Raw genomic sequence first — 112,525 nt, 5'->3', positions numbered from 1 at the left:
TTCTGTCGAAGAACGAGTTCCCCGGCGACGACATTCCGATCGTCAAGGGTTCGGCGCTTGCCGCGCTTGAGGATTCCAACAAGACGATCGGCGAGGACGCGATCCGCGAGCTGATGGCTGCGGTCGATGCCTACATCCCGACGCCGGTTCGTCCGCTCGACAAGCCGTTCCTGATGCCGATCGAAGACGTGTTCTCGATCTCGGGCCGCGGCACGGTTGTCACCGGTCGCGTCGAGCGCGGCATTGTCAAGGTTGGCGAGGAACTCGAGATCATCGGCATCCGCCCGACGACCAAGACGACCTGCACGGGCGTTGAAATGTTCCGCAAGCTGCTCGACCAGGGCCAGGCGGGCGACAACATCGGCGCGCTGCTGCGTGGCGTTGATCGTGAAGGCGTCGAGCGCGGCCAGGTTCTGGCCAAGCCCGGCACGGTGAAGCCGCACAAGAAGTTCGTGGCCGAAGCCTACATCCTGACCAAGGACGAAGGCGGCCGTCACACGCCGTTCTTCACCAACTACCGTCCGCAGTTCTATTTCCGCACGACGGACGTGACCGGCATCGTGTCGCTGCCGGAAGGCACCGAGATGGTGATGCCCGGCGACAACATCACGGTCGATGTCGAGCTGATCGTGCCGATCGCCATGGAAGAGAAGCTGCGCTTCGCTATCCGTGAAGGCGGCCGCACCGTCGGTGCCGGCATCGTCGTCACCATCAAGGAATAATCGCTTCCGGCATCGCCGGATCGAGAAGGAAAGGGCGGTCTTCGGACCGCCCTTTTTCGTTTCCAGGCTGGGAATAGCAAGCAGGGGCTATCTGTTCCGTCGCGGCCGACGCGCTGCGCGACGATTCTGACACCAAGATACCGGAACAATTCCCTCACGCAGAATTTTTCCCCGGCGCTGGTTGGTACAGCAGAAATCGATTCCGACCTTCGGGAGCCTGCGCTATTGTCGGTTGCACTGAGAGGGATCGGCGAGTGGCCCAGAGGCTCTGTTCGATGGTTCATTCACACCGGCTGCTGGGTCTGATCTCGGCGCTCTTTCTCATCTTTCACGCAAATGCGGCGTTCGCTGTAGCCAAGAAACCGGTTGGCCCCGAAGACAGTCCTCAAATGCGCTTTGTCGTCGTTCGCAGCAGCGCACCGGGCTGCGAGCCGACCTGTCCTGAATGGATATCGGCGGAAGGCACCATAAACGCCAACAGCCCCCAATTGCTGAAAAACCTCCTGAAAACCTTGGGTCGCCGAAGATTGCCGATCGTTATCGACTCGCCGGGCGGCGATGTGAGCGCGGCCATCGCGATGGGCCGCATGATCCGGCAGAACAGGCTTGATGCCGCCGTCGGAAGGACATGGTTCTTCGGTTGCCAACCCGACGCGAAAGACTGCAAGGCGAATGACGGCAAGGGGGCCCGCTATATCGGCATCCCTTATGAACTCGGCAGTTACTGTGCTTCCGCGTGCCCTTTGATGCTGGCCGGTGGCGTCAGGCGACTGGTTGGGCCGCAGCCCTATCTCGGTGTCCATCAGATCACGACCACCTTCGTGCGCACGAGATTGCTGTATCGCACGACATACCGAGTGGTGCGGGGCAAGAAGCGGATCATCGATACGAAGATCGTCAGCCGAAAGAATGCGGGCAGCTACAAGACCTATGAGATGGACGAGGCGCTCGAGAAAAAGCTGGCTGCCTATCTGACGGAGATGGGCGTAGGCGAGGGCGTCCTGCAGACGATCAAGAACACGCCGGCCAGCAGCATTCATCAGCTGGTGCCCGATAGCATGCTGCGCATGCATCTCGTGACCAGCCTGGACTCTGTCGATCTGCTGATCGGGGCTCCAGTCTGCAAGACCGTTCCAGCCGCGGCCAACTGCCGGGTGGTGACAGTGTCGGATCTCAAGGAGGACCATTGATCCAATGACCTTGTCGCGCCTTATGGCTGGTGCCGGTCGCTGGTCAGGCCTGGTCCTGTGGCTGTTGTTCTTGTGTCTGGGGAGACCGGCGCTCGCCGCCGGGTCCGATGGCCCAGACATATCGGCGATGCGCTTTGTCGTTGTTCGCAGCAGTGACGCGGGTTGCGAGCCGACATGTCCTGAGTGGATATCGGCCGAGGGCGACATCAAAGCCAACACGCCGCAGCTTCTGAAGAAGACGCTTCAGCAGCTTGACGGTCGTAAACTGCCGGTCGTGGTCTTCTCGTCCGGTGGCGACAGCGATGCCGCCATGATGCTTGGCCGGCTGATCCGGCGCAGCGCTCTCGGCGTCGTGGTCGGCAGGACCTGGTTCGATGGCTGCCGGCCGGAGGAACCGGATTGCAAGGCCAATGATGGCAAGGGCGCACGTTTCCTCGGCCGCGCCATTTCCGCTGGAGGCTATTGCGCATCCGAATGCACGTTGATGCTGGCTGGCGGCGTCAGGCGCCTTGTCGCCACGGATGCCATTGTCGGCGTCAGGCAAGCCGCGTCGTCGCGCAAGCTGTCGACCTATCTCAAGGAAATGGGCGTCGACAGCTCCTTGTCGGATGCGATGCAAAAGGCACCCGCCGGCGGCCTCGATCCTCTGTTTTCACAACAGATGTTGAAGATGAGCCTGATCACCGGCGCAGGCGGACCCGAGCTTTTAACCGCGGGCTCGGTCTGCGCGGCTGCCCCCGCCGCCGACAATTGCCGCGTGTTCACTGTGCTGGACCTCAAGCAATAGGCTCTGTCACTAGCCGTCCTGCCAGCTTGAGTGCGCAATGATGAAGGCGGATAGTCGCGGCCTCACGAGACGAGGCCCGACATGGACGAAAGCACCGGAAAGCCGAGCGTCCCGACGCTGTACGAATGGGCTGGCGGCGGCGAGGCGTTGACCCGCCTGACGGAAACATTCTACGACAAGGTGCTTCGCGACCCGATTGTCGGGCCGGTGTTCAGGCATATGGCGCCGGATCATCCTGCGCACGTCGCGGCCTTTATCGGAGAGGTCTTTGGCGGCCCGAAGACCTACAGCGAAAAGCACGGCGGCCACCGCGAGATGGTCATGCATCACCTGGGCAAGCATCTGACCGAGGAGCAGCGCCGCCGTTGGATCAATCTGCTGATCGATGCCGCCGACTCGGTTGGTTTGCCGGACGATCCGGAATTTCGCTCGGCCTTCACAGCCTATATCGAATGGGGATCGCGGCTTGCAAAGATGAATTCCAATCTCGGCGAAACCTGTGATCCGACCACGGAGCCGATGCCGGCTTGGGGGTGGGGGGTGCCTGGCGGCCCGTACCGGCCGGCGAGCGGTAGATGATGGGCCTTGGTGTATTTCAAAGCCCATCTGCTTTTCCCCCGGTCATCGCTGCAGAGTACTCTTTACAGAACACGCGGAAGCTTTTAGGAAGCGCCTGCCGCATTGATGCGCGGCGTGATACGGGCATAGCTCAGTTGGTAGAGCGGCGGTCTCCAAAACCGCAGGTCGTAGGTTCGAGCCCTGCTGCCCGTGCCATTTTTCGAAATGGCCAATTCACGAAAATACGACTCTCCCGCGGCCGACCGTTGAAAATCGGCGACCCGCTTGCCATATTAGGCCGACTGAGGCATAACAGCCTGATAGCCGGGACGGGACGACTGGATGGTTCCGAGGCGGCGTTTGGTCATAAAGCGGACACTTGCCACTTGCGTGGATCAAGAATCGGTTTTATGTAGACGAAACAGACACGCGACGCGTGGAGCTGGGAAGCCGGCTTTACGCGTCTGATTTGCATGGGCGGAATGGTTGCGCTGATTCGGCGTAAGCGCAAGTCCAGGCGGCACGTCCCGGCCAGCGGGATCATCCAGGAGATCCGGCCAACGGATCTTGAAGACAGAGCGGCATATGGCGTCGAAAACCACAAATCCTTTCGTCTTTCTCCAGCAGGTCCGCGCGGAGACCGCCAAGGTGACTTGGCCGTCGCGGCGCGAGACGATGATCTCGACGGTGATGGTTCTGGCCTTCGCTGTGATTGCGATGATCTTTTTCTTCACCGCCGATCAGCTCATGGGCCTTGCGGTCGAACAGATTCTGGGCATCGGACGCTAAGTCCGGCGATTACGGAGAAGTCTTGAAATGACCGCGCGCTGGTACATCGTCCACGCCTATTCGAACTTTGAAAAAAAGGTCGCCGAAGACATCATCAACAAGGCCAAGCAGAAGGGCCTGTCCGCTGACATCGAGCAGATCGTCGTGCCGACCGAAAAGGTGGTCGAGGTTCGTCGTGGCCGCAAGGTCGATGCGGAGCGCAAGTTCTTCCCGGGCTACGTGATGCTGAAGGCAAACCTGACCGATGCGGTTTTCTCGCTCGTCAAGAATACGCCGAAAGTCACCGGTTTCCTGGGCGACTCGAAACCCGTGCCGATCACGGAAGCCGAGGCGCAACGCATCCTGAACCAGGTGCAGGAAGGCGTCGAGCGGCCGAAGCCTTCGGTCACGTTCGAGATTGGCGAGGCGATCCGCGTTTCGGATGGTCCTTTCGCGTCGTTCAACGGCTTCGTCCAGGAAGTGGACGAGGAGCGTGCGCGGCTCAAGGTGGAAGTTTCGATCTTCGGGCGCGCCGTGCCCGTCGATCTGGAATTCGGACAGGTCGAAAAAGGCTGATCCGGAATCCTTGGCGCCCATCGGGCGATCAGGGGAGGCGGCGCGGAAACGCGTGGCCTTGAGAACGGTGGGAGACGAGTGCGGCTTTAGCCGGCCGCACGGATCGAACCACCAGACTGCAACCGCCGGCGATGCCGGCATGAGAAGAGGCAGGAAAAGAGATGGCTAAGAAAATTGCAGGCCAGCTCAAGCTCCAGGTTAAAGCGGGATCGGCAACGCCGTCTCCGCCGATCGGCCCGGCGCTTGGTCAGCGTGGCATCAACATCATGGAATTCTGCAAGGCGTTCAACGCGCAGACCCAGGAAATGGAAAAGGGATCGCCGGTCCCCGTCGTCATCACCTACTATCAGGACAAGTCGTTCACCTTCGTCATGAAGACGGCTCCGGTGAGCTACTTCCTCAAGAAGGCGGCTAACCTGACGGCTGGTTCCAAGGAGCCGGGCAAGGTCAAGGCTGGCACTGTTTCGCGCGACAAGGTCCGCGAGATCGCCACCGCCAAGATGAAGGATCTGAACGCAAACGACGTCGAGGCGGCCATGCGCATGGTCGAGGGCTCCGCCCGCTCGATGGGTCTGGAAGTGGTGGGCTAAGATCATGGCAAAGATTGCAAAGCGTGTATCGAAGACCCGCGAAGGCATTGATCCCAACAAGGCTTATGCCCTGGGTGATGCGCTGAAGCTGCTCAAGGATCGTTCGTCGGTGAAGTTCGACGAGACCATTGAAGTCGCGATGAACCTCGGCGTCGACCCGCGTCATGCCGATCAGATGGTTCGCGGCGTGGTCAATCTGCCGAACGGCACTGGCCGCACCGTCCGCGTCGCCGTGTTCGCACGCGGTGACAAGGCCGAGGAAGCCAAGGCCGCGGGTGCCGACATCGTTGGCGCCGAGGATCTGGTCGACATCGTCCAGAAGGGCACGATCGACTTCGATCGCTGCATCGCCACGCCGGACATGATGCCGCTCGTCGGCCGTCTGGGCAAGGTGCTCGGCCCGCGCGGCATGATGCCGAACCCGAAGGTCGGCACCGTGACCACCGACGTCGCCGCCGCCGTCAAGGCGTCCAAGGGCGGCGCTGTCGAGTTCCGCGTCGAGAAGGCGGGCATCGTGCACGCCGGCGTCGGCAAGGTCTCGTTCGACGTCAAGGCTCTGGAAGAAAACGTCCGCGCCTTCGCCGATGCCGTGACCAAGGCGAAGCCGGCTGGCGCCAAGGGTAACTACGTCAAGAAGGTGTCGGTCACCTCGACGATGGGCCCGGGCCTCAAGCTCGACGTTTCGACGCTCACCGCGTCCTGATGCGATCAATCTGGATCGGCCCGCGACAGGGCTGATCCGCGAAGAATTCCGGGCCTCTGATTTGTTTCGGAGGTCCGGTGCCGGAAGTCGAAAGGCTTCCGGACATCCTGTCCGAGATTGCAGGCGGCCCAAAAGCCTTAATTCATGTGGGCCTGCATGAGACGGGTGAAGACCCGACAACGGAGCGACTGCTCCAATGAAAGGTTCGAACCGTGTTTGCCTTTTGTCTGCGCATCGTTCGGCTTGCCGGCTGATGTGGCGAAAGGGGGCAGGATCCTCGAGCGTCGTTCGGGAGATCCGTTACTGGATGGCCCGGCCGACAAAAGGCAACCAGACGCCTGTCCTCGTGAATGGGAATGTTCCCATCAACAGGATTGGGGTCAACTGGAGATAGGCAGTGGACAGAGCGGAAAAACGCGAACTCGTCACGGGCCTGAACGGTGCGTTCTCGAACGCAGGTTCAGTGGTCGTGGCCCACTATGCCGGTATCACCGTCGCGCAAATGAACGACCTTCGGTCGAAAATGCGCGCCGCCGGTGGCACCGTTAAAGTCGCGAAGAACCGTCTCGCCAAAATCGCTCTTCAGGGCACGGACTCCGCATCGATCATCGAGCTGTTCAAGGGACAGACGCTGATTGCTTATTCGGAGGATCCGATTGCGGCGCCGAAGGTCGCGTCCGATTTCGCCAAGGGAAATGACAAGCTTGTCATTCTCGGCGGCGCAATGGGCACGACCTCGCTCAACGCCGACGGTGTGAAGGCTCTCGCCACACTCCCGTCGCTGGACGAGCTGCGCGGCAGGCTGGTTGGCATGATCGCCACACCGGCAACCCGGATCGCCCAGATCGTCAATGCGCCAGCGGCTTCGGTCGCGCGCGTCATTGGCGCTTATGCCCGGAAGGACGAGGCGGCATGAGGCCGTTCCTCGCTATCAAAAACACACGTTCGAACCTAACGAAGGAATACTACAATGGCTGATCTCGCAAAGATCGTAGACGACCTTTCGAAGCTGACCGTCCTCGAGGCGGCCGAGCTGTCGAAGCTTCTGGAAGAAAAGTGGGGCGTTTCTGCCGCTGCTCCGGTGGCTGTTGCCGCCGCTGGCGGTGGTGCTGCTGCCGCGGCTCCGGTCGAGGAAAAGACGGAATTCGACGTCGTCCTCACCGAAGCTGGCGCTCAGAAGATCAACGTGATCAAGGAAGTTCGCGCCATCACCGGTCTTGGCCTCAAGGAAGCCAAGGACCTGGTCGAGGCGGCTCCGAAGCCGGTCAAGGAAGCCGTTTCCAAGGCCGACGCGGACAAGTTCAAGGCTCAGCTGGAAGCAGCTGGCGCCAAGGTCGAACTTAAGTAAGCGTTTTGATTGTTTGGCGGGCGGCCTCGCGCCGTCCGCCACTCCCTTCGCGTGAAGGGAGGACGCGTAACGCGAGATGTACGAGAACCTCTTTCCTGAGGGCCGGAATTCGGTCTTCAGGAAACGGGTTTTCTCCCGTTTTGGCCAGCCGCCAACAGGCGGCAGGTGAACAGACAAGAGGGTCGCCGCCCAGGTGGCCTAGATGCAAGGCGAGCCGCGGCGAGGCTCGTCCCGAGAATTGAGCTAAGGAGCGACGATGGCCCAGACCCAGACTTTCAATGGCCGCAGACGCGTACGCAAGTTCTTCGGAAAGATCCCGGAAGTTGCGGAGATGCCGAACCTGATCGAGGTTCAGAAGGCATCCTATGACCAGTTCCTCATGGTGGCGGAGCCCAAGGGTGGGCGCCCGGACGAGGGACTTCAAGCCGTTTTCAAGTCGGTCTTCCCGATTCAGGACTTTTCCGGCTCCTCGATGCTGGAGTTCGTGAAGTACGAGTTCGAAGGACCGAAATTCGACGTTGACGAATGCCGTCAGCGCGACCTGACCTATGCCGCGCCGCTGAAGGTGACACTGCGCCTCATCGTGTTCGATATCGACGAGGATACCGGCGCCAAGTCGATCAAGGACATCAAGGAACAGGACGTCTACATGGGCGACATGCCGCTCATGACCCTGAACGGCACGTTCATCGTCAACGGCACCGAGCGCGTCATCGTTTCGCAGATGCACCGTTCGCCGGGCGTCTTCTTCGACCATGACAAGGGCAAGTCGCATTCTTCCGGCAAGCTTCTGTTTGCCGCCCGCGTCATTCCCTATCGCGGTTCGTGGCTCGACATCGAGTTCGACTCCAAGGACGTGGTGCACGCACGCATCGACCGCCGCCGCAAGATTCCGGTGACGTCGCTGCTGATGGCGCTCGGCATGGACGGCGAAGAGATCCTGTCGACCTTCTACAACAAGATCACCTATGTGCGCGCTGGCGACCATTGGCGCATTCCGTTCAACGTCGAGCGTTTCCGCGGCCTCAAGGCTGTCGGCGACCTGGTCGACGCCGATACGGGCGAGATCGTTGTCGAAGCCGGCAAGAAGATCACCGCGCGTCAGGCGAGGGCGCTTGGCGAAAAGGGTCTCAAGGCGATCAAGGCGACCGACGAGGATCTGCTTGGCAACTATCTGGCCGAGGACATCGTCAACTACGGTACCGGCGAGATCTTCCTCGAAGCCGGCGACGAGATCGACGAGAAGACGCTGAAAGTTTTGCTTGGCACGGGCGAAGACGAGATCAAGGTTCTCGACATCGACCACGTCAATGTCGGCGCCTATATCCGCAACACGCTCAACGTCGACAAGAACGAGAGCCGCCAGGACGCACTGTTCGACATCTATCGTGTCATGCGTCCCGGCGAGCCGCCGACGCTCGAGACCGCCGAAGCCATGTTCAACTCGCTGTTCTTCGACAGCGAGCGCTACGATCTGTCGGCCGTCGGCCGCGTCAAGATGAACATGCGCCTCGAGCTCAAGGCCGAGGATACCGTGCGCGTGCTGCGCAAGGACGACATCTTGGCCGTGGTCAGGACGCTGGTTGAACTGCGTGACGGCAAGGGCGAGATCGACGACATCGACAATCTCGGCAACCGCCGCGTGCGTTCGGTCGGCGAGCTGATGGAAAACCAGTACCGCGTCGGCCTGCTGCGCATGGAGCGCGCGATCAAGGAGCGTATGTCCTCGATCGAGATCGACACGGTGATGCCGCAGGATCTGATCAACGCCAAGCCGGCGGCTGCCGCCGTGCGCGAGTTCTTCGGGTCCTCGCAGCTGTCGCAGTTCATGGACCAGACCAACCCGCTGTCGGAGATCACCCACAAGCGTCGTCTCTCGGCGCTTGGACCGGGCGGTCTGACCCGCGAGCGCGCCGGCTTCGAAGTGCGCGACGTGCACCCGACGCATTACGGCCGCATCTGCCCGATCGAGACGCCGGAAGGCCCGAATATCGGTCTGATCAACTCGCTGGCGACCTTCGCGCGCGTCAACAAGTACGGTTTCATCGAGAGCCCGTACCGCAAGATCGTCGACGGCAAGCTGACCAATGACGTCGTCTATCTGTCGGCGATGGAAGAAGCCAAGCACCATGTCGCGCAGGCCAACGCCGAGCTCGACAAGAATGGCGGCTTCGTCGACGAGTTCGTCATTTGCCGCAGTGCCGGCGAAGTGATGATGGCGCCGCGCGAAAACGTCGACCTTATGGACGTGTCGCCGAAGCAGATGGTGTCGGTGGCCGCGGCCCTGATCCCGTTCCTGGAGAACGACGACGCCAACCGCGCTCTGATGGGCTCGAACATGCAGCGTCAGGCCGTGCCGCTGGTGCGCGCCGAAGCGCCGTTCGTCGGCACCGGCATGGAGCCGATCGTCGCCCGTGACTCGGGCGCCGCCATCGGCGCTCGCCGCGGCGGCATCGTCGACCAGGTTGACGCGACGCGTATCGTTATCCGCGCGACCGAAGATCTCGATCCGGGCAAGTCCGGCGTTGATATCTACCGGCTGATGAAGTTCCAGCGTTCGAACCAGAACACCTGCATCAACCAGCGTCCGCTGGTTCGCATGGGTGACCGGGTCAACAAGGGCGACATCATCGCGGACGGTCCGTCGACGGAGCTCGGCGATCTGGCGCTCGGCCGCAACGTACTGGTCGCGTTCATGCCTTGGAACGGCTACAACTACGAGGACTCGATCCTGCTCTCCGAGCGCATCGTGGCCGACGACGTCTTCACCTCGATCCATATCGAGGAGTTCGAGGTCATGGCACGCGATACCAAGCTTGGACCGGAGGAAATCACGCGCGACATTCCGAACGTTTCGGAAGAAGCGCTGAAGAACCTCGACGAAGCCGGCATCGTCTATATCGGTGCCGAAGTTCAGCCGGGCGACATCCTGGTCGGCAAGATCACCCCGAAGGGCGAAAGCCCGATGACGCCGGAAGAGAAGCTTCTGCGCGCCATCTTCGGTGAAAAGGCTTCCGACGTGCGCGACACCTCGATGCGCATGCCTCCGGGCACTTTCGGCACCGTCGTCGAAGTGCGCGTCTTCAATCGCCACGGTGTGGAGAAGGACGAGCGCGCCATGGCGATCGAGCGCGAGGAGATCGAACGCCTCGCCAAGGACCGCGACGACGAGCAGGCGATCCTCGACCGCAACGTCTACTCGCGCCTTTCCGACGTGCTTGTCGGCAAGGAAGCGATTGCGGGACCGAAGGGCTTCAAGAAGGGCTCGACGCTGTCGAAGGACACGCTCGACGAGTATCCGCGTTCGCAGTGGTGGCAGTTTGCCGTGGAGAACGAAAAGCTCCAGAGCGAACTGGAGGCGCTGCGTGGCCAGTACGACGATTCCAAGAAGGCGCTCGAGCAGCGTTTCATGGACAAGGTCGAGAAGGTGCAGCGCGGCGACGAAATGCCTCCGGGCGTCATGAAGATGGTCAAGGTCTTCGTGGCCGTGAAGCGCAAGATGCAGCCGGGCGACAAGATGGCCGGCCGTCACGGCAACAAGGGTGTCGTGTCGCGGATCGTTCCGGTCGAGGACATGCCGTTCCTCGAGGACGGCACGCATGCGGATATCGTGCTCAACCCGCTGGGTGTGCCGAGCCGCATGAATGTCGGCCAGATCCTGGAAACGCATCTGGGCTGGGCTTGCGCCGGCATGGGCAAGAAGATCGGCGAGCTGATCGACGCGTACAAGGTGGCAGGCGACATCAAGCCGCTGCGCAAGACGCTCGAGAGCTTCATCCCGGCCAACGACCGCAACGAGCCGGTGCGTGAATATGACGACGAGAGCATTGTTCGCCTCAGCGAGCAGATGCGTCGCGGCGTCTCCATCGCGACACCGGTGTTCGACGGCGCGCATGAGGCTGACATCAATATCATGCTGGAGCAGGCGGGCCTGCACACCAGCGGTCAGTCGCAGCTCTATGACGGACGCACGGGCGAGCCGTTCGATCGCAAGGTGACGATGGGCTACATCTACATGCTCAAGCTTCACCACCTCGTGGACGACAAGATCCACGCGCGTTCGATCGGTCCGTACTCGCTCGTCACCCAGCAGCCGCTGGGCGGCAAGGCGCAGTTCGGTGGCCAGCGTTTCGGCGAGATGGAGGTCTGGGCGCTGGAAGCCTACGGCGCGGCCTACACGCTGCAGGAAATGCTGACGGTGAAGTCCGACGACGTCGCCGGACGCACCAAGGTCTACGAGGCGATCGTGCGCGGCGACGACACGTTCGAGGCCGGCATTCCGGAGAGCTTCAACGTTCTGGTCAAGGAAATGCGGTCCCTCGGTCTCAATGTCGAATTGGAGAATACCAAGCTCGACGACAACCCTGTCCGGCTGCCCGACGCGGCCGAGTAAGGCAACGGCGCGCCGCGGTAAGTCGCGGCGCGCCTATAAAATTCCACGGCCATTGGCCGACAAAAGACGGCGGGCGTTTGGCCCGCGCTAGATGCAAGGGGTTTTCGAGGACCCCGAAAAGGAGAACGGCATGAACCAAGAGGTCATGAATCTCTTCAATCCCCAGGCGCCGGCGCAGGTGTTCGATTCCATCCGGATTTCGCTCGCCAGCCCTGAGAAGATTCTGTCCTGGTCGTTCGGCGAGATCAAGAAGCCGGAGACCATCAACTATCGTACTTTCAAGCCGGAGCGTGACGGCCTGTTCTGCGCGCGCATTTTTGGTCCGATCAAGGACTATGAGTGCCTGTGCGGCAAGTACAAGCGCATGAAGTACAAGGGCGTCATCTGCGAGAAGTGCGGCGTCGAAGTCACGCTGTCGCGCGTCCGCCGCGAGCGCATGGGCCATATCGAGCTCGCAGCACCGGTCGCCCACATCTGGTTCCTGAAGTCGCTGCCGTCGCGCATCGGCACGCTGCTCGACATGACCTTGAAGGACATCGAGCGCGTCCTCTACTTCGAGAACTACATCGTCACCGAGCCCGGCCTCACCGCACTGAAGGAGCATCAGCTCCTCAGCGAGGAAGAGTACATGATCGCCGTCGACGAGTATGGCGAGGATTCGTTCACCGCCATGATCGGCGCCGAGGCCATCCATGACCTCCTGGCCGGCATGGACCTGGAGAAGATCGCTGGCGACCTGCGTTCGGAACTGGCTTCGACCACGTCTGAGCTCAAGCAGAAGAAGTATCTGAAGCGGCTCAAGGTCGTCGAGAACTTCATGGAATCCGGCAATCGTCCGGAATGGATGATCATGAAGGTGGTCCCGGTGATCCCGCCGGACCTGCGCCCGCTCGTCCCGCTGGACGGCGGCCGCTTCGCCACGTCAGATCTGAACGATCTCTATCGTCGCGTCATCAACCGCAACAACCGTCTGAAGCGGCTGATCGAGCTGCGCGCGCCCGGCATCATCGTGCGCAATGAAAAGCGCATGCTGCAGGAAGCCGTCGATGCGCTGTTCGACAACGGTCGTCGTGGCCGCGTCATCACCGGCGCCAACAAGCGTCCGCTGAAGTCGCTGTCCGACATGCTCAAGGGCAAGCAGGGCCGGTTCCGCCAGAACCTGCTCGGCAAGCGCGTCGACTATTCCGGCCGCTCGGTCATCGTGACCGGTCCGGAGCTCAAGCTGCACCAGTGCGGCCTGCCGAAGAAGATGGCGCTGGAACTGTTCAAGCCCTTCATCTACGCCCGTCTCGACGCCAAGGGTTATTCCTCGACCGTCAAGCAGGCGAAGAAGCTGGTCGAGAAGGAGCGTCCGGAAGTCTGGGATATCCTCGACGAGGTCATCCGCGAGCATCCGGTGCTCCTGAACCGCGCGCCGACGCTGCACCGCCTCGGCATCCAGGCGTTCGAGCCGATCCTGATCGAAGGCAAGGCGATCCAGCTGCATCCGCTGGTCTGCACGGCCTTCAACGCCGACTTCGACGGCGACCAGATGGCCGTTCACGTGCCGCTGTCGCTGGAAGCGCAGCTTGAAGCCCGCGTGCTGATGATGTCGACCAACAACATCCTGCACCCGGCCTCCGGCGCGCCGATCATCGTGCCTTCGCAGGACATGGTTCTCGGTCTCTACTACCTCTCGATCGTCAACCAGAACGAGCCGGGCGAGGGCATGGTGTTTGCCGACATGGGCGAACTCCAGCACGCGCTCGAGACCAAGGCGGTGACGCTGCACTCCAAGATCAAGGGTCGCTTCCGCACGGTCGACGCCGAAGGCAAGGTCGTGTCGAAGATCCATGACACCACGCCTGGCCGCATGATCATCGGCGAGCTTTTGCCGAAGAACGTCAATGTGCCGTATGAGACCGCAAACCAGGAGATGACCAAGAAGAACATCTCCAAGATGATCGACACCGTCTACCGCCATTGCGGTCAGAAGGAGACGGTTATCTTCTGCGATCGCATCATGGCTCTCGGCTTCAGCCATGCCTGCCGCGCCGGCATTTCGTTCGGTAAGGACGACATGCTGATCCCCGATGCCAAGATCAAGCTGGTCTCCGACACCGAGGCTTTGGCCAAGGAATACGAGCAGCAGTACAATGACGGCCTGATCACCCAGGGCGAGAAGTACAACAAGGTTGTCGACGCCTGGGCCAAGTGCTCGGAAAAGGTCGCCGACGAAATGATGGCCCGCATCAAGGCCGTGGAATTCGAGGACAATGGCCGTCAGAAGCCGATGAACTCGATCTACATGATGTCGCACTCCGGTGCGCGTGGCTCGCCCACGCAGATGCGTCAGCTCGCCGGCATGCGCGGCCTCATGGCCAAGCCGTCGGGTGAAATCATCGAGACGCCGATCATCTCGAACTTCAAGGAAGGCCTCACCGTGCTCGAGTACTTCAACTCGACCCACGGCGCCCGCAAGGGTCTGGCCGACACCGCCTTGAAGACGGCGAACTCGGGCTACCTCACCCGTCGTCTGGTCGACGTGGCGCAGGACTGCATCGTCAACTCCGTCGACTGCGGCACCGACAAGGGCCTCACCATGCAGCCGATCGTCGATGCCGGCCAGGTCGTCGCTTCGGTTGGCCAGCGCGTGCTGGGTCGTACGTCGCTCGACGACATCACCCATCCGGTGTCGGGCGAGATTCTGGTCAAGGCCGGAACGCTGATGGACGAGCGTGACGTGGAACAGATCGAAAAGGCCGGCGTCCAGTCGGTTCGCATTCGCTCGGCGCTGACTTGCGAAGTCAGGGTTGGCGTCTGCGCGGTCTGTTACGGTCGCGATCTGGCCCGCGGTACTCCGGTCAACCAGGGTGAAGCCGTTGGCGTCATCGCGGCGCAGTCGATCGGCGAACCGGGCACCCAGCTCACCATGCGTACCTTCCACATGGGCGGTACGGCGCAGGTGGTGGACTCTTCGTTCCTTGAAGCCTCCTATGAGGGCAAGGTGGAGATCCGCAACCGCAACGTGGTGCGCAACTCCGACGGCCAGCAGATGGTCATGGGCCGCAACATGGCGGTGCTGATCCTCGACGAAGCCGGCAAGGAGCGTGCCACGCACCGTGTCACCTATGGTTCGCGTATCTTCGTGGACGATGGCGACAAGGTGAAGCGCGGCCAGCGTATCGCCGAGTGGGATCCCTATACCCGCCCGGTCCTCACCGAAATCGAGGGCAGGGTGTCGTACGAGGATCTGGTCGACGGCATTTCCGTTCAGGAAACGGCCGACGAGTCGACCGGCATCACCAAGCGTGAGGTCATCGACTGGCGCTCGACGCCACGCGGCAACGACCTCAAGCCGGCGATCGCTATTCAGGACTCCAAGGGCAAAGTCGGCAAGCTGTCGAAGGGTGGCGACGCCCGCTTCCTGCTCTCGGTCGAGGCCATTCTCTCGGTCGAGCCGGGCTCTCAGGTTCGTCCCGGCGACGTGCTGGCGCGTATCCCGATGGAAAGCGCCAAGACCAAGGACATCACCGGCGGTCTGCCGCGTGTTGCTGAACTGTTCGAGGCACGTCGTCCGAAGGATCACGCCATCATCGCCGAGATCGATGGCACGATCCGCTTCGGCCGCGACTACAAGAACAAGCGCCGCATCATCATCGAGCCACATGACTCGACGCTTGAGCCTGTCGAATACCTGATCCCGAAGGGCAAGCCGTTCCATCTCCAGGACGGCGACGTCATCGAGAAGGGCGACTACATCCTCGACGGCAATCCTGCGCCGCACGACATCCTGGCGATCAAGGGCGTGGAGGCGCTTGCGTCCTACCTCGTCAACGAGATCCAGGAAGTCTACCGTCTGCAGGGCGTGTCGATCAACGACAAGCACATCGAGGTGATCGTTCGCCAGATGCTGCAGAAGGTCGAGATCACGGTGCAGGGCGACTCGACCTATATCCCGGGCGACCACGTCGACGTGATCGAACTGGAAGAGGTCAACGAGCGCCTGGTCGAGGACGGCAAGAAGCCCGCCGAAGGCCTGCCGGTGCTCTTGGGCATCACCAAGGCTTCGCTGCAGACGCCGTCCTTCATCTCGGCCGCCTCCTTCCAGGAGACGACCAGGGTGCTGACCGAAGCGGCGGTTGCCGGCAAGACCGACATGCTGCAGGGTCTGAAGGAAAACGTCATCGTCGGCCGGCTTATCCCGGCTGGTACGGGTGGCACGATGAGCCAAATCCGGCGCATCGCGACCTCGCGCGACGAACTGATCATCGACGAACGCCGCAAGGCGTCCGGTGTCGAAATCGCCGAGCCGATGCTGGCCGATATGACAACCGCCGCGCAGTAAGCGCGGCGGCCAGAACAAAAAGATAGAGCGGTCGTTTCCGTGAAACGACCGCTCTTGGAATCTCAGGCAACGAGGCCGTCGGGGCAACCCGGCGGCTTTTTTGTTTGGTTATTGGGGGAGCTTCTCGAACCGAAGCAGGTCGCCCGGCTCACAGTCGAGATAGGCGCAGATGCGCTCAAGCGTATCGAACCGGATGCCTTTGACCTTTCCCTGCTTCAGAAGCGAAAGATTGGCCTCGGTGATGCCGATATATTCGGCTAGGTCCTTTGACTTCACATTGCGTTCGGCGAGGACGACGTTGAGCCTGACCCTTATGGGCATGAACGGATCCTCAAATGAATTGCGCGTTTTCTTCAGCGAGCGTCGATGCCTCCGCCATCACCCAGGCGATCACCGCAATGAGACCGGCGGCCAACAACGCGAGCATCGTGTCGCTGCCAAAGCCAAGCGTCAGGCGATGCTGGCCGGCGGGCGCATCTGAACTCAGGAGAACAGAGAGCGCGGCTGCGGAGAATGGTTTCAGCAACACGGATGCTAGCAGACCCAGGGCAAAGTTCCGCAGGCCCTTCACTGGGGCCTGACCAAAGAAGTTCCCGACCGCAAAAGCGTTGAAGCAGCGCCTCGCGGACATCAGCGCCAGGATAAGGCACCCAAGCGGCACGAACGAGATCGCAAACCCCGCGGCTCTTCGGCCCACATCCAGATCCGTCAGCCATTCCCTAGGGATCTGCGCGTCCGCCGCGATAGAGGCCGCGGATGTCGAGAACCAATAGAAGAGAAGACCGAGCGTCAGCAGGGCTGCCAGAAGAAGGCAGCCTCTCGCCAGCATGAGGCTGAAGAACCGGATGCGGTTCAACCTTGCCTGGCGAATGGGATCAGGGGTTGAAGCCATCACGATAGAGTCAGCCATTGGAGCCTCGTTTGCGAAAAGAAATTATTGTTTTACAATAATTATTTTATGCACAATAATACCGCGCGTCAAGATGACGTTCCAACAGGAGAACTCAAATGCCTTCCTCTGATCGCAAGATTGCCGTTGCCATCCTCGGCGCCGTGGCTGCGTCCATGCTGCCCTTTGCCGCCGCTGCTCTTCCATCGACCGCGAAAGGTCAGGTCTCGGTCGGGCAGGTGATGGAGATGATCGCCAAGGCCGACTCAAGCCCAATAGCAAAGCAGACATTGATTGCTTACGTCGCGGGGGTTGGCGAAGCGGCTGGCGTGATCGTCGATACGATCGGTAGCGGCGGCTCGCATCTCGTTTCTTGCAAGAATTCGTTCAGGCTGGACACCGGGACCGTCCGTGCAGCTCTTCAAATGGCAGCACCCCGCCAAAGCAGCTGGTCCGAAACGCCGGCAACGCCATTGATCGTCGCCGATATGGTCAAGCGCGCCGGCTGCCGGATCAAGGATTGAAACAGCGCTGGGCTTGGTCGCGCGGCGCATCGGTCCCGCGATCGCCCTCAACCTGGAACGCCGCATCGAGTGCGGCGTTCCCTTGCAAAATGCCTAATCGAAAAACGCTTCGACCACATTGCGCTTGCCGAGCATGAAGGCGTCGGCGACATGCTGCAGTGGAGCCAGATCGACATCCGAAGCGCCAGCACGGACAATTTCCGCGAAGCGCTTGTAGAGCATCGGATACTCCGCTTCCGGTTCGTCATGGACGACACGGCCGTCGACGATGAGCTTCGAACCGCCCCCGGAAAGCACCATTGCGCCCTTGTCGGTATCGGCCAGGATGTCCCAGCTTTGCGGGCCGGTCTGCAGCCAGTCGAGTTCCATTGTCACCGGCAATCCGTTCGAGGTGCGAAAGGTGACGTGTGCTGCGACCGGGGCCGCGCGGTTCTCGGGAAAATCGAGGATCGCGGAGGTGATGAACATAGCCGGCAGGATATGGGTCGCGATCGACAGCGCGTTGATGCCGGGATCGAAGACGCCGAACCCGCCGGGAGCCCAGATCCAGTCCTGGTTCGGATGCCAGCGGCGCACATCTTCCTTCCAGTTGATGGCGGCCGACTTGATCCTGGTCGAGCCGAGGAAAGCGCGGGCGGCTTCGACCGCCGGCGCATAGCGCGAATGCCAGCTGGCGAACAACGACACGCCGTTTGCGGCCGCCAGCGTCTTCAGGTCCTCGACCTCGCTGACCGTCGCACCGGGTGGCTTTTCCAGGAAGACGTGTTTCTTCGCCAGGAGGGCTGTCCGCGCGGCGTCGTAGCGGAACTGCGGTGGCATGCAGAGTGAAACGGCTTGGAGTTCTGGGGCCGCGTCGAGCATGGCTTCGATGGTTGGGAAATTCGGGATGCCGTCGACCTTGCCATGCCGGCTGGCGGCGGCAACGAGATGGTAGTTCGGGTCTTTCGCCAAAGCCGGAAGATGCTGGTCGCGCACGATCTTGCCGACGCCGACGATGCCTATCTTGATGGGGGACACGGGGGCTCCGTCTGTTGAATTGCTGAGATTTCTTAGCAGAACACCCGCCCCGGACAAGCGGCAGGCGTGCTGTATCTCAGCCCCAGCTTTCCTCGAATTGCAGCGTCAGTCTTTTCCCAGACAGAAAGGACTCGATCGCCGGCTCGAAAGGCGAGGGGTCGAGATTGTTCGCTCTCAGCCATTCGTCCGAGTAATACGTATTGGCATAGCGCTCGCCGGAATCGCAGATCAGCGTCACCAGCGAACCGGCCTCGCCAAGCTCGATCATGCGCGCGGCCTGGAAGCACATGGCGATGAAGTTGGTGCCGGTCGATCCGCCAACACGGCGACCAAGACGGCGCGACAGCACTCGCATTGCCGCAAGCGATACCGCGTCGGGCACCCGCAGCATATGATCGATGACACCGGGCACGAAGGATGGTTCGACGCGGGGCCGGCCGATGCCTTCTATACGCGAGGGTTGCTCGCAGCGGCAGTTGGCGTCCCGAGTGGAAAAACCGCCGAAGAAGGCTGAGCGTTCGACATCGGCGACCGACAGCTGCGTCGCGTGCCGCTTGTAGCGAATGTAACGGCCGATTGTTGCCGTGGTGCCGCCGGTGCCGGCGCTCATCACGACCCAGGCCGGGATAGGATGCGGCTCCTCGCGCATCTGTCCGAAAATGGATTCGGCGATGTTGTTGTTGCCGCGCCAGTCGGTCGCGCGCTCGGCATGGGTGAACTGATCCATGAAGTGGCCGCCAAGCCTTGCGGCAAGTTCGGTGGATTCGGCGTAGATACGCCGGCCATCATCGATGAAGTGGCAATTGCCGCCGTGATGCTCGATCGCCGCGATCTTTTCCGGCGAGGTCGAACGTGGCATGACAGCGTAGAACGGCACGCCGATCATGCGGGCGAAATAGGCTTCCGACACGGCAGTCGAGCCGGAGGAGGCCTCAACGACCGCCGCGTTCTCGCGGACATGTCCATTGCACAAGGCGTAAAGGAAGAGTGACCGCGCGAGTCGGTGCTTGAGGCTGCCCGTGGGATGAGTCGATTCGTCCTTGAGGTAGAAGTCGATGCCGGCCAGTGCCGGCAGGTCCAGCTTCCACAAGTGGGTGTCGGCCGAACGGTGCTGGTCGGCTTCGATCGCGGCGACTGCCCGGTCTGCCCAGGCGCGGGATTGGGGTTTCGCCATTCTCGAGTTGACCATGATGCCTCCGATTGCCCGATTCAGATCGGCCCCATTCCAGATCGGCCCTGCTTCGGATTGGCCCAACTTCAGATTGGAACATCAAAGGTAACGATCGACACTTCGCCTTCGAGCGCGCCCTGGAAAGCGGACAAATGCGGCTCGTCGTCCGGCTCGCCGTCCATATCGCCGATCTGGTCGAGTTCGGCCTCGGCATAACCTTCCGCCGCCAGCGATTCGAGTGCCCTGCGCACTGCCGAATCGTCGTCGGGTGCGACGAGCATGACGTGGACACCTTCCGGCTTGCCGCCTTTGCGCTTCCATACCCGGCCGGTGATGATGGTGACCGGGCGCTCCTCATTGTCGTTCACGGGCTGATTCCTCGTTTCTTGGGCGGGCGAGGGGATTTGGGCTGTTCATGCGGCCTTTTCGCATGAAGCATGGCTTTGCAACAGTCGAAAGCCGGTCACTTTCTTCCTCCTGCTTGCGAAATGGCGAAAGAAAATTACATGCGCTCCATGCATGGCTGCCACGCCACGGGTTGAGCGCAATATTTGGCGCTCCGGGGTTGACGGTTCGCGGTGTTGCGGGTAGAAGCCGGCCAGTCAGAACCGATGTGAGGCTCTCCCGTCCGAAGCGACACGCTTTGGAGTTTGCCTCAAACAGGGTTCACTTTACGAGCGAAAAGACATTTCCGGCGCGCATGAAGCGGTTTCCGCTTCCTCTGCCAATTGTTCGGGCAAGACCGCGAGGCGCGGTTTATGGCCCGAATTTGCGTATGGAATTGACGCTTTGAGCGGCCCTGACTGGGCACGAGACACGGAATTGAGAGACAAGAGGGTTTAATGCCTACCGTCAACCAGCTGATCCGCAAGCCGCGCATTGCGCCGGTGAAGCGCAACAAGGTCCCGGCCATGCAGCAGAACCCGCAGAAGCGGGGCGTCTGCACGCGCGTCTACACCACGACGCCGAAGAAGCCGAACTCGGCGCTTCGCAAGGTGGCCAAGATCCGCCTGACCAATGGTTTTGAGGTGATCGGTTACATCCCCGGCGAAGGTCACAACCTTCAGGAGCACTCCGTGGTGATGATCCGTGGCGGCCGCGTGAAGGATCTTCCGGGCGTTCGCTACCACATCATTCGCGGCGTGCTCGACACGCAGGGCGTGAAGAACCGCAAGCAGCGCCGTTCGAAGTACGGCGCCAAGCGTCCGAAGTAAGATTTTCCGGCCTTCGCGCTTCTTTCCTGCGCAAGGCTACGAGATTGAGAGACAAGAACCATGTCCCGTCGTCACAGTGCAGAAAAGCGTGAGATCAATCCGGACCCGAAGTTCGGCGATCTGATTGTCACCAAGTTCATGAACGCCGTCATGTATGACGGCAAGAAGTCGGTTGCCGAGACCATCGTCTACGGCGCGCTCGACCAGGTCCAGTCCAAGACCAAGCAGGAGCCGGTAACGGTCTTCCATCAGGCGCTCGACAATGTCGCGCCGCATGTGGAAGTGCGTTCGCGCCGCGTTGGTGGTGCGACTTATCAGGTTCCGGTCGATGTGCGCCCTGAGCGTCGCCAGGCATTGGCCATCCGTTGGCTGATCGCTGCCGCTCGCAACCGCAACGAGACCACCATGGTCGACCGCCTCTCCGGCGAGCTGATGGATGCGGCCAACAACCGCGGCACGGCCGTCAAGAAGCGTGAAGACACCCACAAGATGGCTGAAGCCAACCGCGCTTTCGCGCACTACCGCTGGTAAAGCGCGAACGAGACTGAGAGGCAGCTACGATGGCCCGCGAATACAAAATCGAAGACTACCGCAATTTCGGTATCATGGCGCATATTGACGCCGGCAAGACGACGACCACCGAGCGCGTCCTCTATTACACGGGCAAGTCGCACAAGATCGGCGAAGTGCACGATGGTGCTGCCACCATGGATTGGATGGAGCAGGAGCAGGAGCGCGGCATTACGATCACGTCCGCCGCGACCACGACCTTCTGGAAGGGTCGTAGCGGCAAGATGTACCGTTTCAACATCATCGACACTCCCGGCCACGTCGACTTCACCATCGAAGTCGAGCGTTCGCTGCGCGTTCTCGACGGTGCTATCGCTCTTCTCGACGCCAATGCCGGCGTTGAGCCGCAGACGGAAACCGTCTGGCGCCAGGCCGACAAGTACCGCGTTCCGCGCATGATCTTCTGCAACAAGATGGACAAGATCGGCGCTGACTTTTACCGCTCGGTTGAGATGATCGGTTCGCGCCTCGGTGCGCATGCCGTTGTCATGCAGCTGCCGATCGGCGCCGAGACCGAGTTCAAGGGTGTTGTCGATCTGGTCGAGATGAACGCGCTGGTCTGGCGCGATGAATCGCTGGGCGCTGCCTGGGATGTCGTCGAGATCCCGGAAGACCTGAAGGCTCGTGCGGTGGAATACCGCGAGAAGATGATCGAAGCCGCCGTCGAAATGGACGAGACCGCGCTCGAGAACTATCTCGAAGGCAAGATGCCGTCCAACGACGAGATCCGCGCGCTGATCCGCAAGGGCACCATCGCGGTGAAGTTCTATCCGATGTTCTGCGGCTCGGCCTTCAAGAACAAGGGCGTGCAGCCTTTGCTCGACGCCGTCGTCGAATATCTGCCGTCGCCGGCCGATGTTCCCGCCATCAAGGGCGTCGACGCCAAGACCGATGCCGAGATCGAGCGCCATGCCGACGACAGCGAGCCGTTGTCGATGCTTGCCTTCAAGATCATGAACGACCCGTTCGTCGGTTCGCTGACCTTTGCGCGCATCTATTCGGGCAAGCTCACCAAGGGCATCTCGGTCGACAACACCGTGAAGGGCAAGAAGGAGCGCATCGGCCGCATGCTGCAGATGCATGCGAACTCGCGTGCAGACGTCGAAGAAGCTTTTGCTGGCGACATCGTTGCTCTGGCCGGCCTCAAGGACACGACCACTGGTGACACGCTGAGCGATCCGCTGCATCCGGTCATCCTGGAGCGCATGGAATTCCCCGATCCGGTCATCCAGATCGCCATCGAGCCGAAGACCAAGAACGACCAGGAAAAGATGGGCCTCGCCCTTCACCGTCTGGCCGCCGAGGATCCGTCCTTCCGCGTCAAGACCGATGAGGAATCCGGCCAGACCATCATCTCCGGCATGGGCGAGCTCCACCTCGACATCATCGTCGATCGCATGCGTCGCGAGTTCAAGGTCGAGGCCAATGTCGGCGCTCCGCAGGTTGCTTATCGCGAGACGATCACCCGCAAGCACGAGCAGGACTACACGCACAAGAAGCAGACCGGCGGTACCGGTCAGTTCGCCCGCGTCAAGATCGTCTTCGAGCCGAATCCGGACAGCAGCGAATTCGAGTTCGAGACCAAGATCGTCGGCGGCGCCGTGCCGAAGGAATACATCCCGGGTGTCGAAAAGGGCATCAACAGCGTCATGACGTCCGGCCCGTTCGCCGGCTTCCCGATGATCGGCGTCAAGGCGACGCTCATCGACGGCGCCTACCACGATGTAGACTCCAGCGTTCTGGCCTTCGAAATCGCCGGCCGCGCTTGCTTCCGCGAAGCTGCTCCCAAGCTTGGTGTGCAGTTGCTCGAGCCGATCATGAAGGTCGAGGTCGTCACGCCGGAAGATTATGTCGGCAGCGTCATCGGTGACCTGAACGGCCGTCGCGGCCAGATCCAGGGCCAGGAAGCACGTGGTGTCGCGGTGGTTATCAATGCGATGGTGCCGCTGGCCAACATGTTCAAGTATGTCGACAACCTGCGCTCGATGAGCCAAGGCCGCGCGGCCTACACCATGCAGTTCGATCACTACGAGCCGGTCCCGACCGCCGTGGCGACCGAAGTTCAGAAGAAATACGCGTAACTCGAGAGAGTTGCACCAATAACTTAATTCAAGGCCCGCACGGGCTGGCAGGAATGGAGAGATCACATGGCAAAAGGTAAATTCGAGCGTAATAAGCCTCATGTGAACATTGGCACGATTGGCCACGTCGATCATGGCAAGACGTCGCTGACGGCTGCGATCACCAAGTATTTTGGCGAATACAAGCGCTATGACCAGATCGATGCGGCGCCCGAAGAGAAGGCCCGCGGCATCACCATCTCGACGGCGCATGTCGAATACGAGACGGCTGCCCGCCACTATGCCCACGTCGACTGCCCCGGCCACGCCGACTATGTGAAGAACATGATCACCGGTGCCGCGCAGATGGACGGCGCGATCCTGGTTGTGTCGGCCGCCGACGGCCCGATGCCGCAGACCCGCGAGCACATCCTGCTGGCCCGTCAGGTCGGCGTGCCGTCGATCGTGGTGTTCCTGAACAAGGTCGATCAGGTTGACGACGCCGAGCTGCTCGAACTGGTCGAGCTCGAGGTTCGCGAGCTTCTGTCGAAGAACGAGTTCCCCGGCGACGACATTCCGATCGTCAAGGGTTCGGCGCTTGCCGCGCTTGAGGATTCCAACAAGGTGATCGGCGAGGACGCGATCCGCGAGCTGATGGCTGCGGTCGATGCCTACATCCCGACGCCGGTTCGTCCGCTCGACAAGCCGTTCCTGATGCCGATCGAAGACGTGTTCTCGATCTCGGGCCGCGGCACGGTTGTCACCGGTCGCGTCGAGCGCGGCATTGTCAAGGTTGGCGAGGAACTCGAGATCATCGGCATCCGCCCGACGACCAAGACGACCTGCACGGGCGTTGAAATGTTCCGCAAGCTGCTCGACCAGGGCCAGGCGGGCGACAACATCGGCGCGCTGCTGCGTGGCGTTGATCGTGAAGGCGTCGAGCGCGGCCAGGTTCTGGCCAAGCCCGGCACGGTGAAGCCGCACAAGAAGTTCGTGGCCGAAGCCTACATCCTGACCAAGGACGAAGGCGGCCGTCACACGCCGTTCTTCACCAACTACCGTCCGCAGTTCTATTTCCGCACGACGGACGTGACCGGCATCGTGTCGCTGCCGGAAGGCACCGAGATGGTGATGCCCGGCGACAACATCACGGTCGATGTCGAGCTGATCGTGCCGATCGCCATGGAAGAGAAGCTGCGCTTCGCTATCCGTGAGGGCGGCCGCACCGTCGGTGCCGGCATCGTCGTCACCATCAAAGAGTAATTTGGACTTAAACCGATCTGTCGCGGGCGCAGGATATGCCCGCGCCGCGCCAGAACAAGGAAGTGACGCATGAACGGACAGAATATCCGCATCCGCCTGAAGGCGTTTGATCACCGGGTGCTCGACGCCTCGACACGGGAAATCGTATCGACGGCCAAGCGCACCGGCGCAAACGTCCGCGGCCCCATTCCGCTGCCGACGCGGATCGAAAAGTTCACGGTCAACCGGTCGCCTCACGTCGACAAGAAGAGCCGCGAGCAGTTCGAGATGCGCACGCACAAGCGTCTGCTCGACATCGTCGATCCGACCCCGCAGACGGTCGATGCTTTGATGAAGCTCGATCTGGCCGCCGGTGTCGACGTCGAGATCAAGCTTTAAGGAAAGAGCGAGGAAGGGGCGGTGCCCCTGGCCCGGAACTCTAAAGGAATTGAACCGATGCGTTCAGGTGTGATTGCAAAGAAGGTGGGAATGACCCGCATCTATAATGATGCCGGGGAACATGTTCCCGTCACCGTTCTCCAGATGGAGAACTGCCAGGTCGTGGCGCAGCGCACGCAGGAGAAGAATGGCTATACCGCCGTTCAGCTCGGCGTTGGCCTTGCCAAGGTGAAGAATACGTCGAAGGCGATGCGCGGCCATTTCGCGACCGCTTCCGTCGAGCCGAAGGCGAAGGTTGCCGAGTTCCGCGTCTCCGCCGACAACATGATCGATGTCGGCGCCGAGATCACCGTCGACCACTTCGTTGCCGGCCAGAAGGTCGACGTAACGGGCACGACGATTGGTAAGGGTTTCCAGGGTGTCATCAAGCGTCACCACATGGGTGGTGGCCGTGCGACCCACGGTAACTCGGTCTCGCACCGTACGCACGGTTCGACCGGCCAGCGCCAGGACCCGGGCAAGGTGTTCAAGGGCAAGCATATGGCTGGCCACATGGGCGACACCCGCGTCACCACGCAGAATGTCGAGATCGTCTCGACCGACGCCGATCGCGGCCTGATCCTGATCCGCGGTGCGGTTCCGGGTTCCAAGGGCGCCTGGATCCTGGTCCGCGACGCGGCCAAGGTGGCACTGCCGGCCAATGCGCCGAAGCCCGCCGCGATCCGCGCCGCTACGAAGAATGAGGCTCCGGCCACAGAGGGAGCGGAATAATGGATCTCAAGATCACAACGCTTGGTGGCAAGGACGCCGGCAAGGTGGAACTCTCCGAGGAGATTTTCGGCCTGGACCCGCGTGAAGACATTCTGCAGCGCGTCGTGCGCTGGCAGCTTGCCAAGCGGCAGCAGGGTACGCACAAGGCCAAGGGGCGCGCTGAAATCGCCCGCACCGGCGCCAAGATGTACAAGCAGAAGGGTACGGGCCGCGCCCGTCACCATTCGGCACGCGCTCCGCAGTTCCGCGGCGGCGGCAAGGCCCACGGCCCGGTCGTTCGCAGCCACGAACATGAGCTGCCGAAGAAGGTGCGGGCTCTCGGTCTCAAGCATGCTCTCTCGGCCAAGGCCAAGAGCGCCTCGATCATCATCATCGATGAGCTGAAGCTGACCGAGGCCAAGACGAAGGCGCTGATCGCGAATTTCGCGACGCTGGGCCTGACCAACGCCCTGGTGATCGGCGGCGCCGAGCTTGACAAGAATTTCAAGCTGGCGGCCACGAACATCCCGAACATCGACGTGCTGCCCATCCAGGGCATCAACGTCTACGACATTCTGCGTCGCGGCACGCTGGTCCTTTCGAAGGCCGCCGTCGAGGCTCTCGAGGAGCGCTTTAAATGACCGACCTTCGTCACTACGACGTGATCGTCTCGCCGGCGATCACTGAAAAGTCGACCATGGCCTCCGAGCAGAACCAGGTCGTCTTCAACGTCGCCAAGAAGGCGTCGAAGCCGGAAATCAAGGCCGCCGTCGAAGCGCTGTTCGGCGTCAAGGTGATGGCCGTGAACACGCTTGTCCGCAAGGGCAAGATCAAGCGCTTCCGTGGCACGGTTGGCCGCCAGAGCGACGTCAAGAAGGCGATTGTGACGCTGGCCGATGGTCAGTCGATCGACGTCGCGACGGGTCTCTGAGCAAGGCCGCGAGGACAACAACAATGGCACTGAAAAAATTCAACCCGGTAACGCCGAGCACCCGCCAGCTGGTCATCGTCGACCGCTCGGGCCTCTACAAGGGCAAGCCCGTCAAGGGTCTGACCGAAGGCCTGACCAAGTCGGGTGGCCGCAACAACCACGGCCGCATCACGGCCCGCTTCATCGGCGGCGGTCACAAGCGTTCGTACCGCATCATCGACTTCAAGCGTCGCAAGTTCGACGTCGTCGGCACGGTCGAGCGTATCGAATACGATCCGAACCGCACCGCCTTCATCGCGCTGATCAAGTATGACGATGGCGAGCTGTCCTACATCATCGCCCCGCAGCGCCTCGCTCCCGGCGACAAGATCGTGGCCGGCGAAGCAGTCGACGTGAAGCCGGGCAACGCGATGCCGCTGGCGTCGATGCCGGTCGGCACGATCGTCCACAACATCGAGCTGAAGCCGGGCAAGGGCGCCCAGGTTGCGCGCTCGGCGGGCGGCTACGGCCAGCTGGTGGGTCGCGACCAGGGCATGGCGATCCTGCGCCTGAACTCGGGTGAGCAGCGTGTCGTTCACGGTTCCTGCATGGCCACCGTCGGTGCCGTATCCAACCCGGACCACGGCAACATCAACGACGGCAAGGCCGGCCGCACTGTCTGGCGCGGCAAGCGCCCGCACAATCGCGGTGTGACCATGAACCCGGTTGACCACCCGCACGGCGGCGGCGAAGGCCGCACCTCCGGTGGTCGCCATCCGGTTTCCCCGTGGGGCAAGCCGACCAAGGGCAAGAAGACGCGGTCCAACAAGGCGACCGACAAGTTCATCCTGCGCTCGCGCCATCAGCGCAAGAGCTAAGAAGAGGTAACGCCAAGTGACTCGTTCTATTTGGAAAGGCCCCTTCATCGACGGCTACCTTCTCAAGAAGGTGGACAAGGTTCGTGAAGGTGGTCGCAATGAGGTGATCAAGATGTGGAGCCGTCGCTCCACCATCCTGCCGCAGTTCGTCGGCTTCACCTTCGGTGTCTATAACGGCCAGAAGCATGTTCCCGTCTCGGTGAACGAGGACATGGTCGGTCACAAGTTCGGTGAATTCGCTCCGACCCGGACCTATTACGGTCACGGCGCGGATAAGAAGGCGAAGAGGAAATAATCATGGGCAAGGCCAAAGCTCCGCGCAGGCTTGCTGATAACGAAGCGCGCGCCGTATTGCGCACGATCCGTATCAGCCCGCAGAAGCTGAACCTCGTTGCCGCGCTGATCCGCGGCAAGAAGGTCGCGACAGCGCTTTCCGATCTCGAATTCTCGGCCAAGCGGATTTCCGGCACGGTCAAGAAGACTCTGGAATCGGCGATCGCCAACGCGGAAAACAACCACGACCTCGACGTCGATGCTCTGATCGTGGCGGAAGCCTATGTCGGCAAGTCGATCGTCATGAAGCGGTTCCATGCCCGTGGTCGTGGTCGCGCCAGCCGTATCGAGAAGCCGTTCTCGCACCTCACGATCGTTGTTCGTGAAGTCGAAGAAAAAGGGGAGGCCGCATAATGGGTCAGAAAGTCAATCCGATCGGTCTGCGCCTCGGCATCAACCGTACCTGGGATTCGCGCTGGTTCGCGAACACTGGCGAGTACGGCAAGCTGCTGCATGAGGACATCAAGATCCGCAAGTATCTTGAGAAGGAACTGAAGCAGGCCGCGATCTCGAAGGTCGTGATCGAGCGCCCGCACAAGAAGTGCCGCGTCACCATCCATGCGGCGCGCCCGGGTCTGATCATCGGCAAGAAGGGCGCCGACATCGAGAAGCTTCGCAAGAAGCTGATGGAGATGACGAAGTCCGAGACGCACCTCAACATCGTTGAAGTGCGCAAGCCGGAAATCGACGCGACGCTGGTTGCCCAGTCGATCGCTCAGCAGCTCGAGCGCCGTATCGCGTTCCGTCGCGCCATGAAGCGCGCGGTGCAGTCGGCGATGCGCCTCGGTGCCGAAGGCATCCGCATCAACTGCTCGGGCCGTCTCGGCGGTGCTGAAATCGCGCGCATGGAATGGTATCGCGAAGGCCGCGTGCCGCTGCATACGCTGCGCGCCGATGTCGACTACGGCACGGCCGAAGCACATACCGCCTACGGCATTTGCGGCGTCAAGGTCTGGGTGTTCAAGGGCGAGATCCTTGAGCATGACCCGATGGCCTCGGAGCGTCGCGCGACCGAAGGCGATCATTCGCATGGCGGCGGCGGTGGTGGTGGTGATCGCGAACGCGGTCGTCGTCGCGAAAACGCCTAAGACAGTTAGGAATTTGGAGTTAGAACGATGCTGCAGCCAAAGCGCACAAAGTTCCGTAAGCAGTTCAAGGGCCGTATCCATGGCACCGCAAAGGGCGGTACCAATCTGGATTTCGGTGGTTTCGGGCTGAAGGCGCTTGAGCCGAACCGCGTCACCGCACGCGAGATCGAGGCGGCCCGCCGCGCGATCACTCGTGAGATGAAGCGTGCCGGCCGCGTCTGGATCCGTATTTTCCCGGACGTGCCGGTCACTTCGAAGCCGACCGAAGTCCGCATGGGTAAGGGCAAGGGTGCTGTTGACTATTGGGCGGCGCGCGTTAAGCCGGGCCGCATCATGTTCGAGATCGACGGCGTCAACGAGGAAACCGCCCGCGAGGCGCTGCGTCTCGGCGCGGCGAAGCTCTCGGTCAAGACGCGCTTCGTGCAGCGCATCGCAGAATAAGGACGGGCTGATCATGAAAGCCGAAGACATCCGGACCAAGACCCAGGACCAGCTGACCGACGACCTGGCCAGCCTGAAGAAGGAGCAGTTCAACCTGCGCTTTCAGAAGGCGACCGGCCAGCTTGAGAAGACCGCGCGCGTGAAGATCGTCCGTAGGGACATCGCGCGCATCAAGACCATCGCTGCGGAAAAGTCCGCGGCTAAGAAGGCTTAAGGACGAAAACCATGCCAAAGCGCATTCTGCAGGGCACCGTCGTCAGCGACAAGAACGAGAAGACGGTTGTCGTCAAGGTCGAACGGCGCTTCACGCATCCCGTGATGAAGAAGACCGTGCGCATGACCAAGAAGTACAAGGCGCACGACGAGAACAACGCCCACAAGGTTGGCGATCAGGTGTTCATCCAGGAATCGAAGCCGATTTCCAAGGATAAGCGCTGGATCGTCGTGTCTTCGGACCAGGCGTAAACAAACGAATTTTGGACAGACCGGGGAGGGGCTATGAGCCCATCCCGTTAGAAAAGAAGAAGGCGGCCAGTCATGATTCAGATGCAAACAAACCTCGACGTCGCGGATAATTCCGGCGCCCGTCGTGTCATGTGCATCAAGGTGCTGGGCGGCTCGAAGCGGAAATACGCTTCCGTGGGCGACATCATCGTGGTGTCGATCAAGGAAGCCATTCCGCGCGGCCGCGTTAAGAAGGGCGATGTGATGAAGGCGGTCGTGGTTCGCACGGCCAAGGACATCCGCCGCCCGGACGGCAGCGTGATCCGTTTCGACAAGAACGCGGCCGTTCTCGTCGACAACAAGAAAGAGCCGATCGGCACGCGTATCTTCGGACCGGTTCCGCGCGAACTTCGCGCCAAGAACCACATGAAGATCATCTCGCTCGCGCCTGAAGTGCTGTAAGGAGCCGGACCAATGCAAAAGATTAGAAAAGGCGACAAGGTCGTCGTGCTGGCCGGCAAGGACAAGGGCCGTTCGGGCGAAGTCCTTTCGGTTCAGCCGAAGGAAGACACCGCGCTGGTGCGCGGCGTCAACATGATCCGTCGTCACCAGAAGCAGTCCCAGTCCCAAGAGGGCGGGATCATCACCAAGGAAGCGCCGATCCAGCTGTCGAACATCGCGCTGGCCGACCCCAAGGATGGCAAGCCGACCCGCGTCGGCTTCGTCTTCCAGAAGGACGGCAAGAAGGTGCGCGTCGCCAAGCGCTCGGGAGAAGTCATCAATGGCTAAGGCTGAAAGCAAGCAGGCAACTGCTAACAACGTGCCGCGCCTCAAGAAGGTCTACAACGAGACCATTCGCAAGGCACTGCTGGAGCAGTTCGGCTACGACAACGAGATGCAGGTTCCGCGCATCGACAAGATCGTGCTGAACATGGGCGTCGGCGAAGCCACCGCAGATTCGAAGAAGCCTTCGATCGCTGCGGAAGATCTCGCGATGATCGCCGGCCAGAAGGCCGTCGTCACCCGCGCCCGCAATTCGATCGCCGGCTTCAAGGTCCGCGAGAAGATGCCGATCGGCGCCAAGGTCACGCTGCGCAAGGAACGCATGTACGAGTTCCTCGACCGCCTCGTGAACATCGCGCTGCCGCGCGTTCGCGACTTTCGCGGACTGAATCCGAAGAGCTTCGATGGCCGTGGCAACTATGCCATGGGCATCAAGGAACACATCGTGTTCCCGGAGATCAACTACGACAAGGTTGATCAGATCTGGGGCATGGACGTCATCGTTTGTACGACTGCGAAGACGGACGACGAAGCCAGGGCATTGCTCAAGGCCTTCAACTTCCCCTTCCGCCAGTAACGGCAGCGAGAAAAGGAAAAATCTGAAATGGCAAAGACCAGCTCAGTCGAGAAGAACAACAGGCGCCGGAAGCTTGTGGACCAGTACGCTGCCAAGCGTGGGGCCCTCAAGGCGATCATCATGGATCAGTCCAAGCCGATGGAAGAGCGCTTCCGCGCCCAGTTGAAGCTTGCGGCGATGCCGCGCAACTCGGCCAAGATCCGCATCCGCAACCGCTGCGAAGTCACCGGCCGTCCGCGTGCCTACTATCGCAAGCTCAAGGTATCGCGCATCGCGCTTCGTGATCTCGGCAACAACGGCCAGATCCCGGGCCTGGTCAAGTCGAGCTGGTAAGGAGGACATAACATGTCATTGAGCGATCCTCTCGGCGATATGCTGACCCGCATCCGCAACGCGTATGGCCGCAAGAAGTCGAGCGTGTCGACGCCGGCCTCGCGCCTGCGCACCCGCGTTCTCGACGTGCTGAAGGCGGAAGGCTATATCCGCGACTACAGCCAGACCGACTTCGACAACGGCAAGTCCGAAATCGAGATCGAGCTGAAGTATTTCGACGGCGCGCCCGTCGTGCGTGAAATTGCCCGTGTTTCGAAGCCGGGCCGCCGCGTCTATGTCTCGGCGAAGTCGATCCCGCACGTCGCCAACGGCCTCGGCATCGCCATCCTTTCGACACCGAAGGGCGTGATGGCCGACCATGAAGCACGCGAACAGAATGTCGGCGGCGAGATCCTCTGCCAGATCTTCTGATCTGGCAGCTCACCGCAAAGTGGAATCCGGTCTTCGGATCGTTCCCGAAGACAGAGACCTGAAACAAGAGAAGTGACGAGGACAACAAAATGTCTCGTATTGGAAAGAAACCCGTTTCGCTGCCGCAGGGCGTGACCGCGACCGTCAACGGCCAGACCGTGACGGCGAAGGGCCCCAAGGGTGAGCTGAAGTTCGTCGTGAACGACGAAGTGCTGGTCAAGATGGAAGGCAGCGAAATCGCTGTTCAGCCGCGCGACCAGACCAAGACCGCCCGCTCCAAGTGGGGCATGTCGCGCACGCAGATCGTCAACATCCTGCAGGGCGTCAAGGACGGTTTTGAGAAGAAGCTCGAGATCACCGGCGTTGGCTATCGCGCCGCACTCCAGGGCAAGAACCTGCAGTTGGCACTTGGCTTCAGCCACGACGTCGTCTACGAGACGCCGCAGGGCATCACCATCACCGTGCCGAAGCCGACTGAAATTACCATAGCCGGCATCGACAAGCAGCAGGTGGGCCAGGTTGCCGCTGAGATCCGCGAATATCGCGGCCCCGAGCCTTACAAGGGCAAAGGCGTCCGGTACGCTGGCGAGAAGATCGTCCGCAAGGAAGGCAAGAAGAAGTAGTGGCTTGGCCCCGAAAAGTTGCAGACTTTTCGGAAAGGACCAAGCCAAGAAACGTAACGCCGCGGGGAGCGGTCGCGGGAGGCGCTTTCGCCTACCGCATATGGCGGCCCCTGTTTTTTGAAGGCAAGGAACTATCATGGCTACCAAGGAATCCATCCAGCGCCGCGCGCAGCGCGTCCGCCGTCAGATCAAGAAGGTCGCCGGCGAGCGTCCGCGTCTGTCGGTACACCGCACGTCGAAGAACATCTACGTGCAGGTCATCGACGACGCCAAGGGCCACACCATCGCCGCCGCTTCGACGCTCGAGAAGGACCTCAAGGGTTCGCTCAAGACCGGCGCCGACACCGCGGCCGCTGCAGCGATCGGCAAGCTGATCGCCGAGCGCGCTTCGAAGGCCGGCGTCACGGAAGTCGTGTTCGACCGCGGCCCGTACATCTATCACGGCCGCGTCAAGGCGCTGGCCGAGGCTGCCCGTGAAGGCGGTCTTAGCTTCTAAGCATGATCCCAAACCGAAGGTCAGCACAGCAAAAAGTTGCAGACTTTTCGGATAGGATCATGCAAGGGACAAAATGATTTTCGCCCCCGGTGACCCAAAGAGGCACCGGATTATCATCATCAACCGTGCTTCCGGAAAAAAACAAGGAACAGGATATGGCACAAGAACGTAGGGATGGCGGCCGCGGCCGTGATCGCGAAGAGCGCGACGATGGCATGGTGGACAAGCTCGTCCACATCAACCGCGTCGCCAAGGTCGTCAAGGGCGGCCGTCGCTTTGGTTTTGCAGCACTCGTCGTCGTCGGCGACCAGAAGGGCCGCGTCGGCTTTGGTCACGGCAAGGCGCGCGAAGTGCCGGAAGCGATCCGCAAGGCAACTGAATCCGCCAAGCGCGACATGATTTTCGTGCCGCTGCGCTCGGGCCGCACGCTGCATCACGACGTCGAAGGCCGTTGGGGCGCTGGTCGCGTCCTGCTGCGCGCCGCCAAGCAGGGTACCGGCATCATCGCTGGTGGTCCGATGCGCGCCGTCTTCGAGACGCTCGGCATGCATGACGTGGTCGCCAAGTCGATGGGTTCGTCGAACCCTTACAACATGGTTCGCGCCACGTTCGACGCGCTGAAGAGCCAGATGCATCCCAAGGATGTGGCTGCTGCTCGTGGCATCAAGTATTCGACCCTTCAGGCCCGCCGCGGCACCGCCGTTGCGGCTGAAGAATAGTCGATCTGACCAGGGATTTTGACCATGGCCAAGAAAGCAACCAAGACCATCACCGTTGAGCAGATCGGTTCGCCGATCCGCCGTCCGAAGGAACAGCGCGCGACGCTGGTCGGGCTCGGCCTCAACAAGATGCACAAGCAGCGCACGCTGGAAGATACGCCTTCCGTGCGCGGCATGATCGCTGCCGTCCAGCATCTCGTCCGCGTCGTGGACGAGGGCTGAGCACAAGCGCAGGAGAACTCAGATGAAACTCAACGATCTGCGTGACAAGGACGGCGCGACGCATTCCAAGAAGCGTCTCGGCCGTGGCATTGGCTCCGGCTCCGGCAAGACCGGCGGCCGCGGCGTCAAGGGCCAGAAGGCGCGCTCCGGCGTCGCCATCAACGGCTTCGAGGGTGGCCAGATGCCGCTCTACCGGCGTCTGCCGAAGCGCGGCTTCAACAACATCTTCGCCAAGAGCTTCACGGTTGTGTCGCTGGCCCGCATCCAGGTCGCGATCGACGCCAAGAAGCTCGACACGAAGGAAACCGTGACGGCCGAAACGCTTGTCGCTGCCGGCGTCATTCGTCGCGTCAAGGACGGTGTGCGCATCCTGTCCGACGGCGAGATCAAGGCAAAGCTGACGTTTGACGTCGCCGGCGCCTCGAAGGCCGCGATCGAGAAGATCGAGAAGGCTGGCGGTTCGGTGAAGTTGCCCGAAAAGGCGGCTGCCGAGTAACAGCAATTTGAAGCGCGGTCGGCAAAGGTGGGATCCGTTTTTGCTTTCGATCGTGTTTTGATTTGGAATATGGCGGCCGCGTCAACGCGGCCGCTTGCATGTTTACAGTCCGGAGCTTATCTCGTGAGCTTCGGTGACACGCGCCGCCTGACCTGTGGGCCATGAAGCGTGACCAAGCGGAGAATCAGGCATGGCTTCGGCTGCTGAACAACTAGCCTCGAATCTGAATTTTTCGGCTTTCGCCAAGGCGGAGGACCTGAAGAAGCGCATCTGGTTCACCATCGGCGCGTTGCTCGTCTATCGACTCGGTACCTACATTCCGCTTCCAGGCATCAACCCGGATGCTTTTGCACAGGCCTTCACGCAGCAGAGCAAGGGCGTGCTCGGCATGTTCAACATGTTCGCCGGCGGCGCCGTCCAGCGCATGGCGATCTTTGCCCTCGGCATCATGCCCTACATCTCCGCCTCCATCATCATGCAGCTGATGACCTCGGTCATTCCGTCGCTGGAAGCGCTGAAGAAGGAAGGCGAGCAGGGCCGCAAGATCATCAACCAGTACACGCGCTACGGCACCGTGCTGCTGGCGCTGATCCAGGCCTATGGCATTTCCGTCGGGCTTGAGAACGGCAACGGCATCGTCAGCGATCCCGGCATGTTCTTCCGCATCTCGACCGTCGTCACGCTTGTCGGCGGCACCATGTTCCTGATGTGGCTCGGCGAGCAGATCACCGCGCGCGGCATCGGCAACGGCATTTCGCTGATCATCTTCTCCGGCATTGTCGCTGGCCTGCCGCATGCCATTTCTGGCACGCTCGAGCTTGGCCGCACCGGCGCGCTGTCGACCGGCCTCATCCTGGCGATCATCGTTCTGGCCATCGTCGTGATCGCGCTGATCGTCTTCTTCGAACGCGCCCAGCGTCGCTTGCTGATCCAGTATCCGAAGCGCCAGGTCGGCAACCGCATGTTCCAGGGCGACACTTCGCATCTGCCGCTCAAGCTCAACACGTCGGGCGTCATTCCGCCGATCTTCGCCTCGTCGCTGCTGTTGCTGCCGGCAACCGTCGCCGGCTTCTCGCAGGCGACCAACCTGCCGACCTGGGCCAGCACCATCCTGGCGTCGCTTGGCCATGGCCAGCCGCTGTACATGCTGTTCTATGCGGCGATGATCGTGTTCTTCGCCTTCTTCTACACCGCGATCGTCTTCAATCCGAAGGACACGGCCGACCAGCTCAAGAAGCATTCCGGCTTCATTCCGGGCTATCGTCCGGGCGAGCGCACGGCCGATTACATCGACTACGTTCTCACCCGCATCACTGTCGTCGGCGCCATCTACCTGGTGCTGGTGTGTCTGCTGCCCGAGTTCTTGATTTCCGCGACTGGCGTACCATTCTACCTCGGTGGCACATCGCTTCTGATCGTGGTCAGTGTAACGCTCGACACGGTGGCGCAGATTCAGGGTCACCTGATCGCGCACCAATATGAGGGCCTGATCAAGAAGTCGAAGCTGCGCGGGGGGAAGAAGGGCAGATGAGGTTGATATTGCTTGGGCCGCCGGGGGCGGGCAAGGGGACGCAAGCACAAAGACTGGTAGAGAAACACGGCATACCCCAACTATCCACGGGGGACATGCTGCGGGCTGCCGTCCAGGCCGGCACGGAAGTTGGCAAGCGCGCCAAGGCGGTGATGGATGCCGGCGAGCTGGTGTCAGACGCGATCGTCAACGCCATTGTCGCCGAGCGAATCGATCAGGCTGATTGCGCCAGGGGATTCATTCTCGACGGATATCCGCGCACGCTGGTGCAGGCCGATGCCGTTGAGGCAATGCTTTCGGAACGCGGCTTGAGCCTCGATACCGTTATTGAGCTCGTTGTCGACGATAGGGCCTTGGTTGGCCGTATCGTCAAGCGTGCCGATGACGCCAAGGCTGCTGGCCAGCCTGTGCGCAAGGATGACAATCCCGCTGTTTTCGAGGAACGTCTGCGCGAGTACTACAAGAAGACCGCCCCGCTGATCGGCTACTATTACGCCAAGGGCAAGCTCAGGGGCGTCGACGGGATGGCGGGCATCGATACGGTCACCAGAGAGATCGAGGCGGTGCTCGCTGCGACGACTCAAGGGGCAGTGCCGGTAAATTAACGATTGTGCTTGACTGGAGCGGTTCGCTGCGCTATGGCGGCCCGTCTCCTATCAGGCATGGGCTTTGCTTGTCCGCAAGGGCAAGGCAGCCGCTTTGAACTGGAGACTCCCGCAGGGGCCGGCCTCCACCGGACGCGGGGTAATCTGAACAGCGCCGGTTTGTCCGGCCCACATGGAGAAGAGAAGAAGATGGCTCGTATAGCCGGCGTCAACATTCCGACCAACAAGCGCGTCGTTATCGCGCTTCAGTACATTCACGGCATTGGCAAGAAGTTCGCCCAGGAGATCGTCGACAAGGTCGGCATCCCGGCCGAGCGTCGCGTCAACCAGTTGACCGACGCGGAAGTGCTGCAGATCCGTGAGACGATCGACCGCGACTATCAGGTCGAAGGCGATTTGCGCCGTGAAGTGTCGATGAACATCAAGCGGCTCATGGACCTCGGTTGCTACCGCGGCCTGCGTCACCGCCGCTCGCTTCCGGTTCGCGGCCAGCGCACGCATACCAATGCGCGCACTCGCAAGGGCCCGGCCAAGTCGATCGCCGGCAAGAAGAAGTAATTTAGGGCAGTAAGGGAGTAGGGCAGTAAGGCAATAGGATCGGCAGGCGTACTGCCCTACTGCCATATTCTCCTACTGCCTTCTCCCTGGTGGAGCCGCTGGCATTACGGCGGTGTAGAGATCAACTGAAAGGAATACCATGGCCAAGGAAGCCGCACGTGTTCGCCGTCGCGAACGCAAGAACATTTCTTCGGGCGTTGCCCACGTCAATTCGACCTTCAACAACACGATGATCACCATCACCGACGCGCAGGGCAATTCGATTGCCTGGTCGTCGGCCGGTGCCCAGGGCTTCAAGGGTTCGCGCAAGTCGACCCCGTTCGCTGCCCAGATGGCTGCCGAGGATGTCGCCAAGAAGGCCCAGGAACATGGCATGCGCATGCTTGAGGTCGAGGTCTGCGGACCCGGCTCCGGTCGTGAATCGGCACTGCGCGCCCTGCAGGCAGCCGGCTTCACCATCACCTCGATCCGTGATGTGACGCCGATCCCGCACAATGGCTGCCGCCCGCGCAAGAAGCGTCGCGTCTAACAAATATCGAACGCCGCGCGAGCGCCGAAAGGCGTTCCTCCGTGGTTTTCCAGGTCGCCCGCCACGATTGGATGGTGGCGGGTCAACGGAAGGAAAGCATCATGATCCAGAAAAATTGGCAGGAACTGATCAAGCCGAACAAGATCGAGTTCTCGTCGAAGAAGAAGACGCTGACCACGCTGGTCGCCGAGCCGCTCGAGCGCGGCTTTGGCCTCACGCTCGGCAACGCCCTGCGCCGTGTTCTCCTGTCTTCGCTTCGCGGTGCGGCCGTCACCGCCGTGCAGATCGACGGCGTTCTGCATGAATTCTCGTCCATCGCCGGTGTTCGCGAAGACGTGACGGACATTGTCTTGAACATCAAGGAAATTGCCATCCGCATGGAAGGCGATGGCCCCAAGCGCATGGTTGTGCGCAAGCAGGGTCCGGGCGCGGTTCTGGCTGGCGATATCCAGACGGTTGGCGACGTCGAGATCCTGAACCCCGACCACGTCATCTGCACGCTGGACGAAGGCGCTGAAATCCGCATGGAATTCACCGTCGACACCGGCAAGGGCTATGTGCCTGCCGACCGCAACCGCGCCGAAGATGCACCGATCGGGCTCATCCCCGTCGACAGCCTCTACTCGCCGGTCAAGAAGGTCTCCTACAAGGTCGAAAACACCCGCGAGGGCCAGGTTCTCGACTATGACAAGCTGACCATGACGATCGAGACCGACGGTTCGATCACTGGTGAGGACGCGGTGGCTTTCGCTGCTCGCATCCTGCAGGACCAGCTCGGCCTCTTCGTCAACTTCGACGAGCCGCAGAAGGAAGTCGCGGCGGAAGCCGTCACCGAGCTCGCCTTCAACCCGGCGCTGCTCAAGAAGGTCGACGAGCTCGAGCTTTCGGTGCGTTCGGCCAACTGCCTGAAGAACGACAACATCGTCTATATCGGCGACCTGATCCAGAAGACCGAAGCCGAGATGCTCCGCACCCCGAACTTCGGCCGCAAGTCGCTGAACGAGATCAAGGAAGTCCTGGCAGCGATGGGCCTGCACCTCGGCATGGAAGTGCCGGACTGGCCGCCGGAAAACATCGAAGACCTCGCCAAACGTTACGAAGATCAATATTGAGCATGAATTCCAAGGATCGGCGGCGTGGGCCGCTCGATCCGCCGGTCATGCGGAAAACCATCAGGGGCCGCGGCCTCTTGAACAACTGAAGAAGGAAAAGAGCCATGCGCCACGGTTTCAAAGGCCGTCGCTTCGCCCGAAGCATTAGCCATCGCAAGTCGATGTTCGCCAACCTCGCCGTGTCGCTGCTCGAGCATGAGCAGATCGTCACAACCTTGCCGAAGGCGAAGGACCTGCGTCCCATCGTCGAGAAGCTGGTGACGCTCGGCAAGCGCGGCGACCTGCACGCCCGCCGCCAGGTCATTGCCCAGATCGGCAATGAAGGCGTCGTCAAGCGTCTGTTCGACACCATTGCCCCGCGCTACGCCACCCGCAACGGCGGCTACCTGCGCATCATGAAGGCGGGCTTCCGCCACGGCGACAACGCCGCGATGGCGGTCATCGAGTTCGTCGATCGCGACACCTCGGCCAAGGGCGCCGCAGACCGCGCCCGTATCGAAGCCGAAGGCAATGAGGAAGCCGAAGCCGCATAAGCTTCAGCTTTTCGCCAGAAACTTTAAGGGGCCTACGGGCCCCTTTTGTCGTAAGGAAGGAATGGTAAGTAGCGCCAGAGTTTGTTTTGTGCCCATTTTCAATGGAACTCGCATAAAGCAGCCAACTTTCAGCGCCTTAGCCTTTCATTTTGCACAATCGTCGGGACAATGGCGCCCGAACTCGCCTTGGAGGATTCGCAATGCGCGCCAAAAGACTGCCTCTTGTTCTACTCTTCGCCATAATGGCGTTTGCAGTCGTGCCGGCGGTCAGACAGGCATTGGCGGAAGAGGCCAAGACCGACCCCGGCCTGTCCGACGTGCTCACCGATCTTCTCCATGGCGTCGAGGGTAAGAACGGCAATGCCAGTGACAACAAGCGCGTGCCGTTCGGTCGCGACGAAGTGCAGCTGTCCTTCGCGCCGCTGGTCAAGCAGACCGCGCCGGCCGTGGTCAACGTCTATGCCTCGCAAACGGCCAAGGTCACGTCGCCTTTTGACGGCGATCCATTCTTCGAGGAGTTCTTCGGCCGCTCTCAGCCCCGCGCGCAGTCCTCGCTGGGCTCCGGCGTCCTTGTCGATCCGACCGGGGTCGTGGTCACCAATTTCCACGTCATCAAGGGTGCCGATGAGGTCAAGGTCGCAACATCGGACGGTCGCGAATTCACCAGCAAGGTGCTGCTGAAGGACGAGACGCTCGACCTTGCCGTGCTCAAGATCGAGTCCGACAAGCCGTTTCCGGTCATCGCCATCGGCGATTCCGATGCGCTTGAGGTCGGCGATCTGGTGCTGGCGATCGGCAATCCCTTTGGCGTCGGCCAGACCACCACCAGCGGCATCGTTTCAGCGCTTGCCCGCAGCCACATCGGCGTTTCCGACTCGAGCTTCTTCATCCAGACGGATGCCGCCATCAACCCCGGCAATTCCGGCGGCGCGCTGATCAACATGGGCGGCCAGTTGATCGGCATCAACACCGCGATCTACAGCCGCAGCGGCGGCTCCATCGGCATCGGGTTTGCCATTCCCTCCAACATGGTGCGGGCCTTCGCCGAAGCGGCAAAGGCTGGCCGTGACTTCTTCGAGCGCCCCTATGTTGGCGCCGAGTTCGAGGCGGTGACCCCGCAGATCGCCGAGTCGCTCGCCATGGACAAGCCGACCGGGGCACTGGTGTCTTCGGTGGAAGAGGCAAGTCCGGCGGCAAAGGCAGGACTGAAGCCGGGTGACGTGGTGTTGGCGCTCAATGGCACGCCGGTCGAGAGCATCGAGGCGCTGGATTACCGCATGGCGACACTGTCGATCGGCACCAACGCGAATTTCACCATCCTGAGCAAGGGTAAGCAGGCGTCGATGGACATCGCGCTGGAGCGGGCTCCGGAAGGCGCGAAAGCTCCGGAACTTACCTTGCGGGGTCGCAGCCCGTTTTCCGGCGCCAAAGTCGCGGAATTGTCGCCACGGCTTGCCCAGCGCCTTGGTTTGCGCACCGACATCAAGGGCGTGACCGTGACCGACATCAACCGCGATTCGCCCGCCGCCGATTTTGGCTTCCAGTCCGGCGATATCATCCGCGAGGTGAATGGCACGACCATCGACACCGCCGCGACGCTGGAGCAGGCGACCAAGCAGGACACGCGCTGGTGGCGCTTTACCGTCGAGCGCGGCGGGCAGATACTGCGCCAGGTATTGCGTTATTAGAGCACGGCCCCGGACATTGCGGGGAAGCATGCTCCAACCATAAAGAAGTGCATGGCCGATCTGTTCAGCGTCGACGAACCGGAAAGGGCGCCGCCCGGGCGGCCGCTGGCTGACAGGCTGCGGCCGAAGAATCTCGGTGAGGTCGTCGGCCAGGAACATCTGACCGGCCCAGACGGCGCGCTCACTCGGCTGATAGGCTCCGGCTCGTTGGGCTCTATGATCTTCTGGGGCCCACCAGGTACCGGCAAGACCACGGTTGCGCGACTGCTCGCGGGTGAAACCAGCCTCGCGTTCGAGCAGATATCGGCTGTCTTTTCCGGCGTTGCCGACCTGAAGAAGGTGTTCGAAGGCGCAAAGCTGCGTCGTGCCAATGGCCGCCAGACGCTGCTTTTCGTCGACGAGATCCATCGCTTCAACCGCGCCCAGCAGGACGGGTTCCTGCCGGTGATGGAGGACGGCACCGTCGTTCTGGTCGGGGCCACCACCGAGAATCCATCCTTCGAGCTGAATGCCGCGCTTTTGTCGCGCGCGCGCGTTCTGGTCTTCCATTCGCTCGGCGAGGAAAGCATCGCCAAGCTGATGGCGCGAGCTGAGGAAACCGAGGGCAGGGCGCTGCCGCTCGATGACGAGGCGAGGGCGATGCTCATCCGCATGAGCGATGGTGACGGCCGCGCGTCGCTGACGCTCGCCGAAGAGGTCTGGCGAGCCGCCAAGCCGGGCGAAGTCTTCAGCCCGGATGGGCTGCAACGCATCGTCCAGCGCCGCGCGCCGATTTACGACAAGGGCCAGGACGGCCATTACAATCTGATCTCGGCGCTGCACAAATCAGTGCGCGGCTCGGACCCCGATGCGGCGCTCTATTACCTTGCACGCATGTTCGATGCCGGCGAGGACCCGCTCTATCTCGGCCGCCGGCTTGTGCGCATGGCGATGGAGGATATCGGCTTGGCCGACCCGCAGGCGCTGGTCGTCGCCAACGCCGCCAAGGATGCCTACGACTATCTGGGTTCGCCCGAGGGTGAGCTCGCCTTTGCCGAAGCCACCGTCTATCTCGCCACCGCGCCCAAATCCAATGCCGTCTACACCGCATTCAAGGCGGCCACGCGCGCCGCGAAGGAACACGGCTCGCTGCTGCCGCCGAAACACATCCTCAACGCGCCGACCAAGCTGATGAAAGCGGAGGATTACGGCACCGGTTACCGGTACGACCATGACGAGCCCGATGCCTTTTCCGGCCAGGACTATTTTCCGGAAAAGATGGGCCGCCAGACCTTTTACGATCCGCCGGAGCGTGGTTTCGAACGCGATATTCGCAAGCGGCTGGACTATTGGTCGAAGCTGCGAAGCGAGCGGGAAAAGTAGGCTTGCGCAGCCCGGCGGCCCTCTCGTTTCGCGGCCAGACATCGCCTTGGGGTGTTCCCGCCTCGGTCATCCTCCACACTCTGTTGATCGCTGCGCTGGCAGTGATGCCGGCGCCGAAACGGCCGAAACGGCCGCAGGAAGACTCGGTGTCGGTGGAGATCCTGACATCACGGCAGTTCGATGCAGCAACAGCCCCGCCACCCGCGCAGCCGGTATCCCAAGCGCCGGCGGCAGTGCCGCCTTCTTCCGACGCCGCCTTGGTCGCCAAACCTCAATCGCCCATTGCGACAGGCATGATTCGTCCAACACAAATGCTGTCGGCAAGGACCTTGGCCGACCCGCGCAGCAGGCAGGCGCGCGCCGATCTCAAGACATTCGCTGCCGACGAGCGCATGGTGCAGCTTTGCAATCTCGAGGCGATGGACCAGATCCGCCAGTGGCGGGCTGATTTCCAGCCGGAGCGGATGGTGCCCTATGCGACGGCTGAAGAAAAGGTCGCTGGCACGACGATCGCCGCTGATGGTGCGGCTTTCCGCAGCCGCAAAAACTGGTACAGTCTGAAGTTCAAATGCCAGCTCGCGCAGGACGGCGAAAGCGTCATCGGCTTTGAGTTCCTGGTCGGCGATCCCGTGGCCAGGGATAAATGGGACGAGCTTGGCTTGCCGGCGGTGCATTGACCGAAATCCGGCGAGCTCCACCAGGCAGCCGCCGGGCCACAATGCCGTGGCCGTTGTGCGGCGACCCAAAAAACCTTATCAAGGCGCACGGCCGGGCGGTGGTCGTTGCCGTGATTTTGGCACACCTCATTCGCAACAGGATCGCGCTCCGCGCGTGGAAAAATGACAAAAACCCTTCGGAAATCCCTTCGTAAATTCGCCATTGCCATCCCGCTTCTCGCCCTTGGCTTCTATTTCATTCCAATCCTGACGACGGTTTTCATCGTTCTCGGCCTCATCGATGTGCTGCGCAATGACCGCAAGGATCTGTCGCTGTTCAGCGGCTATTTCCTGGGCAACGGTATCTTCACCTGGCTGCTCTCGCCGTTCAATCTGCTGGTCGACCTCCTGTGCTACAGAAATCCGGGCGTCTGGAAGCTGGAGCAGTTTCCCGCAGACTATCAGCGCGAGGTCAACGAAGTCCTGGACATCTTCAAGGAGCGCAAGGACGAGATCATTGCCGACATCGACGCCAATTTCGGCGCCGGCCGGCGCGGCATGTATGTCTACCAATGGTACGGCAAGCACAAAATCGACAATGTCGCCGAATTCAACAAGGATTTCAAATACATCAAGACCATTGCCGTTTCCGTTTTCAGCAAGCGCGAATCGACGTCCTGGCACTTCGGGCCACTGCGGCTCAGCCTGCGCATTCTCTACAATCTCGTTCCGGTGAAATCGGAAATCTTCGTCGAATGCGGCAACGTCAAGAACTACTGGTACGACAATCCGCTGTTCATCTTCGACGACACGCTGCTGCATCGCTCGGTCAACGAGTATGACGGACGCCGCTACTGCGTGTTCATGGACATCATCAGGCCGTCCCCGGTCCCCAGGCTTATCGCGGGCATGCTGGCGGTTGTGTCGGTCAGCGTCGAGCGCATCAACTCGATGTTCTACAAGAACTGGAAGATGATCGGTTCGAGCAAGCCGAAGAAGGTTGGAACGACGTGAGCCCTGCGCGGCCTTCCAGGATGCCGGGGAGCGGGCGCGTTCTGGCCCGCTCTTGGACCATCGTCCTATAGCGGCATCGGTCAGTGATCCTCTAGAACTCGACTGACGGATATGTTTTCGCAGATATAACGATGCGGAAATGGGCGCGGTATTCACCTTGGGAGGATAAGGTGAACGGACAGTCAACCAGTCATCACGCGGATGTCGTTCAGGCAGCCATAGCCACGAGCGATGCGGCGCGCTCGGCATTGGTCGCTTCCTGGCGGCGTTCTTTGTCATTGCACGGTCTCGATCCGGCCGAGCGCAAAGCGCCGCGACGCCTGACCCAAGGCGAGCTGAGCGAGGCCCGGCAACGCATAGAGCCATTGCTGCGCGCCGCCGATGCGAGCCTCGATCGCCTATATCTGGCCGTCGGCGGCATCGGTTGCTGCGTGCTTCTGGCTGACCGCGAAGGTATCCCGGTCGAACGCCGCGGCGCTGTCGCTGACGATGACACATTCGACGAATGGGGCCTGTGGACGGGCACCGTATGGAGTGAGGACTCCGAAGGCACCAACGGCATCGGCACATGCCTGGCCGACCAGCGTGCGCTCACCATTCATCGTGACCAGCACTTCTTCTCACGCAACACGCTGCTCAGTTGCACCACCGCGCCGATCTACGATCATGAAGGCAATCTGGCGGCGGCGCTCGATGTCTCGTCATGCCGGTCGGACCTGACCGAGGGTTTCGTCAATTTGATCGCCATGGCGGTAGGCGATGCGGCGCGTCGCATCGAGGCAGAGAATTTCCGCCTGGCGTTTTCCAACGCCCGCATCTTGCTGGCGCCGGTAGCCGAGCGCAGCGCCGGTGCAATGATCGCAGTCGATGCTGACGACCTGGTGGTCGGGGCAACGCGGTCAGCGCGCCTTGCGCTGGGTATTACCCAACAGATATTGGCCAAGGGACTGCCGGCCGCCGACATCCTTGGCGGCACGGCCAAGGCTGCCGAGGATCTGGACGAGGCCGAGCGCGGCGTTGTGCAGCGTGCGATTGCGCGTGCCGACGGCAATGTTTCGGCTGCAGCCGCCAATCTTGGAATTTCGCGGGCGACCTTGCACCGCAAGCTCGCTCGTTTCGGCATTCGCCGTCCGCACTGAGCTTTCGGGCTCGCGGCTGTCGCAGATCTGCGACACTCGGCGCCGGCGAATGATGGGACCGGGCTGACAAACCCCACCCCATCCGCAACTCTTGCCAGCGACACGCCACATCACGTGGCGCTGCTTCTTGGGAGGAAGACGATGAACAAGGTGGAGTTTTCTCGCACGGCCAAGGTTCCCTTCGCCAAGCGCTACGACAATTACATCGGCGGCAAATGGGTCGCCCCGCTTTCCGGAAAATATTTTGACAACATATCGCCTGTCACCGGGCGCCCGCTCGGCGAAGTCGCTCGCTCCGACGGCCGGGATATCGAGGCGGCGCTTGATGCCGCGCACAAGGCCAAGGACGCCTGGGGCAAGACAAGTGCGGCCGCCCGTGCATTGATCCTCAACCGCATCGCCGACCGCATGGAGGACAATCTCGATCTTCTGGCGCTCGCCGAGACCTGGGACAACGGCAAGCCCATCCGCGAGACCACCGCCGCCGACCTGCCGCTGGCCATCGACCATTTTCGCTATTTCGCCGGTGCCGTACGCAGCCAGGAAGGTGGCATCTCCGAGATCGACCACGACACCGTCGCCTATCATTTCCATGAGCCGCTCGGCGTCGTCGGCCAGATCATTCCGTGGAATTTCCCGTTGCTCATGGCGGTATGGAAGCTGGCGCCGGCGCTTGCCGCCGGCAACTGCGTCGTCTTGAAGCCCGCCGAACAGACGCCCGCCACCATCATGCTATGGGCCGACCTGATCGGCGACCTGCTGCCCGACGGCGTGCTCAACATCGTCAACGGCTTCGGCCTTGAGGCCGGCAAGCCACTCGCTTCGTCGAACCGCATCGCCAAGATCGCCTTTACCGGCGAGACGACGACCGGCCGGCTGATCTCGCAATATGCCAGCCAGAACCTCATTCCCGTGACCCTCGAACTCGGCGGCAAGTCGCCCAACATCTTCTTCCAGGACGTGACCTCGGAAGATGACGACTTCTTCGACAAGGCGATCGAAGGCTTCGTCATGTTCGCGCTCAACCAGGGCGAGGTGTGCACATGTCCCAGCCGGGCGCTGGTGCATGAGAAGATCTATGACAAGTTCATGGAGCGCGCCCTGAGGCGCGTCGAGGCGATTGTGCAGGGCGATCCGCTCGATCCGGCGACGATGATTGGCGCCCAGGCGTCAAGCGAGCAGCTCGAAAAGATCCTGAGCTACTTCGACATTGGCCGCAAGGAAGGCGCCGAGGTGCTGACCGGCGGCGAGCAGAACCATCTGCCGGGCGATCTGGCCGGCGGCTACTACGTCAAGCCGACGGTGTTCAAGGGACACAACAAGATGCGTGTCTTCCAGGAGGAAATTTTTGGGCCGGTGGTTTCGGTCACGACCTTCAAGGACGACGACGAGGCACTGTCGATCGCCAATGACACGCTCTACGGTCTCGGCGCCGGAATCTGGAGCCGCGATGCGAACCGCTGCTACCGCTTCGGCCGCGCCATCCAGGCTGGCCGTGTGTGGACCAACTGTTACCACGCCTATCCGGCGCATGCGGCGTTCGGCGGCTACAAGCAGTCGGGCATCGGCCGCGAGAACCACAAGATGATGCTCGATCACTATCAGCAGACCAAGAACATGCTGGTCAGCTACAGCCCGAAGAAGCTTGGTTTCTTCTGATATCGCTCCCAGGGCTGCGCATGATCCTGGACTGGATATCCAAGGGGGGTCATGCGTATCCGCAAAGGGGCGCGGCCGTTCCGCCGCGCCCCGGCCGCTTGATGATGGAGGAATGCCGTGCTCGGCAAGGTCTCGCTAGGGAAAGTCTCGGCCACGCCGGAAGCCAGGACATTCCTGGCTGAAATCATCGCCGATCACGGTCCGGTTCTGTTTCATCAGTCAGGTGGCTGTTGTGACGGGTCTTCGCCGATGTGCTACCCGCAGGGTGATTTCATCGTCGGTGACAATGATGTCATGCTCGGCGAAATTGGCGATACGCCGGTGTATATCAGCGCCTCGCAATACGAGGTGTGGAAACACACCGATCTCATTATCGACGTGGTGCCGGGCAGGGGCGGCATGTTCTCGCTCGACAACGGCCGCGAGAGGCGGTTCCTGACGCGCTCCACTGTCTGTGCCGTGCCGCCGGCTTAGCCGTCCAGCCAAGGGATTGACCGGCTCGCGCACCCAAGGCAGTAAACGACGATGTTCAATCTTCTTCTCGTCGTCCTGGGCGGTGGCATTGGCGCCGGCATCCGTCACCTCACAAACATAGGCGCACTGCGCCTTGTCGGCCCGAATTTCCCTTGGGGCACGATGACCATCAACATCGTCGGCTCCTTCGCCATGGGGCTGTTCATCGCAATGCTGGTGCGGCGCGGCGGATCGAGCGAGCTCAGGCTGTTCGTGGCCACCGGCATCTTTGGCGGCTTCACCACGTTCTCGGCTTTTTCACTGGATTTCGCGACTTTGTGGGAGCGTGGATCGGCGCTGCCGGCCCTGGGTTACGCGCTTGCCAGCGTCATTGGGGCGATCATTGCATTGTTTCTGGGTCTTTGGCTCGCAAGAAGCCTGCCTTAGTGCTATTGCCGCGCTAATGGCGCCGCGCATCCCTCGGGACGCGCCGATGACGCTGTGGAAAATTTGATCTTGCGCACGATCCCCTTCGAAAACCGATTCCGTTTTCGTGTCATGCGCCTGAAACGGGTAAAGCGAGACTATGGCAGGCGTTGAACAGATTACAGTGGAGGCCGGCGAAGCGGGCATGCGGCTCGATCGCTGGTTCAAGACCCATTTTCCGGGCCTTGGCTTCGGGCACCTGCAAAAGCTGCTGCGCTCGGGCCAGATCCGCGTCGATGGCGGCCGGGTGAAAGCCGATACGCGCGTCGAGCCTGGCCAGATGGTCCGAGTTCCGCCACTCGAGGTGGACAAGAAAGGCGAAAGCGCTCTTACCGGCCACTCGATCCGCAACCAGGGCGATGCCGACGTTCTGGCAAAAATGCTGATCCATGAGGATCCAAAAGTCTTTGTGTTCAACAAGCCGGCAGGGCTGGCGGTGCAAGGCGGCTCCGGCGTCACCCGCAATGTCGATGACATGCTGGAAGCATGGCGCAACCAGAAAGGCGAGAAGCCGCGCCTTGTCCACCGGCTCGACCGCGATACTTCGGGCGTGCTGGTCGTTGCGCGCACCAGGCTTGCCGCGATGAAGCTCTCCGAGGCGTTCCGAGCCCGCGAAACCAAGAAGACCTATTGGGCGCTGGTCAAGGGCGTACCGCCCAAGCGCGAGGACAAGATCTCGACCTGGCTGATCAAGGAGCCGACGCCGGACGGTGACAGGGTTCGTGTCGCCAAGCATGGCGAAAAGGGCGCCGACCACGCCGTATCCTATTATCGCATCATCGAGCAGGCGGCGCAGGCGCTGACCTGGCTGGAAATGGAACCCTACACCGGCCGCACCCACCAGCTTCGCGTTCATGCCGCCTATATCGGCTGCCCGATTATCGGCGACCCGAAATATTTCGAGGCCGACACCAATTGGGATTTTCCAGGCGGCATCCAGAACCGCTTGCACTTGCACGCGCGCCGCATCGTCATCCCTCATCCCGACAAAGGTCTCATCGACGTCACCGCGCCGATGCCGCCGCACATGCGCCAGAGCTGGAACCTGATCGGCTTCGACGACGCCAGCGCGGAGGAGTGAGCTTGGGCGGCGCCACTGATACGCTCGACCGGCGCGACACGGTCGATATGGCCGCCGCGGCAATCATGGTCGGCCTGACTTTCTCCTGGGGCATGAACTACGTCGCCGCCAAGATTTCCTACGCCGGCTACGACCCGGTGTTCCTGTCGATCGCACGGTCGGTCATTGGCGGCCTGTGCGTCTTCTTCTGGTGCCGGTGGCGCGGCATACCACTGTTCACCCGCGACGGGACACTTCTGGCCGGCATCTCCGTCGGCGTGCTTTTCGGCGTCGAGTTCCTTTGCCTTTATGTCGGCCTGGAGCACACGACGGTCGCCCGCAACACGCTGCTGGTCAACACGATGCCGTTCTGGATGCTGCTCGGTGGCCACTTCCTGCTCGGCGAGCAGATAACGATGCGCAAATTCCTCGGCCTGCTGCTGGCCTTTGCCGGACTTGCCGCCGTGTTTTCCGACAAGCTTGGCGGCGGCGGGGACATGTTGTTCGGTGACCTCTTGAGCCTCGGCTCCGGATTCTTCTGGGCCTTGACCAACATCCTGATCAAGCGGTCGAAGCTGGTCGAGACGAGCGCCGAAAAACTGCTGCTCTACCAGCTTGCCGGGGCGGCAATTGTTGGCGTGATGGTGCTGCCGTTGGCAGGTTCGCCAATTCGCGCCCCCACTTTGCTGCCGACATTGGCCCTGCTTTTCCAGGCAATCTACATCGTCGCCTTCACTTACGTGCTCTGGTTCTGGCTGCTGCGACGCTACCCGGCGTCAGGCCTGTCGAGCTTTACCTTCCTGTCGCCGGTTTTCGGCGTGTTGTGCGGCGCCATGTTCTTGAATGAGCCGCTGACCGTGCGCATCTTCGTGGCGCTTGGCCTGATTGCCACCGGCCTGATCATCGTCAATCGGCCCCAGCGCAAGCTGACGCCGGTGTAAGAGAGACCTTCCATGCGTGATATCCTCACCGATCTTGAAGCAGGCAAATATCTTTCCGATCCGGATCCCGTGCGTCGTGCCCAGATCCAGATGAAGACGCCGCTGCCGAAGCGTTTTTACAAGACCGTCTCGGTCGCGCCCGCGGAAGATGCCTTTGCGGTGCATCTCGATGGCAAGCCGGTGCGCACGCCCGGCAAGGCACTGCTGGCGCTGCCGACCGAGGCGGCAGCAAAGCTCGTCGCCGATGAATTCAATGCACAAGGCGAGGTCATCAATCCGGTGACGATGCCGGTGATGCGTCTCGTCAATACCGCCATCGATGGCGTCGCCAGCGACCCCCAGGCGGTGCTGGAGGACATCCTGCGCTTTGCTTCGTCCGACCTGCTTTGCTACCGTGCCGACGCTCCGCAAGGGCTGGTCGATCGGCAAAACCAGCATTGGGACCCGATCATCGACTGGGCGCGCGCAACGCTTGGCGCTCGCTTCAACCTTGCCGAAGGCATCATTCATGTCGAGCAACCGCGCGAGAGCATTGCCGTGCTGGGCGTTCACCTTGCCCAGCGTGCCGATCCTCTGCGGCTGGCCGCCATCCATGTCATGACCTCGCTGACCGGTTCGGCGCTGCTGGGGCTGGCGGTCGATTTCGGCGAACTCGACATGGACGCAGCCTGGGCCGCCGGCCATGTCGACGAGGATTGGCAGATCGAGCAATGGGGCCAGGATGCGGAGGCTGTCGCGCGTCGCTCCGCACGCAAGCGCGACATGATGGCTGCCGTGAGTTTGCTTGAGGCGCTCAAAGGTTGAGCGTTCTGTCGCTGGCTTTTCCTCATACCGCACTGCACATTATACCAAAGTCATAATCCCAAAGGCGCTCTGCCGCCGGGGGATGCTTTCTGTCATTTTTTCCGTGATGGCACCGCTTTGAGTCCGCGTTCGGAGGAGAACACGGACATTGGCGTGCAGCATCGAGGACAGACGGGATCTCACGGGAGGAAAACTCATGGCAATGGCATCGGCCGCCGGCGGAGCAAGTCGCGGCATGACGCGGGAGGAGAAGAAGGTCATCTTCGCTTCCTCGCTTGGTACGGTCTTCGAATGGTACGATTTTTATCTTTATGGCTCGCTTGCGGCCTTCATTGGTTCGGCCTTCTTCAGCCCAACCATTCCGGAAGCGACACGCAATATCTTCGCGTTGCTGGCTTTCGCCGCCGGCTTCCTGGTGCGCCCGTTCGGCGCGCTGCTGTTCGGTCGCATCGGTGATCTTGTCGGCCGCAAATATACCTTCCTCGTCACCATGACGATCATGGGTCTGTCGACCTTCCTGGTCGGCCTGCTGCCAGGTTATGCGAGCTTGGGCATTGCCGCACCGGTGATCCTGATCGTGCTGCGCATGCTGCAGGGCCTGGCGCTTGGCGGTGAGTATGGTGGTGCCGCGACTTATGTCGCCGAGCACGCGCCCGACGATCGCCGGGGCTTCTATACGTCGTGGATACAGACGACCGCGACGCTCGGCCTGTTCCTGTCGCTGATCGTCATCCTGATCGTGCAGGGCTCGCTCAGCAAGGAAACCTACGCAGCCTGGGGTTGGCGTATTCCTTTCATCGTCTCCTTCCTGCTGCTCGCCGTTTCGATCTGGATTCGACTGTCTCTCTCCGAGTCTCCGACCTTCCAGAAGATGAAGGACGAAGGGAAGGGCTCCAAGGCGCCGCTGTCGGAAGCCTTCGGCCAGTGGAAGAATGCCAAGATCGCGATCCTGGCGCTGCTGGGCCTCACCGCCGGCCAGGCCGTGGTCTGGTACAATGGCCAGTTCTACGCGCTGTTCTTCCTGCAGAACGTGCTGAAGGTTGACGCGCAGTCGGTCAACATCATGATCGCCATCGCGCTGGCTATCGGCTCGATCTTCTTCGTCGTGTTCGGCTGGCTCTCCGACAAGATCGGCCGCAAGCCCATCATCATGGCTGGTCTCGCCTTGGCGATCGTCTGCACCTTCCCGCTGTTCAAGGCGTTGACCTGGGCCGCCAATCCGGCGCTCGCGAAGGCCCAGCTGAACACGCGGGCGACGGTGACGGCAGCACCTGGCGACTGCAGGTTCCAGTTCAATCCAGTGGGCACCGCCAAATTCACGACGTCCTGTGACATCGCGACCTCGTTCCTGACCAAGAACTCGGTGCCCTATGATGTGGTGTCGACGGCCGCGGCCGGAACGGCTGCATCGGTCAAGATCGGCAATGAGACAGTGAATTCCTACGATGCCACCGCGGCTGGCGATCAGGCAAAAGCGAAGGACGCCGCCTTCGTCAAGGCCGTGAATATGTCCCTGCAGGATGGCGGGTATCCACTGAAGCGTGCCGCGATCAAGATCCCGGATCAAAAGCTTGACGCGTTTGTCGCAGCCAATCCGGAGTTGAAGCTCGATGCCGCCGCCATCCGTGCCGGCGAAAAGGCAACGGTTCCGGTCGACCAGGCGATCACCGACAAGCTGCTGACCAAGGATGAGGCAGCCGGGGCGCCGGAGATCACCGTCTACAACATACCCGGTGGCGGCGCTTTCGCGATGTTTGCCGACCCGGCGGCGGTCAACTGGCCGATGACGATCGGCATCCTGTTCATCCTGGTCCTGTTCGTGACCATGGTCTACGGCCCGATCGCCGCGATCCTGGTCGAGATGTTCCCGACCCGCATCCGCTACACCGGCATGTCATTGCCCTATCACATCGGCAATGGCTGGTTCGGCGGATTGCTGCCGGCCACCGTGTTCGCGCTCAGCGCTTACAGGGGCGATATCTACTATGGTCTCTGGTACCCGGTGATCATAGCGGCGATGTCGCTCATCATCGGCATGATCTTCGTCAAGGACACGCTGGGAACCGACCTCAATACCAAGCAGTAGGCGAGGGTTTCCTGCTCAAACAAAAGCCCGGCGCGAGCGATCGCGCCGGGCTTTTCGATGCCGGAAGTCTCCTGACGAGTTCAGCTCTTGCGCGGGTTTTCTTCCTCGACTGCAGCCTCGTGGTACCAGCCGTCAAAATCGGCGTGTGTATTGCGCAACGAAGCAAGCTCTGCCGCGAATTTGGCCTTTGCGCCTAAATTTGAGGCAGGCTTCCGTGCTGCCAGGGGGAACGGCAGGATTTTGGCTGTTGGCCGGGGTGCGATGACTTCCATGATCAATATCCCTCCTTTTCAAGAGCCTGTCGATTCATCTCTCCATCAAGATAGGTTCTGCGATTCCTTTAGGCAATATGCCTATGAAAAGATCAGCATTTGCCTACTGTTTGTGCAGAAATCTACCTCTGATTGATCCAGGCGCATCGATGGGGCGGGTCGGCAAATTCAGGGCTTTTCCGCGACCATTTTGCCGCACCCGCCAGCGGAAGAGTGGCACACGATTTGCTTTTTTTAAGATCGGCAGGTCGGCTCGGCCCGACCATGCGTTGATGCCGCCCACTTGCGGTGTCCAAGCAACGAGAGGCTAGAATGACGAAATACAAGCTCGAGTACATTTGGCTCGATGGTTACACCCCGGTCCCCAACCTTCGCGGCAAGACGCAGGTCAAGGAATTCGCCGAGTTCCCGACGCTCGAACAGCTGCCGCTGTGGGGCTTCGATGGCTCCTCCACCATGCAGGCAGAGGGCCGCAGTTCCGATTGCGTGCTGAAGCCGGTTGCGCTTTATCCCGATCCGGCCCGCACCAACGGCATTCTCGTCATGTGCGAGGTCATGATGCCTGACGGCGTCACGCCTCATGAATCCAACAGCCGCGCGACAATTCTCGACGACGAGGGCGCCTGGTTCGGCTTCGAGCAGGAGTATTTCTTCTACAAGGACGGCCGTCCGCTCGGCTTCCCGGAGAGCGGCTATCCCGCGCCGCAGGGCCCGTACTACACCGGCGTCGGCTACAAGAACGTTGGTGATGTCGCGCGCCAGATCGTCGAAGAGCATCTCGACCTCTGCCTCGCCGCTGGCATCAACCATGAAGGCATCAACGCCGAGGTGGCCAAGGGTCAGTGGGAATTCCAGATTTTCGGCAAGGGCTCCAAGAAAGCCGCCGACCAGATCTGGATGGCGCGCTACCTGCTTCTGCGTCTGACCGAGAAACATGGCATCGACATCGAATTCCATTGCAAGCCGCTCGGCGATACCGATTGGAACGGTTCGGGCATGCACTGCAACTTCTCGACCAAGTTCATGCGCGAAGTCGGCGGCAAGGCCTATTTCGAGGCGTTGATGGCGCAGTTCGACAAGAACCTGATGGACCACATCGCGGTCTACGGTCCGGACAATGACAAGCGCCTCACCGGCAAGCACGAAACCGCACCGTGGAACAAGTTCAGCTACGGCGTCGCCGACCGTGGCGCGTCGATCCGCGTGCCCCACTCCTTCGTCAAGAACGATTACAAGGGCTATCTGGAAGACCGCCGTCCGAATTCGCAGGGCGACCCCTACCAGATCGCCTCTCAGGTCCTGAAGACGATTTCGGAGGTTTCGACCGACGCGTCGGTTTCGGTCGCCGCCTGATCCTTTTGCCGGCGAAGACCGCAAGGTCTTCGCCGTGGCCAGAGAACCCAGTAACGAAAAAAGCCCTGGCGTCGCAACGCCAGGGCTTTTTTCGTAATGCCAATGAAATGTGGTTATGCCTGCCGCATTCAGCCGGTGATGGCGCCACGGGCCTTCAGTGCCGACACGACCTTTGCATGGGGCAGGGCGGGACTCCGGTTGCCGTCACGGCCGACCATGTCGCTGTTGGCAATGAGTGCGTTGAGGACGGCCTCCTCGGTCGCTTGCACGACGGCGGCGTAGAAATCGTCCATCCGCCCCCACGGGATGAAATCCATGTGGCCGTAGCTTTCCTCGGTGGCCGGCCCTTGGGGAAAGCGGCCGTTGAGTGCATCGGGGTTGGCGGTCGAGAAGGCGAGAAAGATATCGCCGGAAAAATGCGAGCCACTGGTGCCGGTTCGCGCCAGGCCGAGTGGTACGCGTCGGGCCAGGGCCTTGCATTGGCCCGGCAGTAGCGGTGCATCGGTGGCGATGACGCCGATGCAGGAACCGACGCCCGTCGGCCCGCCCCTGAAATAGGCCTCCATCGGATTGTCGCCGGCCAATTCGTCTCCAAGCGGTACGCCGGCGATGCTGAGTTCATGGCGCGAGCCGAAATTGGCCTGCAGGAATACGCCAACCGTGTAGCTGCGGTGGCCGTAGTCGACGATCCGTGAAGCCGTACCTGAGCCGCCCTTGAAGGCATAGCAGTTCATTCCGGTACCGCCGCCGACCGAACCTTCGTCGATGGCGCCGCTCGCCGCCGCATCGATCGCGGCCATGGCATGATCGACCGTGACATGCGAGCCGTTGATGTCGTTGAGATAGCCGTCCCAGGTCTCGGCCACCACCGGCAGCAGCCACTGGTTTGCGATATCGGGCTTGTGGCGCGCCACCCAGTCGATGACGCCACGGTGGCAGGGGCCTACGGCATGGGTGTTGGTGATCAGGATGGGCAGGCTGAGACTTCCGGCCTCCTCGATCCACGATGCGCCGGTCATCTCGCCATTGCCGTTGAAGGAATGATAGCCGGTGGCGCAGGCGACACCGACGCCGTCGTGGCCGAGCGGCAGGATTGCGGTTACGCCAGTGCGTACCGGTCCGTCACCGAGGTTGAGCTTGCCGTCGCCTTCGATGATCGTCGAATAGCCGACCAGTACGCCTTCGACGTCGGTGATGGCATTGGCTGGTCCTGGCGTGCCCTGCAGGGCGATGCCGAGCGCCCGGGCCCGTGGTTTGCCGGTGGGTGTCGTGTTGACGGTCGCCCGCAGATTCATATTCAGTTCACTCCATTGATGTGATGGCTTCAGCGCAGGCTGCAGCCTGTCGCCAGTTCGGCGTAGCTGGTCAGGATCGCCAGTGCCGAGGGTTGATCGACCGCCGGCACCACGTTGACGAGATGCAGTCCCAGCCCGTCCTCGAGCACAACCAGGCTGCGCGCGATCGTCTCGCTGCTTGCGTGCAGTTTGAAGATACCGGTGGCCGCGCCCGCTTCGAGGATCCCGACATAGATCGACACCTGCCGCTCGAACAGCGTGATGTGGCGGGCCGCGTAGCTTGCGTCCGACCGTGAATAGGCGCCGAGTTCGAGCAGGAGGCGGCAGAGCTGGTCGTCCGCGTCGGTCGGCAGCCCGTTCTCGATCATCGTCTTCAATCGTGACCGTGGATCGGCGATCGCGGCGACTGAGGCCGCGCGTATCGTGCAGAACCGCTCGACAGCCTTCCTCTGCACATCGTCCAGCAGGTCCTTCAAGCCGGGATAATAATAGAGCAGGGCGCTCGAGCTCATCCCTGCCTCGTTGGCGACGTCGCGCAGCGTGACGTCGGCGAGCCCACGCTTTGCGATTATCGATTCGGCGGCCGCGACCAAGGTCAGGCGGCGGTCGGTTTGTGTTTTGGGTCTGCCCATTTCGGTTTCCTGAATTCAATTCAGTTTAAAACTGACACACGAAAATTTGCAAGCACGTATAAACCATATTCGTTGACGATTTCAGATCATGCCGATAGGTTCCACTGTGGAGGATAATTTTCATCATGTTAAAAAAGGGGAGGACTATGTCTACAAATGAAGCCACAACCGCGTCCGCGGACAAGGCCGCAACCAGCGCCAAGGGGCTCGACCGAGCCCTCAATGCGCTTGGCACGCTCATGATCGTGCTGTCGGCGGTGACGCCGGCATCCTCGGTGTTCATCATCGTTCCCGGGGTCATCGCGCTGGCCGGCACGGGATCATTCCTCAGTTTCGTCATTGCCGCCGTCATCGGGCTGTTCATGGCCTTCGTCTATGCTGAACTGTCGTCGGCCTATCCCATGGCCGGCGGCGAATACACCATGATCGGCCGCACGCTTGGCCGCTTCTGGGGATTTGTCACGCTGGTCCTGGTGTTCGTTTCGATCGTGCTGATCGTTGCGGTCATCGCGCTTGGCGTCGGCACCTATCTCGGCGTCCTCATTCCCAATCTCAGCCCGCAACTGGTCGGTGTCGTGACGATCGCGCTCGCCGGCACGGTCGCGGCAATGCGCATCAAGCTCAACGCCTTCGTCACCGGCATCTTCCTCGGCATCGAAATGCTGGCGCTGCTGATCCTGATGTGGCTGGGCTTCACCCATATCGAACGGCCGCTCTCCAGCCTGTTCACGGCGCCGCAACTGCTCGATCCCACCACCAATGCCCTGGTTCCGGCATCGGCAGGTATTGTGATGGCCGCGACCGCCGTCGCGCTGTTCGCTTACAATGGTTATGGCGCCGCCGCCTATTTCGGCGAAGAGACGCAGGACGCCAAACACAATATCGGCAAGGTCGTGCTGTGGGCGCTGGTCATCACCGTTGCCGCCGAACTCATCCCGCTGACGGCGGTGCTGCTGGGATCGCCGGATCTCGTTGCCTTGCTCGCCGCGCCGCAAAAGATCGAGTACTTCCTCGAGGCGCGTGGCGGTCACGCGCTGACGGTGCTGATCAGCCTCGCCATCGCGGTTGCCATCTTCAATGCGGTGATCGCCATCATCCTGCAGGCGGCCCGGCTGCTGTTCAGCTCCGGCCGCGACAAGACCTGGTTCGGTCCCATCAACGCCGCGGTTGCCTCGGTTCACGGCAGCTACGCCTCGCCATGGATCGCGACCATCGTCGTATCGATACTGGCTGCCGTCGCCTGCTTCATCGACATCAACCTGCTGCTGGTCGTCAGCGGCACGTCGCTGGTGGTGATCTATGCCTTGCTGTGCGTGGCGGTCTTCGTTGGCCGCCGCAGTGGCACCACCGATGGCGGGCACTATCGCATGCCGCTGTTCCCGATTCCGGCCGTCCTCGCCTTCCTGGCGCTGATCTACGTCGCCTACCAGAACTATCTCGACGTTGCCTTCGGCCGTCCGAGCCTGATTGCAACAGGCCTGATCATGGTCGTGGCTGCCGTCTACTATCTGCTGGTGCTGGCCAGGCGAAAGGACTGGAACCTGCACGGCCCCGACGAACTTGCCGGATAGGACTCAGTCCCTCCTTGGGTCTGTCCGAGCAGGAACCCCGGCTAGCGCCGGGGTTTCTTTTTGGGCTGTGGCTGGCCAAACAGCCATCCGGAAAACATACCCAGAAAAAGTCAGGTTGATCGAGCGGGTGCATACTCGGTCGATACGCGGCTCGCCTCGTCGCCACTATCGATGGCACGTTGCATGAAAAGCCCGCAAATCCGCCTGTTTGCGGCCTCTTGTGACGGTGTGGCCCGCGCAACAGCCTGTTTTCGCGCCGAAATCGACGTCCGAACGTCACAGCCGGCCGCGTTGACAGATCTCAGTGCGGCGTGCGTATTCGCAGGGCTTGGGGTTATGCCATTGCGATGTTGTCGAAACGGGGCGGGGGCTTCGTTGACGATCGCATGGCGCGGGCGCCGGACGAGCGGACACTGCAGCCTGAGGCAGTGCGCCGCTCGCTCTTGGCTTGTTTTTCATGGTCGAACGCTTCCCGCCTGGCCGTCGCCAGTGCCCAGTTCGAACCTCTGCGAAAGCTCAAAAAACAGACAGACAGAGACGATGCGCTGGATGCCGAATGGCAACAAAAGCGCCGGATGCCGGATGGCAACAAAAAGCCCTTGAAAGGCTCAAAGAAAAACCTCTCAAGGGCTCTGATATCAGCCTGACGCTCAGACCGAGTAGTACATGTCGTATTCGACCGGATGCGGGGTCATTTCGAAGCGCATCACTTCGGCCATCTTGAGCTCGATATAGCTGTCGATCTGGTCGTCGTCGAACACGCCGCCGGCCTTCAGGAAGCCGCGATCCTTGTCGAGGCTCTGCAGCGCTTCGCGCAGCGAACCGCAGACGGTCGGGATCTTCTTGAGCTCCTTCGGCGGCAGGTCATAGAGATCCTTGTCCATCGGCTGTCCCGGATGGATCTTGTTCTTGATACCGTCGAGACCGGCCATCAGAAGCGCTGCGAAGCCCAGATACGGGTTAGCGCCCGGATCGGGGAAGCGGACCTCGACGCGCTTGGCCTTCGGCGACGACCCGAACGGAATACGGCAGGAGGCCGAGCGGTTGCGCGCCGAATAAGCCAGCAGCACCGGCGCTTCATATCCCGGCACCAGGCGCTTGTAGGAGTTGGTCAACGGGTTGGTGAAGGCGTTGATCGCCTTGGCGTGCTTGATGATACCGCCGATATAGAACAAGCAGCTTTCCGACAGGCCGGCATATTCATTGCCCGCGAAGGTCGGCTTGCCGTTCTTCCAGATCGACATGTGGACGTGCATGCCCGAGCCATTGTCGCCGAAGATCGGCTTCGGCATGAAAGTAGCCGTCTTGCCATAGGCATTGGCGACCTGGTGCACGACGTATTTGTAGATCAGCATCTTGTCGGCGTTGCGCACCAGCGCGTCGAACTTGATGCCAAGTTCGTGCTGGGCGGCAGCCACTTCGTGGTGGTGCTTTTCGACACGCACGCCCATTTCGGCAAGCACGGTCAGCATCTCCGAGCGCATGTCCTGGGCGCTGTCGATCGGCGGCACCGGGAAATAACCGCCCTTGATGCGCGGACGGTGACCGAGGTTGCCGGTCTCGTAGTCGGTGTCGTCGTTGGACGGCAGCTCGGTGGAGTCGAGCCTGAAGCCGGTGTTGTAGGGATCGGCCTTGTACTTGACGTCGTCGAACACGAAGAACTCGGCTTCCGGACCGACATAGATGGTGTCGCCGATGCCTTCGGCCTTCATGTAGGCTTCGGCCTTCTTGGCGGTGCCGCGCGGATCGCGGTTGTAGGATTCGCCCGAGACCGGATCGAGGATGTCGCACAGGATGACCATGGTCGACTGGGCGAAGAACGGGTCCATATGAACGGTGTCGGTGTCGGGCATCAGCACCATGTCGGACTCGTTGATGGCCTTCCAGCCGGCGATCGACGAGCCGTCGAACATGACGCCATCGGCGAACATGTCTTCCTCGACCTCGATGACATCCATCGTCACGTGCTGCAGTTTGCCCTTCGGGTCGGTGAAGCGCAGGTCAACGAACTTAACGTCGTTGTCCTTGATCTGCTTCATGATGTCTTTGGCTGTCGTCATGTCATTTTTCCCTGTGTGATGACGCTTGTAGAGTTGATCTGAAATCAGAAACGTCAGACGGCGTCCATCCCCGTTTCGCCGGTGCGGATGCGCACGACTTCCTCGATGTTGGAGACGAAGATCTTGCCGTCGCCGATGCGGCCGGTTTGTGCCGCCTTGCGGATGGCTTCGATCGCGCCCTCGACCGCGTCATCGCCGAGCACAACCTCGATTTTCACCTTGGGCAGGAAATCGACGACATATTCGGCGCCGCGGTAAAGTTCGGTATGACCCTTCTGGCGGCCAAAGCCCTTGGCCTCGGTAACCGTGATGCCTTGCAGTCCGGCCTCCTGAAGCGCTTCCTTCACTTCGTCCAGCTTGAATGGCTTGATGATCGCTTCGATCTTTTTCATGTAAAAAGTGGCCTCCACTGCCAAAAACGGGTTGTGAATACCCCGCTTGCGCCTGCTTCAAGCACGAACTGTGCCAAATTCAACCTATTCCGACCGGTATCACATGATTTCACGGCCATACCATACCGGGCTGCACATTCGCGTCATTCATTGCATGGGATGCAGCATGCGCACTCGAAACCTATACATTGCCCGCGCGCTCATTCGCACAATTATTAGGCAAACTGCGCGCCGGATGGGCAGTTGTGCCGCCGTCTTGTCGTTACGAACGATGCGTTTGCACGCTGTGCCATCTCTTCATCGTTTGCGTCGGATTGAAAACTGGACAATGCTCGATTGGAGTGCGGACGGCAATCCATGAGCAACGAACTTCTATCTCCGGCAGAGATGACCGAGGCTGACCGGTTGGCGATCGCTGCCGGCCCATATGACGGCATCAGCCTGATGCGCAACGCTGGCGCCGCGGTCGCCGGTGTCGTGCTGGAACGCTATCCGGCGGCGACTCGCGTCCACGTGCTCTGCGGCCCAGGCAACAATGGCGGCGATGGCTATGTCGTGGCCCGTATTCTTGCGAAGAGCGGCGTCGATACGAGGATATGGGCAACCGGCGCGCCGAAGCCGGGAAGCGACGCGGCGGTCGCTGCAGCCGAATGTTTGATCGAAGCGCTTCCATTGGCGCAATTCCACGCAGAGGCCGGCTCGATCGTGGTCGACGCGCTTTATGGAGCAGGGCTGTCCAAGCCATTGTCGGGCGATGCCGCCAGGGCTGTCGGTGTGGCTGCCGCTCTTAATCTGCCCGTCGTCGCCGTCGATCTACCCTCGGGCCTCTCAGGCGAAAACGGTGACAGTCTCGGCACGGCATTTCGCGCCGAGGTCACCGTGACCTTCGTGCGCAAGAAACCCGGTCATCTGCTGTTGCCGGGACGTGAACTCTGTGGCGAGGTCGTGCTCGCTGATATCGGCATAACCAATGACGTCATTGCGAGCTTGGACGTGCGGACCTTCGAGAACAGGCCGGCCTTGTGGCGGCGTGATTTTCCGGTTCCGGCGGTCGATGCGCATAAATACAAACGCGGCCATGCCGGCGTCTTTTCCGGCGGGCCGTCGGCGACAGGTGCGGCGCGGCTGTCGGCGCTTGCCGCTGTAAGAAGCGGGGCAGGGGCTGTAACCGTATTGTCGCCAGCAAACGCCATGCAAGTGAACGCCGCACACCTGACCTCGGTCATGCTGCGCAAGGCCGACAATGTCGCGGATGTCAGCGAATTCATCAGCGAACGCCGGCCATCGGCCTTCGTTCTCGGCCCAGGTTTCGGCGTCGGTGAAAAGGCGCGCGACCTTGTCCTCGCCATATTGGACAGCAGCCAGCCGCAAGGCGCTCGAATCGACGGGCTGGTGCTCGACGCTGATGGCATCACTTCCTTCCGTGAATCACCGGACGTATTGTTCAACGCCGCTCATCAACCGAATGCGCCGGCCTTGGTAATGACACCACATGAGGGCGAGTTCGGCCGGCTGTTTCCCGATATCGCCGGGGATAGAAGCCTGTCCAAACTGGCCAAGGCACGCGCCGCTGCCCACCGCGCCAACGCCGTGGTCGTCTACAAGGGCGCTGATACGGTAATCGCGGCGCCGGATGGTCTGGCGGCGATCAATTCCAATGGCGCGCCTTGGCTTGCTACAGCCGGTTCCGGGGATGTGTTGTCCGGCATAATTGCAGGACTGCTGGCACAAGGGATGCCCCCCTTCCTAGTCGCCTGTGCGGGAGTGTGGCTGCACGCGGAGGCCGGCAGCCGGTTCGGGCCGGGTTTGATCGCTGAAGACCTGCCGCTGGCGCTACTACCAGTGCTTCGCTCGCTTTTGGAAGCGCAAAAGGTCGGCAACTGAGCCGCCCCAGATCTACTGGCTATTGCTCGCGCGGGTCGGACATGCATGCACACTGCGATCAGCCGCTTTGCGAGCGGTAGCGGTCTACGTAAAGGCGCATCATAGTATCGAGCACTTGGTCCACACTGACCCCGAGCGCGCCTCCTATCCGACCGGGTGTTGAAATAGGCGGCTCAACCAACCGGACATCGTGATTTACTGGTCCACCCTCATAGGAGCAATTGGACCGGAAGATAAGTACGCAGGGAACGCCGAGGGCGCCTGCCGCATGAGCAGGTCCACCGTCTACGCCTACGAACATGGTCGAAGCAGCGATCTGACACATGGCGTCGGTCAGGGTAGAGTGGTAGTTAATTGCCTCCGGGACAGCGGCCCTAATTTGATCGGTGGCCTCGCGCTCACGCTTAGCGCCAATGATCCAGATCGACCAGCCACGTCGAGAATAGTCCTTGGCGACGGATATGAAGCGATCGATTGGCCAGGCGCGGCGGTCATCGGGGGCGGATGGATAAAGTGCAAGTGACGGCCTTGTCAGGTCCAGGCCGCATCGACCGCGCCAATCTTCCATTTGTTCCGGTAGAATCACAAGCTTCGGGGCCGGCCAGCCCTCGACAGGAGGTGTTTCCTTGGCCAGCGTGGCGATGTCGCAGACCTGGTCGTAAAGGCGCAGACGCTCTTTCCCGAGGCTCAGAAGCTGTTGCCACCAGTCGGCCGGGAAGCGGTTGACTAGGCCGAACTGAAACTCTCTTGGATAACCGACGCGTTCGGGTATTCCCGCCATCCATGGCGCCAGGCTTGCCTTTGTCGCGCTGGTCAGGAGATAAGCGGTCCCATACTTCTGCTCTCGAAGTTGGCGCGCCAGCCGATAGCGGTCGGCAAGGGACTTCAATATCGGTTTCTTGTCCAGCACCCAAGCCTTACGCACATTTGGCATCATTTCCGCCAACGGAGCCGCGATGGATGATGTGACGACATCGATCGGGCGATCGGGAAACTGCCGTGCGATAATTCGGACGGCTGAGTGACTGCGGATGAAATCGCCGATCGCCGGAAAGCTGACTACAAGGATAGGGTCCAATACGCGATACCTCTAAATCGAAATGCTTTGGCGGCGAATGAGCCGCATATCCCTCCAACGGTTCTAAAGCGGGATGTTGTCGTGCTTCTTCCAGGGATTCTGCATGTCCTTGTTGCGCAGCATTCTCAGCGCACGGGCGACGCGGCGGCGGGTCGAGTGCGGCATGATCACCTCGTCGATGTAGCCGCGCTCGGCGGCGACGAAGGGCGACAGGAACCTATCCTCGTAAGTCTTTGTATGCGCCGCGATTTTCTCCGCGTCGCCGATATCCTTGCGGTAGATGATTTCGACGGCGCCCCTGGCGCCCATGACCGCGATCTGCGCCGTCGGCCAGGCGTAGTTCATGTCGCCGCGCAGATGCTTTGACGCCATCACGTCGTAAGCACCGCCATAGGCCTTGCGGGTGATGACCGTGATCTTCGGCACCGTTGCTTCGGCATAGGCGAACAGGAGCTTAGCGCCATGCTTGATCAGCCCGCCATATTCCTGCGCGGTGCCGGGCAGGAAGCCGGGGACATCGACGAAGGTGACGATCGGAATTGAAAAACAGTCGCAGAAGCGCACGAAGCGCGCCGCCTTACGGCTGGCATCCGAATCGAGAACGCCGGCCAGCACCATCGGCTGGTTGGCGACGAAGCCGACGGTGCGGCCTTCGACGCGGCCGAATCCGGTGACGATGTTCTTGGCGAAGTTCTGCTGGATCTCGAAGAAATCGCCCTCATCGGCGGTTTTGAGGATCAGCTCCTTGATGTCGTAGGGCTTGTTGGCGTTGTCGGGGATCAGCCGGTCGAGCGACAGGTCGTGATCGGTGGCCGACTGGTAGCATTCGATCTCGGGAATTTCTGATGTGTTGGAAGCCGGAAGCAGGTCGATCAGCCGGCGCATCTGCAGCAGCGCCTCGACGTCATTGTCATAAGCACCGTCAGCGATCGAGGATTTCGTCGTGTGGACCGAGGCGCCGCCAAGGCTTTCCGCTGTCACCGTTTCGTTGGTGACGGTCTTCACCACGTCCGGTCCGGTGACGAACATGTAGGAGGTGTCGCGCACCATGAAGATGAAGTCGGTCATCGCCGGCGAATAGACGTCGCCGCCGGCGCATGGGCCCATGATGACCGAAATCTGCGGAATGACGCCGGAGGCGAGAACATTCCGCTGAAAGATCTCGGCATAGCCGCCGAGCGCCGCCACGCCTTCCTGGATGCGCGCGCCGCCGGCATCGTAAAGGCCGATGATCGGCGCGCGGTTGCGCAGCGCCATCTCCTGCACCTTGATCACTTTTTCTGCATGGGCCTCGGACAACGAACCGCCGAAAACGGTGAAATCCTTGGCGAACAGGTAGACCGGGCGGCCGTTGATCGTGCCCCAGCCGGTGACGACGCCGTCGCCGGCGATCTTCGTTTTCTCCATGCCGAAATCCGTCGACCGGTGCTCGACATACATGTCGAACTCCTCGAACGATCCCTCGTCGAGAAAGACGTCGATGCGTTCGCGGGCTGTCAGCTTGCCTTTCTTGTGCTGGGCGTCGATGCGGGGCTGGCCGCCGCCGGCGCGTGCCATATCGCGGCGGCGCTCAAGTTCCTTCAGCACGTCCTTCATCGATCGGTCCCCAGGATGGAAAAGCTGCATTTCGTGGTAATGATGCCTGCAGGGGAGCGCAAGCGTCGCTTTTGATCCGCTTTTGTTGCGCTGCAGCATGGCGCCACTTGCATTTCGCGGCGAACTGGGCCATATGCGGCGTTATAGGCGCTTGGGCCGGGACTATCCGGCCTTCTCGACGAATGAGACTGGTTGCGTCTGTTTTCCCTCTTTCCGGTATATCGGCCCCTCTTTCCGGTACATCACAAAGTGGCGAAAAAGCCCCGTGGCATGATGCCTGCGGGCACGACAGCGCAGCCGCGCGGACGATATCGTCCGCCGCCTTGTCGTTCCATGACAATGTATTCGACGGCAGGTTGCGCCCTGCCGCCATTGATGTTTGCGGCCATGAGCCGCGTGAAAGAAGAAGAATTTTGACCAACGAAAACACAGCGGAACTGAACGGTTTCGCCGCACTTGGAATTACGGGCGCGCTGCTCAAGGCCACCCATGCCGCCGGCTTCAGCGAGCCGAAACCGATTCAGACGCAGGCTATCCCGCCGCAGCTGGAAGGCCGTGACATTTTCGGTATCGCCCAGACTGGCTCCGGCAAGACGGCGGCCTTCGCGCTGCCGATACTGTCGAAGATCATTGCTCTCGGCACCAAGCGCCGGCCGAAGACGGCCCGTGCGCTGATCCTGGCTCCCACCCGCGAACTCGCCGTGCAGATCGAGGACACCATCAAGATCCTCGCCAAGGGCCAGCACGTCTCGACCGCGCTTGTGCTGGGCGGTGTCTCGCGCTTCAGCCAGGTCAAGAAGGTTGCACCCGGCGTCGACATCCTGATTGCCACGCCTGGTCGGTTGACCGACCTGGTGCGCGAGGGCGACCTCGTGCTCGCCGACACCAAATGGCTGGTGCTGGACGAAGGCGACCGTATGCTCGACATGGGCTTCATCAACGACGTCAAGCGCATCGCGAAGGCGACCGCGCCTGACCGCCAGACGGCGCTGTTCTCTGCCACCATGCCGGACGAGATCGCTGAGCTGGCCAAGGGCCTGCTGAAGAACCCGGTTCGTATCGAAGTTTCGCCGCAAAGCACCGCCGCCGTCGAGATCGTGCAGGGCGTTGTCTTCGCCCGCACCAAGCAGAAGCGCCAGGTGCTGTCGACGATGCTCGCCGACGAAGCAATGAAGTCCGTCATCATCTTCTCGCGCACCAAGCACGGCGCCGACAGGGTGACCAAGGACCTCGAGCGCGACGGCTTCAAGGCTGCCGTCATCCATGGCAACAAGTCGCAGAATGCCCGTCAGAAGGCGCTCAACGATTTCCGCGAGGGCTCGGTGCGAATTCTGGTCGCAACCGACATCGCGGCGCGCGGCATCGACGTGCCCGGCATCAGCCATGTCGTGAATTTCGACCTGCCCGACGAAGCGGAAAGCTATGTCCACCGCATCGGCCGTACCGGCCGTAACGGCATGGACGGCATTGCCATCACGCTTTGCGATCCCTCGGAAAACAGCAAGCTGCGCCAGGTCGAGCGCATCATCCGCACCAAGCTGCCGATCGTTGCCGACCATCTCGGCAGCCCCGATCCGCAGCGCAATCCGGCTGAGAAGAACGAGCGCTTCGAGCCCGCCAATGATCGCAACGGCAATGGTCGCCGCGATGGTAGGCGGCCGGGCGGCGAGAACAAGGGCAACGGCTTCGGCAAGAAGCGCTTTGGCGACAAGCCGGCCTTCGCAGGCGAGCGCAAGCCGGAAGGCGCCAAGCCGCCTTTCAAAGGCAACAACAAGCGCCGCTTCGGCGGCAAGCGGCCCGCGGCACGGGCTGCCTAACAATCATCCCAGTCGGAACAGGCCCATTGGCCTGACCCGGCTGGCGGTGACTTAAAGCAAGGGCGGCTGAAGCAGTGCTTCAACCGCCCTTTTTATGTCCAGAGCGCGCGCCCGTTGGCGCTGACTATTTGGCGACAGCCTCGATCCACACGGCGATTCGTTGCGCAAGGAAAGCCGTGGTCGATGGCGACAGCGCGTCGCCGGCAAGGACGTGGTTGTCGGGATCGCCGCTGCTCTCGATGGGAACCAGCTCATGTGGACCGCCCCAGCGCCCGGCAATCTCGCGCGTGCGGTCGTGCCGCACCACCTTGTCCAGATCAGAGAAAATGAACAAAGCCGGGATGGTCGCCTTCTCCACCGGAGCGGCATAGGCAAGTTCGGTCAGTGCGGCCATCGGCAGCGTGGCAGTGATCGGATATTTGGTGGTCCAGAATTTCTCGTGCAGCGCATTGCGCGGCACGAAGCTGCGTTCCTTGCCGGCGACAAGTTCGGCGATCTGCTTGCCCCAAGGCATGGTCAGGATCTCCGCGCCGGAAGCCTGGACGCCAAAGTTCGGCGAAATGAATGCGATCGCCGCCACCCCGGCCGAAGCGCCGGGCTGGGTTGCTGCCCACGCCGCCAGCGAGCCGCCGGTCGAAGTGCTGATGACAATCACCTTGTCGCCGATCGCCCGGCCGATGGCGAGCGCTTCCTCGTAGTCATTGATCCAGGCATTGACGCTGCCATCAGCCATCGCCGCGCCGTCCTCGCCATGACCGGTGAGGCGGGTATAGAAAAGATTGGCGTCGAGTTGTTCTGCCACTTCATCCGGTAGCGGGCGGATTTCGCCTTTCGATGCCGAAAAGCCGTGGATATAGACGAGCGACAGCGGCGTCTTGGCATGGACCATCGGATCCGCCCAGACGATCTCCTTTTCCAGCCCGTCGCGTATGCCGGGCACCGTGGCCTCTTTCTTCGCCACATAGCCCTGAGGATCGTCACCGATCGTCGAGGGATCGAAACGGATCGTGGTATCGACCGCAACGCGCGGGCCAAGCACGAGGGCCAGCGCAAGGACGGCGACAAGGCCCAGCACAGCTAGCACGATCCGTCGCCCCATCAGTGACTCCACGCAACAATTCCAAACCTATGGCCGGCTTTGCAAACAGGCAACGGGCAGCTTGTCGGCAAAACGACCGCCAGTTCCTTTGTGAGAAGGCTTATTTGCTCGGCGGCTTGCGATCGAAATTCAACGGCCGCGCTTGCCAATGCGTCGTCGTGTTGATGAACCATCGACAAAACGGCCTTGGCAGCAGGCTGAGGAATTTGAGCCCCCAGCTCAATCTGCGTGGGAAGGTGACCTCGAAGCCGCCGGACTTGATGCCGCGCGCCATGCGGCGCGAGGCGCGGTTGACCGGCATCAGGCCGGGCATCGGCAGCAAGTTCTTTTCGGTCAGGGGCGTGTCGACAAAGCCGGGGTTCATCACCTGGACGCGGATGTTCATCTTGTCGAAATCGTATTTCAGCGACTCGGCCAGTATGTTGATCGCGGCCTTGGTGCCGCCATAGGCGGCCGTGGTCGGCCAGCCGAAATAGGCAGTCACCGAACCAACGAAGACGACGTGGCCGCGTGCCCGGATGCGCATGTATTCAACAAGCGGTACAAGACCATTGATGATGCCGAAATAGTTGACCTCGAAGGATTTTCGAAAATTGGGCACGGTCAGGGCCTCACCTGGCGTCGCCAGGTAGTTTCCGGCATTGAAGACGGCCAGAACGATGGGGCCGAGTTCCTTCTCGATCGCGGCGACCGTCCTTGCCATGCGCGGTTCGTCGGTCACGTCGCAGGGATAGGCCACGACACGGCCAGGCATCTGCGCCGTCTCGACAATGAGCGTGTCGATCGGATCGTCGTCGAGCGCGCTCACCGCGACTGTATAACCTTGGGCCGCAAGATCCTTGGCCAGCGAACGGCCGATCCCGCTACTGCCGCCGGTAATCCAGGCAATGCCGTCCTTGGGATTGGCCCGATAGAGTGTCATGCTACGCCCTGCAAAACTGGTTCGTAGTGCTCTAGCGCATCGTCCCGGGAATCGGAATCGATTTTCCAGTGCTCAATGTATGGAAGCTGTCGGGGCGTACTTTGTGTGTATTCAAATGGACGGATGTCGGTCCAGCGGCAAAGAGGCCTTCGAAATGCGACTGGGCCAGACAAAATCTTGCCTTGAAACCGAAGCTTCGGGTTTCTAGGGTTTCGCCGCACGCATAAAGGAATCCTCATGCCTCGTTCTGTGATCGACGCGATCGGCAATACGCCCCTGATCCGCCTCAACAAAGCCTCGGAAGAAACCGGCTGCGAGATCCTCGGCAAGGCCGAATTCATGAACCCCGGACAGTCCGTCAAGGACCGTGCTGGCCTATTCATCATCCGTGACGCCGAACAGCGCGGTTTGCTCAAGCCCGGCGGCGTTATTGTCGAGGGAACAGCGGGCAACACTGGCATCGGGCTCACGCTCGTCGCCAAGGCGCTCGGCTATCGCACGGTGATCGTCATCCCCGACACGCAGAGCCAGGAGAAGAAGGACACGATCAAGCTGCTCGGCGCCGAACTGATCGAGGTGCCCGCCGTGGCCTACAAGAACCCCAACAACTACGTGAAACTGTCGGGCCGGCTGGCCGAGCAACTGGCGAAGTCGGAACCGAACGGCGCCATCTGGGCCAACCAGTTCGACAATGTCGCCAATCGCGATGGCCATATCCGCACAACGGCGGAGGAGATCTGGAATCAGACCGGCGGCAAGGTCGACGGCTTCGTGTCGGCGGTCGGCTCCGGCGGCACGCTGGCCGGAGTGGCCTTCGGGCTGAAGGCCAAGAGCAAGAATGTGAAGATCGCGCTTGCCGATCCGCTGGGAGCCGCGCTCTACAGCTTCTACACCAGCGGCGAACTGAAATCCGAGGGCAGTTCGATCACCGAGGGCATCGGGCAGGGGCGCATCACCGCGAACCTTGAAGGGTTCACGCCGGACTTCTCCTTCCAGATCCCGGACGAGGACGCGCTGCCGATCGTCTTCGACCTGATCCAGGAGGAAGGCCTGTGTGTCGGCGGCTCCACCGGCATCAACATCGCCGGCGCGATCCGGTTGGCCAGGGAATTAGGCCCCGGGCATACCATCGTGACCATCCTGTGCGACTACGGCACGCGCTACCAGTCGAAGCTGTTCAACCCGGAATTCCTGCGTGAAAAGCACCTGCCGGTGCCAGGCTGGATGGAACAGCGGAGCACCATATCGGTGCCGTTCGAGAAGGTCGCGTGATGGCGTACAGGACGGAAGCGCTGTTTCGCGACGATGCCTATCTGCGGACGGCGGAAGCTAAGGTGGTCGCTGTCAATGAACGCGGCGGCATCATCCTCGATCGGACAATCTTCTACGCGACGTCAGGTGGCCAACCGGGCGACACGGGCCACATCGAGCGCGCCGATGGCAGCCGTATCGCCATTGCCGCGACCATCACCGGAGAGACCAAGGAAGAGATCATCCATGTTCCGGCGCCGGATCAGGCCGTGCCAACCATTGGCGAGCATGTGAAACTCGCCATCGACTGGGAGCGTCGGCATCTTCTGATGCGCATGCACGCGGCCTGCCATTTGCTCACCGTCGTTTGTCCGTTTCCGATCACCGGTGCCTCCGTCGCCGAGGACGACAGCCGGGTCGATTTCGACATTCCGGATGTGGGCTTCACCAAGGAAGACGTAACGGCCAGGTTGATGGAACTGGTGCGGGCCGACCATCCGATCTTTACCCGGCTGATCAGCGACGAGGAACTGGCTGCCAATCCGGGCCTGGTCAAGTCCAAGAATGTCCGGCCGCCGGTCGGTACAGGCAAGATCCGCCTCGTCTGCATCGGCGACAACGCCTCGGTCGACAGCCAGCCTTGTGGCGGTACCCATGTGAAGAGTACCGGCGAGGTCGGCGAGATTCATATCGGCAAGATCGAGAAGAAGGGCCGCGAAAATCGACGCTTCCGCATCCGCTTTGGTCCGATGCCCGCTGCCTAGACCATGATCCCGAAGCATCGAAATCGGTTTCGGAAAAGATCATGGTCAAATGGTAAGATAGGCAAGCATCGCCCAGCCAGTCAGGAGACATAGAATGGCCGAAGACAGTCCTTTCACCGTCGACGCGGACTGGTTGCAGGAGCGTCTGGGCCAACCCGGCCTGGTGATCATCGATGCGTCCTGGTACTTGCCGGCGCAAAAGCGCGACGCACGCGCCGAATATGACGTAGCGCATATCCCCGGGGCCCGTTTCCTCGATCAGGATGCGGTGTCGGACCCGGATTCCGCTTTGCCGCACACGCTGCCGTCGCCGCGGCATTTTTCACAATATGTCGGCTCCATGGGGGTTTCGGCGGACGACACCATCATCATCTATGACGGTCCTGGCTTCTTCTCGGCCCCACGGGCGTGGTGGATGTTTAGGGTGATGGGCGTTTTCCAGACATATATTCTGGACGGTGGCTTTGACGGCTGGAAAGCGGCCGGCCGGCCAGTAACGGCCGAACTGACGAAGATCGCGCCGAGCGTGTTCCATGCCGATTTCGACGCTGGTCGCGTCGCCAGCCTCGCCGAGATGCGCCGCATCGTCGAGACAAAAGAGAGCCAGATCGCCGATGCGAGGGGACCGGGCCGCTTTACCGGCACTGAGCCTGAACCGCGTGCGGGTGTCCGGTCCGGTCATATGCCGGGCGCGCGCAATTTGCCCTATTCGGCGCTTTCGGAAAACGGCAAGTTGTTGCCGAGGGACCGTTTGCGCGAAGTGATCGAAGGAGCCGGCATCGATCTGTCCAAACCCGTCATCACATCGTGTGGTTCGGGCATTACAGCCGCGGCGATCACGCTGGCCCTGGAGACGCTTGGCCATACGCAGAACAGGCTCTATGACGGCTCCTGGACCGAATGGGGCGGGCTCTCCGACACACCCGTGGTCACGGGCAAGGAATGACGGTCATGGAAAACGGAACGCCTGATGACATCGACGTCACGGTGACGTTTCTCGAGATGCACGTGCCCCCGGCCTATTCTCCAACCGTACCCTACAATCGGCAGATTGCCCTGCTGAAGACCAAGGACATTCCGCTGCATTTCTATCGATATCTGATGGATCGAGTGGGACGCAAATGGCACTGGGTCAATGTGCTGAGGCTGAGCGACGATGAGCTTTCAGCCGGTATCCATCGCGAGGACCGCGACATCAGGGTGCTCTATCTCGATGGCGCGCCGGCCGGCTTCTTCGATCTCAAGCCACACCTGCCGCAGGAGGTGGAACTCGCATATTTCGGCATGATGGAGCATGCGACCGGACAGGGGATCGGCCGTTGGTTCCTTGGATCGGCTATCGCCGCCGCCTGGTCTTATGGGCCGAAGCGGGTGACGGTCCAGACCTGCACGCTCGATCATCCCGCGGCATTGCCGCTCTACCAGAAGCTCGGCTTTACGCCGGTAGCGCAAAAGAAGGAGGTGGTGCATCCACTGCCTTTCCTCGAGCGCTCGGCGAGCGTCATGCGACCGTGATTATCGCGCGAAGCTGAACCACCTGTTCATCCCCGCTTCAGACTGTTTTTGGCATGTAGCCGGCATCAACGATTGGTGATGCCGAAGGAGACAAAGACATGCTGACCCGCCGTACACTTGCCGCCGCGCTGATCGCAGCGATTGCCATGCCGAGCCTTGCCGCCGCGCAGGCCACCACGCCTTCGGCCGCGACGATCGAACGTAAGCTGGAGGCCGCCCCGCGCGTCAAACTGCGGCCCGACGAGCGCGTCACCATCCGCGAATTCAAGCGGCGGCCGGATCTGCGGCGCATGGCCCGTTCGATCGACATTCAGTCGATCAATTTCGCCTTCGGTTCCGCGGCCATTTCGCCGTCGCAATACGGCAAGATCGAGAACATCGCCGACGCACTCCAGCGCATCCTGCGCCGCGACCCCCGTGCCCGCGTGCTGATAGAAGGCCACACCGACGCTGTCGGTTCGTTCCAGTCGAACCAGATCCTGTCCGAGCAGCGTGCCGCCTCGCTCAAGCGCACTCTTGTGAGAGAATTCGGTGTGCCCGCCTATGCACTTGAAACCGTCGGCTATGGGGAAGAGTTCCTGCTTGTGCAGACACAGAACGAGAACTGGCAGAATCGCCGGGTGACGTTGCGCCGCTTCGACGATTTCATCCGATAGTTCGGGGGCCGAACTGAGGGGCTCACGGTTCCTGACGGGACTTCGGATTAGAGGAGCCTGGCTTGTATATGAGCCGGGCTCTTTCCATATCGCTGGCCGCTCAAGGTAATGGCGTAAAGGACCGGGCGATGACGATACGGGTGGTTATGGCTGGCGCGACCGGCTGGGTCGGCAAAGCGCTGATTCCGGCGATCGCTACACAAGCGGATATGACACTGGTGGGCGCGGTGTCGCGCAGTGCGGCAGGACGGGACGCCGGAGCGGTCGTTGGCGGTCCCGATAACGGCGTGACAGTTTCTGCTTCACTGGTCGAGGCGTTGGCAACGGCGTCCGACGTGCTGGTTGACTACACCAGGCCAGATGTCGTGAAGGACCACGCACTGCTGGCGATCTCCAGGGGGAGGCATGTGGTGATCGGCACGTCGGGGCTGGGCGCGACCGACTATGCCGAAATCGACGCCGCTGCCCGCGCCAATCGTGTCGGCGTGCTTGCGGCCGGCAATTTTTCCATCACCGCCACGCTGATGAAACGCTTCGCGCTGATGGCGGCGAAATATGTGCCGGATGTCGAAATCATCGATTACGCCAGCGCCGGCAAGCCCGATGCGCCTTCAGGTACCGCACGCGAACTTGCTGAAGCCTTGGCGGAGGTTCGCCAGGCCTCGACGGTGCGGCCGGCTTCCGAGGTTTCTGGAGTGCCGGCTACACGCGGCGCGGCTGTGGGTGCGGGCGAGGGGGTGCAGGTGCACGCGCTGCGCCTGCCTTCCTACATCCTCTCCTGCGAGGCGCTGTTCGGCTTGCCCGACGAGCGGCTGACCATCCGTCACGACGCCGGTTCGTCCGCTGCTCCCTATGTGGCCGGCACGTTGCTCGCCATCCGCAGGGTACAGCAGATCACCGGGCTTGTGCGTGGGCTTGATGCTCTGCTGGATTGAGCCGACTGACGGATGCCGTTTCGCACCGGGGCGATTGGCAGGAATCGGGTGGGAGGCGCTGCCGAGGGAGCATAATTTCCGACCAACGAAACCGGAGAGCTCAGCATGACCATCCAGTTCAAAGCCTTGCCGACCGAAGATGTCAGAGCCTTGCAACAAGGCGCACCCGACGCCTATGGCCGGATCCCCGAACGCAAGATTTCCGACGGCGACGGCGTGCCCTGCCGTCATTGCCTCAAGCATGTAGGCGAGGGCGAGGCGTATCTCGTCCTGGCCTATAGGCCGTTCCCGGACCTTCAGCCCTATGCTGAAACCGGCCCGATCTTCCTGCATGAGCGGGAGTGCGAACGCGCTGCCGAAACCGACGCCTTGCCTGAAATGCTCGAAAGCAGCGACTATATCGTGCGCGGTTATGGCAGTGATGACCGCATCGTCTATGGCAGTGGCGGTGTCATTCCGACTGATGCCATCGCGGCCAGGGCGGAGACCCTGTTCGAGCGCGCGGACATCGCCTACGTCCATGTCCGCTCGGCGCGCAACAATTGCTATCAGTGCAGGATTGAACGCGCCTGACCGAAGCGCCATCCCGCCAGCTGTGTTGTCGCACTGCCGTAACACTGCAGTGTTAGACAGTGATTGTTGATAGATTTGCCGACCGCGGATGGACCGGCGGGAAATCTCGACAATCGAGGAAGCGGGGCTTTGGCTCCGCTTTTTTGTTGTTGGCCGAAGTTTCACACAAGAAAAAGCCCGCCGGCTTTTGGCCGACGGGCTGAGACTGTTTGCTGGAAAAGCTTAGTTGAACTTGTACTTCGCGCCGATCCGGACGGTCTGGAAAGACGGAGTATCCTCGAGGATGCCGCCAGATCCGAAGTCTGTCTTCTGGTACTGCGAATAGCGATATTCGAGACCAACAGTGACGTTGCTGGACACTGCCGTTTCCAAACCGCCGCCCACAGAGAAACCGCTTGCGCCCCGATCGAAGATATCTCCGCCGGGCGAAGCCGACAGTTGGAAATGCTGCCAGCTATAGCCGCCGATCACATAGGCGAGCGTCGATTCGTTGACCTTCGCGCCGACGCGAGCCAATACGTCGAACCCATAATCCGGGTTGCCAGTAATTGAACCGCCGCCGAGATCGAGCTTTGACTTGATACCGGAATAGCGGCCGTCAACCTGAACACCTGCAACCCAACTACCGAAGTCATGGTCGTAGCCAACGTTAAGCTCTCCAAACACCCCTTCGCCGCCAATGCCGTTCAATTCAGCGGCGCTGAAGAGTGTCAGGTCATGAACCACCGTGCCGGCACCGAGCGCACCACCGGCATAGAAGCCGGTCCAGTTGTATGTCGGGGCTGCGAACGAAGCGCCGCCGCCACTCTGGCCGCCGAATCGGTAGTTGGCACCAATATGGAACGTGTGCGTGGACGGTTCTATGTTCAACGAATTGCCGCCGCCGAAATCAAGAACGGATTTGTCGCCGTAGTTTGCGTAGCGATATTCCGTCTTCAGTGTCCAGTTGCCCTGTAACACCGTTTCCATGCCGACGCCGAGTATATAGCCGCCGCGATTCTCGGTGAAATCAAACCCGGTAGAGCCAAACGACCCGTCGAGCTTGAAATGCTGCCAAGTATAGCCGCCGAGCACATATCCAAGTGTGGTCGGGTTCAGCAGATAGCCTGCGCGCAATCCCGCGTCGAAGCCGTAAACGTTTTGAAGATCTGCATTAAAGCCGGGACCGCTAAGTGACGGGCCGATGTTGCCATAGTTGGCATCCACGAAGGCGCCGATCAGGAAACGCTCTGATGCCATGTAGTCGTAGCCGGCAGTGAGTTCACCAAACACACCATTGCCGCCGATGCCGTTGAATTCGACACCGGGAACGCTCAACTTGTGTACGGTTGAGCCAAAACCAGCACCAATGCCGACATAGGCACCGTTCCAATTAAAACCAGCTGACTCTACAGGCTGTACAATATCAGCAGCATGAGCGACCGACATAAGTGCCATGACCGAGACAGCGCCAAGCAGGATAGATTTCGCAGAAGTGCGAATTAGCATAGTCAAACCCCCAATTAACAACCCAGGCGTGTCCTAGCGGGGCATGTATTATTTAGCTATGATAAAAATGCAACAATGATAGGCAAAGTGCCAATCGATCAGATTTGTGCACGGAAAAACAGATTCGCATTCGCCGGCTAAGAAAAAACCCGCCGGAATGAACCGGCGGGCGAGACAAGAGGAAACTCGTTTTATACGGAATCAGGCAGCGAGAACGGCCTTCGGCTCGACCAGTTCATAGCCAAGCGCTTCTGCCACGGCGCGATTCGTGATCTTGCCCTTGTGGACATTGAGGCCATTGCGCAAGTGATGGTCGTCGACCAGTGCCTTCAGACCCTTGTCGGCCAGCTGCAAACCATAGTGCAGCGTCGCGTTGTTGAGCGCATGCGCCGAAGTGACGGGCACGGCGCCAGGCATGTTGGCGACGCAGTAATGGATGACGCCGTCGACCTCATAGGTCGGGTCGGCGTGGGTGGTGGCGTGCGAGGTCTCGAAGCAGCCGCCCTGGTCGATGGCGACGTCAACCAGAACCGAGCCTTTCTTCATGCCCGACAGCATTTCGCGAGAAACCAGTTTCGGCGCGGCGGCACCTGGGATCAGCACGGCGCCGACCACGATATCGGCCGAGAAGCACTCTTCTTCCAAGGCTTCGACGGTCGAGTAGCGGGTGTGGACGCGGCCGCCAAAAATATCGTCGAGCTGGCGCAGGCGCGGGATCGAGCGGTCTATGATGGTGACGTCGGCCCCAAGGCCGGCCGCCATCCTTGCGGCATGCAGGCCGACGACACCGCCGCCGAGCACCGTGACCTTGCCGGGCAGCACGCCGGGCACGCCGCCGAGCAGCACGCCGCGGCCGCCATTGGCCTTCTGCAGCGCCGTCGCACCAGCCTGGATCGACAGGCGGCCGGCAACTTCCGACATCGGCGCCAGCAGCGGCAGGCCGCCGCGATCGTCGGTCACCGTCTCATAGGCGATAGCCGTCACGCCGGAAGCCAGCAGGCCCTTGGTCTGTTCCGGATCCGGCGCCAGGTGAAGATAGGTATAGAGGATCTGGCCGTCGCGGAGCTGAACCCATTCGTTGGGCTGCGGCTCCTTGACCTTGACGATCATGTCCGACTTGGCAAACACATCGGCGGCGGTCTTGGCGATTGTCGCGCCGGCGGCGCGATAGGCATTGTCGTCGGCGCCGATACCGGCGCCGGCGCCTGTCTCGACCAGAACTTCATGGCCGTGGGCGACATATTCGCGAACCGAGCCCGGCGTCAGGCCGACGCGATATTCGTGATTCTTGATTTCCCGAGGACAACCGACGCGCATCTTCTTCTCCTGATCAGACCCCTTTGGGGCTCGCTCCCTGAATTGGTCGAGTGGACCACGAATCGCGGTGCAAGTGTTTGCGAATGCGCTTGCTCCCGAAGGGCTGATTCGATATTTCTTGCGCGGAAATGCCAGATAATCGAAGGAATTGCGAATAATGCCGCTCGACAGGATCGATATCGCTATTCTTGAGGCATTGCAGAAGGATGGGCGGATACCGAACGCGGCACTTGCCGAGAAGGTCGGCCTGTCGCAATCGGCCTGTTCGCGGCGGCTGGACAATCTGGAGAAATCCGGAACCATTCGAGGCTATCACGCCCGGCTTTCCAATGCAGCCCTTGGTCACCAGATGACGGCGATCGTGCACATATCGCTGTCAGGTCAGTTCGAGAAAACGCTATCGGATTTCGAGGCGGCGATAAAGCGCTGCCCGAATGTCCTGTCCTGCCATCTGATGTCGGGTGAATACGACTATATCCTGCGCATAGCGGCGAAGGATCTCGTCGACTATGAGCGCATCCACAAGGAGTGGCTGTCGGCCATGCCGCATGTGACGAAGATCAACTCGTCATTCGCCTTGCGCGAGATCGTTGATCGGACGGCCATGGGCATGAAGCCGGAGCTGGCTTAACGCCAAAGGCACACCCGGACGTCCTTCCCAATATAGCATGCGCCTACGCGGCGAAGTTCTCCCCAATCTCCCGGTTCACCGTGAGTCGCGCGAATGTCCGAGTTCCCATAGCCGTCCCAAACATCACCGTCCTTGTAGACAACAGCCCAGTAATCTTTGGATATTTCACCAGCCCCACTATGCGTATCAGGGTAGTCGATACCTGCAAAAACTTGCCGAGACCCCTGGATATTAAAATCGCCACCCTTCTCGATTTGATAGGAGCATTTTCCGGATATGCGGGTCTGACCGTTAACAACAAGCAGGCAACGGCCCCATTTGTAACCGCTAGGCAAACTATGCTGTGGTTGCGCATGCGAAGGCGAAAAGGAAAACGCGATAGCAAGGGAAGCCGCCATAGTTCGTACGATCATCTTGTCACCCGTTATGAAGTAGCCAATTCAAGAGCGACTGGACACTTATTGGATCCGCCCAGAGCGCATGTCAAAACGGTCCTCCGCAACTTGGTCCGTTTAAGGTCATATCATTTATCGACCAAGTCGGATTTTTATCACGTGACATTGCGCCGCTGCGCGGCGGAAATATGGATAATTTCCGAAACAGGTTCTTACGCCTCGGTGACCAGCCGATCCATCGGGATGTCGTGCGGCTGTGGGTAGATCGTGGCGATGCGCTGCAGTCCATAGCCGACGCCGATGACCAGCGGCTTGAACGGCATTGCGGCCAGTGTGCGGTCGAAGAAGCCGCCACCATACCCAAGACGATAATTCCTGGGATCGATGCCGACGATCGGCGAGATGACGATGTCGGGCAGCACGGGTTCGCCTTCAGCCGGGATCGGAATGTTCCAGACGCCTTTTTCCAGACGGTCGCCCGGTGCATAGGCGCGGAAGATGAGCGGCTGACCTTTTTCAATGACGATCGGCAGAGCGGTGCGGCCGCCGCGTTCATTGATTGACGCCATCCACGGCCGCAAGTCCGGCTCGCCGCGAAACGGCCAGTAAAGGCTGACCATTCGGCTTCCAATATCGCCGATCACCGCGTCAAGACCCTCGGCGATCCGCTGCGACATCGCCGCCCGCGCATCGGCTGAAACCGCAAGGCGCGCGGCGATCAGGCGTTCGCGCTCGGCTTTGCGCCATCGTCTTACATCTGCCCAATCGGAAGGGGCCGCCCGGAAGTCGGGATCGAGTTCGTGCATGAAGCACGGCGGCGAAGCGTATTGCGCCGGACCGTCTTCGCCATGATCGTTAGCCATCTCGCCCTCGTCGGCTGTTTCGATGAGGCTATACCCACCGATGATGCCTGGGCATCCGCACTTCCGACATTGCATGGCGACTCTGAGGCAGGCGCATAAGTCAAGCATTGTTGCAGTGCACAAACGCACCTACATCAAATCGGATAGATTTTTGGGATGTGTAAAATGAACGAAGCCAACCATCATGTCGTCGTCGTTGGTGCGGGTTTCGGGGGTCTCGAATTGACCCGTGCGCTTGCTGGTGCGCCAGTGCGCATCACGATGATCGACAAACGCAACCATCATTTGTTCCAGCCATTGCTGTATCAGGTTGCGACCACCGCGCTCGCGACCTCGGAGATCGCTTGGCCTGTCCGCCATCTCCTGCGCAAGCGCAAGGACGTGACAACGCTGCTCGCCAACGTCGTAGGTGTCGATCGCGCAGGCAAGCGGGTGCTGCTCGACGACGGCAGTGCGGTCGCTTACGACACGCTGCTGCTCGCCACCGGCGCCCGCCATGCCTATTTCGGCCATGATGAATGGGAACCCTTCGCGCCTGGCTTGAAGACGCTGGAGGACGCCACCACCGTTCGCCGGCGCATTCTGATGGCCTTCGAGCAGGCCGAACGCGAGACCGACCCCGCCAAGCGTCAGGCGCTGCTTACGCTTGCGATCGTTGGCGGCGGGCCAACCGGCGTGGAACTCGCCGGAACTATCGTCGAGCTCGCGCACGAGACGTTGCGCGGCGAATTCCGCAACATCGATACGCGGGATGCGCGCGTGGTGCTGATCGAGGCTGGCGACCGCATCCTCGCCAATTTCGCGCCGGAACTCTCCGATTATGCCCGCAAGGCGCTTGAACGGCTCGGCGTAACGGTGCAGCTCGGCCAAGCGGTTACGCGCTGCGACGCTGAAGGCGTCGTCTTCGGCGAAACGCAGTTGCCGGCCAAGACCATCCTGTGGGCGGCGGGGGTTGCGGCTTCGCCCGCCGCGGAATGGCTGGGAGCGGCGGCGGATCGGGCGGGCAGGGTGCTTGTCGAGCCCGACCTGACGGTGCCCGGCAGCCCGGAGATTTTCGTCATTGGTGACGCGGCGCATGTTCTGCGCCCGGACGGCAGGCCGGTGCCGGGCGTTGCACCCGCCGCCAAGCAGCAGGGTCGCCATGTCGCCGCCACCATCAAGGCCCAGCTTGCCGGCGGCATGGACAAGCGGCCTTTCCGCTACAGGCATGACGGTGATCTGGCGACGATCGGCAAGCGATCAGCCGCGATCGATCTCGGCTGGATCAAGCTCACCGGCTGGCCGGCCTGGTGGCTGTGGGGCCTCGCCCATATCTATTTCCTGATCGGGTTCCGCAATCGGCTTGCGGTTTCGCTTAGCTGGCTATGGATATACGCAACGGGGCAGCGCAGCGCGCGCCTGATCACGCAGGGTGACGACGACAAGGGCTGACGTCGCCCTCTGTGCAATCTCGGCAAGCCTTCATAGGCACGTCATCTCTTGCTGATGGACTGCGTCTCCAGACAAGCGTGACTCTTCTTGATGGACTCAAGGGGATTTCGGCGCGAAGCTTTGCTTCGGGCAGGACTTGTCGTGTCGTCGATAAAGGAGAAACAATGTCCCAACTGCTCCATCCCGTCTCCCGCCGCGGTTTTCTCGCCGGCGCTGCCGCCACAGGGGCGCTGGTCATGCTTCACCCGTTCTCGGCTCGCGCCCAAGGTAACCAGGCGCATCTGCGGATCATGGAGACGACCGACATCCACGTGAATGTGCTGCCCTATGATTACTACGCCGACAAAGCAAACGACACGATGGGACTGTCGCGCACGGCGTCGCTGATCGACGCGGTGCGCAAGGAAGCCACCAACGCGATGCTGATCGACAATGGCGATCTCCTGCAGGGCAATCCGATGGGCGATTACATCGCCTATGAGAAGGGCATGAAGGAGGGCGACCTCCACCCGGTCATGAAGGGCATGAACCTGCTCGGCTACGAATGCTCCACGCTCGGCAACCACGAGTTCAACTACGGCCTGTCGTTCATGGACAAGGTGCTGGCCGGCGCCAACTTTCCATTCGTGTGCGCCAATCTGATCCGCGGGACCACGCTTGCCTCGAATCCGCGCGACGACAAGCTTTACCTCAAGCCCTATGTCATCCTGGAGAAGAAGATCAAGGATGGTTCGGGCGCCGAGCAGCCCATCAAGATCGGCATTATCGGCTTCGTGCCGCCGCAGATCATGGTCTGGGATCTGAAAAATCTCGAGGGCAACGTCAAGACGCGCGACATCGTCGAGGCGGCCAGGGCGTGGGTGCCGCAGATGAAGGAGGAGGGCGCCGATATCGTGATCGCTCTCTCTCATTCCGGCATCGACGTGAAGCAGGGCGACATGATGGAGAACGCCTCGTTCTTCGTGGCTGGCGTTGACGGCATCGACGCCGTGTTCACCGGTCACCAACATCTTGTCTTCCCAGGCAAGAAGGATTTTCAGGCGCTCGATGGCGTCGATACACAAAAGGGCACGCTGCAGGGCAAACCCGCCGTCATGGGCGGCTTCTGGGGCTCGCATATGGGCCTGATCGACCTGATGCTGGAGCGTGACGGGTCAAAATGGCGGGTCGTCTCAGCGACCTCGGAGGCGCGGCCGATTTTCGAGCGGGTCGACAACAAGAACAAGCCGACCGTCGAAGACGACAAGCGCATCATAGCCGCGCTCGAGCAGGATCATCAGGCAACGCTGGCCTATGTGCGCCGTCCCGTCGGCAAGACATCGGCGCCGCTCTATTCCTACTTCGCCCTGGTCGCCGACGATCCCTCGGTGCAAGTCGTCAGCCAGGCACAGACCTGGTACTTGAAGGACATCCTCAAGAACACGCAGTGGAAGGATGTGCCGCTGCTGTCGGCTGCCGCACCCTTCAAGGCGGGCGGGCGCAATGGCGCTGACTATTATACCGACGTTCCGGTCGGCGATATCGCCATCAAGAACGTCGCCGACCTCTATCTTTATCCGAACACCGTGCGCGCGGTCGAAATCAACGGGGCGCAGGTCAAGGAATGGCTGGAAATGTCGGCCGGCATCTTCAACAGGATCGAGCTGGGCAAGGCCGACCAGCCACTCATCAACACCGAATTCCCGTCCTACAATTTCGACGTGATCGACGGCGTCACCTACAAGATCGATCTGTCGCAGCCGCCGAAGTACGACGCCAAGGGTGGTGTGGCGAATGCCGGCTCTAACCGCATCGTCGACCTGATGTTCGACGGCAAGCCAATTGATCCCGCACAGAAATTCGTCGTAGCGACCAACAACTACCGGGCCGGCGGCGGCGGCAATTTCCCGGACATCAATGCCTCGAAGATCATCTACGAGGCTCCGGACACCAACCGTGACGTGATCGTGCGCTACATCGTCAGCCAGGGCACTATAAACCCATCGGCGGACGGAAACTGGTCGTTTGCACCATTGCCCGGAACCAGCGTGATGTTCGAGACCGGCGCCAAGGCAAAGGATTTCATCGCTGAGGTCAAGACGCTCAAGATCGAGCCGGCGGGCGGAGGCGAGGCGGGATTTGCAAAGTACCGTATTCTTCTCTGAGAATCGGTTCGCGAACACGAGCTCATTTGAACCCACGCTGTCCGGCGGCGTGGGTTGGGTGTTCCACATGCCTTTTTGACGGCGATGGCGGGGCAAGTTTCAGGTTGGAAGCACATGCAGAGCGGAGAGCCGGTTCCTGGGGCAAAAACAAAAAGACGGCCCCGTGGGAGCCGTCTAAAGGGTGGGCAACAAGGGCTTAGTTCCCCGGCATGGGCGCCAGAGGCACGGCTGTGTCGGGCGGTGTCGGAATGGGCGGCAGCGGCGGTTCTGTCGGTGTGCCCAGCATATCGTTCGGCTCGGTCGGCGTCGTCATTCCCGCAGGAGAATCGATGGCGGAAGTTGGTGTGCTGTCGATGACGTCAGGCGTTGATGCGTGGCTGGTACTGAGACCCAGAGGGTCATCGGCGGGCGGAGATACCTCGCGTGCGGCAGCGGCAGCGGATATCCCCGCCAGCAGAATCAGCGCGACGATTACGGTCGTTTCAAGGAAGCCTCCTATGTGAAGAGGCGCTCAGCGTTGGATGTGATATGTGGCGCGGGCGCCAGTGCAGAAAAACGGCGACCTTGTGATCGCGGTTGCATCACGTTCGCATGAGCAGATCGCGATCCGCCGGTGTTGGGAGCGGCGAATTGTCGGCCCCTTGAATCCTAGGCCTTGTAGACCACCTGGCGAACATCGATGTAGCTGGCGCGAAAACCAGCTTCGCAATAATGCAGATAGAATTCCCAGAGTTTCTTGAAGCGATCATCGAAACCCAGCGGGACGATCTTTTCCCACGATGCCCAGAAGCGGTGGCGCCACTCGGCGAGCGTACGGGCGTAGTCGTCCGGAAACACATGCTCGCGCAGATGGGCGAGGCCATGCTTCGCGCCAAGTGCCTTCAATATGGATGGGGTTGGCAGCATGCCGCCCGGGAAGACATAGCGCTGGATGAAATCGGGACGGGCACGATAGGTGTCGTAGGCCTTCTCGTTGATGGTGATGATCTGCAAGCCGGCAGTCCCGCCGGGCCGCAGGCAATCCTTCATCTTGCTGAAGAACACCGGCCAGTATTTTTCGCCGACAGCCTCGAACATCTCGATCGAGGCGATGCGGTCGTAAGTGCCGGTCTCGTCACGATAGTCCTGCAGCTTGATGTCGACCTTGTCGGCAAGCCCTGCCTTCTGGATGCGCGCCTTGGCGAAATCATGCTGCTCGCGGCTGATCGTCAGCCCGGTAACGCGGCAACCGATCTCGCGTGCGGCGAATTCGGCGAAACCGCCCCAGCCGCAACCGATCTCCAGCACGTGGTCTTTTGGTCCGATGCCCGTGTCCTTGGCCAGGGCGCGGTATTTGGCGGCCTGCGCGCTTTCCAGATCATTGGCACCGCTCGTGTAGAGCGCCGAGGAATAGGTCATGCTCGGGTCGAGCCATTCCTTGTAGAAGGCGTTGCCGAGGTCGTAATGCGCGGAGATGTTGCGCTTCGAGCCGGTTCGGGTGTTTTCGTTGAACCAGTGGCGGATGCGCTGGGCAGCGTTGATAAGCCAGCTCGCTCCACCTGCTATGCGCTCTCCGGTCTCCGAATTGACCACGAACAGCTCCAGGAAACTGGTCACATCGGGGCTTTCCCAATCGCCGTCCATGTAGGATTCGGCGACGCCTATCGTGCCGCCGATGAAGGCCCGGCCAGGCAAGCGCCAGTTCTTCAGCACCAGTTCCGCGTCGGGACCCGGCCCCTTGCCGCCAACCAGAACGGCGCGACCATCCGGCATTCTCACCTTCAGCGACCCGCGCGGCAGGTTCATCGCGGCCGACAGCACCATTTTCGCCTTGGCCGGCAAGCCCTTTACGATTTCGGCGAAATTGAATTCGTCGAGCTTGATCGCCTCGCCCAACGTCACGCCGGTGTGTTCCCTGTTAGCCATTTCACGTTCCTGGACTTCCGCGGAGTTGGCAGCAACGTCCGCCAAACTCCCCACCCTCTCGCAGTTCATTCGCCAGGCTCGAACGCCGCTCCCTGATCCCGGTAACTGGTCGATTCGGGGGCGGGCGGGCTCGAACGAAAGCGCGCGCCCTTTAACCAGAGCTTAAGCGCCTCCCAGTGAATTCCCGCCACAATCTTCCACGTCATCAACGGGAACTTCAAGAGGCAAGTCGCCAACTGCGATGTGCCAAGTGGACAGCCCTGGCCCGCAAAGGTCGCCGACAGCAGCGGCTCGCCCTTTTCCGTCTCGTGAATACGCAGGCGCACCACCTTTCCAGGCGGCAATATGTGGAAGTGATAACGGGTCCCCATGTCGATGAAAGGCGACACGTGGAAGATCTTTGTCCGCGTCTGGCGCACCCCGGCCGGACTGAGGTCGCCCGGCTCGATCGGAGCGACGTAGCTGTGCCGTTCGCCAAACGTATTGTGCACGGCATAGACCATGGCGATCAGCGTACCGGCATGATCATAGCAGAAATAGACCGAGATCGGATTGAAGACGTAGCCAAGGATGCGCGGATAGGCCAGCAGCAGGATACGCGCGGCAGGCTGGGCAAGTCCGGCGCCGGCAAGCAGCCGGTCGGCGAAGTCGCGCAACGTCTCGCCATCCCGCTCGACATGATCGCTCTCATGGAATGATGACAAGCCGCGCCGATTGACCCTCAGCAGCCAGGTCATGCGGTTCATCTCGGCCAGGCGGTCGATGTCGACGAGCAGCGAGAAGACCGAATATTCGAAACGATGGCCGAATGGTTTCAATCGCGCATGCATGACGGCGCCCGGATAGAGCACGCCGGCCGCTTGCGGCGGCGGCCCGTTCTCCATCATCGTCGTTATGCGTTGCCTTTTCATGTAGCGAGCCTGATATTTTCCTATTCGGCCGCCAGCCTGAGTTCGGGCAGCTCTTCCTTTGACGCGCGCCAAGGTACCTTCGCGCCAAGCGCGATCGCCGCGTCGAGGCCCGAGCGCAGTCCGTCCTCGTGAAAGCCATGGCCTGTCCACGCACCGGCAAAATAGGTGCCGCGCACACCCTGGATGTCGTCGAGGCGCGCCTGCGCCGACAGCGCGCGTGCATCATATTGAGGATGGTCGAAAGCCCATTCGCCGAACACCAGTTCGCCTCGCGGTTCGATGACCGGATTGAGCGAGACGAACAACGGCTTGGTTTCCTCGATCCCTTGCAGGCGATTCATCCAGTAGGTGACGGAGACCTCCGGCTCGTCGCGGTCGCAGGATGAACGCAGATAGTTCCACGCCGACCAGGCGGCGCGCCGCTTCGGCATCAGATGGGGATCCCGGTGCAGAATAACGCGGTTGGGCCGATAGGGAATGGCCGACAGGATCGATTCTTCGACGCTGGAAGCATCGCCCAGCATGGCAAGCGCCTGGTCGCTATGGGCGGCGATGATCACGTTGTCGAAGCGGTCGGGCGCCTGGTCCCCAGCCCATATGGTGATGCCGAATGCATCGCGAACCATGGTCCTGGCCGGCGCAGCGAGCCGCAACCTGGAACCGAGAGGCGCCAGCAGCTTCTGCAGATAATTCCGCGAGCCGCCGCTCACCGTACGCCATACAGGGCGCTCGCTATGGATCAGCCGATGATTCTCGAAGAAGGAGATGAAACTTGCGGCCGGGTAGTCGAGCATCTTGGCGCGGGGGGTCGACCAGATGGCCGCCGCCATCGGCATCAGATAGTTGTCACGAAAGACGCCGGAGTAACGTTTTTTCTCCAGATAGTCGCCGATCGTCAGATGGCCGAGCGATCCGCTGTCGCGATCGACAACACATTCCTTGTTGAAGCGCAGGATTTCACGCAGCATCCAGAGGAAGCCGGGTGAGAAGACATTGCGCTTCTGGGCAAAGATCGTGCGCAGCGTCGAACCGCACCATTCGAGCTTGCCGCCGTCGAGCGACAGGGAAAAACCCATGTCGCTTTCATGCGTGGCCACGCCGAGATGCGAGAACAACGCTGTGAGGTCCGGATAGGCGAGTTCATTGTAGACGATAAAGCCGGTATCGACCGAGATCGGAGTGCCGTCGTAGTCGATGTCCACTGTGGCCGTGTGCCCACCCGGCCGGCCTGATGCTTCAAACAGGGTGACATCAGCCGTCGGATCAAGTGCCCACGCTGCCGCGGCTCCGGAAATTCCCGACCCGATGACCGCGATCTTCTTTCTGGCGCCATGCTGGCCTCGGTTGATAGGCACGATGTTCATCTTGTCCCCTTGCATCGACTTTTCTCGTCTGAGGGCGCATTGGCGCGCTCTGGCGTCGGTCAATGAGAGTTACGGGGCAGTCGACGCCGAGTTTCACGCCGTCGCCGGACAAAGTGTCTTTCGGCCCCATGGAAGCCGACTTCACAATGGCGAGGCCACGAAACAAGATTTGGAAAAGATCTGGGGAGGGCACTTGCCAATGCCGGAATGGCTATGGCCGCGCCGACGCGCTTACGTTAGCGTTAGCCATGCGTTATGTGATCGTCATCTGCGCCATTACGTTCTTCCTGATCTGGGACGGCCTTTACAATCAGGGCCGCTATCTCGACACGACTGTCCGGGAAATGTCGCGCATCGTGCGCTATGTCACCGGCAAGGCCTGAACGAGCCGGTCGCCGGCGCGACATCCTTGCCTGTTGACGAGATAGCTTTGCTGACCCAAAAGACGCCCGCATACCGATCGGGGAGTCTGCGTTGATCCGGCATATCGTTTTCTTCAGTGCGCGACGCAAAGAGGATGTGGAGGCTGTTCGCAACGGCTTGCTGGCGCTGGGTAGCATCCCTCATTCCAGCCTCTTCGAGGTCACCCTCAATACAAAAGTCGATCCGATGTCGGACGAGATCGATGTGGTTGTCTACGCCGAATTCGAAGACGAGGCGGCGCTTGCCGCTTACAAGGCGCATCCGGTCTATGCCAGGACGACCAGCGAGGTGAAACCGCTGCGCGAATTGCGTTATTCCGCGGACGTCGTGGCCTTGGCCTGAGCGAAATCGCGGGTCAGCGTCCTGAGACGTTGCCAGCAGCACTGAAAACGCGCGGCGAACAATCGCAGGCACGCCATTGCCGAGGATACCACGCCGAAAGGTGCCCGACCTATTCGGTTTGAACAGCAGATGAATCGGTCATGTCGACGCCGGGCCGCTTTGGCGCATTCCAGACCAGTACGGCAACCACCGTCATCGAGAGGATCGCTGCTGCTATGAACAGAATCTTTCTCATAGGAATCAGGTAGGCTGGCTTTCGGCAACTGCAAGTATCCTGCCGTCAAATACCGGGAAGCGCGCTGTCGCAGATCAAACCCTTGAACCGTTTTCCGGAATGATGCACATCGCGCCCCTATGACCGAAGCACGTGCAACCACCCATCCGCTCGACCATCTCGTGCTGCCGACCATCAGCCTCGATGTGGCGCGAACACGGTTGACCTCGCTCGGATTCGTCGTGGCACCCAACGGCATCCATCCCTTCGGTACTGAAAACTGCTGCGTCTTCCTTGCCGATGGCACCTATCTCGAACCGCTGGCGGTGGGGGACACGCAGGCCGCCGCACGGGCGGTCACGCAAGGCAATGTCTTCGTCGCACGCCACCGTCTCTATCGCGATAGAAGCGGCGAGGATGGATTTTCCGCCGTGGTGCTGGGGACCGGAGATGCCGAGGCCGATCACGCCCGCTATGTCGAGGCTGGCGTGTCGGCGGGAGATATATTGAACTTCTCGCGTGCATTCGTGGACACGTCCGGCAAGAGCGACATGGCATCGTTCAAGCTCGCCTTCGCGTCCGGGAGCGAGACAGCGGATGCATTCCTGTTCGCCTGCGAGCGGGTCAATGCGCCGAAGATCGACCGTACGGCGTTGCAGGCGCATGCCAATGGTGTGGCCGGCATCGTCGAAGTGGTGGCCGTCAGCGACAGTCCTGCGGAACAAGGCCGGTTGATTTCGATCGCAACCGGCGCCGAAGGCGAAAACACCTTCGATCTGCAGAACGCGACATTGATCGTACTGACGCCCGCGGAATTCCAAACCCGCTTTGGTGTGCCTGCCGGCGCGCCGTCAAGGCTACGCTTCGCCGCGATCGTCTTTTCGGTGCGGAATGCAGGGATTGCCGCGAAGCTGCTTGCAGCCAATGGCATTGCACACGACATACGCGGCAGTGAGATTGTCGTGCAGCCAGCGCCAGGACAGGGCGCGGCATTTATTTTCCGGGAGATCCGATGAGCAAGCCCAATTCGTCCGTAACCGTCGGCAACGTAACCTTCGCCAACAACGCGCCGCTCTCGTTGATCGCTGGGCCCTGCCAGTTTGAATCGCGCCAGCACGCCTTCGACATGGCCGGCGCGCTCAAGGAACTGACCGGCAAGCTCGGCATAGGCCTGGTCTACAAGTCCAGCTACGACAAGGCCAATCGAACGTCGCTGGCGGCGACGCGCGGCGCCGGGATGGACGCGGCACTTCCGGTCTTCGACGAATTGCGCAAGGAATTTTCGCTGCCCGTGCTGACCGATGTTCACACCGAGGAACAGTGCGCGATCGTGGCGCCGCATGTCGATGTGCTGCAGATTCCGGCTTTCCTGTCGCGCCAGACCGACATGCTGGTTGCCGCCGCCCGGACCGGCAAGGTGATCAATGTCAAGAAGGGCCAGTTCCTCGCCCCCTGGGATATGAAGAACGTCGTCGCCAAGATCACCGGTTCCGGGAACGCCAACGTGCTGACCACCGAGCGCGGCGCGTCCTTCGGCTACAACACGCTGGTGTCCGACATGCGAGCCTTGCCGATCATGGCCGAGATCGGCGCGCCGGTGATCTTCGATGCCACGCATTCCGTGCAGCAACCGGGCGGGCAGGGCGGCTCTTCCGGCGGCGAGCGGCGTTTCGTCGAGACACTGGCCCGCGCGGCTGTCGCTGTCGGTGTCGCCGGCGTGTTCATCGAGACCCATCAGGATCCCGATAACTCGACATCTTCCGACGGCCCGAACATGGTGCCGCTCAAGGATATGCCGGCGCTGCTCGAACGATTGATGGCGTTCGATCGCATCGCCAAGGGCTGAAACCGCCTGCGCTTGTGGCAATAAAGCTGCGGTTGTACGCTTGCCCGGCAAATGAGCGTCCTGGCAGGAGGAAAGCCATGTCCGTCGCCCGCGTCACCGAAATCACCTCATCGTCGAAGAAGAGTTTTCAAGAAGCCATCGAGAAGGGAATCGCACGCGCTTCAAAGACATTGAAGAACGTCGAAGGTGCCTGGATCCAGGACCAGAAGATCGTCGTCGAGGACGGCAAGATCGCCGCGTACCGGGTCAACATGAAGGTCACGTTCATCTTGGCGGAGTGACCTACGGAGCGCGCGCGACGCGTCCCATGAGTACTACAAAGTCACGCCTTATTGGCATTGAAGTCACGCCTTACTGGCATTGATGCGTTGCTTCCAAAAGGCCCCGTTCACATCCGACAGGGCCTTTTTCCAATTCTGCCGGTGGTTACTCGCTTGTGTGCAAGGCTGGCAAAGTCGCTATAGCCTTTGGGGGCGACTGCTGATTGTCACACGACGTCAGGAATGCAGCCGCGATCAGGAACAAACTCACGATACCGCTCAACTCGGACATGGCGAAACTCCCTTCTGTTTCGCCCCGCGCGACAACAGCCATAACCCAAAATCCGCGTCCGACGTCATGACTTATGATGACAGAAATTTGCGCTTCGTGACTCGGGAGGTCGGCAATATTTGCCAGGGTCACGATTGCGTTTTGCGGTGCTTTGGCTAAGACGTGCGCGACGCTTCAATCGATCAATCGAGGACATCGCAATGACTGCCATCATCGACATTGTCGGGCGTGAAATCCTGGACAGCCGTGGAAATCCGACCGTCGAGGTCGACGTCATACTCGAAGACGGCTCGATGGGCCGTGCGGCCGTACCGTCGGGCGCCTCCACCGGAGCGCATGAGGCGGTCGAACTGCGCGACGGCGGCGCCCGCTACCTTGGCAAGGGCGTGCTGCGCGCCGTCGAGGCCGTGAACGGTGAGCTGTTCGAGGCGATCGGCGGCATGGAAGCCGAGAACCAGATCCACATCGACCAGACCATGATCGAGCTGGACGGCACCCCTAACAAGAGCCGACTCGGCGCCAACGCCATCCTCGGTGTTTCGCTGGCCGTGGCCAAGGCCGCCGCCGATGCCGCCGGCCTGCCGCTCTACCGTTATGTCGGCGGCACCAAGGCTCATGTCCTGCCGGTGCCAATGATGAACATCATCAATGGCGGCGCGCATGCCGACAACCCGATCGACTTCCAGGAATTCATGATCCTCCCGATCGGCGCGCCGACGCTGCGCGAAGGCGTTCGCTGGGGCTCGGAAATCTTCCACACGCTGCGCAAGAAGCTGAAGGATGCCGGCCACAACACCAATGTCGGCGACGAAGGCGGCTTTGCGCCGAACCTGAAGAGCGCGCCGGTCGCGCTCGACTTCATCATGGAATCGATCGAGAAGGCCGGCTTCAAGCCGGGCGAGGAGATCGCGCTGGGACTCGATTGCGCGGCGACGGAGTTCTTCAAGGACGGCAACTACGTCTATGAGGGCGAGAAGAAAACACGCGATCCGAAGGCGCAGGCCAAGTACCTGGCCAAGCTTGCGGCCGACTATCCGATCATCTCGATCGAGGACGGCCTTGCCGAGGATGACTGGGAAGGTTGGAAGTACCTGACCGACCTGATCGGCAAGAAGACCCAACTGGTCGGCGATGACCTGTTCGTCACCAACACGGCGCGCCTGCGCGACGGCATCCGCATGGGCGTCGCCAACTCGATCCTGGTCAAGGTCAACCAGATCGGCTCACTGACGGAAACGCTCGACGCCGTCGAGACCGCGCACAAGGCCGCCTACACGGCAGTCATGTCGCACCGTTCGGGCGAAACTGAAGACTCGACCATTGCCGATCTCGCCGTTGCCACCAATTGCGGACAGATCAAGACAGGCTCGCTCTCGCGCTCCGATCGCATGGCCAAGTACAACCAGCTCATCCGCATCGAGGAAGAGCTCGGCAAGCAGGCGAGCTACGCCGGCAAGTCCATCGTCAAGGGCTGATACGAACCATATCCGAAGAAAAAGGGCGGGAACATTCCCGCCCTTTTTCGTTCTGGCGACTGCCAAATCCTGCCGTCCGTAACCGTCCATTAAGCACAATCGGGCGAGATGAGATGTCAGAGGATTTGGACGATGTGGACACGCCAGCATAAACAGAGAAACACCGGCCGGCTGATCATTCCATCGCTGTGCGTGGTGTTCGTGGCCTATTTTGGCTTCCACGCCTATCATGGCGAGTTCGGTATCAATTCGAGATATCAGATGGAAGCGAGGGCCGCCGACCTTCAGGGGCAGCTCAATGCCATCAAGGCGCGCCGCGTCGAGCTCGAACGCCGTGTCCAACTCCTGCACGAGGGTTCCATCGAGAAAGACATGCTTGATGAGCAGGCGCGCAGGGCGCTGAATCTCTCCCAGGCTGATGAAATTACCATCATGCTGCCTGACTCAAATAAATAACTCAATTCCAGTTAATCGCCAATATTTTCAATGTTTTTAACTGCTTAGATGCATGTCAGCCATGCATTTTCGGCATGGCGAAACGGTTTCTCGCGTGTTAGCCTCCCTGAAATCGGTGGGGAGAACTGATCTCCCCTAATGTCCGCGAAGAGACGCCAACAGGGAGTGATGCATGGCCACCGCCGCCAGAAAAGCGCCTGCCAAATCCAAATCCGACGGCAAATCAGGGCTTTCAGCGCCCAAGCCTGCCGAATTCACCAAGGATGAAGAGCTTGCCGCCTACCGGCACATGCTCTTGATCCGCCGCTTCGAGGAAAAGGCCGGCCAGCTCTATGGCATGGGCTTCATCGGCGGCTTTTGCCACCTCTACATCGGCCAGGAAGCTGTCGTTACCGGCATGAAGATGGCGCTGGTCGAAGGTGATCAGATGATCACCGCCTATCGCGATCACGGCCATATGCTGGCGATGGAATTGTCGCCGCGCGGTGTGATGGCCGAGCTGACCGGACGCCGTGGCGGCCTGTCGAGGGGCAAGGGCGGCTCCATGCACATGTTCTCCAAGGAGAAGCATTTTTACGGCGGCCACGGCATCGTCGGCGCGCAGGTGTCGCTTGGCACCGGTCTCGCTTTCGCCAACCGCTACCGCGACAACAACAATGTGTCGCTGACCTATTTCGGCGATGGCGCCGCCAACCAGGGCCAGGTCTACGAGAGCTTCAACATGGCCTCGCTGTGGAAGCTGCCGGTGATCTACATCATCGAGAACAACCGCTACGCCATGGGCACGTCCGTTTCGCGCTCATCGGCCGAGACCGATTTCTCGCACCGTGGCGCATCCTTCAAGATTCCCGGCATCCAGGTTGACGGCATGGATGTGCGCGCCGTGAAAGCCGCGGGTGATCTCGCCACCGAATGGTGCCGCGCCGGCAACGGACCGCTGATCCTCGAAATGCAGACCTACCGCTACCGCGGACACTCCATGTCCGATCCGGCAAAATACCGCTCCAAGGAAGAAGTGCAGAAGATGCGCTCCGAACATGACCCGATCGAGCAGGTCAAGGCGCGGCTGACCGAGAAGAAATGGGCTGATGAGGACGAACTGAAGACCATCGACAAGGAAGTTCGCGACATCGTCGCCGACGCCGCCGAATTTGCCCAGCACGACGCAGAGCCGGATCCGTCCGAGCTCTGGACCGACATCGTACTGTAACGGGAGGGCAAGGACATGCCGATCGAAATTCTCATGCCCGCTCTCTCGCCGACCATGGAAGAGGGCAATCTTTCCAAGTGGTTGAAGAACGAGGGCGACAAGGTTGTTGCCGGCGATGTCATCGCCGAAATTGAAACAGACAAGGCGACGATGGAAGTCGAAGCCGTCGATGAAGGCACGCTGGGCAAGATCCTGGTTGCCGCGGGTACCGAAGGCGTCAAGGTCAACACACCGATTGCCGTTTTGCTGCAGGACGGCGAAAGTGCCGCCGATGTCGGCAAGGCTGCGGCTCCCGCCAAGGCGGAAGCGCCAGCGAAGGCAGAGGCTCCAGCCGAGGGAAAAGCGGAAGCCGTCAAGCCGGCCGCTGCACCGGTCGCAGCCGCTCCTAAGTCAGAAATCGCTGCTGATCCGGACATTCCGGCCGGCACGGAGATGGTCTCGACCACGGTGCGCGAAGCGTTGCGTGATGCGATGGCCGAGGAAATGCGCCGCGACGGCGACGTCTTCATCATGGGCGAGGAGGTTGCCGAATACCAGGGCGCCTACAAGATCACGCAAGGCCTGCTGCAGGAGTTCGGTCCGCGTCGCGTCGTCGACACGCCGATCACCGAGCACGGCTTTGCCGGCGTCGGCGTCGGTGCGGCGATGGCCGGGCTCAGGCCGATCGTCGAGTTCATGACCTTCAACTTCGCCATGCAGGCGATCGACCAGATCATCAACTCCGCCGCCAAGACGCTCTACATGTCCGGCGGACAGATGGGTGCGCCGATCGTGTTTCGCGGCCCGAACGGTGCCGCCGCCCGCGTCGCCGCCCAGCATTCGCAGTGTTACGCTGCCTGGTACAGCCACATTCCGGGCCTCAAAGTGGTGATGCCCTACACGGCAGCCGACGCCAAGGGCCTGCTGAAGGCCGCGATCCGCGATCCCAACCCGATCATCTTCCTCGAAAACGAAATCCTCTACGGCCAGTCCTTCGACGTGCCGAAGTTGGACGATTTCGTGCTGCCGATCGGCAAGGCGCGCATCCACAAGACCGGCAAGGACGTCACCATCGTCTCCTTCGGCATCGGCATGACCTACGCGGTCAAGGCCGAGGCGGAATTGCGCGGCATGGGCATCGATGCCGAGATCATCGACCTCAGGACCATCCGGCCGCTTGATCTCGACACCATCATCGCATCGGTCAAGAAGACCAACCGGCTGATTGTCGTGGAAGAGGGGTATCCGCAGAGCTCGGTCGGCGATCACATCGCCAATCAGGTCTCGCAGCGCGCCTTCGATTTCCTTGATGCGCCGGTCATCACCATTGCCGGCAAGGATGTGCCGATGCCCTATGCGGCGAACCTCGAAAAGCTGGCATTGCCCAATGTCGGCGAGGTCATCGAGGCGGTCAAAGCCGTCACGTATCGCTGAACCGGGCGGGAGGAAAAAAATGCCAATCAACATCACCATGCCGGCCCTCTCGCCCACGATGGAAGAGGGCAATCTCTCCAAGTGGCTCGTGAAGGAAGGCGACAAGGTTTCGCCGGGCGACGTGATTGCCGAGATCGAAACCGACAAGGCGACGATGGAGGTCGAAGCCGTTGATGAGGGCACGGTTGCGAAGCTCGTCGTTCCCGCCGGCACCGAAGGCGTCAAGGTCAATGCGCTGATCGCAATCCTGGCCGGCGAAGGCGAGGATGCGGGCGCGGCCGCAAAGGGCGGTGGCGACCCGGCATCGGCCAAGGCAGAGGCTCCGAAGGCGGAATCACCAAAGGCTGAAACGCCTAAGGAAGCGCCTAAGCCCGCAGCGGCCGCTGCGGCGCCCACACCGGCGAAGGCTGAGCCGGCTCAGGCCGCCAATGGTCATGCCGGTGGTGAGCGCACTTTTGCCTCACCGCTCGCACGCCGGGTCGCCAAGGATGCCGGCGTCGATGTGTCTTCGGTAACCGGCACCGGCCCGCACGGCCGCGTGGTCAAGGCCGACGTTGACGCGGCGATCGCCGGTAGCGGCGCCAAGGCCGCGCCTGCAGCCAAGCCAGCACCGGCCGCGGCGCCTGCGGCCGCACCCGCGCCGAAGGTAATGTCGGACGACCAGGTGCTGAAGCTGTTCGAGCAGGGCTCCTATGACCTCATCCCGCACGACAACATGCGCAAGACCATCGCGCGCCGCTTGGTCGAGGCCAAATCAACCATTCCGCATTTCTACCTGACGCTCGATTGCGAGCTCGACGCGCTGCTGGCACTGCGCACGCAGCTCAACGCGGCTGCGCCGACGAAGAAGACCGACAAGGGCGAGTCTCCCGCCTACAAGCTGTCGGTCAACGACATGGTCATCAAGGCAATGGCCATGGCGTTGAAGGCCGTGCCGGATGCCAATGCCTCTTGGACCGAAACCGCCATGGTCAAGCACAAGCATGCCGATGTCGGCGTCGCCGTGTCGATCCCCGGTGGGCTGATCACGCCGATCATCCGCAAGGCGGACGAGAAGACGCTGTCGGTGATCTCCAACGAGATGAAGGATCTGGCGAGCCGTGCCCGAAGCCGCAAGCTGAAGCCGGAAGAGTACCAGGGGGGCACCACGGCGGTGTCCAACCTCGGCATGTTCGGCATCAAGGACTTTGCCGCCGTCATCAACCCGCCGCATGCGACAATCCTCGCGGTCGGCGCCGGCGAACAGCGGGCGGTGGTGAAGAATGGCGAGATCAAGATTGCGACGGTGATGTCGGTGACGCTGTCGACCGACCATCGCGCCGTCGATGGCGCGCTTGGCGCTGAACTGCTCGTTGCCTTCAAGCGCCTGATCGAAAACCCGATGGGCATGCTGGTGTAGGAAAGAAGAAGGCGGTGCGGAAATTCTTCACCAGCCTTCTCGCTTCAACCTCTCCCAGTTCTACTGGTGGATTGATGGTGCAGCGATGCGCCATCGCCAATAGCGGCATGGTGAATCCGTCGCCGGTGTCGGTTTTTCATGCGCCACCGAATTGCGTGCGCAAACATGTCTGGGGAGGGGAGACGGCATGAAGACAGTTCTTTGCTACGGCGATTCGCTGACCTGGGGCTACAATGCCGAAGGCGGACGTCATCCTCTGGACGACCGTTGGCCGAGCGTGCTGCAGGCCGTGTTGGGCGCCGGCGTCTACGTTGTTGCCGACGGCTTGAATGGCCGCACCACCGCCTTCGACGATCATCTGGCCGGCGCGGACCGCAACGGCGCAAGACTGTTGCCAACTGTCCTGATGACGCACGCACCGATCGACCTGATCGTCATCATGCTTGGCGCCAACGACATGAAGCCGTGGATCCACGGCAATCCGGTGGCGGCCAAGCAAGGCATCCAACGCCTGATCAATATCGTGCGCGGCCACGACTATCCGTTTGACTGGCCGGCGCCGCAAATCCTCATCGTTTCACCGCCAGCGGTCAGCCGCACCGAAAACGCCGAGTTCAAGGAAATGTTCGCCGGTGGCGATGACGCTTCCACCCGGTTGGCGCCGCTCTATGCGGACCTTGCCGATGAGAGCGGCTGCGGCTTCTTCGATGCGGGCAGCGTGGCTGAGACCACGCCGCTCGACGGTGTGCATCTCGATGCTGAAAATACTCGAAACATCGGTCAAGCCCTCGCGCCGCTCGTGCGCGTCATGCTGGAATTGTGAACCAGGAGAAAGCCCGTGGCTGAGAACTACGACGTCATCATCATCGGCTCCGGCCCCGGCGGCTATATCGCCGCCATTCGTGCGGCGCAGTTGGGCCTGAAGACGGCCGTCGTCGAGCGCGAACATCTGGCGGGCATCTGTTCGAACTGGGGCTGCATCCCGACCAAGGCGTTGCTGCGCTCGGCCGAGATCATGCACTATTCGGACCATCTCAAGGACTATGGCCTGAAGATCGAGGGCACCATAAAGGCGGATCTGAAGGCGATCGTCGACCGTTCGCGTGGCATTGCGCAGCGCATGAACGGTGGCGTCGGCTTCCTGATGAAGAAGAACAAGATCGACGTCATCTGGGGCGAGGCCAAGCTGACCAAGGCCAATGAGATCGTCGTTTCGAAGACGTCGAAGAAACCGATGGAGCCGCAAGCGCCGCTGCCCAAGAATACCAAAGGTGAGGGCACCTACACCGCAAAGCACATCATTATCGCCACTGGCGCCAGGCCACGCGCGCTGCCCGGCATCGAGCCGGACGGCAAGTTGATCTGGACCTATTTCGAGGCCATGGTACCGCCGGAAATGCCGAAGTCGCTGCTGGTGATGGGCTCTGGCGCTATTGGCATCGAGTTCGCCTCCTTCTACCGCACCATGGGCGTCGACGTGACGGTGGTCGAGGTGCTGCCCGCCGTCATGCCGGTGGAGGACGCCGAGATTTCCGCCTTCGCCAAGAAGCAGTTCGAGAAGCAAGGCATGAAGATCCATCTTGAGGCCAAGGTGACCAAGGTCGAGAAATCAGCCAATGCGATCACCGCTCATGTCCAGATGAAGGACGGCAAGGTCGAGAAAATCACGGCCGACCGGATGATTTCAGCCGTTGGCGTGCAGGGCAACATCGAGAATCTCGGGCTGGAATCGCTTGGCGTCAAGACCGAGCGCGGCTGCATCGTCATCGACAGCTACGGCAAGACCAATGTTGCCGGCGTCTATGCCATCGGCGACGTCGCCGGCCCGCCAATGCTTGCCCACAAGGCCGAGCATGAAGCGGTTATCTGCGTCGAGAAGATCGCTGGCCTGCCCAATGTCCATCCTATGGACAAGCTCAAGATTCCCGGCTGCACTTATTGCAACCCGCAGGTGGCTTCGGTCGGCCTGACGGAGGCCAAGGCAAAGGCCGAAGGCAAGGACATACGTGTCGGCCGCTTCCCCTTCGTTGCCAACGGCAAGGCCATTGCGCTGGGCGAGGATCAGGGTCTCGTCAAGACCATCTTCGACAAGAAGACCGGGCAGTTGCTGGGTGCCCATATGGTGGGCGCCGAGGTGACCGAGCTGATCCAGGGGTTTGTCGTGGCGATGAACCTCGAGACCACCGAGGAAGAGCTGATGCACACCATCTTCCCGCATCCGACGCTGTCGGAGATGATGAAGGAAAGCGTGCTTGACGCCTATGGCCGCGCGCTGAATGCGTGATAAATTGAGTGTGCAAGACTCGAATTTGACGGCGGGGTAATTCGTTTCCGGATGCATTTTCACCCATCATACAAGGAGAGGGCATATGCACTTGAATGGCGTCGGTTGGATAGCAGCGATCATCATCGGAGGCTTGGCGGGCTGGTTCGCCGAAATGTTCATGAAGAGCAACACCGGCATCTTGATGAACATCATTCTGGGCATCGTCGGCGCTATCGTGCTGAATGCCATCCTGCAGGCCCTGAACATTGGCGTCTTCGGCGTCGGCTGGATCGCCTATCTGATCACCGGCTTCATCGGGGCGTGTCTGCTGATCTGGGTCGGTCGCTTGGTGCGCCGTTAACCGGCTTGAATACCAGCTATGCGAAAAAGGCCGTTGCGGCTTGTGCCGTGGCGGCCTTTTTCTTTGTGCCGAAAAGTCTTAGATGACAATGGAAAGGCGAGCGCCGGACAGGCGGTCGCGAAGAACCGGGTTTTCAAATGGTCACTGTCCTCGACAACATCGCCAATGCGCCACGCCTGCGGCATCCGGAGAAGGCCCACAAGCCCGACCAGGAGGTGCTGCGCAAACCAGATTGGATCCGCGTCAAGGCGCCGGTGTCGAAGGGCTATGCCGAGACGCGCGAGATCGTGAAGTCGCACAAGCTGGTGACGGTGTGCGAAGAAGCCGGCTGTCCGAACATCGGCGAGTGCTGGGAGAAGAAGCACGCCACCTTCATGATCATGGGCGAAATCTGCACGCGCGCTTGTGCGTTCTGCAATGTCGCCACCGGCATCCCGACCGCGCTCGATCCTGATGAACCGGCTCGCGTGGCGCAAGCCGTCAAGCAGATGGGGCTAACCCATGTCGTCATCACCTCGGTCGACCGCGACGATCTCGCCGACGGCGGCGCCCGGCATTTCGCCGAAGTGATCCGCGCCATAAGGGCAGCGACACCTTTGACGACGATCGAGATCCTGACGCCCGATTTCCTTCGCAAGGAAGGCGCGCTGGAGATCGTGGTGGCGGCCAGGCCCGACGTCTTCAACCACAATCTGGAAACCGTGCCGTCCAACTATCTGACGGTTCGCCCGGGCGCGCGCTACTTCCACTCGATCAGGCTTCTGCAGCGCGTGAAGGAGCTCGATCCTTCGATCTTCACCAAGTCCGGCATCATGGTTGGCCTCGGCGAAGAGCGGAACGAAATCCTGCAGTTGATGGACGACCTGCGCTCGGCCAATGTCGACTTCATGACCATCGGCCAGTACTTGCAGCCGTCGAAGAAGCATCATCCGGTGATCCGTTTCGTCACGCCGGAGGAGTTCAAGTCCTTCGAGACAATCGGCAAGACCAAGGGTTTCCTCCTGGTGGCGTCCAGCCCGCTGACGCGTTCGTCGCACCATGCCGGCGACGACTTCGCCCGGCTGCGCGCGGCGCGGGAAGCATTCCTGAAGAAATCAGCCTAATCCGCTGGTTTCATGCCAAAATTCGAAGCAACCCGCCGGGTATCGCACACGCCGGAACAGATGTTTGCGCTGGTCGCCAATGTCGAGACCTATCCGCAATTCCTGCCGCTTTGCGAGGCGCTGACGGTTCGCTCGCGCAAGGAGCGCGATGGGCGCACGATTCTCTTGGCGGACATGAGCGTTGGCTACAAGGCGATCCGCGAAACCTTCACCACGCAGGTCCTGTTGAAGCCGGATGAGAAGGCCATCGAGGTCAAATACATCGACGGTCCGTTCAAATATCTGACCAATGTCTGGCGTTTCGAGCCGGCGGAGGGCGGCTGCGATGTCCGCTTCTTCATCGACTATGAGTTCAAGAGCCGCATTCTGGGCGCGGTCATGGGGACCATGTTCGACCGCGCCTTCCGCATGTTCGCCGAAGCGTTCGAGAAGCGCGCGGACGTGATCTACGGCACCGCTCCGGCGGTTTGACCCTCAAGTGCTTGCAAGCCAAGCTCGAGCGCGTGCTTGACCGTTTCGCGTCGGATGAAATCACGGCCATTGTCGGCAAACAACTCGCATTCGGCGAGGACGGGTTGGCCGGCCAAGGCGACACCAAACCAGACTAGGCCGACTGGCTTGTCCGCCGAACCGCCGCCGGGACCCGCAACGCCGGTGACCGCAAGTGTCAATCCGGCCCGCGAGCGGGCCAGGGCGCCGCTTGCCATCTCCATCGCGGTTTCGCGCGAAACCGCGCCATGCGCTTCAAGCGTGGCGGCGGAAACGCCGAGCATTTCCATCTTGGCGTCGTTCGAATAGGTGATGAAGCCGCGATCGACCACGGCCGAGGAGCCGGCGATATCCGTCATGGCGGCGACGATCATGCCGCCGGTGCAACTCTCGGCCGTCGCCAGCATGATGCCGCGCTGCTGGCAGGCTCGAAACAACGCATTCGCAAGACCGCTGCTGCTCATTCCGGAACCTCGCCGGGAAACACCACGCTGGCAGTGGCGATTGCCGCTATGCCTTCCTCTCGGCCGACAAAACCGAGCTTCTCGTTGGTTGTCGCCTTGATCGAAATGCGGTCCCGCGAAATGCCCAGCATTCCTGAAAGCGTTTCAGTCATCGCTTCACGATGCGGGCCAATCCGCGGCGCTTCGCAGATCAGCGTGATATCGGCATTGGCGATGCGCCCGCCGCGTTCGCGGACCAGTTTCGCCGCGTGTTCGACGAAGATCCGTGACGCAGCACCCTTCCATTGCGGATCTGATGGCGGGAAATGCGTTCCGATGTCGCCGGCACCGCAGGTGGCCAGCAATGCGTCGGTCAAGGCATGGAGGCCGACATCGGCGTCCGAGTGACCGGAGAGCTTCTTGTCGTGCGGAATGGCGACGCCGCACAGAGTAACATGATCGCCGGCCTCGAATGCATGGACATCATAGCCATTGCCGGTCCTGATATCTGGAAAGTGCATCCGTTCTCCCGAAAGTCGCTGGTGCGCCATGGCAATGTCCCTTGCCCAGGTGAGTTTGACATTGTCGGGCGAGCCCGGAACGATCTTGACGGGAATATGCGCCCATTCGGCAATCGCGGCGTCGTCGGTGAAGTCGCTCTTTCCCAGGTGATGGGCTTTTTCGTGCGCGGCCAGGATCGGCCAGAACGGAAACCCCTGCGGTGTCTGGGCGGCGTGCAATCCCGCTCTCGGAACCGTTTCGCCGATCATGCCGGCGGCCGATTCCCGTTTCAGCGTGTCGGCAATCGGCAGGGCGGGCAGTGCCCCCTGACGCTCACCGATCGTGGCAATCGTGCGGTCTATGAGTTCGGCGTCGACGAACGGCCGGACCGCGTCATGGATGAGTACTTGCCCCGGCGCATGGCTCCTCAGCGCCAGCAGGCCCAGCCGGACGGAATCCTGCCTTGTGGCTCCGCCAATGACCGTCATTATCCTGTCGGCATGGCCGCTTGCCGCCTGCTGGAACAGGTCGAGATCGTCGGCATGGATGGCGACAACGACGGGGCCGGTCCGTGGATGTGCCAGGAACACGTCCAGTGTCCGGGCGATGACAGCGCTGCCGCCAATGCTTTGATATTGCTTGGGTCCATTGGCCTGTCCGGCGCGTGCACCGCGGCCGGCGGCGACGATAACCACCGCGACCTTGCCATCCGCGCCCGAAGCCTGAATTTTACTTGCGTCAGTCATGCTGATTGGTCCTAGTCGCGGCCAAGGCCGAAGGCCAGCAATTTTCCCAAATGCGCCTTAATGTGACGTCATTCCGCGTTGCACATTGCCAGTCTTCTGGCTAGAGAATGTGCATCGATAGAACATGCTTGGTTTTTGTGCATGACTGAGTTGAGCAAATTGGCCGTGCCGCTGGACGTTGGGGGTGTCAGAATACGCAATCGCGTGTTCCTGGCTCCCATGTCGGGAATCACCGACGAGGCATTCCGGCAGCGCGCCCATGCGCACGGGGCCGGCCTGGTCGTGTCCGAGATGGTGGCGAGTGGCGAACTGGCCAAGGGGCGAGCCGGCTGCGACCTGCGCATCCGCCATTCCGGGCTGCCCGTGCACATGGTCCAGCTTGCCGGTCGCGAAGCAGTGCACATGGCCGAAGGCGCGCGGATCGCCGCGGGCGAGGGTGCTGACATCATCGATATCAACATGGGCTGCCCGGCCAAGAAGGTGACTGGCGGCTATGCAGGTTCGGCATTGATGCTGGATCTCGACCATGCGCTGTCGCTGATCGAAGCCGTGATCGGCGCGGTCGACGTGCCGGTGACGGTCAAGATGCGCTTAGGTTGGGACGAGGGCGCGCTCAACGCGCCAACACTTGCGCGCCGCGCCGAACACGCCGGCGTCAGGATGGTGACTGTGCACGGCCGCACGCGCTGCCAGTTCTACCAGGGCAAGGCCGACTGGCGGGCCATTGCCCGCGTCAAGGACGCCGTGTCGATCCCGGTCGTCGCCAATGGCGATGTCTCATCGCCAGCAGAGGCCGCTGATATCCTCGAACAGTCCGGCGCCGATGCGATCATGATCGGCCGCGCGCATTATGGCGCGCCCTGGACGGCAGGCTTCATCGCCGCGGCAGCGCTGGAGCAGGTCGCGCCCGGTGTTCCGGCCAGCGCGCAAGCCTTGGCCGACTACGTCGTTTCCCACTACGAGGACATGCTGGCGCTGTACGGCACGGAGAGCGGCCTGCGCCAGGCGCGCAAGCATCTCGGTTGGTATCTCGACCGTCACGCCGTCGGTGTGACTGATGAGAAGCGCAAGGCCATTCTCACCTCATTCGAGCCCGAGCGCGTCATCGTCTTGCTGCGCGACGTTTTTTCAGGCGCGCCGGAAAAACTGAGCCTGCGGAGCGCGGCATGAATTCCCCGATAGGGCAGGGCATTGAGATGGCGGACGCCGCCCACATCGTGCTTAACACCATCCGGCGCCCCGTGATCATGGTCGATGCGGAAGGGTTCATAACCTACGCCAATGCGGATGCTGAGGACTTTTTTCGCTCGAGCGCGAACATGCTCGCCCGCAATACATTGTCCAAACTCATTCCTTTCGGCAGCCCGCTGCTGACGCTTGTCGACCAGGTGCGCGAGCGCCGCGCCCCGGTCAACGAATACCGGGTCGATGTGTCCTCGCCGCGTCTCGGCATCGAGAAGGTGGTCGATCTCTATGTCGCGCCAGTGCCGGAATTTCCCGGCTCCGTGGTGGTGATGTTCCAGGAACGGTCGATGGCCGACAAGATCGACCGGCAGATGACGCATCGCGGCGCGGCGCGCTCGGTGACTGGTCTGGCCGCTATGCTGGCCCATGAAATCAAGAACCCGTTGTCGGGAATCCGGGGCGCCGCCCAGTTGCTCGAGCTGTCGGCGTCGGACGAGGATCGTGCCCTGACACGCCTCATCACCGACGAAACCGATCGCATCGTGTCGCTTGTCGACCGCATGGAAGTGTTCTCCGACGAGCGGCCGATCGACCGCTATCCGGTCAACATCCACGTCGTCCTCGATCACGTGAAGGCGATTGCCAAGAACGGTTTTGCCAAGAAAATCAAGATAATGGAGGAGTATGATCCTTCATTGCCTCCGGTCTTCGCCAACCGCGATCAACTGATCCAGGTGTTCCTGAATCTGGTCAAGAATGCTGCAGAGGCCATCGGCAGCGACCCGCAGGGGGAGATCATCTTGTCGACGGCTTTTCGTCCGGGGATTCGTGTTTCGGTTCCAGGAACCCAGGATCGCGTGTCACTGCCGCTTGAGTTCTGTGTCCGGGACAACGGTTCTGGCGTGTCAGAGGATATCCTGCCGATCCTGTTCGACCCCTTCATCACCACCAAGCCGAACGGCTCGGGACTTGGCCTGGCGCTGGTCGCCAAGATCGTTGGCGAGCATGGCGGCATCATCGAATGCGATTCGACGCCGCGCGGGACTACGTTCCGCATCCTGATGCCCGCCTGGAAGGAAACGCCGTTCGGCAACGACGACGACAGCGAAGGAGACCGCAAATGACCGTTCGCGGCAATATTCTGGTCGCCGACGACGACGCGGCGATCCGCACCGTTCTCAATCAGGCTCTGTCGCGCGTCGGCCATGATGTGCGCGTGACGTCCAACGCCTCGACCCTGTGGCGCTGGGTGGCGGCGGGCGAAGGCGATCTGGTCATCACCGATGTGGTCATGCCGGACGAGAATGCCTTTGACATGCTGCCGCGCATCAAGAAGGCGCGACCGGAGCTGCCGGTCATCGTCATGAGCGCGCAGAACACTTTCATGACCGCGATTCGCGCCTCTGAAACCGGCGCCTACGAGTATCTCCCAAAACCCTTCGATCTCACCGAGCTTCTCAACATCGTCAACCGCGCGCTTTCCGAACCGCGGCGTCCCAAAATCGATTCCCGACCTGAAGAGCAACCTGAAACGATGCCGCTGGTCGGCCGTTCGGCGGCCATGCAGGACATCTACCGCATGCTGGCGCGTATGATGCAGACCGACCTGACGGTTATGATTTCAGGCGAATCCGGCACCGGCAAGGAGCTGGTGGCGCGTGCGTTGCACGAATATGGCCGGCGCCGTGGCGGCCCCTTCGTTGCCATCAACATGGCGGCGATCCCGCGCGATCTGATCGAGTCGGAACTGTTTGGCCATGAGAAAGGCGCCTTCACCGGCGCGCAGAACCGATCGACCGGTCGCTTCGAGCAGGCCGAGGGCGGCACGCTGTTCCTCGACGAGATCGGCGACATGCCGATGGAAGCGCAGACGCGCCTGTTGCGCGTGCTCCAGCAAGGCGAATACACGACCGTTGGCGGACGCACGCCGATCAAGACGGATGTGCGCATCGTTGCCGCCACCAACAAGGATCTGCGGACGCTGATCAACCAGGGGCTTTTCCGCGAAGACCTTTTCTATCGCCTGAATGTCGTGCCGCTGCGGCTGCCGGCGCTGCGCGAGCGCTCCGAAGACGTTCCGGACCTTGTCCGGCATTTCTTCAAGCTTGGTGCCTTGGAAGGCCTGCAGACCAAGCGAATCTCCACCGGTGGCATCGAATTGATGAAGCGCTATCCGTGGCCGGGCAATGTGCGAGAGCTCGAAAACCTGGTCCGCAGGCTCGCCGCGCTCTATTCGCAGGACGAAATCTCCGCCGAGATCATCGAGGCGGAGCTGAAGACCGGCGAGCGGCCGGTTGTTCCCGGTGGCGGCAACCTCATTCCCGACGATCTGTCCATCGGCCAGGCGGTGGAGCATTTCCTACAGCGCTATTTCGCCTCATTCGCCGGCGAACTTCCGCCCGCCGGCCTCTACCAGCGCATTCTGTCCGAGGTCGAGTATCCGCTGGTGCTGGCTTCGATGACGGCAACCCGCGGCAACCAGATCAAGGCCGCCGAACTTTTGGGGCTCAACCGCAACACGCTGCGCAAGAAAATCCGCGAACTCGGCGTCAACGTCTACAAGTCGTCGAGGCAGGCCTGATGCCTGCACGCGATGTGCTCGTTTAGGTCGTTTTCAGGGGATGGCCGCCGAAACATTTCCGTCTCGGCCACACTTGTTGCATAATCGCCACAATGCGTTGCATACATCCGACGCAATCAATGGCTTTAGACGGCGACATGGCCCTGCAGTTACCAGTTCTGAAAGAATCGCTTTTCAGCGAGATCCGTCGAAAGGATGGGCGCCGGTTGCTGGCGCTGCCGGGCGTGATTGCGGTCGTCGGAGCATTGGTCGCGGCGGCCATATCGTTCGCCATTCTTGTGGGCGCTACGCCGATCACCCCGAACGAGACGACGACGCTGGCGCTGATCGCTCTCAATGCTGCCTTCGTCCTGTTCCTTATCGCACTCGTGGGGCGCGAGGTGCACCGCATCGTCATGGCGCGCCGGCACGGCAGGGCCGCTTCGCGCCTGCATGTGCGCATCGTGGCGATGTTTGCACTGGTCGCGGCAATTCCCGCCATCATGGTGGCGATCATCGCGTCGATCACGCTCGACATCGGACTCGACCGCTGGTTTGAAATCCGCACCAAGACGATCGTCAATTCGTCGCTGTCGATCGCCGACGCCTATGTGCAGGAAAATGCCCGCAACCTTCAGGGCACGACGCTGTCGATGGCCTACGATCTGGACGCGTCGCGCACGCTCTTCGGCCTCGATCGGACCGGCTTTCTCGATCTGATGAACAAGGAGGCTGTTGGCCGGACGCTGGCGCATGCGGCGCTGATCAAGCCGGATGGCTCCTTTGTCATGAGTGCCAAGACCGACGCCGATTTTGCCATGCCGGAGCCACCGGAGGGCGCCGTAGCGAGCGCTGCCGATGGCAAGCCGGTGCTGATCGAGCCGAAGACGCGCAACATCATGGGCGCCATCGTCAAGCTGCGTGAGATCGATGGCCTCTATCTCTACACCATACGCCTCGTCGACCCCGAAGTGATCAAGGCGCGACAGATCGTCAAGGCCAACACGGACGAGTATCGCGGCCTCGAGGACAATCGCCGCACCTCGCAGGTGGCCTTCGCACTTCCCTATCTGTCGCTGACGCTCATCATCATACTGTCCGCCATCTGGACCGGCATCGCCGTTGCCGACCGGCTGGTACGACCCATTCGTCAGCTGATCGGGGCCGCCGACGAGGTCGCGACCGGCAATCTCGATGTCTCGGTTCCCGTCCGACCCTCCGATGGCGACGTCGCATCGCTTGGCGACACGTTCAACAAGATGCTGTTGGAGCTGAAATCGCAGCGCAACGAGATCCTGTCCGCCAAGGACCTCATCGACGAGCGGCGACGCTTCTCGGAAGCGGTGCTTGCAGGCGTTACCGCGGGCGTCATCGGCGTCGATCCCTATGGCATCGTCACCATCGTCAACCGGTCGGCTGAAACGATGCTGGCCATATCCGCCACGGCAGCGCTCGGCCAGAACCTGTCCACCGTGCTACCGCATGTCGGCCGCGTCTTCGAGATTGGCCGCAAGTCGGGAAAACCCGTCTATCGCGAGCAGGTGACCTTCTATCGCACCGGTGCCGAGCGTACCTTCAACGTGCAGATCACGATCGAGGCCGGCAACGATGGCGCGGAAGAAAAATCCTATGTCGTCACGGTCGACGACATTACCGATCTGGTTCAGGCCCAGCGCTCTTCCGCGTGGGCGGACGTGGCGCGTCGCATCGCCCACGAGATCAAGAATCCGCTGACGCCGATCCAGCTTTCCGCCGAGCGTATCAAGCGCCGCTACGGCAAGGTTATCACCGAGGACCGGGAGGTTTTCGACCAATGCACCGATACGATCATCCGGCAGGTCGAGGACATCGGCCGCATGGTCGACGAATTCTCGGCATTCGCACGCATGCCCAAACCCGAAATGAAGGCGATAGACCTGCGCGAATCGCTGCGCGAGGCCTCGTTCCTGATCGAGGTCAGCCGTTCGGACATCACCTTCGAAAGGGTGTTCGGCAATGAGCCGCTCAAAGGCACATTTGACAGCCGCCTGATGGCGCAGGCTTTCGGCAACATCATCAAGAACGCGGCCGAGGCCATAGACGGACTTGATGAAGAGGACGGTTACCACGGCATAATCCGGATTCAGGCAGGGCGTCAGAATGGCGCGATTCGCATCGACGTCATCGACAACGGAAAAGGTTTGCCGCGTGAGAATCGTCAAAGGCTGCTGGAGCCCTATATGACGACGCGCGAGAAGGGCACAGGGCTCGGCCTCGCTATCGTCAAGAAGATCGTGGAGGACCATGGCGGCAGGCTCGAACTCAATGACGCGCCCGCGGACTTCCACAATGGACGCGGCGCGATGGTCTCAATCATCCTGCCGCCAGCCGCTGCCACCGCACCTTCGTCGCGCGGCGAGGGCGGGACGGAATACGAACGAGAAACTGAAAAGGTCGGTAATGGCGTCTGACATTCTCATCGTCGATGACGAAGAAGACATCCGTGAACTTGTCGCCGGTATCCTGAGCGACGAAGGTCATGAAACCCGCACGGCATTCGATGCCGACAGCGCGCTGGCGGCGATCGCCGACCGGGCCCCGAGGCTGATTTTCCTCGACATCTGGCTGCAGGGATCGCGCCTCGACGGTCTGGCGTTGCTGGACGAGATCAAGACGATGCATCCGAACCTGCCTGTGGTGATGATCTCGGGCCACGGCAATATTGAAACCGCGGTGTCGGCCATCCGTCGCGGCGCCTATGACTTCATCGAGAAGCCGTTCAAGGCCGACAGGCTGATTCTGATCGCGGAGCGTGCACTCGAAACCTCGAAATTGAAGCGCGAAGTCTCGGATCTAAAGCAGCGCAGTGGCGAGACCTTCGACCTGATCGGCATGTCGTCGGCGATGAGCCAGTTGCGCCAGACCATCGAGCGTGTCGCTCCGACCAACAGCCGCGTCATGATCATTGGCCCCTCCGGGTCAGGCAAGGAACTTGCCGCGCGCGCTATCCACACGCTGTCGGCGCGCAAGACCGCGCCGTTCGTCACGCTCAGCGCCGCCAACATCACGCCCGAGCGGATGGAGATCGAGCTGTTCGGCACCGAATCGAACGGTGTGGAGCGCAAGGTGGGCGCGCTGGAGGAGGCGCACCGCGGCATTCTCTATATCGACGAAGTGGCCGACATGCCGCGCGAGACGCAGAACAAGATCCTGCGCGTGCTGGTCGAGCAGCAGTTCGAACGGGTAGGGGGCACCAAGCGGGTCAAGGTTGATGTCCGCATCATTTCCTCGACCTCGCAGAACCTCGAGGCGATGATCGCCGACGGGCGCTTCCGCGAGGATCTCTACCATCGCCTGGCCGTGGTTCCGGTGATGGTGCCGGGGTTGGCAGAGCGGCGCGAGGATATCCCCTATCTCGTCGACAATTTCATGAAGCAGATCGCCCGGCAGGCCGGCATCAAGCCACGCCGCATCGGCGATGATGCGCTTGCCGTGCTGCAGGCGCACAACTGGCCCGGCAACGTTCGCCAGCTGCGCAACAATGTCGAGCGTCTGATGATCCTGGCGCGCGGCGATGATGTCGATTCGCCGATCACCGCCGACCTTCTGCCGTCCGAGATCGGCGATGTCATGCCGCGCACGCCCAACCAGTCGGATCAGCACATCATGGCGCTGCCGTTGCGCGAAGCCCGCGAACAGTTCGAGAAGGATTACCTGATCGCCCAGATCAATCGCTTTGGTGGCAACATCTCGAAGACCGCCGAGTTCATCGGCATGGAACGGTCCGCCCTTCATCGCAAGCTGAAGTCGCTCGGCGTCTGATCCCGTCTGTCGTTCCGCTTGCCGTGGCCTACGCAATTGTCGGTTACGGCAGCGGCGGAATCGCCTAAGAAAGCCCGAGAATTCTTGCAGGGGTGGACCCATGTCGCGCATAGCCTATGTGAACGGGCGCTACGTCGCTCACGCCGACGCTTCGGTGCACATCGAGGATCGCGGCTATCAGTTCGCCGACGGTGTCTATGAGGTCTGCGAGGTTGCACGGGGCTTTGTCGTCGATATGCCTCGTCATCTTGCCCGGCTGAACCGTTCGCTGACCGAATTGTCGATCGACTGGCCGGTGAGCCGGGGCGTGTTGCCGCTCCTCCTGCGCGAGGTGGTCAACCGCAACCATGTCGTGAATGGCTTGGTCTATGTCCAGGTGACGCGCGGCGTTGCCAGCCGGGATTTCGTTTTCCCTGTCGACGGCACGAAACCGTCACTGGTGATTACGGCGAAGAAGGCCGATCCCGCAGCGAACGCGAAGCGTGCCGAGAGCGGCATCAGGGTCATCACCGTACCGGAGAATCGTTGGGACCGGGTCGACATCAAGAGTGTCGGATTGTTGCCCAATGTGCTGGCCAAGCAGAAGGCCAAGGAAGCCGGCGCCCAGGAGGCATGGTTCGTCGATGTCGACGGCAACGTCAAGGAAGGCGGGTCGTCCAATGCGTGGATCGTCACCAGGGATGGCGTTTTGGTGACACGGCCGGCCGAGCACGGCATTTTGCGGGGCATCACCCGCACCACGCTTTTCGATGTTGCCGCCAAGCTCGGGCTGAAGGTCGAGGAGCGGGGGTTTTCGGTTGCCGAGGCCAAGGCCGCACGTGAGGCCTTCCTCAGCTCCGCGACCACGATTGCCATGCCGATTGTGGCGATCGATGGCGATCCAGTCGCCAACGGCCATCCCGGCTCAATAACACTTTCGTTGCGGCAGGCATTTTTTGACATTGCGGAAAAAAGTCCAGCCTGATAACCGCACAGGTGGAATGAACATCAATATATCTCGTTCTGCTTGTCGTTCCTGACGACAAGACGGTGTTTGCGCGCTTGACATGGGCCGGTTAATTTGGCGCATTGGCTTGCAAACCGAAGGGGATCGGCGAAAGACAAGAACAATGGCGGAACGATCGCAAAACCTTCAGGACCTGTTCCTGAATTCAGTTCGCAAGAGCAAGAACCCGCTCACCATCTTTCTCATCAACGGCGTGAAGCTGACCGGCGTGGTCACCTCATTCGACAATTTCTGCGTTCTGTTGCGCCGGGACGGTCACTCCCAGCTCGTCTACAAGCACGCCATTTCCACGATCATGCCGAGCCAGCCGGTTCAGATGTTCGATGGCGAGGAAAGCCAGGGCGCCTGATTGGCTCGTGAGAAAGACGCGGACCGCGGCGTTCGTGGAAAATCAGCACAGCCGGGGACGGAAGACAAAGGTCCGACCCGGGCCGTTGTCATTGTGCCTGTGCTTACCCGCCAGCCGCGCAGCGACGATGAAAAAAATCGCCCTCGACTGACGCGTTCGGCCGACGCCCGCCGCGACGAGGCGGTCGGCCTTGCCCGCGCCATCAACCTTGACCCCATCCATACCGCGGTTGTGACCGTCAACGATCCGCGTCCGGCGACCTTGCTTGGCAGTGGCAAGGTCGCGGAGTTCGCCGAGATCGTCAAGGAAGGCCACGCCGAACTGGTCATCGTCGACCATCCGCTGACCCCGGTGCAGCAGCGCAATCTCGAGAAGGAATTGAACGCCAAGGTGCTGGACCGCACCGGGCTTATCCTCGAGATTTTCGGTGAGCGTGCGCGAACCAAGGAAGGCACGCTGCAGGTCGAGTTGGCCCATCTGAATTACCAGAAGGGCCGGCTCGTGCGCAGCTGGACCCACCTTGAACGGCAGCGCGGCGGCGCCGGCTTCCTCGGCGGCCCCGGTGAAACGCAGATCGAATCCGACCGGCGGCAGTTGCAGGAAAAGATCATCAAGCTGAAGCACGAGCTGGAAACGGTGCGGCGTACGCGCGACCTCCACCGTGCCAAGCGCAAGAAGGTGCCTTTCCCGGTGGTCGCCATCGTCGGCTACACAAACGCTGGCAAGTCGACGCTGTTCAACAGGCTGACGGGAGCGGACGTCCTGGCGGAGGACATGCTGTTCGCCACGCTTGATCCGACATTGCGTCGCGTGCGCCTGCCGCATGGCACGCCGATCATCCTGTCCGACACGGTGGGCTTCATCTCCGACCTGCCGACGCATCTGATCGCGGCCTTCCGGGCAACGCTGGAGGAGGTGGTCGAGGCGGATCTCGTCATCCATCTGCGCGACATTTCCGACCCCGATACTGCCGCGCAGGCCGAGGATGTCGAGCGTATCCTCGCCGATCTCGGCGTGGATGCCGGCGACACCAAGCGCGTCATCGAAGTGTGGAACAAGATCGACCAGCTCGATGAAGGCAACCGGACCCGGCTGCTTGCTGATGGCCCCGACGGCAACAAGGCACCACCGATTGCCATCTCGGCTATCACCGGCGAGGGGATCGACGCGCTCAAGGCGATCATCGAGACAAGGATGTCCGGTGAGCTTCAGTCGTTGACGGTTACGATCGAGCCGGCGCAGTTCGGCCTCGTCGACTGGCTGTATCGCAACGGGGACGTTGTCTCGAGGGCTGACAATGATGATGGCAGCGTGACCATATCGCTGCAGGCCACGCAAAGCGCCCGCGAAGAGATCGAAAGCCGATTGCTTCGCAAGAACAACGGGTAAGGGCGGTTATTTCGCGCACGGATAGGGGCGGTTATTTCGCCCTCTTGGCTTGCTGCCAGAGCGTTTCCATCTCATCCAGACCAGCCTTTTCCAGTGTGCTGCCCGATGCCTCCA

General features: G+C 61.2%; 117 protein-coding genes and 1 tRNA gene (2 of these 118 only partly in view). 95 read left to right on the top strand and 23 right to left on the bottom strand.

The window, feature by feature from the left end; translation table 11 throughout:
• The 13 genes from tuf (ABVQ20_RS08170) to rpoC all read left to right on the top strand — a co-directional run.
• Positions 1-722, top strand: the 3' portion of a protein-coding gene (tuf, locus tag ABVQ20_RS08170; RefSeq protein WP_023723394.1) for an elongation factor Tu. The gene continues 454 nt to the left of window position 1, outside the view; the window shows 722 of its 1,176 coding nt (coding positions 455-1,176); the start codon falls outside the window, past its left edge; its stop codon occupies positions 720-722.
• A 275-nt stretch (positions 723-997) separates the two neighbouring features.
• On the top strand, positions 998-1,912 hold the full coding sequence (locus ABVQ20_RS08165) for a COG3904 family protein (RefSeq protein ID WP_354459005.1): 915 nt from the start codon (positions 998-1,000) through the stop codon (positions 1,910-1,912).
• A gap of 4 nt (positions 1,913-1,916) precedes the next feature.
• Positions 1,917-2,699, top strand: coding sequence for a hypothetical protein (locus ABVQ20_RS08160; RefSeq protein ID WP_354459004.1), 783 nt, complete (start codon positions 1,917-1,919; stop codon positions 2,697-2,699).
• An 81-nt stretch (positions 2,700-2,780) separates the two neighbouring features.
• Positions 2,781-3,278 carry a group II truncated hemoglobin gene (locus tag ABVQ20_RS08155; protein WP_354459003.1) on the top strand — a complete coding sequence of 166 codons (498 nt, stop codon included), beginning with the start codon at positions 2,781-2,783 and terminating at the stop codon, positions 3,276-3,278.
• 119 nt (positions 3,279-3,397) lie between these two features.
• Positions 3,398-3,473 (top strand) — tRNA-Trp (locus ABVQ20_RS08150).
• 369 nt (positions 3,474-3,842) lie between these two features.
• Entirely contained in the window at positions 3,843-4,046 is a 204-nt protein-coding gene (secE, locus tag ABVQ20_RS08145) for a preprotein translocase subunit SecE (RefSeq protein ID WP_013531408.1), read from the top strand.
• A gap of 27 nt (positions 4,047-4,073) precedes the next feature.
• On the top strand, positions 4,074-4,601 hold the full coding sequence (nusG, locus tag ABVQ20_RS08140) for a transcription termination/antitermination protein NusG (RefSeq protein WP_227347694.1): 528 nt from the start codon (positions 4,074-4,076) through the stop codon (positions 4,599-4,601).
• Positions 4,602-4,762: 161 nt separating this feature from the next.
• Positions 4,763-5,191 (top strand): 50S ribosomal protein L11, encoded by a 429-nt coding sequence (rplK, locus tag ABVQ20_RS08135; RefSeq protein ID WP_027055614.1) that lies wholly within the window; start codon positions 4,763-4,765, stop codon positions 5,189-5,191.
• A 4-nt stretch (positions 5,192-5,195) separates the two neighbouring features.
• A complete protein-coding gene (gene rplA, locus ABVQ20_RS08130) occupies positions 5,196-5,894 on the top strand; it encodes a 50S ribosomal protein L1 (RefSeq protein WP_227347692.1) in 699 nt (232 codons plus the stop codon).
• Between the two features lie 397 nt (positions 5,895-6,291).
• Positions 6,292-6,810 carry a 50S ribosomal protein L10 gene (rplJ, locus tag ABVQ20_RS08125; protein ID WP_354459002.1) on the top strand — a complete coding sequence of 173 codons (519 nt, stop codon included), beginning with the start codon at positions 6,292-6,294 and terminating at the stop codon, positions 6,808-6,810.
• 54 nt (positions 6,811-6,864) lie between these two features.
• Positions 6,865-7,242, top strand: a complete 378-nt coding sequence (rplL, locus tag ABVQ20_RS08120) for a 50S ribosomal protein L7/L12 (RefSeq protein ID WP_027038853.1) — start codon at positions 6,865-6,867, stop codon at positions 7,240-7,242.
• A gap of 256 nt (positions 7,243-7,498) precedes the next feature.
• A complete protein-coding gene (rpoB, locus tag ABVQ20_RS08115; RefSeq protein ID WP_354459001.1) occupies positions 7,499-11,635 on the top strand; it encodes a DNA-directed RNA polymerase subunit beta in 4,137 nt (1,378 codons plus the stop codon).
• A 130-nt stretch (positions 11,636-11,765) separates the two neighbouring features.
• A complete protein-coding gene (gene rpoC, locus ABVQ20_RS08110) occupies positions 11,766-15,962 on the top strand; it encodes a DNA-directed RNA polymerase subunit beta' (RefSeq protein WP_354459000.1) in 4,197 nt (1,398 codons plus the stop codon).
• A gap of 108 nt (positions 15,963-16,070) precedes the next feature.
• Here rpoC and ABVQ20_RS08105 read toward each other — a convergent pair whose 3' ends face one another.
• Both ABVQ20_RS08105 and ABVQ20_RS08100 read right to left on the bottom strand, forming a co-directional pair.
• Positions 16,071-16,283, bottom strand: coding sequence for a helix-turn-helix domain-containing protein (locus ABVQ20_RS08105; RefSeq protein WP_354458999.1), 213 nt, complete (start codon positions 16,281-16,283; stop codon positions 16,071-16,073).
• 10 nt (positions 16,284-16,293) lie between these two features.
• Positions 16,294-16,872 (bottom strand): DUF2975 domain-containing protein, encoded by a 579-nt coding sequence (locus ABVQ20_RS08100; protein ID WP_354458998.1) that lies wholly within the window; start codon positions 16,870-16,872, stop codon positions 16,294-16,296.
• Between the two features lie 98 nt (positions 16,873-16,970).
• Between ABVQ20_RS08100 and ABVQ20_RS08095 the strand changes: the two genes are divergently transcribed.
• Entirely contained in the window at positions 16,971-17,375 is a 405-nt protein-coding gene (locus ABVQ20_RS08095; RefSeq protein WP_354458997.1) for a chlorophyllide reductase, read from the top strand.
• A 93-nt stretch (positions 17,376-17,468) separates the two neighbouring features.
• On the opposite strand, the gene ABVQ20_RS08090 is transcribed toward ABVQ20_RS08095, so the two are convergent.
• The 3 genes from ABVQ20_RS08090 to ABVQ20_RS08080 all read right to left on the bottom strand — a co-directional run bounded on the left by ABVQ20_RS08090 (position 17,469) and on the right by ABVQ20_RS08080 (position 19,931).
• Positions 17,469-18,392 carry a Gfo/Idh/MocA family protein gene (locus ABVQ20_RS08090; RefSeq protein ID WP_354458996.1) on the bottom strand — a complete coding sequence of 308 codons (924 nt, stop codon included), beginning with the start codon at positions 18,390-18,392 and terminating at the stop codon, positions 17,469-17,471.
• Between the two features lie 76 nt (positions 18,393-18,468).
• The gene (locus ABVQ20_RS08085; protein ID WP_354458995.1) at positions 18,469-19,581 is read right to left on the bottom strand and encodes a PLP-dependent cysteine synthase family protein; all 1,113 of its coding nucleotides are present in this window, start codon (positions 19,579-19,581) and stop codon (positions 18,469-18,471) included.
• 68 nt (positions 19,582-19,649) lie between these two features.
• Entirely contained in the window at positions 19,650-19,931 is a 282-nt protein-coding gene (locus ABVQ20_RS08080; RefSeq protein ID WP_354458994.1) for a transcriptional regulator, read from the bottom strand.
• Positions 19,932-20,405: 474 nt separating this feature from the next.
• On the opposite strand from ABVQ20_RS08080, the gene rpsL reads away from it, so the two are divergent.
• The 43 genes from rpsL to ABVQ20_RS07865 all read left to right on the top strand — a co-directional run bounded on the left by rpsL (position 20,406) and on the right by ABVQ20_RS07865 (position 52,768).
• Complete coding sequence (gene rpsL, locus ABVQ20_RS08075) at positions 20,406-20,777, top strand: 30S ribosomal protein S12 (RefSeq protein WP_006333356.1); 372 nt, start codon at positions 20,406-20,408, stop codon at positions 20,775-20,777.
• Positions 20,778-20,837: 60 nt separating this feature from the next.
• Complete coding sequence (rpsG, locus tag ABVQ20_RS08070) at positions 20,838-21,308, top strand: 30S ribosomal protein S7 (protein ID WP_008875664.1); 471 nt, start codon at positions 20,838-20,840, stop codon at positions 21,306-21,308.
• Positions 21,309-21,337: 29 nt separating this feature from the next.
• Complete coding sequence (gene fusA, locus ABVQ20_RS08065; RefSeq protein WP_354458993.1) at positions 21,338-23,428, top strand: elongation factor G; 2,091 nt, start codon at positions 21,338-21,340, stop codon at positions 23,426-23,428.
• A 66-nt stretch (positions 23,429-23,494) separates the two neighbouring features.
• On the top strand, positions 23,495-24,670 hold the full coding sequence (tuf, locus tag ABVQ20_RS08060; RefSeq protein ID WP_354458992.1) for an elongation factor Tu: 1,176 nt from the start codon (positions 23,495-23,497) through the stop codon (positions 24,668-24,670).
• Positions 24,671-24,739: 69 nt separating this feature from the next.
• Positions 24,740-25,048: a 30S ribosomal protein S10 gene (gene rpsJ / locus ABVQ20_RS08055; RefSeq protein ID WP_006205468.1), complete on the top strand. Its 309-nt coding sequence runs from the start codon at positions 24,740-24,742 to the stop codon at positions 25,046-25,048.
• A gap of 57 nt (positions 25,049-25,105) precedes the next feature.
• Positions 25,106-25,819 carry a 50S ribosomal protein L3 gene (gene rplC, locus ABVQ20_RS08050; protein ID WP_227347682.1) on the top strand — a complete coding sequence of 238 codons (714 nt, stop codon included), beginning with the start codon at positions 25,106-25,108 and terminating at the stop codon, positions 25,817-25,819.
• Complete coding sequence (rplD, locus tag ABVQ20_RS08045) at positions 25,819-26,439, top strand: 50S ribosomal protein L4 (protein WP_354458991.1); 621 nt, start codon at positions 25,819-25,821, stop codon at positions 26,437-26,439. Before rplC ends, rplD begins: the two co-directional genes overlap by 1 nt.
• Positions 26,436-26,729: a 50S ribosomal protein L23 gene (locus ABVQ20_RS08040; RefSeq protein WP_023757976.1), complete on the top strand. Its 294-nt coding sequence runs from the start codon at positions 26,436-26,438 to the stop codon at positions 26,727-26,729. Before rplD ends, ABVQ20_RS08040 begins: the two co-directional genes overlap by 4 nt.
• 23 nt (positions 26,730-26,752) lie before the next feature.
• Positions 26,753-27,586, top strand: coding sequence for a 50S ribosomal protein L2 (gene rplB, locus ABVQ20_RS08035; RefSeq protein WP_015317983.1), 834 nt, complete (start codon positions 26,753-26,755; stop codon positions 27,584-27,586).
• Between the two features lie 16 nt (positions 27,587-27,602).
• Positions 27,603-27,881, top strand: coding sequence for a 30S ribosomal protein S19 (rpsS, locus tag ABVQ20_RS08030; protein ID WP_006205463.1), 279 nt, complete (start codon positions 27,603-27,605; stop codon positions 27,879-27,881).
• A 2-nt stretch (positions 27,882-27,883) separates the two neighbouring features.
• Complete coding sequence (rplV, locus tag ABVQ20_RS08025; RefSeq protein ID WP_006205462.1) at positions 27,884-28,273, top strand: 50S ribosomal protein L22; 390 nt, start codon at positions 27,884-27,886, stop codon at positions 28,271-28,273.
• Positions 28,273-29,007 carry a 30S ribosomal protein S3 gene (gene rpsC / locus ABVQ20_RS08020; RefSeq protein WP_227347680.1) on the top strand — a complete coding sequence of 245 codons (735 nt, stop codon included), beginning with the start codon at positions 28,273-28,275 and terminating at the stop codon, positions 29,005-29,007. The genes rplV and rpsC overlap by 1 nt, the downstream gene beginning before the upstream one ends.
• A gap of 27 nt (positions 29,008-29,034) precedes the next feature.
• Entirely contained in the window at positions 29,035-29,448 is a 414-nt protein-coding gene (gene rplP, locus ABVQ20_RS08015; RefSeq protein WP_013531427.1) for a 50S ribosomal protein L16, read from the top strand.
• A gap of 13 nt (positions 29,449-29,461) precedes the next feature.
• Positions 29,462-29,662: a 50S ribosomal protein L29 gene (rpmC, locus tag ABVQ20_RS08010; protein ID WP_227347679.1), complete on the top strand. Its 201-nt coding sequence runs from the start codon at positions 29,462-29,464 to the stop codon at positions 29,660-29,662.
• Positions 29,663-29,673: 11 nt separating this feature from the next.
• A complete protein-coding gene (gene rpsQ, locus ABVQ20_RS08005; RefSeq protein WP_010909280.1) occupies positions 29,674-29,913 on the top strand; it encodes a 30S ribosomal protein S17 in 240 nt (79 codons plus the stop codon).
• Between the two features lie 72 nt (positions 29,914-29,985).
• Complete coding sequence (gene rplN, locus ABVQ20_RS08000) at positions 29,986-30,354, top strand: 50S ribosomal protein L14 (RefSeq protein ID WP_006205457.1); 369 nt, start codon at positions 29,986-29,988, stop codon at positions 30,352-30,354.
• Between the two features lie 12 nt (positions 30,355-30,366).
• Positions 30,367-30,681, top strand: a complete 315-nt coding sequence (gene rplX / locus ABVQ20_RS07995; protein WP_227347678.1) for a 50S ribosomal protein L24 — start codon at positions 30,367-30,369, stop codon at positions 30,679-30,681.
• Positions 30,674-31,252, top strand: coding sequence for a 50S ribosomal protein L5 (gene rplE / locus ABVQ20_RS07990; protein ID WP_227347677.1), 579 nt, complete (start codon positions 30,674-30,676; stop codon positions 31,250-31,252). The genes rplX and rplE overlap by 8 nt, the downstream gene beginning before the upstream one ends.
• A 27-nt stretch (positions 31,253-31,279) precedes the next feature.
• Entirely contained in the window at positions 31,280-31,585 is a 306-nt protein-coding gene (rpsN, locus tag ABVQ20_RS07985; RefSeq protein WP_227347676.1) for a 30S ribosomal protein S14, read from the top strand.
• 12 nt (positions 31,586-31,597) lie between these two features.
• The gene (rpsH, locus tag ABVQ20_RS07980) at positions 31,598-31,996 is read left to right on the top strand and encodes a 30S ribosomal protein S8 (RefSeq protein ID WP_006205453.1); all 399 of its coding nucleotides are present in this window, start codon (positions 31,598-31,600) and stop codon (positions 31,994-31,996) included.
• A gap of 89 nt (positions 31,997-32,085) precedes the next feature.
• Positions 32,086-32,619 (top strand): 50S ribosomal protein L6, encoded by a 534-nt coding sequence (rplF, locus tag ABVQ20_RS07975; protein ID WP_227347675.1) that lies wholly within the window; start codon positions 32,086-32,088, stop codon positions 32,617-32,619.
• A 136-nt stretch (positions 32,620-32,755) separates the two neighbouring features.
• Positions 32,756-33,115, top strand: a complete 360-nt coding sequence (gene rplR / locus ABVQ20_RS07970; protein WP_227347674.1) for a 50S ribosomal protein L18 — start codon at positions 32,756-32,758, stop codon at positions 33,113-33,115.
• A 155-nt stretch (positions 33,116-33,270) separates the two neighbouring features.
• The gene (gene rpsE / locus ABVQ20_RS07965) at positions 33,271-33,834 is read left to right on the top strand and encodes a 30S ribosomal protein S5 (RefSeq protein WP_006333394.1); all 564 of its coding nucleotides are present in this window, start codon (positions 33,271-33,273) and stop codon (positions 33,832-33,834) included.
• Between the two features lie 24 nt (positions 33,835-33,858).
• On the top strand, positions 33,859-34,056 hold the full coding sequence (rpmD, locus tag ABVQ20_RS07960; protein ID WP_006205449.1) for a 50S ribosomal protein L30: 198 nt from the start codon (positions 33,859-33,861) through the stop codon (positions 34,054-34,056).
• A gap of 22 nt (positions 34,057-34,078) precedes the next feature.
• Complete coding sequence (gene rplO / locus ABVQ20_RS07955) at positions 34,079-34,552, top strand: 50S ribosomal protein L15 (RefSeq protein ID WP_354458990.1); 474 nt, start codon at positions 34,079-34,081, stop codon at positions 34,550-34,552.
• Positions 34,553-34,742: 190 nt separating this feature from the next.
• Entirely contained in the window at positions 34,743-36,083 is a 1,341-nt protein-coding gene (secY, locus tag ABVQ20_RS07950; RefSeq protein WP_354458989.1) for a preprotein translocase subunit SecY, read from the top strand.
• Complete coding sequence (locus ABVQ20_RS07945; protein WP_354458988.1) at positions 36,080-36,688, top strand: adenylate kinase; 609 nt, start codon at positions 36,080-36,082, stop codon at positions 36,686-36,688. The genes secY and ABVQ20_RS07945 overlap by 4 nt, the downstream gene beginning before the upstream one ends.
• Positions 36,689-36,877: 189 nt before the next feature.
• Positions 36,878-37,246, top strand: a complete 369-nt coding sequence (gene rpsM, locus ABVQ20_RS07940; RefSeq protein WP_006205445.1) for a 30S ribosomal protein S13 — start codon at positions 36,878-36,880, stop codon at positions 37,244-37,246.
• A 139-nt stretch (positions 37,247-37,385) separates the two neighbouring features.
• Complete coding sequence (gene rpsK / locus ABVQ20_RS07935; protein WP_006205444.1) at positions 37,386-37,775, top strand: 30S ribosomal protein S11; 390 nt, start codon at positions 37,386-37,388, stop codon at positions 37,773-37,775.
• 101 nt (positions 37,776-37,876) lie between these two features.
• Positions 37,877-38,887 carry a DNA-directed RNA polymerase subunit alpha gene (locus ABVQ20_RS07930; RefSeq protein ID WP_013531438.1) on the top strand — a complete coding sequence of 337 codons (1,011 nt, stop codon included), beginning with the start codon at positions 37,877-37,879 and terminating at the stop codon, positions 38,885-38,887.
• Between the two features lie 104 nt (positions 38,888-38,991).
• Positions 38,992-39,420 carry a 50S ribosomal protein L17 gene (gene rplQ, locus ABVQ20_RS07925; RefSeq protein ID WP_354458987.1) on the top strand — a complete coding sequence of 143 codons (429 nt, stop codon included), beginning with the start codon at positions 38,992-38,994 and terminating at the stop codon, positions 39,418-39,420.
• Positions 39,421-39,620: 200 nt separating this feature from the next.
• The gene (locus ABVQ20_RS07920; protein WP_354458986.1) at positions 39,621-41,108 is read left to right on the top strand and encodes a DegQ family serine endoprotease; all 1,488 of its coding nucleotides are present in this window, start codon (positions 39,621-39,623) and stop codon (positions 41,106-41,108) included.
• A gap of 51 nt (positions 41,109-41,159) precedes the next feature.
• Positions 41,160-42,470 (top strand): replication-associated recombination protein A, encoded by a 1,311-nt coding sequence (locus ABVQ20_RS07915; RefSeq protein ID WP_354458985.1) that lies wholly within the window; start codon positions 41,160-41,162, stop codon positions 42,468-42,470.
• Positions 42,471-42,472: 2 nt separating this feature from the next.
• Positions 42,473-43,147: a DUF930 domain-containing protein gene (locus tag ABVQ20_RS07910; RefSeq protein WP_354458984.1), complete on the top strand. Its 675-nt coding sequence runs from the start codon at positions 42,473-42,475 to the stop codon at positions 43,145-43,147.
• Between the two features lie 162 nt (positions 43,148-43,309).
• Complete coding sequence (locus tag ABVQ20_RS07905; RefSeq protein WP_354458983.1) at positions 43,310-44,140, top strand: aspartyl/asparaginyl beta-hydroxylase domain-containing protein; 831 nt, start codon at positions 43,310-43,312, stop codon at positions 44,138-44,140.
• 170 nt (positions 44,141-44,310) lie between these two features.
• Positions 44,311-45,279 carry a helix-turn-helix domain-containing protein gene (locus ABVQ20_RS07900; RefSeq protein WP_354458982.1) on the top strand — a complete coding sequence of 323 codons (969 nt, stop codon included), beginning with the start codon at positions 44,311-44,313 and terminating at the stop codon, positions 45,277-45,279.
• Between the two features lie 141 nt (positions 45,280-45,420).
• Positions 45,421-46,938, top strand: a complete 1,518-nt coding sequence (gene adh / locus ABVQ20_RS07895; RefSeq protein ID WP_354458981.1) for an aldehyde dehydrogenase — start codon at positions 45,421-45,423, stop codon at positions 46,936-46,938.
• 117 nt (positions 46,939-47,055) lie between these two features.
• Entirely contained in the window at positions 47,056-47,412 is a 357-nt protein-coding gene (locus tag ABVQ20_RS07890; RefSeq protein WP_354458980.1) for a DUF779 domain-containing protein, read from the top strand.
• Positions 47,413-47,463: 51 nt separating this feature from the next.
• Positions 47,464-47,838: a fluoride efflux transporter CrcB gene (gene crcB, locus ABVQ20_RS07885; RefSeq protein WP_354458979.1), complete on the top strand. Its 375-nt coding sequence runs from the start codon at positions 47,464-47,466 to the stop codon at positions 47,836-47,838.
• Between the two features lie 139 nt (positions 47,839-47,977).
• Positions 47,978-48,958: an RluA family pseudouridine synthase gene (locus ABVQ20_RS07880; protein WP_354458978.1), complete on the top strand. Its 981-nt coding sequence runs from the start codon at positions 47,978-47,980 to the stop codon at positions 48,956-48,958.
• A 47-nt stretch (positions 48,959-49,005) separates the two neighbouring features.
• Positions 49,006-49,878 (top strand): DMT family transporter, encoded by an 873-nt coding sequence (locus tag ABVQ20_RS07875; RefSeq protein ID WP_354462141.1) that lies wholly within the window; start codon positions 49,006-49,008, stop codon positions 49,876-49,878.
• 12 nt (positions 49,879-49,890) lie between these two features.
• Positions 49,891-50,682 carry an ATP12 family chaperone protein gene (locus tag ABVQ20_RS07870; RefSeq protein ID WP_354458977.1) on the top strand — a complete coding sequence of 264 codons (792 nt, stop codon included), beginning with the start codon at positions 49,891-49,893 and terminating at the stop codon, positions 50,680-50,682.
• 196 nt (positions 50,683-50,878) lie between these two features.
• Positions 50,879-52,768: an MFS transporter gene (locus tag ABVQ20_RS07865; RefSeq protein ID WP_354458976.1), complete on the top strand. Its 1,890-nt coding sequence runs from the start codon at positions 50,879-50,881 to the stop codon at positions 52,766-52,768.
• Between the two features lie 80 nt (positions 52,769-52,848).
• Here the strand turns inward: ABVQ20_RS07865 and ABVQ20_RS07860 are convergent, their stop codons facing one another.
• The gene (locus ABVQ20_RS07860; protein ID WP_354458975.1) at positions 52,849-53,040 is read right to left on the bottom strand and encodes a DUF2735 domain-containing protein; all 192 of its coding nucleotides are present in this window, start codon (positions 53,038-53,040) and stop codon (positions 52,849-52,851) included.
• A gap of 312 nt (positions 53,041-53,352) precedes the next feature.
• Here ABVQ20_RS07860 and ABVQ20_RS07855 point away from each other — a divergent pair, with 312 nt between their 5' ends.
• Positions 53,353-54,393 carry a glutamine synthetase beta-grasp domain-containing protein gene (locus ABVQ20_RS07855; protein ID WP_354458974.1) on the top strand — a complete coding sequence of 347 codons (1,041 nt, stop codon included), beginning with the start codon at positions 53,353-53,355 and terminating at the stop codon, positions 54,391-54,393.
• A gap of 128 nt (positions 54,394-54,521) precedes the next feature.
• Here the strand turns inward: ABVQ20_RS07855 and ABVQ20_RS07850 are convergent, their stop codons facing one another.
• Both ABVQ20_RS07850 and ABVQ20_RS07845 read right to left on the bottom strand, forming a co-directional pair.
• The gene (locus ABVQ20_RS07850; protein WP_354458973.1) at positions 54,522-55,688 is read right to left on the bottom strand and encodes a DmpA family aminopeptidase; all 1,167 of its coding nucleotides are present in this window, start codon (positions 55,686-55,688) and stop codon (positions 54,522-54,524) included.
• Positions 55,689-55,717: 29 nt separating this feature from the next.
• Complete coding sequence (locus ABVQ20_RS07845) at positions 55,718-56,320, bottom strand: TetR/AcrR family transcriptional regulator (RefSeq protein ID WP_354458972.1); 603 nt, start codon at positions 56,318-56,320, stop codon at positions 55,718-55,720.
• A gap of 146 nt (positions 56,321-56,466) precedes the next feature.
• Here ABVQ20_RS07845 and ABVQ20_RS07840 point away from each other — a divergent pair, with 146 nt between their 5' ends.
• Positions 56,467-57,891 carry an APC family permease gene (locus ABVQ20_RS07840; RefSeq protein WP_354458971.1) on the top strand — a complete coding sequence of 475 codons (1,425 nt, stop codon included), beginning with the start codon at positions 56,467-56,469 and terminating at the stop codon, positions 57,889-57,891.
• 386 nt (positions 57,892-58,277) lie between these two features.
• Positions 58,278-58,538: a hypothetical protein gene (locus tag ABVQ20_RS07835; RefSeq protein WP_354458970.1), complete on the top strand. Its 261-nt coding sequence runs from the start codon at positions 58,278-58,280 to the stop codon at positions 58,536-58,538.
• Positions 58,539-58,541: 3 nt separating this feature from the next.
• On the opposite strand, the gene glnA is transcribed toward ABVQ20_RS07835, so the two are convergent.
• Together glnA and ABVQ20_RS07825 are read right to left on the bottom strand one after the other, a co-directional pair.
• On the bottom strand, positions 58,542-59,951 hold the full coding sequence (gene glnA / locus ABVQ20_RS07830) for a type I glutamate--ammonia ligase (RefSeq protein WP_354458969.1): 1,410 nt from the start codon (positions 59,949-59,951) through the stop codon (positions 58,542-58,544).
• A 53-nt stretch (positions 59,952-60,004) separates the two neighbouring features.
• Positions 60,005-60,343: a P-II family nitrogen regulator gene (locus ABVQ20_RS07825; RefSeq protein ID WP_006205430.1), complete on the bottom strand. Its 339-nt coding sequence runs from the start codon at positions 60,341-60,343 to the stop codon at positions 60,005-60,007.
• Between the two features lie 357 nt (positions 60,344-60,700).
• Between ABVQ20_RS07825 and ABVQ20_RS07820 the strand changes: the two genes are divergently transcribed.
• On the top strand, positions 60,701-62,227 hold the full coding sequence (locus ABVQ20_RS07820; protein WP_354458968.1) for an NAD(P)H-hydrate dehydratase: 1,527 nt from the start codon (positions 60,701-60,703) through the stop codon (positions 62,225-62,227).
• Positions 62,228-62,285: 58 nt separating this feature from the next.
• On the opposite strand, the gene waaF is transcribed toward ABVQ20_RS07820, so the two are convergent.
• Positions 62,286-63,305 (bottom strand): lipopolysaccharide heptosyltransferase II, encoded by a 1,020-nt coding sequence (waaF, locus tag ABVQ20_RS07815; protein WP_354458967.1) that lies wholly within the window; start codon positions 63,303-63,305, stop codon positions 62,286-62,288.
• A 63-nt stretch (positions 63,306-63,368) separates the two neighbouring features.
• Positions 63,369-64,901 carry an acyl-CoA carboxylase subunit beta gene (locus ABVQ20_RS07810; protein WP_354458966.1) on the bottom strand — a complete coding sequence of 511 codons (1,533 nt, stop codon included), beginning with the start codon at positions 64,899-64,901 and terminating at the stop codon, positions 63,369-63,371.
• A 413-nt stretch (positions 64,902-65,314) separates the two neighbouring features.
• Between ABVQ20_RS07810 and ABVQ20_RS07805 the strand changes: the two genes are divergently transcribed.
• Complete coding sequence (locus tag ABVQ20_RS07805) at positions 65,315-66,718, top strand: DEAD/DEAH box helicase (protein ID WP_354458965.1); 1,404 nt, start codon at positions 65,315-65,317, stop codon at positions 66,716-66,718.
• 124 nt (positions 66,719-66,842) lie between these two features.
• Here ABVQ20_RS07805 and ABVQ20_RS07800 read toward each other — a convergent pair whose 3' ends face one another.
• A complete protein-coding gene (locus ABVQ20_RS07800) occupies positions 66,843-67,817 on the bottom strand; it encodes an alpha/beta hydrolase (RefSeq protein ID WP_354458964.1) in 975 nt (324 codons plus the stop codon).
• A 100-nt stretch (positions 67,818-67,917) separates the two neighbouring features.
• Complete coding sequence (locus tag ABVQ20_RS07795) at positions 67,918-68,739, bottom strand: SDR family oxidoreductase (protein ID WP_354458963.1); 822 nt, start codon at positions 68,737-68,739, stop codon at positions 67,918-67,920.
• 237 nt (positions 68,740-68,976) lie between these two features.
• Here ABVQ20_RS07795 and ABVQ20_RS07790 point away from each other — a divergent pair, with 237 nt between their 5' ends.
• The 7 genes from ABVQ20_RS07790 (at position 68,977) to ABVQ20_RS07760 (ending at position 74,433) form a co-directional block, all read left to right on the top strand.
• On the top strand, positions 68,977-70,011 hold the full coding sequence (locus tag ABVQ20_RS07790) for a cysteine synthase A (protein ID WP_354458962.1): 1,035 nt from the start codon (positions 68,977-68,979) through the stop codon (positions 70,009-70,011).
• Complete coding sequence (locus ABVQ20_RS07785; protein WP_354458961.1) at positions 70,011-70,754, top strand: alanyl-tRNA editing protein; 744 nt, start codon at positions 70,011-70,013, stop codon at positions 70,752-70,754. Before ABVQ20_RS07790 ends, ABVQ20_RS07785 begins: the two co-directional genes overlap by 1 nt.
• 94 nt (positions 70,755-70,848) lie before the next feature.
• Complete coding sequence (gene sseA / locus ABVQ20_RS07780; RefSeq protein ID WP_354458960.1) at positions 70,849-71,700, top strand: 3-mercaptopyruvate sulfurtransferase; 852 nt, start codon at positions 70,849-70,851, stop codon at positions 71,698-71,700.
• A gap of 5 nt (positions 71,701-71,705) precedes the next feature.
• Entirely contained in the window at positions 71,706-72,269 is a 564-nt protein-coding gene (locus tag ABVQ20_RS07775) for a GNAT family N-acetyltransferase (protein ID WP_354458959.1), read from the top strand.
• A gap of 98 nt (positions 72,270-72,367) precedes the next feature.
• Positions 72,368-72,925: an OmpA family protein gene (locus ABVQ20_RS07770; RefSeq protein ID WP_354458958.1), complete on the top strand. Its 558-nt coding sequence runs from the start codon at positions 72,368-72,370 to the stop codon at positions 72,923-72,925.
• Between the two features lie 128 nt (positions 72,926-73,053).
• Positions 73,054-73,860 (top strand): 4-hydroxy-tetrahydrodipicolinate reductase, encoded by an 807-nt coding sequence (gene dapB, locus ABVQ20_RS07765; RefSeq protein WP_354458957.1) that lies wholly within the window; start codon positions 73,054-73,056, stop codon positions 73,858-73,860.
• Positions 73,861-73,965: 105 nt separating this feature from the next.
• Entirely contained in the window at positions 73,966-74,433 is a 468-nt protein-coding gene (locus tag ABVQ20_RS07760; RefSeq protein ID WP_354458956.1) for a DUF1203 domain-containing protein, read from the top strand.
• Positions 74,434-74,655: 222 nt separating this feature from the next.
• Here the strand turns inward: ABVQ20_RS07760 and ABVQ20_RS07755 are convergent, their stop codons facing one another.
• The gene (locus tag ABVQ20_RS07755) at positions 74,656-75,921 is read right to left on the bottom strand and encodes an outer membrane protein (protein ID WP_354458955.1); all 1,266 of its coding nucleotides are present in this window, start codon (positions 75,919-75,921) and stop codon (positions 74,656-74,658) included.
• A 201-nt stretch (positions 75,922-76,122) separates the two neighbouring features.
• Entirely contained in the window at positions 76,123-77,238 is a 1,116-nt protein-coding gene (ald, locus tag ABVQ20_RS07750) for an alanine dehydrogenase (RefSeq protein ID WP_354458954.1), read from the bottom strand.
• A gap of 157 nt (positions 77,239-77,395) precedes the next feature.
• Here ald and ABVQ20_RS07745 point away from each other — a divergent pair, with 157 nt between their 5' ends.
• Positions 77,396-77,869: an Lrp/AsnC family transcriptional regulator gene (locus ABVQ20_RS07745; protein WP_354458953.1), complete on the top strand. Its 474-nt coding sequence runs from the start codon at positions 77,396-77,398 to the stop codon at positions 77,867-77,869.
• Between the two features lie 607 nt (positions 77,870-78,476).
• On the opposite strand, the gene ABVQ20_RS07740 is transcribed toward ABVQ20_RS07745, so the two are convergent.
• The gene (locus ABVQ20_RS07740) at positions 78,477-79,127 is read right to left on the bottom strand and encodes a 5-formyltetrahydrofolate cyclo-ligase (protein WP_354458952.1); all 651 of its coding nucleotides are present in this window, start codon (positions 79,125-79,127) and stop codon (positions 78,477-78,479) included.
• Positions 79,128-79,292: 165 nt separating this feature from the next.
• On the opposite strand from ABVQ20_RS07740, the gene ABVQ20_RS07735 reads away from it, so the two are divergent.
• Positions 79,293-80,558: an NAD(P)/FAD-dependent oxidoreductase gene (locus ABVQ20_RS07735; protein WP_354458951.1), complete on the top strand. Its 1,266-nt coding sequence runs from the start codon at positions 79,293-79,295 to the stop codon at positions 80,556-80,558.
• A 164-nt stretch (positions 80,559-80,722) separates the two neighbouring features.
• Positions 80,723-82,702 carry a bifunctional 2',3'-cyclic-nucleotide 2'-phosphodiesterase/3'-nucleotidase gene (locus tag ABVQ20_RS07730; RefSeq protein ID WP_354458950.1) on the top strand — a complete coding sequence of 660 codons (1,980 nt, stop codon included), beginning with the start codon at positions 80,723-80,725 and terminating at the stop codon, positions 82,700-82,702.
• 648 nt (positions 82,703-83,350) lie between these two features.
• On the opposite strand, the gene ABVQ20_RS07725 is transcribed toward ABVQ20_RS07730, so the two are convergent.
• The 3 genes from ABVQ20_RS07725 to ABVQ20_RS07715 form a co-directional block, all read right to left on the bottom strand.
• Entirely contained in the window at positions 83,351-84,607 is a 1,257-nt protein-coding gene (locus ABVQ20_RS07725) for a class I SAM-dependent methyltransferase (RefSeq protein WP_354458949.1), read from the bottom strand.
• A 65-nt stretch (positions 84,608-84,672) separates the two neighbouring features.
• The gene (locus ABVQ20_RS07720; protein WP_354458948.1) at positions 84,673-85,518 is read right to left on the bottom strand and encodes a DUF1365 domain-containing protein; all 846 of its coding nucleotides are present in this window, start codon (positions 85,516-85,518) and stop codon (positions 84,673-84,675) included.
• Between the two features lie 20 nt (positions 85,519-85,538).
• Positions 85,539-86,882, bottom strand: coding sequence for an NAD(P)/FAD-dependent oxidoreductase (locus tag ABVQ20_RS07715; RefSeq protein WP_354458947.1), 1,344 nt, complete (start codon positions 86,880-86,882; stop codon positions 85,539-85,541).
• Between the two features lie 248 nt (positions 86,883-87,130).
• Between ABVQ20_RS07715 and ABVQ20_RS07710 the strand changes: the two genes are divergently transcribed.
• From ABVQ20_RS07710 to ABVQ20_RS07640, 15 genes are all read left to right on the top strand, one after another.
• Positions 87,131-87,265 (top strand): hypothetical protein, encoded by a 135-nt coding sequence (locus tag ABVQ20_RS07710; protein ID WP_354458946.1) that lies wholly within the window; start codon positions 87,131-87,133, stop codon positions 87,263-87,265.
• 91 nt (positions 87,266-87,356) lie between these two features.
• Positions 87,357-87,647 carry a Dabb family protein gene (locus ABVQ20_RS07705; protein WP_354458945.1) on the top strand — a complete coding sequence of 97 codons (291 nt, stop codon included), beginning with the start codon at positions 87,357-87,359 and terminating at the stop codon, positions 87,645-87,647.
• Positions 87,648-88,001: 354 nt separating this feature from the next.
• Entirely contained in the window at positions 88,002-88,877 is an 876-nt protein-coding gene (locus ABVQ20_RS07700) for a VOC family protein (protein WP_354458944.1), read from the top strand.
• Positions 88,874-89,707, top strand: coding sequence for a 3-deoxy-8-phosphooctulonate synthase (gene kdsA / locus ABVQ20_RS07695; protein WP_354458943.1), 834 nt, complete (start codon positions 88,874-88,876; stop codon positions 89,705-89,707). Before ABVQ20_RS07700 ends, kdsA begins: the two co-directional genes overlap by 4 nt.
• Before the next feature lie 77 nt (positions 89,708-89,784).
• A complete protein-coding gene (locus ABVQ20_RS07690) occupies positions 89,785-89,988 on the top strand; it encodes a dodecin family protein (RefSeq protein WP_354458942.1) in 204 nt (67 codons plus the stop codon).
• Between the two features lie 471 nt (positions 89,989-90,459).
• A complete protein-coding gene (gene eno, locus ABVQ20_RS07685) occupies positions 90,460-91,734 on the top strand; it encodes a phosphopyruvate hydratase (protein ID WP_354458941.1) in 1,275 nt (424 codons plus the stop codon).
• A 132-nt stretch (positions 91,735-91,866) separates the two neighbouring features.
• Entirely contained in the window at positions 91,867-92,190 is a 324-nt protein-coding gene (locus tag ABVQ20_RS07680) for an FtsB family cell division protein (protein ID WP_227347394.1), read from the top strand.
• Positions 92,191-92,362: 172 nt separating this feature from the next.
• Positions 92,363-93,400, top strand: a complete 1,038-nt coding sequence (gene pdhA, locus ABVQ20_RS07675; RefSeq protein WP_354458940.1) for a pyruvate dehydrogenase (acetyl-transferring) E1 component subunit alpha — start codon at positions 92,363-92,365, stop codon at positions 93,398-93,400.
• Between the two features lie 15 nt (positions 93,401-93,415).
• Positions 93,416-94,813: a pyruvate dehydrogenase complex E1 component subunit beta gene (locus tag ABVQ20_RS07670; protein WP_354458939.1), complete on the top strand. Its 1,398-nt coding sequence runs from the start codon at positions 93,416-93,418 to the stop codon at positions 94,811-94,813.
• Between the two features lie 19 nt (positions 94,814-94,832).
• Positions 94,833-96,212 (top strand): pyruvate dehydrogenase complex dihydrolipoamide acetyltransferase, encoded by a 1,380-nt coding sequence (locus ABVQ20_RS07665; protein ID WP_354458938.1) that lies wholly within the window; start codon positions 94,833-94,835, stop codon positions 96,210-96,212.
• Between the two features lie 187 nt (positions 96,213-96,399).
• Entirely contained in the window at positions 96,400-97,035 is a 636-nt protein-coding gene (locus ABVQ20_RS07660; RefSeq protein ID WP_354458937.1) for an SGNH/GDSL hydrolase family protein, read from the top strand.
• A 15-nt stretch (positions 97,036-97,050) separates the two neighbouring features.
• Positions 97,051-98,496, top strand: coding sequence for a dihydrolipoyl dehydrogenase (lpdA, locus tag ABVQ20_RS07655; protein ID WP_354458936.1), 1,446 nt, complete (start codon positions 97,051-97,053; stop codon positions 98,494-98,496).
• An 85-nt stretch (positions 98,497-98,581) separates the two neighbouring features.
• A complete protein-coding gene (locus ABVQ20_RS07650) occupies positions 98,582-98,839 on the top strand; it encodes a GlsB/YeaQ/YmgE family stress response membrane protein (protein WP_354458935.1) in 258 nt (85 codons plus the stop codon).
• 137 nt (positions 98,840-98,976) lie between these two features.
• Positions 98,977-99,942 carry a lipoyl synthase gene (gene lipA / locus ABVQ20_RS07645; protein ID WP_354458934.1) on the top strand — a complete coding sequence of 322 codons (966 nt, stop codon included), beginning with the start codon at positions 98,977-98,979 and terminating at the stop codon, positions 99,940-99,942.
• Between the two features lie 12 nt (positions 99,943-99,954).
• Positions 99,955-100,413, top strand: coding sequence for a type II toxin-antitoxin system RatA family toxin (locus ABVQ20_RS07640; RefSeq protein WP_354458933.1), 459 nt, complete (start codon positions 99,955-99,957; stop codon positions 100,411-100,413).
• Here the strand turns inward: ABVQ20_RS07640 and ABVQ20_RS07635 are convergent.
• Both ABVQ20_RS07635 and ABVQ20_RS07630 read right to left on the bottom strand, forming a co-directional pair.
• A complete protein-coding gene (locus tag ABVQ20_RS07635; protein ID WP_354458932.1) occupies positions 100,389-100,895 on the bottom strand; it encodes a CinA family protein in 507 nt (168 codons plus the stop codon). The two genes, ABVQ20_RS07640 and ABVQ20_RS07635, sit on opposite strands and share 25 nt — an antisense overlap.
• Complete coding sequence (locus ABVQ20_RS07630) at positions 100,892-102,121, bottom strand: bifunctional 2-C-methyl-D-erythritol 4-phosphate cytidylyltransferase/2-C-methyl-D-erythritol 2,4-cyclodiphosphate synthase (protein WP_354458931.1); 1,230 nt, start codon at positions 102,119-102,121, stop codon at positions 100,892-100,894. Before ABVQ20_RS07630 ends, ABVQ20_RS07635 begins: the two co-directional genes overlap by 4 nt.
• 141 nt (positions 102,122-102,262) lie before the next feature.
• On the opposite strand from ABVQ20_RS07630, the gene dusB reads away from it, so the two are divergent.
• The 8 genes from dusB (at position 102,263) to hflX (ending at position 112,411) form a co-directional block, all read left to right on the top strand.
• Positions 102,263-103,291, top strand: a complete 1,029-nt coding sequence (gene dusB / locus ABVQ20_RS07625) for a tRNA dihydrouridine synthase DusB (protein ID WP_354458930.1) — start codon at positions 102,263-102,265, stop codon at positions 103,289-103,291.
• The gene (locus ABVQ20_RS07620) at positions 103,288-104,430 is read left to right on the top strand and encodes a two-component system sensor histidine kinase NtrB (protein WP_354458929.1); all 1,143 of its coding nucleotides are present in this window, start codon (positions 103,288-103,290) and stop codon (positions 104,428-104,430) included. The genes dusB and ABVQ20_RS07620 overlap by 4 nt, the downstream gene beginning before the upstream one ends.
• Complete coding sequence (gene ntrC / locus ABVQ20_RS07615) at positions 104,427-105,887, top strand: nitrogen regulation protein NR(I) (RefSeq protein WP_354458928.1); 1,461 nt, start codon at positions 104,427-104,429, stop codon at positions 105,885-105,887. The genes ABVQ20_RS07620 and ntrC overlap by 4 nt, the downstream gene beginning before the upstream one ends.
• A 137-nt stretch (positions 105,888-106,024) precedes the next feature.
• A complete protein-coding gene (locus tag ABVQ20_RS07610; protein WP_354458927.1) occupies positions 106,025-108,316 on the top strand; it encodes a sensor histidine kinase NtrY-like in 2,292 nt (763 codons plus the stop codon).
• Positions 108,306-109,667, top strand: coding sequence for a nitrogen assimilation response regulator NtrX (gene ntrX / locus ABVQ20_RS07605; RefSeq protein ID WP_227347408.1), 1,362 nt, complete (start codon positions 108,306-108,308; stop codon positions 109,665-109,667). Before ABVQ20_RS07610 ends, ntrX begins: the two co-directional genes overlap by 11 nt.
• A 100-nt stretch (positions 109,668-109,767) precedes the next feature.
• Positions 109,768-110,631, top strand: a complete 864-nt coding sequence (locus ABVQ20_RS07600) for a D-amino-acid transaminase (RefSeq protein ID WP_354458926.1) — start codon at positions 109,768-109,770, stop codon at positions 110,629-110,631.
• Positions 110,632-110,776: 145 nt separating this feature from the next.
• On the top strand, positions 110,777-111,022 hold the full coding sequence (hfq, locus tag ABVQ20_RS07595; protein ID WP_006202172.1) for an RNA chaperone Hfq: 246 nt from the start codon (positions 110,777-110,779) through the stop codon (positions 111,020-111,022).
• Positions 111,023-112,411, top strand: a complete 1,389-nt coding sequence (gene hflX / locus ABVQ20_RS07590; protein ID WP_354458925.1) for a GTPase HflX — start codon at positions 111,023-111,025, stop codon at positions 112,409-112,411. It abuts the gene before it with no gap.
• A gap of 31 nt (positions 112,412-112,442) precedes the next feature.
• On the opposite strand, the gene mazG is transcribed toward hflX, so the two are convergent.
• A protein-coding gene (mazG, locus tag ABVQ20_RS07585) for a nucleoside triphosphate pyrophosphohydrolase (protein ID WP_354458924.1) crosses the window boundary here: on the bottom strand, positions 112,443-112,525 show its final stretch. Its footprint extends 742 nt past the window's final position; 83 of the gene's 825 nt are visible here — the last part of the coding sequence; its start codon lies beyond the right edge, outside the window; its stop codon occupies positions 112,443-112,445.

Source organism: Mesorhizobium shangrilense (genome assembly GCF_040537815.1).
Lineage (GTDB): Bacteria > Pseudomonadota > Alphaproteobacteria > Rhizobiales > Rhizobiaceae > Mesorhizobium > Mesorhizobium shangrilense.
Note: the sequence above shows the minus strand (reverse complement) of the source record. Positions and strands in the feature narration are given on the sequence as shown.

Coding starts and splice junctions, on each gene's coding strand:
- ABVQ20_RS08165 (WP_354459005.1), top strand. CDS start 998: ATGGTTCATTCACACCGGCTGCTGGGTCTGATCTCGGCGCTCTTTCTC.
- ABVQ20_RS08160 (WP_354459004.1), top strand. CDS start 1,917: ATGACCTTGTCGCGCCTTATGGCTGGTGCCGGTCGCTGGTCAGGCCTG.
- ABVQ20_RS08155 (WP_354459003.1), top strand. CDS start 2,781: ATGGACGAAAGCACCGGAAAGCCGAGCGTCCCGACGCTGTACGAATGG.
- secE (WP_013531408.1), top strand. CDS start 3,843: ATGGCGTCGAAAACCACAAATCCTTTCGTCTTTCTCCAGCAGGTCCGC.
- nusG (WP_227347694.1), top strand. CDS start 4,074: ATGACCGCGCGCTGGTACATCGTCCACGCCTATTCGAACTTTGAAAAA.
- rplK (WP_027055614.1), top strand. CDS start 4,763: ATGGCTAAGAAAATTGCAGGCCAGCTCAAGCTCCAGGTTAAAGCGGGA.
- rplA (WP_227347692.1), top strand. CDS start 5,196: ATGGCAAAGATTGCAAAGCGTGTATCGAAGACCCGCGAAGGCATTGAT.
- rplL (WP_027038853.1), top strand. CDS start 6,865: ATGGCTGATCTCGCAAAGATCGTAGACGACCTTTCGAAGCTGACCGTC.
- rpoB (WP_354459001.1), top strand. CDS start 7,499: ATGGCCCAGACCCAGACTTTCAATGGCCGCAGACGCGTACGCAAGTTC.
- rpoC (WP_354459000.1), top strand. CDS start 11,766: ATGAACCAAGAGGTCATGAATCTCTTCAATCCCCAGGCGCCGGCGCAG.
- ABVQ20_RS08105 (WP_354458999.1), bottom strand. CDS start 16,283: ATGCCCATAAGGGTCAGGCTCAACGTCGTCCTCGCCGAACGCAATGTG.
- ABVQ20_RS08100 (WP_354458998.1), bottom strand. CDS start 16,872: ATGGCTGACTCTATCGTGATGGCTTCAACCCCTGATCCCATTCGCCAG.
- ABVQ20_RS08095 (WP_354458997.1), top strand. CDS start 16,971: ATGCCTTCCTCTGATCGCAAGATTGCCGTTGCCATCCTCGGCGCCGTG.
- ABVQ20_RS08085 (WP_354458995.1), bottom strand. CDS start 19,581: ATGGTCAACTCGAGAATGGCGAAACCCCAATCCCGCGCCTGGGCAGAC.
- rpsL (WP_006333356.1), top strand. CDS start 20,406: ATGCCTACCGTCAACCAGCTGATCCGCAAGCCGCGCATTGCGCCGGTG.
- rpsG (WP_008875664.1), top strand. CDS start 20,838: ATGTCCCGTCGTCACAGTGCAGAAAAGCGTGAGATCAATCCGGACCCG.
- fusA (WP_354458993.1), top strand. CDS start 21,338: ATGGCCCGCGAATACAAAATCGAAGACTACCGCAATTTCGGTATCATG.
- tuf (WP_354458992.1), top strand. CDS start 23,495: ATGGCAAAAGGTAAATTCGAGCGTAATAAGCCTCATGTGAACATTGGC.
- rpsJ (WP_006205468.1), top strand. CDS start 24,740: ATGAACGGACAGAATATCCGCATCCGCCTGAAGGCGTTTGATCACCGG.
- rplC (WP_227347682.1), top strand. CDS start 25,106: ATGCGTTCAGGTGTGATTGCAAAGAAGGTGGGAATGACCCGCATCTAT.
- rplD (WP_354458991.1), top strand. CDS start 25,819: ATGGATCTCAAGATCACAACGCTTGGTGGCAAGGACGCCGGCAAGGTG.
- ABVQ20_RS08040 (WP_023757976.1), top strand. CDS start 26,436: ATGACCGACCTTCGTCACTACGACGTGATCGTCTCGCCGGCGATCACT.
- rplB (WP_015317983.1), top strand. CDS start 26,753: ATGGCACTGAAAAAATTCAACCCGGTAACGCCGAGCACCCGCCAGCTG.
- rplV (WP_006205462.1), top strand. CDS start 27,884: ATGGGCAAGGCCAAAGCTCCGCGCAGGCTTGCTGATAACGAAGCGCGC.
- rpsC (WP_227347680.1), top strand. CDS start 28,273: ATGGGTCAGAAAGTCAATCCGATCGGTCTGCGCCTCGGCATCAACCGT.
- rplP (WP_013531427.1), top strand. CDS start 29,035: ATGCTGCAGCCAAAGCGCACAAAGTTCCGTAAGCAGTTCAAGGGCCGT.
- rpmC (WP_227347679.1), top strand. CDS start 29,462: ATGAAAGCCGAAGACATCCGGACCAAGACCCAGGACCAGCTGACCGAC.
- rpsQ (WP_010909280.1), top strand. CDS start 29,674: ATGCCAAAGCGCATTCTGCAGGGCACCGTCGTCAGCGACAAGAACGAG.
- rplN (WP_006205457.1), top strand. CDS start 29,986: ATGATTCAGATGCAAACAAACCTCGACGTCGCGGATAATTCCGGCGCC.
- rplX (WP_227347678.1), top strand. CDS start 30,367: ATGCAAAAGATTAGAAAAGGCGACAAGGTCGTCGTGCTGGCCGGCAAG.
- rplE (WP_227347677.1), top strand. CDS start 30,674: ATGGCTAAGGCTGAAAGCAAGCAGGCAACTGCTAACAACGTGCCGCGC.
- rpsN (WP_227347676.1), top strand. CDS start 31,280: ATGGCAAAGACCAGCTCAGTCGAGAAGAACAACAGGCGCCGGAAGCTT.
- rpsH (WP_006205453.1), top strand. CDS start 31,598: ATGTCATTGAGCGATCCTCTCGGCGATATGCTGACCCGCATCCGCAAC.
- rplF (WP_227347675.1), top strand. CDS start 32,086: ATGTCTCGTATTGGAAAGAAACCCGTTTCGCTGCCGCAGGGCGTGACC.
- rplR (WP_227347674.1), top strand. CDS start 32,756: ATGGCTACCAAGGAATCCATCCAGCGCCGCGCGCAGCGCGTCCGCCGT.
- rpsE (WP_006333394.1), top strand. CDS start 33,271: ATGGCACAAGAACGTAGGGATGGCGGCCGCGGCCGTGATCGCGAAGAG.
- rpmD (WP_006205449.1), top strand. CDS start 33,859: ATGGCCAAGAAAGCAACCAAGACCATCACCGTTGAGCAGATCGGTTCG.
- rplO (WP_354458990.1), top strand. CDS start 34,079: ATGAAACTCAACGATCTGCGTGACAAGGACGGCGCGACGCATTCCAAG.
- secY (WP_354458989.1), top strand. CDS start 34,743: ATGGCTTCGGCTGCTGAACAACTAGCCTCGAATCTGAATTTTTCGGCT.
- ABVQ20_RS07945 (WP_354458988.1), top strand. CDS start 36,080: ATGAGGTTGATATTGCTTGGGCCGCCGGGGGCGGGCAAGGGGACGCAA.
- rpsM (WP_006205445.1), top strand. CDS start 36,878: ATGGCTCGTATAGCCGGCGTCAACATTCCGACCAACAAGCGCGTCGTT.
- rpsK (WP_006205444.1), top strand. CDS start 37,386: ATGGCCAAGGAAGCCGCACGTGTTCGCCGTCGCGAACGCAAGAACATT.
- ABVQ20_RS07930 (WP_013531438.1), top strand. CDS start 37,877: ATGATCCAGAAAAATTGGCAGGAACTGATCAAGCCGAACAAGATCGAG.
- rplQ (WP_354458987.1), top strand. CDS start 38,992: ATGCGCCACGGTTTCAAAGGCCGTCGCTTCGCCCGAAGCATTAGCCAT.
- ABVQ20_RS07920 (WP_354458986.1), top strand. CDS start 39,621: ATGCGCGCCAAAAGACTGCCTCTTGTTCTACTCTTCGCCATAATGGCG.
- ABVQ20_RS07915 (WP_354458985.1), top strand. CDS start 41,160: ATGGCCGATCTGTTCAGCGTCGACGAACCGGAAAGGGCGCCGCCCGGG.
- ABVQ20_RS07905 (WP_354458983.1), top strand. CDS start 43,310: ATGACAAAAACCCTTCGGAAATCCCTTCGTAAATTCGCCATTGCCATC.
- adh (WP_354458981.1), top strand. CDS start 45,421: ATGAACAAGGTGGAGTTTTCTCGCACGGCCAAGGTTCCCTTCGCCAAG.
- crcB (WP_354458979.1), top strand. CDS start 47,464: ATGTTCAATCTTCTTCTCGTCGTCCTGGGCGGTGGCATTGGCGCCGGC.
- ABVQ20_RS07880 (WP_354458978.1), top strand. CDS start 47,978: ATGGCAGGCGTTGAACAGATTACAGTGGAGGCCGGCGAAGCGGGCATG.
- ABVQ20_RS07875 (WP_354462141.1), top strand. CDS start 49,006: ATGGCCGCCGCGGCAATCATGGTCGGCCTGACTTTCTCCTGGGGCATG.
- ABVQ20_RS07870 (WP_354458977.1), top strand. CDS start 49,891: ATGCGTGATATCCTCACCGATCTTGAAGCAGGCAAATATCTTTCCGAT.
- ABVQ20_RS07865 (WP_354458976.1), top strand. CDS start 50,879: ATGGCAATGGCATCGGCCGCCGGCGGAGCAAGTCGCGGCATGACGCGG.
- ABVQ20_RS07860 (WP_354458975.1), bottom strand. CDS start 53,040: ATGGAAGTCATCGCACCCCGGCCAACAGCCAAAATCCTGCCGTTCCCC.
- ABVQ20_RS07855 (WP_354458974.1), top strand. CDS start 53,353: ATGACGAAATACAAGCTCGAGTACATTTGGCTCGATGGTTACACCCCG.
- ABVQ20_RS07850 (WP_354458973.1), bottom strand. CDS start 55,688: ATGAATCTGCGGGCGACCGTCAACACGACACCCACCGGCAAACCACGG.
- ABVQ20_RS07845 (WP_354458972.1), bottom strand. CDS start 56,320: ATGGGCAGACCCAAAACACAAACCGACCGCCGCCTGACCTTGGTCGCG.
- ABVQ20_RS07840 (WP_354458971.1), top strand. CDS start 56,467: ATGTCTACAAATGAAGCCACAACCGCGTCCGCGGACAAGGCCGCAACC.
- ABVQ20_RS07835 (WP_354458970.1), top strand. CDS start 58,278: ATGGCGCGGGCGCCGGACGAGCGGACACTGCAGCCTGAGGCAGTGCGC.
- glnA (WP_354458969.1), bottom strand. CDS start 59,951: ATGACGACAGCCAAAGACATCATGAAGCAGATCAAGGACAACGACGTT.
- ABVQ20_RS07825 (WP_006205430.1), bottom strand. CDS start 60,343: ATGAAAAAGATCGAAGCGATCATCAAGCCATTCAAGCTGGACGAAGTG.
- ABVQ20_RS07820 (WP_354458968.1), top strand. CDS start 60,701: ATGAGCAACGAACTTCTATCTCCGGCAGAGATGACCGAGGCTGACCGG.
- ABVQ20_RS07810 (WP_354458966.1), bottom strand. CDS start 64,901: ATGAAGGACGTGCTGAAGGAACTTGAGCGCCGCCGCGATATGGCACGC.
- ABVQ20_RS07800 (WP_354458964.1), bottom strand. CDS start 67,817: ATGGGGCGACGGATCGTGCTAGCTGTGCTGGGCCTTGTCGCCGTCCTT.
- ABVQ20_RS07795 (WP_354458963.1), bottom strand. CDS start 68,739: ATGACACTCTATCGGGCCAATCCCAAGGACGGCATTGCCTGGATTACC.
- ABVQ20_RS07790 (WP_354458962.1), top strand. CDS start 68,977: ATGCCTCGTTCTGTGATCGACGCGATCGGCAATACGCCCCTGATCCGC.
- ABVQ20_RS07785 (WP_354458961.1), top strand. CDS start 70,011: ATGGCGTACAGGACGGAAGCGCTGTTTCGCGACGATGCCTATCTGCGG.
- sseA (WP_354458960.1), top strand. CDS start 70,849: ATGGCCGAAGACAGTCCTTTCACCGTCGACGCGGACTGGTTGCAGGAG.
- ABVQ20_RS07775 (WP_354458959.1), top strand. CDS start 71,706: ATGGAAAACGGAACGCCTGATGACATCGACGTCACGGTGACGTTTCTC.
- ABVQ20_RS07770 (WP_354458958.1), top strand. CDS start 72,368: ATGCTGACCCGCCGTACACTTGCCGCCGCGCTGATCGCAGCGATTGCC.
- dapB (WP_354458957.1), top strand. CDS start 73,054: ATGACGATACGGGTGGTTATGGCTGGCGCGACCGGCTGGGTCGGCAAA.
- ABVQ20_RS07760 (WP_354458956.1), top strand. CDS start 73,966: ATGACCATCCAGTTCAAAGCCTTGCCGACCGAAGATGTCAGAGCCTTG.
- ABVQ20_RS07755 (WP_354458955.1), bottom strand. CDS start 75,921: ATGCTAATTCGCACTTCTGCGAAATCTATCCTGCTTGGCGCTGTCTCG.
- ald (WP_354458954.1), bottom strand. CDS start 77,238: ATGCGCGTCGGTTGTCCTCGGGAAATCAAGAATCACGAATATCGCGTC.
- ABVQ20_RS07745 (WP_354458953.1), top strand. CDS start 77,396: ATGCCGCTCGACAGGATCGATATCGCTATTCTTGAGGCATTGCAGAAG.
- ABVQ20_RS07740 (WP_354458952.1), bottom strand. CDS start 79,127: ATGGCTAACGATCATGGCGAAGACGGTCCGGCGCAATACGCTTCGCCG.
- ABVQ20_RS07735 (WP_354458951.1), top strand. CDS start 79,293: ATGAACGAAGCCAACCATCATGTCGTCGTCGTTGGTGCGGGTTTCGGG.
- ABVQ20_RS07730 (WP_354458950.1), top strand. CDS start 80,723: ATGTCCCAACTGCTCCATCCCGTCTCCCGCCGCGGTTTTCTCGCCGGC.
- ABVQ20_RS07725 (WP_354458949.1), bottom strand. CDS start 84,607: ATGGCTAACAGGGAACACACCGGCGTGACGTTGGGCGAGGCGATCAAG.
- ABVQ20_RS07720 (WP_354458948.1), bottom strand. CDS start 85,518: ATGAAAAGGCAACGCATAACGACGATGATGGAGAACGGGCCGCCGCCG.
- ABVQ20_RS07715 (WP_354458947.1), bottom strand. CDS start 86,882: ATGAACATCGTGCCTATCAACCGAGGCCAGCATGGCGCCAGAAAGAAG.
- ABVQ20_RS07710 (WP_354458946.1), top strand. CDS start 87,131: ATGCGTTATGTGATCGTCATCTGCGCCATTACGTTCTTCCTGATCTGG.
- ABVQ20_RS07700 (WP_354458944.1), top strand. CDS start 88,002: ATGACCGAAGCACGTGCAACCACCCATCCGCTCGACCATCTCGTGCTG.
- kdsA (WP_354458943.1), top strand. CDS start 88,874: ATGAGCAAGCCCAATTCGTCCGTAACCGTCGGCAACGTAACCTTCGCC.
- ABVQ20_RS07690 (WP_354458942.1), top strand. CDS start 89,785: ATGTCCGTCGCCCGCGTCACCGAAATCACCTCATCGTCGAAGAAGAGT.
- eno (WP_354458941.1), top strand. CDS start 90,460: ATGACTGCCATCATCGACATTGTCGGGCGTGAAATCCTGGACAGCCGT.
- ABVQ20_RS07680 (WP_227347394.1), top strand. CDS start 91,867: ATGTGGACACGCCAGCATAAACAGAGAAACACCGGCCGGCTGATCATT.
- pdhA (WP_354458940.1), top strand. CDS start 92,363: ATGGCCACCGCCGCCAGAAAAGCGCCTGCCAAATCCAAATCCGACGGC.
- ABVQ20_RS07670 (WP_354458939.1), top strand. CDS start 93,416: ATGCCGATCGAAATTCTCATGCCCGCTCTCTCGCCGACCATGGAAGAG.
- ABVQ20_RS07665 (WP_354458938.1), top strand. CDS start 94,833: ATGCCAATCAACATCACCATGCCGGCCCTCTCGCCCACGATGGAAGAG.
- ABVQ20_RS07660 (WP_354458937.1), top strand. CDS start 96,400: ATGAAGACAGTTCTTTGCTACGGCGATTCGCTGACCTGGGGCTACAAT.
- ABVQ20_RS07650 (WP_354458935.1), top strand. CDS start 98,582: ATGCACTTGAATGGCGTCGGTTGGATAGCAGCGATCATCATCGGAGGC.
- lipA (WP_354458934.1), top strand. CDS start 98,977: ATGGTCACTGTCCTCGACAACATCGCCAATGCGCCACGCCTGCGGCAT.
- ABVQ20_RS07640 (WP_354458933.1), top strand. CDS start 99,955: ATGCCAAAATTCGAAGCAACCCGCCGGGTATCGCACACGCCGGAACAG.
- ABVQ20_RS07635 (WP_354458932.1), bottom strand. CDS start 100,895: ATGAGCAGCAGCGGTCTTGCGAATGCGTTGTTTCGAGCCTGCCAGCAG.
- ABVQ20_RS07630 (WP_354458931.1), bottom strand. CDS start 102,121: ATGACTGACGCAAGTAAAATTCAGGCTTCGGGCGCGGATGGCAAGGTC.
- dusB (WP_354458930.1), top strand. CDS start 102,263: ATGACTGAGTTGAGCAAATTGGCCGTGCCGCTGGACGTTGGGGGTGTC.
- ABVQ20_RS07620 (WP_354458929.1), top strand. CDS start 103,288: ATGAATTCCCCGATAGGGCAGGGCATTGAGATGGCGGACGCCGCCCAC.
- ntrC (WP_354458928.1), top strand. CDS start 104,427: ATGACCGTTCGCGGCAATATTCTGGTCGCCGACGACGACGCGGCGATC.
- ABVQ20_RS07610 (WP_354458927.1), top strand. CDS start 106,025: ATGGCCCTGCAGTTACCAGTTCTGAAAGAATCGCTTTTCAGCGAGATC.
- ntrX (WP_227347408.1), top strand. CDS start 108,306: ATGGCGTCTGACATTCTCATCGTCGATGACGAAGAAGACATCCGTGAA.
- ABVQ20_RS07600 (WP_354458926.1), top strand. CDS start 109,768: ATGTCGCGCATAGCCTATGTGAACGGGCGCTACGTCGCTCACGCCGAC.
- hfq (WP_006202172.1), top strand. CDS start 110,777: ATGGCGGAACGATCGCAAAACCTTCAGGACCTGTTCCTGAATTCAGTT.